The sequence below is a fragment of the Kribbella sp. NPDC043289 genome, from assembly GCF_056436705.1.
The window spans coordinates 1173263-1286845 of record NZ_JBWKCB010000002.1 but is presented as its reverse complement, the minus strand read 5'-3'; the positions used below and the strand labels follow the sequence as shown (position 1 = coordinate 1286845).

The window sequence follows — 113583 nt, the reverse complement described above, 5'->3', positions numbered from 1 at the left end:
GCGCCAGCGGCAGGATCACCCGGGCGAACGTGTTCAACGACGAACTGCCGTCGATCGCGGCCGCCTCCTCCAGGTCCTTGGGCAGATTCGCGAAGAAGCCACGCATGATCAACGAGGAGATCGGGATGCCGGCGGCAATCAGGATCAGCACGTAGCCGATCCGGCTGTTCGTCAGCCCGAGCGTGACCATCAGCTTGTACTGCGCGATGAACGACGCCGGCGCCGGGATGATCATCACCGCGAGCAGGCCGAACGTGACGGCCGACTTGCCCCGGAACTCGATCCGGGCCAGCACGTAGCCGGCCATGCTCGACACGAGCAGGATCCCGGCCACGGCCGACACCGTGTAGATCACGCTGTTCGGCAGATACGTGCCGAGATCACCGTCGGCCCAGGCCGTCACATAGTTGGACCACTGCGGTTTCGCCGGGAGCAGATGCTTGCCGCGGTACAGCTCACTGCTCGTCTGCAACGACCCGATCAGCAGCCAGAGCATCGGGAACAGCGCCCCGATCGCGGCGATCGTCAGCAACCCGTACAGGCCGCCCCTGCCGACCAGACTCTTCATTTCCGCCTCCGAGACAGCCAGAGATGCAGCATCGCCAGCAGGACCAGGGCACCACCGAAGATCACCGACATCGCCGCCGCCGATCCGAAGCGCTGGTTCGTGAACGCCTCCTGGTAGATCCGCAGCGTCGGCACCATCGTGTGGTTGCCGGGGCCACCGTTCGTCAGTACCTGCACGGTGCCGAACACCTGTAACGCCCCGAGCAGTGTCAGGAGCGACACGATCGCCGTCACGGGCAAGAGGTCAGGCCAGGTGACGTACCGGAACTTCGCCCAAGCGCGGGCACCGTCCAGGCTGGCCGCTTCGTACAGCTGCACCGGCACGTCCTGAAGGCCGGCCAGGTAGAGGATGAAGCCGAATCCCCAGTGGTACCAGAGGAACACGGCCGCCACCGCGGGCAACGCCGTACCGGGATCCTCGAGCCAGTTGTGCTGCAGGCCGGACGCTCCGACGGAGCCGAGGAGACGATTCAGGATCCCCGCCTTCGGGGCGAGCAGCCAGGAGAACATCATGCCGATGGCCACGACCGAGAACACGCCGGGCAGGTAGAACGCCGTACGGAAGAACGCCTTCCCGCGACGGACCTTGTTCACCGCGATCGCCATCCCCAGCGACAACGCGTTGCCGAGGACGAAGCCGACGACACCGAAGATCAGTACGTTGCGCATCGACGACCAGAAGACCGTGTCGTGCAGCACGAACGTGTAGTTGGCCAGACCCACGAACGGTGCCGACGTACTGACGCCGTCCCACTGCTGGAAGCTCAGCACGATGGCCTGCACGAACGGTACGAGGGTGAAGATCCCCAGCAGCAGTACGGCCGGCAGGAGGAAGGCGTACGCCATCAACTCCCGGCGCCGCGCGAGCGGACCACGACGCCGGGTTCTCGGGTGCGCTCGGGCCAGTTCGACTGCCTCGAGCGGACGGACGGTCATTTGGCCCTCTTCTGCGCCGTCTCCATGTCGCCGAGCACCTGGTCGACGGTCTTCTCCTTCAGTACCAGGCTCTGTACGCCGCTGATCAACGCCGTCCGGGCATCGGTGTTGAACGGCGACGGAGTGATCTCGATCGCGTTCACCAGGGACGCGAAGCCGGCCACCTGCGGCGGCAGGTCGGCGGCGGTCACCTTCGGGTTCGCCGGGATCAGGCCGACCATGTCGACGAACACCTTCGCCTGCTCGGGCTCGGTCAGCCACTGCACGAACTTCACCGCAGCGTCGACGTTCTTCCCCTTCGGGTTGATGCAGGCGCCCTTGCCGACCCCGCCGTACACCCGCGGCTTCTGCGTGGCGCCGGCCGCCTTCGGAATCCCCATCGACACGTACTCCGTGAAGTCCGGCGCGGTCGCCCGCGCGACACCGATCGCGACCGACGCGTCGAAGATCGCCGGGGTGTCCTGGACGTTGAAGAAACCCTTCTCCACCGTCGGATTGTCGTCATTGCCGCCGGGCAGGGTCTTGTTGACGATGACTCCCGCGTCCCGCAGTTCCGCCAGCAACTGCAGGCCCTTGCGCCAGCCGTCAGCCTTCCAACTCGCCTTGCCCGCCAGCGTCGCGTCGATCTCCGCGTCGGTCAGCCAGTTGGACGCATGGCTCAGCAGGAACCGGTCGGCCAAGGACGCCGCCATCAGGAACGCGCCGTTGCCGCTCTTGGCGGAGACCTTCTTCAATTGCTCGATCCACGCCTCGGTCGTGGCCGGCGGAGTCTTCGGATCGACACCGGCGTCCTCGAACGTCTTCGTGTTCAGCAGCAAGCCCATGGTCTGGATCTCCCAGTGGGCGGAGTAGATACCGGCCTCCAGTCCGGCGACCGTGCCGGCCTTCACGGTGGTCAGGTCCAGCGCGATCGGCGCGAAGTTGTCCTTCCACTCGCCGGTCAGCTTCGGCTGCAGGTTCATCGCCCAGCCGGCCTTGTAGTACGGGAGCATCTCCGGCAGCGTCAGCGTCGAGTAGATGTCGGGCATGTCGCCGGACTGCGACTTCGCCTGCAGCTTCGCCGGGAAGTTCGTCGGCCCGGGGCTGTCGATCGTCACCCGGACGCCGGTCTGCTGCTGATAGGTCTCGACCAGCTTGTCGAGCGCCTTGGCCTGGCCGCGGGACTGGTTCATGAACGTCAGCAACGCCGAACTGCCGCCGGCTCCCGCTGAATCCTTGCTGCAACCGGTCAGCACCGGACCCGAGAACGCGGCGCCGGCGGACACGGCGGCCAGACCGAGCAATCGGCGACGCGACAGACCGCTTCCTACGCCTGGTGTGGGCATTGGCTTTCCTTCCTCGCCGAACGGCAGAGACACAGGTTCCCGCCGCGGTCCCCCGAACCGCGCGGAAACAACTGCGCGACGCTGCCTCCACGGACGCTGATTCGCCGCGCGCAGCCTCGCTGTTACCGGTAACATCTTGTTACCGGTAACAATCACTGTCAACACCTCACCCTGACCGGAACCGGTCGGTACGCGTGCGTCGACGGCGCGGCGGTGTCTCCGCCGCGCCGGCCCGGGTGTTACGCCAACTGGATGTCGATCGTGTGGGCTCCGGTCAGGGATGCCGGTACGCCGTGCTCCTGGGGAGTCCCGTCGAGCTCGAAGGACTTGATGGTGCGGCCCGCGCCGTGGAGTTTCACGGTCACGGTGGCGGCGCGGTAGCGGAGACCGGTCAGGGTGACGTCACCCCAGCCCTCGGGCAGGGTCGGGGCGAAGGTGAGACCGTGGTCGTCGAAGGTCATGCCGAAGAGGCCGGTGTGCATCATGTCGATGAACGCCGTCGCTGTCCACGTCTGGTCCGGCTGCGAGTCCCAGTGGTGTTTCACGACGCCGAATCCCGCCTGGTAGCCGCCGTCGACGGCGCCGGTGTCCCCGTTGTAGATCTCCCAGAAACCGCCGCTGTCCCTGACCAGCTTGGCGAGCAGCGTGGTCTCGGTCGCGAACCCTTCCTGCTCCCCGTGCCTGGCCAGGCCCTTCGCCCAGAGGCCTTGCACGAGCGGCCAGACGATCGCGTTGTGCCGGCCCGGTTCGGCGCTGGAGTACCTGTCCCATTGCGGATAGGTGTCGGGCATGCCCCACGTCATCCGGTGCGCGTTCGAGATCACGGACTCGGCCTGTGCGTCGTCGGCGATCCCGAAGAGCAGCGTGAACGCCAGACCGGTGCCTTCCTGGTACGCACCCGCCGTACCGTCGGCCCGGAGCTCGTAGTTGTACGTTCCGGTCTGCGCGTTCCAGAAGTGCTCGTTGACGGCTTGCTTGATCTCCCACGCCTTGTCGCGGTACCCGTCGGCCGGCTGCCCCAGTCTCGCCGCCATCTCCGCCGCGCCGGCGTACGCGGCGTAGTACAGCGAGTTCGTGCTCAAGTACATGGACGAGACGACGTCCGGGTACGACGTACTCTCGCTCCCCATCGCCTCGCCCTGGTCAGCCGTCGGCGCCGGGAAGCCGGAGACGCCGTCGTTGAAGAACGACGGGCCGGTGAACAGACCGTACTGCGCGTTGTACCCGAAGACCGCCGCCTGCTCGCGAACGGCCAGCGTGTTCGTCACGACCTCGTACGCGCTCTGCAGGAAGTCGCGATCGCCGGTCACCAGATAGTGGTGCCACGCGCCGACCGTCCACACCACCTGGTCCCACTGCTGGCTGTCCTGCTGCGTCACGAGCTTGCCTGCGGCGTCTTTCTCGACGACCGCCCACAAGGTGTTCGCGGCCAGCGCCGGCGCCAGCAGACTCGTCGCGTTCCAGCTGTTGATTGTCGCGTCCCGGGTCCACGGCTGCTCGTATCCGCCGCCGGCCCGAACCATCCCGATCGCCGGGTCCATCAGTCCACTCCGCGCGTGGAGCTCGCCGTACGGGACGGTGTTGGTCGTCAGCAGGTTCTCGAGCGCCGCCTCGTACGTCGTACCGAACAGCGCCTGGCTCTCCGGGTCCTCGAACCGCAGCGTCGGACGCTTGTCTCTCGTTGTCATCCCCCTATTCCATCAGACCGTCAGCTGCTCGTCCCACGACTGCGAGCCGGTGACCCCGAGATCGGGCCGCAACCGGAGCAGCCCCAGTTCGGTCGCGATTTCTCTCAGGGGTCGGGGCATGACAAATGTCGGAGGTGGTCGGTGAGTTCCCGAGCTAGATTCCTCGGCGTGACTACCGAGACCGCCCCTCGCTCTCCCCTCGCGGCGCTCGCCGTCGGCCCACGCCGGCCGGTGCTGACCAGCGTGGTCTTCCTGGTGACGCTGGCGTGTGGGATCGCGCAGTTGGCGCATCGGCCGCTGTACGAGTTCGTCGTACGGGACCCGGATCGGATCGACGCGGGCCAGTGGTACCGCCTGGTCACGGCAATGTTCTTCCAGGACGGCTGGGGCCCTGGGCTGGTCTCGAACCTGGTGTTGCTGGCGGTGTTCGGCAAGCTCGCCGAGCGCACCTTCGGTCGGTGGCGGTGGCTGCTGCTGTACTTCGGCTGCGGCTGGTTCGGCCAATTCATGAGCTACGTGTGGTTCCACTCGACAGGCGCCGGCAACTCGATGTGCGTCGCCGGTCTGATCGGCGGGCTCGCCGTACTGATCCTGCTGGCTCCCCGCCGGTACGGCGTTGCGCTGCCGGTGAAGATGCGGCTCGCGGCCTTCGCCGTACCGGTTCTCGCCGTGGTCGATACTGTCCTGAAGGACAACCACGGTCTCCCTTGTCTGCTCGGTATGGCCTTGGGGTCCTTTCTCCTCCCGCGGGCCGACGCTCGGCTACAGTTCGGCTGATGCGGACAGAACTGGGGAATGTCTTCTGGGTAGGCGGTCCGGCGGGGGCAGGGAAGACGACGGTGAGTCGGCTGCTCGCGCGGAAACACGGTTTTCTTTGGTACAGCTTGGATGCGCGGTCCCTCGACCACGAGAAGCGCGCCATCGCGGCCGGACACTACGTCCCAGGCACCGATCCGGGAGCTATCGATCGTCGGCCGATGATCATCGAAGACATCCAGTCGCTGCCCGTGCAGACGTCCGTGATCGTCGAGGGTGCGTTCGTCACGCCGACGCTGGCCGGGGTCGCCGGAAACGCGGTGTGGCTGATGCCGTCCCAGGAGGAACAGGTCGCCCGGGTGGAACACAGGAATCCAGGCGTTGATCATTCAGGGCTGATCTGGGGATGGAATCTGATCTGCGGCCAACTCGAGGGAACCGAGGCGAACGTCGTCGTGGTCGACGGCCAGACCGTCGAGCAGACGATCGCGGCGGTCGAGCAGGCGTTCGGCGCGAGCCTGGATTCCGGTCCCGCGGCACGCACGACCGACGAGCGGCGCTCCCTGCTCCGGATCAGCAATCGCTACCTCGCGGAGAACACCAGGCGCCGTACGACGCACGCCTTCGACTGCGAGTGCGCACAGCCAGGTTGTACCGCCGTCATCGAGCTCGACCCCGACGACGTCCCGCCGCTGCTCGCCCAAGCACCCCCATCGATCATCACGCCCGAACACGCCTGAAGCTGGACCACCGTCGGACAGTGGGGTCGAATCGTACGATGTGAGCTCCGCAGTTGGTTCCGAGGAGGTTGGCAGTGCCCGTGAGCATCCGGGACGTCGCGCGCGAAGCCGGCGTCTCGCTCGGTACGGCGTCGACGTACCTGAACAATCCCGACCGCGTCGCTCCGCACACGGCCAAGCGGATCCGCAAGGCGATCGACGACCTCGGCTACGTACGGAACGAGACGGCCAGGCAGTTGCGCGCCGGGCAGAGCCGGATGCTGGCGATGCTGAGCATGGAACTGCAGAACCCGTTCTTCGGGGCGGTCGCCGAGGTGATCGAGAAGCGAGCCGCCGAGTACGGGCTGTTCATGATGCTGCTGTACGGCCACGGGGACGTCGAGCGGGACCGGCAGTACGTCGATCTCGCGGTCCAGAAGCAGGTGTACGGGATGATCCTGGCGTCGGGCAGCGCGACTCCCGACGTACTCGACCTGCTCGCCCGGCAGCAGGTGCCGACCGTCCTGATGGACGGGCACGCCGATCGCGACGGGTTCGCGTCGGTCGCGATCGACGATGTCACCGGCGGACGGCGAGCCGTCGAGCACCTGATCGAGCAGGGCTGCAAGCGCATCGCAGTGGTAGGCGGCGAGGCCGTGCTGCCCCAGATAGAGGAACGAGTCCGCGGCGCGCAGCAGGCCGCCGCCGGCCACCGCGGGGTGAGCCTGGAGATCGTGCCCACGAAGGAGCGCACGGTTGAAGCCGGACGGGCCGCCGGTCAGGAACTGGCACAGCGGCCGGCGCGCCGGCGACCCGACGGGATCTTCGCGATCAACGACCTGGTCGCGATCGGGTTGGTGGACTCGCTCGTGATCTCGGCCGGCTGGCGGGTGCCGGAGCAGGTCGCACTGGTCGGGTACGACGACATCGACTTCGCCTCGTCGACGATCGTGCCGTTGTCGACGGTCCGCCGTCCGCGGGACGTTTTCGGCCGGGCGGCCGTCGACTTCGTCCGCGAGCTCGCCGGCGCGAAGGAGCCGGGGCCGGCCCGGCACGTCGAGATCCAGCCGGAGCTGATCGTCCGAACCAGTTCGCGCCGGCACTGAAACGATTGCAAAGATCTCCCCTCAGTCCGATCCCGGACACCGCGCACACTCGCTCTTGACACGCTCAAAGGCCTCCGCAACAGTTCGCTGAAACGTTTCGGTCCAGCGAAGGGAGCGAGCCATGACGGTGACCTCGACGACGGCGGCCGCGACGCCGGTGACCTTGACGCCCCGGCGACCGCGACGGTGGCGGTTCGCGGTCTATGCGACGCTCGCGCCGGTGCTGGCGACGCTCGCGGCGTTCCAGTACTACCCGGCCGTGAGCGGCATCTGGCACTCGTTCTTCGACTGGAAGCCGGTCGGTCACTCGAAATTCGTTGGGCTCGCCAACTACCGGACGATGCTCGACGACGACCTGTGGTGGACCTCGTTCCGCAACCTGGCGGCGATCTTCGTGTTCGGCGTCGTGATGTGGACCGTCCCGCTGCTGGCCGCGGAGTTGCTGATCTCGCTGCGCAACCGCCGTCTGCAGTTCTTCTTCCGCACCCTGCTGATCGTGCCGATGGCGTTCCCAGGCGTGGTGACTGCCCTGGTCTGGTCGTTCATGTACCACCCGAACCAGGGCATCATCAACCAGGGACTGAGCGCGATCGGTCTCTCGGAGCTGCGGCAGAACTGGGTCGGTAACCCGGACCTGGCGCTGATCAGCCTGCTGTTCATCGGGTTCCCGTTCGTCGCCGGGCTGCCGTTCCTGATCATCTACTCGAGCCTGAGCAACATCCCGGCGGAGCTCTTCGAGGCCGCCGAGATCGACGGCGTCGGACGCCTCCGGCGGGTCTGGACGATCGACCTGCCGCTGCTGGCCGCGCAGATCAAGCTGCTGTTCTTCCTGGCCGTCGTCGCCACCCTGCAGTACGGCTTCATGGCCTACATCGTGACGGCCGGCGGTCCGGACGGCGCGACCTCGGTCCCGGTACTGCGGATGCTCGACGTCGCGTACCAGGGCGGCGACTGGGGGTACGCCGCAGCGCTGTCGACCACGTTGTTCGTGATCACGCTGGCGTTGTCCTGCGTGGTCGTGTTCGTCCGCCGCCGCAACAGCCTGGCCGACGCGAAGGGGATGTGACCATGTTCGACACCCGCAACAGTCGTATCCGAACACGTCGCCGTACATCCAGGCGCCGCAGGCGTGGTCAGGTCGGTGTGGTGGCCGGGCTGACGGTCCTGGTGCTGCTCAGCCTCGGGCCGTACGTGTTCATGCTCGGTACGTCGGTCAAGGACAACCTGCAGTTCGCGACGAGCTACTGGTTGCCCAGCTGGCCGTTGCACCTCGGCAACTACGCGACCGCGTGGAAGCAGATCAGCCCCTACCTGCTGACGTCGTTGATCGTCGCGGCCGCCGCGATCGTCGGCATCCTGGCGCTGTCGGCGGTGGCCGGATTCGTGCTGGCCCGCTACAGCTTCCCCGGACGCCGGTTCCTGTTCGCGATGATCGCGGCGCTGATGATGGTGCCGAGCATCTCCAGCCTGATCCCGCTGTTCGTGATGATGCGCAACCTCGGCCTGCTGAACACGTACGCCGTCCTGATCATCCCGCACGTCGCGGGTGGAGTGGTGCTCGGCACGATCCTGATGAAGACGTTCGTCGAGGGCATCCCGCAGTCGATGTTCGACGCGGCCCGGACCGACGGGGCCGGCGGGGTCCGGATGTTCACGTCGATCATGCTGCCGCTGTCGATGCCGGTGATCGGCACGATCGCACTCGTCACCGTCAACGGCGTCTGGAACGACTTCTTCTGGCCGCTGCTGACGATCACCAAGGACCAGTACCGCACGGTGTCGGTCGGTCTGCTCTTCTTCCACGGCCAGTCCGGCACGGACTACGGCCCGATGTTCGCGGGGTACACGCTGGCGAGCTTGCCGTTGCTCGTCGGTTTCGTCCTGCTCTCCAAGCACTTCCTGGCCGGTGTCCAGGGCGGCTTGCCCGGCAGTCACTAGAGCACCTCTCAATCTCCAGAAGGGAAGACCGATGGCGAGACTGCACGTCGCCCGCGCGCTGTCCGGCGCCGTGGTGGCCGGTTTGCTGACACTCACCGCCGCCTGCAACGGCGCGGGAGCCGGTGGTGGCGGTGACCAGGTCACCATCACGATCGCCGGCCCGAACCAGTGGAACTCCGACCCGAAGAGCTTCGGGCCGGCCTGGGACGACCTGGTCACGCGGTTCGAGGCCGCCGAACCGAACATCAAGGTCGAGACGACCGTGCTGCCGATCCCCGGCTTCATCCAGACGTTGTCCACCCAACTCACCGCCGGTACGGCGCCTGAGCTCGTCTTCAACCAGGCGCCGCACCAACCGGATCAGGTGCTCCCGCTGGACGAGTACCTGGACAAGCCGAACCCGTACGTCCCCGGCAACCAGCACTGGATCGACATCTTCAACCCCGACCAGTTCGGGCCGAAGTCCGGCAAGGTGCGCAACGCCGCCGGGCACTACGAGTGGGTGCCGTTCAACCTGGTGACGATCGGCCTCTACTACAACCAGGACGCGTTCGCGAAGGCCGGCGTACAGGCACCGCTGACGACGTACGGCGACTTCGTGGCTGCGTGCCCGAAACTCAAGGCGGCCGGGTACGCGCCGCTCGCGATGGACAACGGATGGCTCGGACAGGGCTGGACCTACACCGTCGTGATGGGGATGCTCGCGGACAAGTACTTCGACCGCTGGAACCAGTTCGACGCCAACGGCAAGCCGGGCAAGGCCGCACAGCTCACCGCGAAGTCGGTCGCGAAGGCAGTGCTGACCGGCGAGCTGGATCCGACCAAGACGCCCGAGGTGGCCGAGGGGCTGCGGTTGATCAAGGCGATGTTCGACGCCTGCGCGACGCCGAACTGGTCCGGGATCTCCGGTGGGGCGTCGTTCGTCGGCGGTGACGACTTCGTCGGCGGCAAGGCGGCGATGGCCTGGGGGACGAACTTCGCCGACGCCGGCCTGGACAAGGTGTCGTGGAAACACAGCACGATGCCGTTCCCGACGATCGCGCCGGCGGACAGCAAGCTATCGGACGGTACGCCGGCACGGTTCGGCGCGGACACCGGCGGGACGTCGTACATGATCCCGTCGACGACCAGCGGGAAGCAGCTGGACGCCGCGGTGAAGTTCCTGCAGTTCGCCAGCAGCACGAAGGGCGGTCAGGCGTGGCTGGACAAGTCCGGCGGTATCCCGGCGACCAAGGACGGTAAGGCCGCGCCGGGGCTGCAGGGGTTGATGAGTGGCGAATGGTTCAAGCACCCGCCGCGGGCCACGGGCCTCGACATCCAGCCGAAGGCGCTGGCCGGCAAACCGTCGTACGACGGGTATCTGCTCGGGACCAAGAACGAGGCCGACACGCTGCAGAAGCTCAAGGAGAACTGGATCACGGCGGCCAAGGAATCGGCCAAGGACGCGGGCTGGACCGAAGCCTGGGCGCAGACGAAGTGACCGCATTCACCCGAGTTCGAGGAGAAGCGATGAGCAGATCGATCGGCTCCCTCAGGAGCCTGCTGGCCGGGGTGGTCCTGACAGCCCTGGCCGCCGGGGGCCTGGTGACGACGGCCGCCACGACGGCGGCCGCGGCGCCGCCGTCCGGGATCACGAAAGTACGGGCCACCGACCAGGCGATCCAGGTCGAGGGCACGGCCGACCCGAGCACGGACGTGTCGGTGTACGCGCTCGGGATGGAGCAGGAGGCCTCCGCCTGGTCCGGCATCACCCCGGTGGCGACCGTCAAGTCCGACGCGGCCGGCGCCTTCAGCGCCTCCGCCCCACGCCAGGGGTACTACGACACGTACGTCGCCGTCGCGAACGGCGCGATCGTCGGCACCGACCGTCAGGTCGACGACCTGCAGATGACGCCGACGAACACCTACCCGTATCCGACCAGCCCGACGAAGAAGGGGCTGCAGGTCCAGATGACCGCGGACGCCGAGGAGCTCGGTGTCGGCCACGCGGCGATCAACGTCCCGTTCAACACCCTGATGCAGGTCTCCGACGCCGGCGCGGGCAAGTCCGTCCCGTTCGTCTCGAACGGCCGGACGTTCTACTTCGACGCGGCAACGGTCAGCGGGCTCGACCGGCAGATCAAGCCGCTGTCGGACAACGAGACCGTGGTCAACCTGATCCTGTTGCTCTACCGGGACGACCGCGCGAACTCGAGCTGGTCCGTGCTGATGCACCCTGACGCCGACCTGAGTGGTGGCCCGGTGTTCGCGTTCAACACCAAGACCGCCGAGGGCATCGCCTATTACACGGCCGCGGTCGAGTTCCTCGCGCAGCGCTACACCCGGACCGACGAGCGCTACGGCCGGGCGACAGGCTTCATCGTCGGCAACGAGGTCGACGCGCCGTGGATCTGGCAGAACATGGGCAACAAGACGATCGACGAGTTCCTGAAGTACTACGAACGCGCGCTCCGCATCACGTTCCTGGCCACGCGCGCGGCGTACAGCGAAGCCCGTACGTACGTCTCGCTGACGCACTCGTGGAAGCAGGCGGTCGCGAACAATCCGAGCCAGTACTACCCGGCCAAGGACGTCGTCGATCACCTGAACGCACTCACCAAATCGCACGGCGACTACCCGTGGAACGTTGCCTACCACCCCTATCCGCACGACCTGACCGACCCGAGGTTCTGGAACGACCCGAACACCACCAATGATCCGGACACCAGTCCCGAGATCACCTTGCGCAACATCGAGCTGCTACCGCAGTACCTGCAGCGGACCGAGCAGACGTACGACGGTCAGCAGCGCCGGATCATCCTGTCCGAACAGGGCTGCAACACCCCGAACGCGACCGCCGAGGCCGAACGTAACCAGGCCGCCTGCTACGCGCTGGCGTACTACAAGGTCGCGTTCAACCCGGGCATCGACTCCTTCATCCTGCACCGGCACGTCGACCACCAGGGCGAGGGCGGACTGCGGCTCGGCCTGTGGTGGTGGGACGACACCGTCAACGCGCCGGCCGCACCGAAGAGCAAGAAGCTGGTGTACGACGTCTTCCGCACCATCGACACGAGCAAGTCGTTGGAGGTCTCGAAGTTCGCCCTCGACACGATCGGCATCAAGGACTGGTCCGAACTCGTACCGAACTGGGACCCGTCGAAGCTGGCGGTGCGCGCGAACCCGACCACGGTCGGTGCGAGCCGGACGGCGATGCCGCGCCAAACCAAGACGTTGATGGACTTCACCAACGACACGCAAGGCTGGCGTGTGTCCGATGCCGCGGATGCTGTGACCGCGACGGACGGCGTACTGCGGACCAACTTCACCTGGGAGTCCGGGTACGCCGCGCAGCTCGGACAACTGTGGCGAGGCACGGACGTCGTACTGCCCACTCCGATCGACACCGGTGGTGCGCAGGGCCTGAGCGTGAAGATCAGGATTCCCGCGGATGCCGCCGTCGGCACGCGCTACGTCAAGATCAAAGCGTACGGCGAGAACGGCAAGGTGATCGAGGGCGCGACCCGGCTCGACGACGGTGGCGACTGGCAGCGCGCGACCATCGATCTGTCCGGTTGGACCGGCAAGATCAGTCGGATCAAGGTGTGGGTCCGTGGCAGTACGCAGGCCACGTGGAGCGGGCACTTCGACCTGGACGACGTACAACTGGCCGGTGCGCTCGCCGGAGCGGACCGGACCGGGAACTTGACTCTCTCGGCCGAAGCACCGGAGGGAATTGGCACCGGGAAGCCGGTCCATGTCACTGTTCGCAACGACGACCTGCGCCCGGTCAGTGATCCGGCCGAGGTGAAGCCCTGCGACGGAGTGACGCTCAACCCGGCGGTCCTTCCCACCAGCGGCGTCGCGCCGGGTACGACGGTGACGCTGGACGCCACGGTTGCGAAGTCGGCGCCGGCGGATCCGTACCACCCGAGCCTGTGCTTCCGGGTCGCCGGATTCGACTACCGCGTCGCAGTGACCGTCCCGCCGAAGCCGGTCCCGGTCGCGAAGCCGGTGTTCGACTTCGACGACGGCACGGTGCAGGGTTGGCAAGCCGGATCAGGTATGGCGTCGGTGTCCGCGGTATCGAACATCGCGAACGGTCCCGGCGTACCCCAGGCCGGTTCATACGCGCTGGACGGCGCCTCGACCGTGTCCTCGTCCCTCCAGCCCAAGACGATGTACGTCGACCCGTCCGCGCCAGTCGACCTGTCCGCGGCGAGAAGGGTCGTGGTGTGGGTGAACTCGTACGGCGGAGCGCCCAACTCGACCGGTTACGAGGTCACGTTCACGCTGCGGTCGGGGACGTCCGTCCAGACGATCACCCAGCCGTACTCGGCCGACCGGTGGAATCAGGTCAGCCTCGACGTGTCGAACTGGGCGGGTCGCTCGTCCATCGATCACGTAGAGGTGACCATGCACGCGGTGGGCGGCGACTACCCGAACTGGGGCGCCCACTTCCAGGTCGACTCCCTCGGGTGGTTCGACACCGTGTAAGACCGCCGGCTGCAGGCTCACGGCGGTGAGCCTGCAGCCGGCTTCAGCAGCCCGCTCGGATCAGCCGGTCCGCGCGGGTGGGGCGCGGAAATCGCCCGCGGAGGGTGATGCCGGGGCGGGGTGCGGTGCTGATCATGAGGCCGTGGAGACGACTGAGCAGGCTGGGCAGGAGCACGAGGGGCCGCGGTTCGGCCCGGTGCTGGTGTTCGATGTCGCGGTCGGGCTGTCGAGTCTGGCCCTGGCGACGACGGTGGCCGCCGCGCGCGGCGCCAAGCGGGCCGCGGTCGTGGTCCTCGGGCTTCCGCAGCAGGCCCGGAGCGGCGGCCTGCTGCAGAACCTGGCCCACCGGGGCGAGCAGCAGGAGGACGAGCTGAAGACCCGCCTGTCGACGGCCGGTGACGATCTGGTGCGCGCCGTCGTCGACGCGGTACTGAGCCGGATCGACCTGAACGAGGTGGTCCGGAAGTACGTCGACGTGAACGGTCTGGTCCAGGAGGTCGACCTGCAGGAGATCATCCACAGCATCGACCTGGCCGGTCTCGCCGAAGGCGTGATCGCCGAGGTGGACCTGTCCGAGATCATCCGGCAGTCGACCGGTTCGCTGAGCTCCGAGACGGCCCGTGGCGTGCGGATGCAGGGCATCTCCGGCGACGACGTCATCGACGAGGCCGTCGGCCGGATCCGCCTGCGCTTCAGCCGGAAACCCCCGGCCCCGTCGAACGGTTTGAACCCGCCGGGCACGTCGAACACCTCGGGCACGCCCGGTACGTCGGCCGACTCGTGAGCCTGGACCCGATTCCAACCGAAGTGTGGCCGCATCAGGGTCGGCCCGCCGGACTCGTCACGCGGACCGCGGCGGGCGTCGTCGACCTGATCGTGGTGCTCGTGCTGCTGACGGCGGGCTATCTGGCCGTCAACGCCCTGCTGTTCGTGATCAACCCGAGGCACTTCCACCTGCTCACGGTGTCGGCCGTGTTCAGCCGTACGGCGAGTCTCGTCGTACTGGCGGTGTATCTGGCCGCGGCCTGGACGATCACCGGCAAGACCTTCGGCTGCCAGGTGATGGGGCTGCGCGTGGTCAACTCATCGGGTGGGCGCATCCGCGTGTGGGTGGCGCTGGTGCGGGCGATTCTCTACACGCTGTTCCCGATCGGCCTGGTGCTGTGTGTGATGCGCCGCCATCGTTCGTTGCAGGACATGCTGCTGCGGACGCGTGTCGTCTACGACTGGCGCGCCCAGCGCGACAGTCCGGTCATGCCCCCGCCAGACTGACAGGCGGGTCACCCGGATCGGGTGAACTCAACGGCTGGTGCGTCGCGCCGGCGGCACCTGGACCACCTCGACGATCGTGACGCCGAGCGTGTCCAGATGATTGAGTACGCCGGCCAGCGCCGCCTGATCGTCGAGTTCGCCGTGCAACACGGTCTGCGCGGGTTCCGGATCGGCGGACAGCGACGGGAAAACATCGGTCAGTTCGGGCGACAGATCGCCCTTCACCCGGATGACGTAATGAGTCATGCGACTGCCCTCTTCCGCGCTCGACCTTCCGCGCTCGACAGCTCCGACTCTGCTGCCCGGACACCCGCCGGGCATCACCCTTCCCGGGGGAGCGAGCCACTCGGCGACGACTGGAGAATGGCGAGTGCGGGAGCAGCCTGGCCGACTCAGCCGGAGGAGTGTCGATGGCCGGAACGGCGGATCAGCAGGCGTCCGGGCCGCCGGTTCGCGCCTCGGACACGGCCGGTGCGATCTACGGCACGATCGCCGCGATGGCCGTCATCGCCGGTGGCGCGGAACAGCTCTCCGCCGACCGCCTGCTCGCGGTCACGGTCGGGACCCTCGGCGTGTTCTGGCTGGCCCACGTGTACGCCGATGCGCTGGCGCACCACCTGCGCGGGGCGCGGCGACTGGAGTGGAAGGCTATCCGGGCCGCGATGGCCGAGGAGTGGCCGTTGCTGACCGGACCGGTGCCGTGCCTGGTGGTGATCAGCATCGCCGCGATCGGCAACCTCGACCTCGAGCGCTCGGTCCGGGTGGCGTTGTGGGTCGGCGTCGCGCAGCTGTTCACCTGGGGACTCGCGTTCGCCCGGCGGCAACGGTGGGGCTGGCCGGTCGCGGTGACCGCCGGCACCCTGAACGCCACGTGTGGCGTCGTGATCGTCGTACTCGAAGTTCTGATCCACTGATCACCGGCGGCGCTGTTCCGCGCGCTTCTTGGCCTGTCCGGACAGCATCCGGACCAGCGAGCCGACGAACACCACGTTGAAGGCGATCTGGACGAGGACCACGACCCTGGCGATCTGCCCGGCCGCATGGATGTCGCCGTAGCCGACGGTGGTCATCGTGGTCACGGTGAAGTACAGCGAGTCCGTTTTGGTGTGCAGCCCCGAGATCTCACCGGGCCGGGCCCGCTCGAGCCAGTAGAAGCCGAGCGCGAACACGACGGCGGACATCTCGATCAGGATCAGCAAGGTCTGCAGCCTGACCTCGGTATTGCCGCTGACCTGACGGCGCAACTGAACGGCGATCGTCCAGCCCAGCACGATCACCGCCAGGACGGTCACGACCAGACCGGCCACGAACGGGGCATCTCCGCTGAAGTCGGTCGGCATCGCGTAGTAGGCGACCAGCAATCCGCCGAAGCTGATCACCGGCCGGCGCCAGTCGCTCGAGGTGCCGGTCACCCCCTGACCGACCTGACCCTTGGTCACCGTTCAAGCATCGGTGCCGACCCACCGGCGATCCCTCACCCCGCCCGGATGAGTCCGTCCGCCGCCCGCCCGCCTACCGTCGAAACGCGGGATCCGGCCCGGCAGCAGCGGCGAAGGGTGGCGGATGAAGCGCCAATGGGCCGAGCACCACCTGGTACGGCGAACCGTGCAGTGGGCCGAGCAGACTGTGATCGGGCGGACCGTTGCGGCCGCTCTGGAAATCCGGGTGTACGACCGCGCGCTGACGCTGGCCGGCAAGGCGTTCGTCGCGCTGGTGCCGTTGCTCATCGTGCTGGCGACGCTGCTCAGCGGCTCCGGCGCCCTCGCGCTGGCCGACTTCATCGTCACCAAGTTCGGGCTCACCGGCGCATCCGCCGACGCCGTCAAGTCGCTGTTCGCCCGGCCCCCGTCGACAGGCGGCGGCCTGACGATTCTCAGCGTCATCACGGTCCTGGTGTCGGCCAGCAGCTTCGCACGGTCGATGCAGCGGACGTACGAGATCGCGTGGCACCTCCCCGCGCGTGGCGTGCGCGGAACCCTGCACGGCATCCAGGGCGCCATTCTCGTCCTGGGCCTGCTGACCGCGGTCGCCTATCTGGCCAGCCTTGCCGACAAACTGCCGGGAGGCGTGATTGTCACTCTCGTCGCGGAGACCTGTGTCGCGTTCCCCGGTTGGTGGCTGGCCAGTTGGCTGATGTTGACCCGACGGATCACGTGGCGGCTCTTGTTGCCGGGCGCCATCGCGAGCGCGCTGGGCCAGGTGCTGGTCGGCCAAGCGGGCGCGTACTACGTGCCGCGGCTGATCAACCAGAACGCCGAGCGGTACGGCGTCATCGGTGTCGCGATCGCGCTCATCACCTGGCTGGTGGTTCTCGCGCTGCTGATCGTCGCCTCGGCGGTGATCGGGGCGGAGTTCGGCGCCACCCTCGCCCAGCGCGACGAGGCCCGGAAGGCAGCGGCACCGACCGATACGGACGACGACGACGACAACAACACCACCTAGCGGGCGTCTTCGGGGTCGGCGGCGGCGAGGGTCGCGGCCCACTCCGCGGACCATCGGCCGAGCGGGCGCAGCGCGCGGTAGACGCCGTGGCCCAGCTCGGTGAGGGCGTAGGTGGTGTCCGGATCCTGCTCGACGATGGCGGCGTCGAGCAGTTCGGTCAGCCGTTGCCGCAGCACGCTGGAGGACATGTTGTCGCAGCGCTCCTGCAACGCACGGAACCCGACCGGCCCGTTTTGCAGTTCCCAGACGATCCGCAGGTTCCACTTCCGGCCGAACAGGTCGAGGGCGGCCATCAGTGGCCGGCCGGTGCTCGAACCGCGGACCGCCCGTCCCGGTCTGGGTGCCGCCATCTGTCGCTCCGTCCCTCTTGCCGCTTCGATATCCGAAACACTAGCGTAGGTCTCACCGCTTCGATTTCCGAAGCACTTTGAGAGGGGACACTCGTGCACAAGTTGATGGTTCTATATCCCGAACCCACCGATCCTGATCACTTCCGCGACTACTACGTCAGCAAGCACCTCCCGCTGGTCGCGCGCATGCCGGGCCTGCTTGCGTGGCGCTACAGCTTCGACGTGGCAGCGACGCAGGGAGAGACGCCGTACTTCGCGGTCTTCGAGGCCGAGTTCGCTGACGCTGCGGCAATGGCTGAGTCGCGGGAGTCTCCGCAGGGCCGACAGGTGGCTGCCGATGTCGCCAACTACGCCACCGGTGGTGTGGTCGTCATGCACTATCCGGTCCAGAACGGCACCTGCTGAGCGCCCGATGTCAGATGGGCGGCTCGGCGCGGGCGCAGCGGAAACCGATGTGGCTCATCGCGGTGTCGACCATCTGTGGGCGGCGGGCCGCCGGCCGGTAGCGCCGGCAGTAGCTGTCCGCGCACAGGAACGAGCCGCCCTTGATCACCCGGCGCGGGATCCGGAACTGCGGCTGCGCGGCGTCCATACCGGCCATGCTGGCCATCGCGCCGTCCGGTGAACAACAGACCGGCCCGTTCTCCGGTTCGGATTCGTACCAGTCCCGGGTCCACTCCCAGACGTTGCCGGCCATGTCGTACAGGCCGTACCCGTTCGCCGGGAACGAGCCGACCGGCGCGGTGTACCCGTAGCCCGGGTTCGACCGCCAGGGCAGCTCGCCGTGCCAGAAGTTCGCGAGCCGCTGCCCCGGTCGCTCCGGCACATCACCCCACACGTACGTCGCTCCGTCGAGCCCGCCCCGCGCGGCAGCCTCCCATTGCGCTTCGGTCGGGAGCTCGGCGCCGGCCCAGTCGCAGTACGCGAGAGCGTCGTCGTACGCGATGTGGACGACGGGATGGTCGGCGCGGTCGGCGATGCCCGAGTCGGGGCCTTCCGGACGCCGCCAGCAGGCACCGGGTGTCCACGTCCACCACTGGCTCAGCCGGCGGAGGTCGACCTGTCCGGGGGTGCGCGTGAAGACCAGGGAGCCCGGCTTCAGGTTCTCCTGTGGAGCTCCCGGGAAGTCGGCCGGGTTCAGCGGCCGCTCGGCGACCGTGACGTAGCGGGTGTCCGCGACGAAGGCGGCGTACTGGCGGTTCGTCACCGCGTAGGCGGCGATCCAGAACGGTGCGACGTCGACGCGACGGACCGGACGCTCCTCGGGGTGGTGCTGGTCGGAACCCAGGGCGAACGTGCCACCCGGGATGGCGACCCACGCCTGGATGGTGGGCTTGGTCGCTGCCGCCATGTCCGGCTCCTCCCCGAGCGTCTGTGACAACTTTCGCGACGGCCGGGCGGCTCGGGGATCACCCGCCAAGGGTGAGAAAGGTGCACGTTCAACCGGTGGCGGATTCGCCGGTGGGGAGTTCGGCCGGCGGCGGCTCCTCCGGGCGGTTCGACAGCAGCGGGCCGAGCCAGTCCGCGCGCGGATCGACGTCGACGAGCAAGGACCTGACCAGCAGGCTGAGCGGGATCGCGAGCAGCGCGCCGAGCGCACCGAGCACCCAGGCCCAGAAGACCAGCGACAGGAACGTCAGGGTGGTCGAGAGACCGACCGCATCGCCGACGAACTTCGGTTGCATGATGGTCTGGATGACCAGGTTAGCGAGGCAGTAGACCACGATCACCGCGAGTGCCAGCGACCAGCCGCCGGCGAGCAACCCGAGTACCGCCGGTGGGATCAGGCCGATGACGAAGCCGATGTTCGGGATGTAGTTCGTGATGAACGCGAGCAGTCCCCACAGCACCGGCACCGGAATGCCCAGCAACCACAAGGCAATGGTGTCCACGACCGCGACGATCAGTCCGAAGACGGTCGACACGACGAGGTACCGGCGAGTCCCGTGGGCGAACGAGAGCAGCCCGTCGACCAGCGTCGGCTTCGAGGCGCGGACCCGGGACAACAACGCCGGGAACGTCCCGGCATCCATCGTCAGGAACAAGACCAGGGTGAGGATGAACGCCAGACTCGACACGGTGTCGAGGACCGTGCCGAGCAACGCCTGCACCAGATTGGCGACCTTCCCGAAGTCGAGGGCGCCAAGGAGGTCGTGCACCTGCCCGGAGCCGATGCCGGCGTCGGCGAGCTTCGACGCGAGGGCGGCGACGCGGTCGTCGAACTCGTCGGCGTACGTCGGCAACAGGGTCGCGAACCGCGCTGTCGCGATCACGAGCGAGAGACTCAGCGCGAGCAACAGGCCGTAGACCGCGACGACGCAGATCGTCGAGGCGGCCCACCCCGGCAGGTGCAACCGTTCGAGCCACCGGCGTACCGGATGGACGACGATGGTCAGCACCAGCGCGAGGAAGATCGGGCCGACGAACCCCGCCGCGGTCCGGAGCCCGCCGATCACCACCACGGCGGCGGCGAAGGTCCCGAGCACGATGAGGCCGCGCGGAAACCCTGGGCGAGCGTCGACCGAGCGCGCCATCGAGATCCTCCGAGTCCGGCGACCTTTGCCACAGTGTTGGCCGCGGGCGGACTCCTCGATTCACCCACCACGGATGAACCGGTGACGCATCGTCTAGAGCAGGCCGACCGTGCGCGCGACCCGCAGCGCCACGGAGCGTTTCTCCACGCCGAGCTTCCGGTAGAGCGACATGAGGTGCGTCTTCACCGTGTTCTCGGTGATGAAGAGCGCCTGGGCGATCTCGGTGTACGAGCTCCCCAGCGCCAGCTGATCGAGTACGTCGGCCTCGCGCGCGGTCAGGCGGATGGTCGCACCGTTGATCACCGCCTCGAGGCGCCGGGGCGGTGCGGCCGGGGCCTGGTCCGTGGGCCGGGTCATCAGAGCGATGGCGCCGGTGTTCCAGGTCGCTCGGTGCCGCGACAACTTGTCCAGGGCAACCGACGCGAACGGATGCGCGCGGGGGCTCTCGGCGCACCGGCGCAGCAGATCCATGAACGTCGGTTCGAGACCGGCCATCGCCAGCGGTTGCAGCAGGTGCTGCGGCGCGATGTCCGTCAGCAGAACGCTCAAGGCCTGTTCAGCCGCGGCCGTGTCGCCGACGCGGATCAGCAGGATGACCCGGAACGCCTTGGCCGCCGCGGCCAGTGTGGGATGCAGACACGGATCGGCCAACGCGGCGTCGATGGCCTCCAGGGTGCCTTGCGGGTCGTCCGTCACCAGGGAGCCGACCGCGCGCAGCAGTGCCGCCTCCGCGAGGTTTCCGGACTCTTCGAGGATGCCGACCTGCGACTCGGCCGCGGGACGGTCGTCGACCAGCAGCGCGACCCACAACCGCAGCAGCGCCAGATCACGCACCACGAAGGACGGCAACTGCCCGGCCGCCGGCGGATCGGAAGCCAGCGCGAGGCGTGCCTCGTCGAGACGGCCGTCCTCGATGACGTTGACCGTGCGCATCATGTCCCGCAGCGCCGTGACGACCGGGTCGGAACCGGGCACGTCGGCCTCCGTCACGGTCCGGCTCCAGTCCCGAGCGTCGTCGAGGTCGAGCCTGCTGAGCGCAGCGAGTCCGAGAACCACCTGCGCCCGTACGACGTGCTCCTCCGCGAGACCGTACTTCGCCGCGCTGTCGAGCGCCGCCTCGGCCGAGCGGGCGGCACTCTGGACTTGACCGCGCACGAGTTGCACGACCGCGCGATGCGCCTGACCGGCCGCCAGGAGCTGCCGGTGCCCGGCCATGCGCGCGGTCACGGCGACCTCGTCGAGATGGCCGAGTGCGTCATTGAGTCGATCCGCCGTCGTCTCCGCCGCCGCGAGCTCCAGGAGCACCCAGGCCAACCGCTCCAGCCCGAGAATCGCCCGGTGCTCGCCAGGACTCGCGGCCCGCTCGACGAGCAGTGTCGCGCGCCGGATCGCGTCGTCGACGTCGTACCAGCCGTAGCGCGACTCCCACAGGCGCAGTACGGCGACATCGGCTTCGAGCGCATCACTGCTCGGGCCCGATCCGTCCGTCACTTCGGCAGCGGCTGCCGCGTCCATGACGGCGCCCGTGAGGTCACCGGTGAAGCGCCGCAACAGACCGCGGACACCGGCCAGCTGCAGGTGTGTCTCGACGTAGTTGTCCGGCAGTACGTCGAAACCGCTCGCGACCAACGCAATGTCGCCGGCGGCAAGCAACGCCGGACCGTGCGCCAGGAGCAGCTCGGCAACCACGCCTGGATCGCTCGCACCGAGCGCATTGGCCAGCGCGGCGGTCGCATCACCGTGATGCGCGTAGTACGCCGCCGCCCGGCGATGCGCCGCGACGACTCGCTGACCGTCGTGATCGTTGCCGACCGCCCGCCGCCTGAGCAGCTCGACGAGCAACGGGTGATAGTCGTACGTCGGCTCACTCCCGAACCCGTCCGAGTACGCGGTGACCAGCAGACCCTGGACGCAGAGATCGGCGAGAATCGCGCCCGCGTTCGGATCCCCGCTGAGCGCCGCCGCGAGCTGCGCGGTCACCTCATGCTGCTCGAACGTGCTGAGCAGGACTCCTTGCACGCGTTCGTCAAGAGTGTCGAACGTTTCACCGAGAAGGAGATCCAGCACCGGCCGCTCGGTCAGCGCCGGCGGCGGGCTGTCCCCGGAGACGGCGAACGCCCGGGCGGCCAGCACCAGCGCCGCCGCCCAGCCCGAGGTGGTCTCCTGGAGCACTCGGATGTCGTCCTCGCTGACCCCGTCGGCGTGCGCGTGCACCAGCGCCGCCGCCTCGTCGTCGGTGAACCTGAGGTCGCGGGACCGCAGGATCGACCCGAGTCCGCGCAGCTCGAGCTCGGAGATCGGGAGCGGCAGGTCGTAACGGGTCGCAATCAGCAGCCGGACGTCGTACGGCGTGGTCGACAGCAGCTCCGCCAACCGCAAGATCACGGCCGGCGGCAACAGGTGCGCGTCGTCGATGATGACCAGATCGGGGCTCGGCGCGGGGTCCGTCCCGAGCAGGGCGGCCAGGTGGCCGGTGTCATGACCGGTGACCCAGGCAACGGACCGTTCCTGGCGGGCGGCCCAATCGGCCAGCAGGACGGTCTTGCCGGTGCCGGCCGGCGCGACCAGCATCGTCAGCGGCAGCCGCGATCCGTGGTCGAGGGCGGTGTGCAGCCGCCGGCGCGTCACGAGACTGAGCGGTGGCTGCGGACTCTGTCCGAGGCCGGCAGCTACCGCTCCGTCAAGTTTCTCCCCAGGCTGCGGGGTCATCGCCCGTCCGCCTTCCCCAGGGGAGGCGCCGCCACCCGAACGGCCTGCTCCGCCTCCCCGCGTTGCCTTCGAGACTAGACCGTCGGAGATTTTCCCGGGAGGGGTCGGCGCAGGGAGGGGGCGTCGCCGCCCGCTCAGGTACGGATCGCGCCCGGCCGGGTCAGCGCCCAGATCACCCAGATGTCGAGTGCGATCAGGACGAGCGACCAGAACGGGTAGTACGGGATGAAGAAGAAGTTCTCCACCGCGCTCAGCACCACCAGGAACAGGGCCGCGATCCCGGCCCAGGTGGTCCGCCGGTACACCCCGACCGCGACCAGGATCAGCAGCACCCCCAGGATCAGATGGATCCAGCCCCACGCCGCGGTGTCGAGGTTGAACGTGTAGCCGCGGACGACCACGAAGAACTCGTCGTTGATGACCGCCACCAGCCCGGTGATGACGTGGAAGATACCGATGATCAGTAGCATCGTCGCGGCGAACGTCATACCACCGATCGCCCAGCCGGAGACGGACTCTCGCGTCCCCTCGGTGTCCTGGCTCATTGCGTCCCCCTCAAATGTGTCGCATCTGAGCAGACGTTAGAACGCTCCGCATCCGGCCGACTCACCCTCGACGGATGATGCGCGGGATCACGCGGAGTGGTCGGATCAAGGGTGTGGACGGGACGGCCCCCGTAGTGCCCGGGACGGCCTGAAGTCCAGGGGGAAGACCGATGCCAGGAGGGTCGGTGACCGCCGAAATCTGCCGCCGGCAACGGCCGCGGGCTCGGCATCTTGCGGTGGGGGATCGCGTACAGGGGCGCACGTCTTCCACCGCAGGTGCCGTGCGGTGTCCGCCGCACGGCACCATGCGGTCAGCCGGCGCTGTCCGACAGTGCCTCGGTCATGCGCCGGCGGGCCGTGTAATAGTGCTCCGGCTCGAGCACCGGCCGGTCGAAACGCAACGTCCGGTCGGGATCGACGATGTCCAGTGCCGCGGCATCCCCGTGGGCGGCGCGGACGGCCTGCAACGCCCGGTGGTCCCACATCGCCTGCGCGAACACGCGGTACCGGATCGACGGCCACGGAGTCCCGTCCGGACCGGGGTAGACGGCGAAGGGGTCGCCGGCCGGGAACGCGCCACCGGCCGAGGTGTCGGTGAACGGGTCCACCCGCCGGATCGCGTGCCAGGTGTACCAGAAGTTGAAGCCCCAGTGCAGGAACCCGTCCACACCGGACGCGAAGAGCTGGTGCCCGATCGCACGGTTACGCGCCGAAGGCATCCCGATGAAGCGGTTCGCCACGTCGCGGTCCTGACTGACGCAGTAGTACACCCACAGGCGCTCCGGACGCTCCGCGAGAAACGGCTCCACGTGATTGGTCGCGACGACAGGCAGGGGTACGGCGCCTGAGGTGTAGAACGAGTGCTCGCTGAGAGCATCGACGATCGTCCAGCCCTTCAGCAGATCGGTGACGACCGCTTTGGCGGCGAGATAACTCGCCAGTCCGTCCTCCCCGGACGGCTCGTCGGAGATGTGGAAGACCACGTGCTCGCGGTCCCACTCCTCATCGAGCACCGCCTGCAGCGCGGGCAGCAGCGCCTCCATCAGAGCGCGGTACCGGGTATCGGTCGCCGACACGTCCCACCCGAAGGCCCGCTCGCCGTTCACGACGATGCCAGGCGTGGCCCGCGCTCCCCACTGGGTGAACAGATGCGCGACCTCCACGCCGGTGATCCCGGTACGGCGGCACAGCTCGAGCCAGCGCCGCAGCCTGTCGAACCCGAACCGGTACCCCGCATCGGTCGCCGTGATGTCGACCAGCTGTACGACGGTCCGGTACGAATCGATCGCCGTGTCGAGCGGCGGCGTCCAGACCGGCGCGAGCAGCGACGTCGCACCCATGCCGGCCGCCGAAGCCATGAAGCGCTCGACGATCGTCCAGTGCTCCTCGCTGAACACCTCGACGCCGTAGTGATCCGCGAGCGCGTCCAGGTGCATCCAGTGACTCGACACGATGTCGAGCGGCGGCAGCTCGATCCCAGAGATCTCGACGGTGACCGGCGCGCGGTGCAGCTCGTCGCCGTCGGGCGAGGTGATCACGACTGTGAGCTCGTGGACGCCGGCCCGGGCGGGGTCGGTCGTGGCGACGTCGAACCACAGCGCTCCCCAACTGCCGAACCGCACCGGCGCCTCGCCGTCCGGCACCGGGCGCAACAGGTCCGGGTACAGCCCGGGCTCGTCGAACTCGTAGCCGTCGTCATGTCCCGGCAGCGCGACGAAAGCGCACGGCACGAGGTCCACGCTCGACACGGTGACGAGGTCGGCCGCCGTACCCTCGACGGTCGCGCGGAGCGGGCGCGGGTCCCGGAAGGCCGGGTCGAGCGGCGGGCGGTACGCGAGCTGAAAGGACGCCGGCTCCCCGAGGAAAGCCTGGAACCGGGGCTGCGCGGACGCCGGCCGCGGGTCCCGGACCGGGTGCACCTTCACCAGTGCGTCGCAGAGAACGAACTCCCATGTCGCGGTCACCGAGGACCACTCCTTCCACCGCCGGGCTGCGTGATGTTGGCGTCAATCATGCAGATTCGTGCAGCAATACACAACGAGCCGTCTCACCCGCGGTGGGTGAGCAGGCGGCTCGCGCGCGACCCTAGGCTCGCGACGGGAGGTCGCGATGTCCCAGACCGACGGCGGACCGCACGAGACCCCGGTCAGGTCCGGCCCGAGCCGGCTCCTGATCGTTGCCATCGCGGAAGGGGCGATCGTCGCCGGGCTCGTCATCGCGCTGATCGTGGTCGCCGTCCGCAACAACCGGAACCCAGCCTCCGCGGCCTCGGGAACCAGCAGCACCGACGCCAGTACGGCGATGTGCGCCGCGATCCCGGTCGCGCAGCAAGTGCTGCCCTCGATCGTCACCATCTCGGCGAGCAGCGGCGCGCAGGCCGGTACCGGCTCGGGCCAGATCTTCCGCGACGGCGGCTACATCCTCACCAACGACCACGTGATCTCACCGGCGGCGTCCGGCGGCAAGGTGTTCGTCCGGTACAGCGACGGGCACAGCGTCGACGCGACCATCGTCGGGCGCGACCCGGGCACCGATCTCGCCGTACTCAAGGCTTCCGACGAGTCGAAGGACTACCCGGTGATTGGCGTCGGCTCGTCGGCCGCTCTGCAGGTCGGCCAGCCGGTGGTCGCACTGGGCGCGCCACTCGGGCTGGCGAGCACCGTCACCTCGGGCATCGTCAGCGCGCTCGACCGGTACGTGCCGGTCCCGGGCGAGGGCGTCACGCACCACCTGATCGGCGCCATCCAGACCGATGCGGCGATCAACCCCGGCAACAGCGGCGGCGCGCTGGTCGACTGCGCCGGGAAACTGGTCGGGGTCAACGCCGCGATCGCGACCGTGCCGAACTCCGCCGGCGTCGGTGGCGGTGGCAGCGTGGGGCTCGGGTTCGCCATCCCGGTCGATCTCGCCGGCCCGATCGCCGACGAACTGATCCGGACCGGCAAACCGGGCCACCCGACCACCGGACTGCAGGTTCAGGAGATCCCGCCCGCGGTGGCGCAGGCATCGGGCGCCCCGACCGGGCTGTTCGTGCTCGCCGCGACCGGGCCCGGAGCGCAGGCCGGGCTCCGGACCGGCGACGTGATCACCGAGATCGACGGGAAACCGGCCACCAGCAGCGAACAGATCGTGGTCGCGACGCTGACGCGCAAGGCCGGTGACACCCTCGATCTCACCTATGTCCGGAACGGGGCCTCGAAGACCACCACGCTCACCCTGGCCGCCCAATAGTCGGCCAGTAGCCCAATCAGCTTCGCAAGGCCTCGACGAGTTCTTCCTCGCGTTCCTTCGTGAGGTTGGTCTGGATGATGGTCGGGTTGAACGGCTTGAGCGCGTCGATGACCCGGTCCACCGTCGCCGACCGTGCGAGCAGGAACACCGCCGCGTGACCGACCTGCAGCTCGCGACCCACCTGCTTGATCATGTCGTCGCTGATGCCGACATCGGTGAGCTTGCCTGCCACCGCACCGGTGGCCGCGCCGACCGCCAGACCGGCGAGCGGGTTGAGGAAGATCAGACCGATCAGGGTCCCCCAGAGCGCACCGCCGGCCGCCCCGGTGGCGGTCATGTTCATCGTCTGGTGAATCCGCACCTTGCCCTTGTCGTCCTTGTACGCGTACGCCGCGTCGTCGCGCTGCAAGAGCTGCTGCTTCGCCAGATCCTCGGTCACCTGGAGAACGCGTTCGGCGTCCTCGCGGCTGTCCACTCCGAGCACCACCAGATGGGTCATGTCGAACTCCTCGAGGCCAGGGCGCGGCCCAGTTGCCGCGCTGGACGCCTCATCCCATCAACCCGGACCGGGCACCGGCTTCCTCCGATTAGGGTGACTCCTCCGGAGGATCGGTACCGGATTCCTTCGAGTGGTGCACACGGGGTACCTTCGCGCCGATCCAGACGGCGACCACGACCAGCAGCCCGATGCCGATGAACCAGCCCCACAGGCCCTCGGAGACCGGGCCGAGCCGGCCGAGCCCGAGTCCGCCCGAGTCCTTCTGCTGCTGCAGGGAGACGACGTAGGCGATGATGTCCCGCTTGTCGCCGGGGGTCAGGACCGGGTCGGAGAAGACCGGCATCTGCTGTGGACCGGTCAGCATCGCCTCGTACATGTGCTTCGGAGAGGTCTGCATCAGCGAGGGGGCGTACTTCCCGTTCGGGAGGGCGCCGCCGCGTCCGGCGAAGTTGTGACAGGCCGTGCAGTTGGTGCGGAACAGCTCACCGCCCCGGGCGATCCCCTCGTCGGTGACCTTGCTGACGTCGTACTCCTCCGGGGCTGGAATCGCGGGGCCCGGTCCGAGCGAGGCGACGTACGCCGCCAGCGCTGCGATCTCCTCGTTGGTGTACACCGGGGGCTTCTGCGGGATCTGGGCCCCGGGCTGCGTGGCGGGCATCCGCCCGGTACCGACCTGGAAGTCGACCGCGGCCGCGCCGACACCGATCAGCGAGGGACCGGTCAGGTCTCCGGCACCGTTGGTGCCACCCTGCGCGAAAGCACCGTGACAGCTCGCGCATCCGACCGCGAACAGCAGCCTGCCCTTCTCGATCTGCTCCGAGTTCGGGCCGGCCGCACCCGCCGTGCCGCGCGGCACCAGAGCGGTGTACCCCAGGCCGACCGCGACCAGGGCCGCGCCGATCGCGATGACCCGGCCGAGCGACGCCCGGCGCCACGGCCGAGCGGCCCTGTTGCCCGTGTCCCCCATCTCCGCACCTCCCCGGCTGCCGCCGGACCAGCGAACCCCGTCTCAGAGCGTTTGTGATCCCCCGAATCGGGTGAGATCACTTGGCGCCGGCTCGACGCGTGTCGCGTTTCGTCTGCCGGCGGGCGCCCATCGCCCGCGTGGACGCGTCTTTCTTCAGCCCACCGGTCGTCTTGACCGTCCGCGGCCTGGTCATCCGCGCACTCGTCTCCGCCTGGGCCGGCGTCTCCGGCTCGGCCACCCGCATCTCGGGCCCGCCGGCCTTGGCCTGCCGCGCCGCCTCGAGCCGCTCGCTGCGCAGCTCCATCGACGACCGTCTGGCGGCCGCCGCGACCTCGCGGCTCACTTTCGCCAGCGCCGACTCGAACAGCTCAGCCTTGTCCCGGGACCGCTGGTTCACGGGGTACGACATCCCGCGCCCACCCGCCGGCCCGACCGCGGCGCTCGCGGCCCGCCGATAGTTCTTCAGGTACTTCGTCCGCGCCCGCCGCACCCGGTCGTGCAGCGCCAGCAGCTGGTCCTCGTCCAGCCCCTTCAGCGCGTCTCGCTCGGTCTCGGCCACCAGGAGCCGCTCGGTGTCCGTCAACGAGTTCAGCAAACCTTGGTTCATCGCAGTCTCCTACTCGCCCTCTCGCAGACTACGTGCGCGACGCACCGGCGTCGAGGGCCGGAACGTCCCGCACGCAACAGGTGGCGCAACGGTTGGCTAAGGCAACTACTGCTACCAGGGTTGCACGAACGGTGTCCGGAGGAACACCCTGAGAAGATGACGACCGATGGGTTGACCGACGGCCTGGCGGCCATCCGCGACGAACTCGCCGAGTTGTACAAGGAACTGCACCGCACCCCCGAACTGTCCCTGCAGGAGACGCGGACCGCCCGATTGCTCGCGCAGCAACTCCGGGACGCCGGGGTCGACGAGGTCGTCGAGCAGGTCGGCGGCACGGGCGTGGTCGGCGTGATTCCCAACGGCGACGGCCCGGTGGTGATGCTGCGGGCGGACTTCGACGCGTTGCCGGTACTGGAGAAGACCGGGCTGCCGTACGCGAGTTCGGCCCGAGCGGTGGATCGCGACGGGAACGACGTACCGGTCATGCATGCCTGTGGGCACGACATGCATGCCGCCTGCCTGGTCGGCGCCGCGAATCTGCTGGTCCGGTCCCGGGAGTCGTGGCGCGGGACGGTGCTGGTGGTCTTCCAGCCCGCCGAGGAGCTCGCCGTGGGCGCCCGAAACATGGTGGACGACGGCCTGTTCGAGCGGTTCCCGAAGCCGCAGATCGTGTTGGGGCAGCACGTCGGGCCGCTGCCGGCCGGGATGATCGGCTACGGCACCGGCCCGGTGATGGCGGCGGCGGACTCGGCCAACGTCACGCTGTACGGGCGTGGTTCGCACGGTTCCCGGCCCGAGGCCGCGATCGACCCGGTGCTGATGGCCGCGCATGTCGTGACCCGGCTCCAGAGCATCGTCGCCCGCGAAGTACCGCCGGCGCAGTCCGCCGTGGTGACCGTCGGCCGCCTGCAGGCGGGTACGAAGGACAACATCATCCCCGAGACCGCCGAGCTCGGGATCAACATCCGCACCTACTCGGCGGAGAGCCGCGACCTGGTCCGGGCGGCCGTCGAACGCATCGTCCGTGCCGAGTGCCAGGCCAGCGGCGCGCCGCGCGAGCCCGACATCGAGTGGTTCGCCAGTGCGCCGGTGCTGATCAGCGATCCCGAAGCCACCAGGACCACGATGGCCGCCGTCACCGAACACTTCGGCCCGCAACGCATCCAGCCGATCCCGGTCGTGAACGCCAGCGAGGACGTCGGAGTGTTCGGCGAGGTGCTGAGCGCCCCCACCGTCTTCTGGTTCTGGGGCGGCCTCGACCCCGCGATCGCCGTACCCGCCTTCACCGAGGGGCGCGAGGACGACCTCCCCAGCAACCACTCCCCCTACTTCGCCCCCGTCATCGAACCGACCCTCAGCACCGGCGTCGAAGCCCTGACCGTCGCCGCCCTGGCCTGGCTCGACTCCTGAACCTCAGCCCTGGAGCCGGGTCGTGGACAGTCCGCACGGATCACACCAGAACCCGAAGACGAGGACCCGCTCCCGGCCGACCGTGGTCGCGGCCAGGAACGGCATGAAGCGACCGCAGTCCGGACAGATCGGATGGGTCTCCGGCGTCTGCCAACGCGGCAGTCCGCCGACCTGGTGATGGTCCGCTGTCGGTACCGCGGGCATCGTCACACCGGTCTGGTTCGGATGCACCGCCAGCACCATCGAGCGTTCGGCGCTGGGGACGGACGGGCCTTGCGGATTGAAGAAGACCTTCGTTCCTTCGTCGCTGAGGCGTACGACGATGACGTCGACCTCATCGCATTCACAGGTGAACCAGAAGAACGACGGGTCCCGGCTCAGCTCGTAGGGCAGGTCGGCCGCGGACAGGGTGAGGACCCGAGCGGCCGGCGTACCGCAGTCGGCGCACAAAGGGACGTCACCTGGAAAGGCACCACCGACCACGTGGCTGCCGACGCCCTTGTCCGCGAGGAAACCCAGGTAGGCCGGCCGGATGCCCGACGGGCGGTCGCTGTCCGGCATCCGCCCGGCCAGCGGCATCAGCCACTCCCAGTCCTCGGGATTGTCGACGTCGTCCCGGACCGAAGCGATCAGGTCCGCGGCGTGCTCGGTGCGGATCAGCGCCAGCTTCCACAGGTGGCCGAGATCCCGCTCGTTCTTCCACCGGTCCAGCAACGCGTCAGCCACGTCGTCATCAGCGCCGGACAGCGTCGCCTGCGCGATGAACGGATCGTCGATCCCGTCGGCGAAGGACCGGAGCCGTTCCGGGAAGTACGTCGCGATCGCGACAGGACCGAGGAGTGCGGCGTCCGCGCGCCGAGCTCGGCGTGGTGGTTCCGGATGATCCCGTCCAGCACGTCCGCGGGCAGCCACGGAACCAGTCGCGCGGCGGCGGGTGCGAGCTCGGGAACGCCTAGCAACCGTTGCGCCGCGCGGGTCTTATCCTGCTCGGCGTCAGGGATCCGCTCGAGGTACGCCGCGACGTACTCGGCGATCGCTCGGTCCTCGGTGCCCTCCAGACAGTCGGCGGCCACGCCGGGACCGTGCGGAGCCAACAACGCGGTGATGCGCTCGTCGCGGTCGCGGACCGTCAGGTCGGGATCGGCCGCGATCCGTTCGATGCTGTCGAGCACTCGGGACTCCTCGGGGTTGCCAGCAGGGTTGCCGATTGTCGCAGCGTGCGGGGTCTTGTCGGCGCGGTCGTTTACGGTGGATCTCCCGTGGCGGAGGAGATGACTCGACGTGAACGATTCCTATTCCGTGCGACCGCTGGACGAGGACACCTGGCCGGCGTTCGCCGCGTTGGTCGAGGCGAACAACGGCGTGTGGGGCGGCTGCTGGTGTGTGGGTTTCCACCTCAAGCTGAAGGATCGGACGCCGGCGCAGAACCGGGCCGAGAAGGAGCAGCGGGTGCGCGACGGCACGACTCACGCGGCGCTGGTGCTCGACGGTGAGCGGTGTCTGGGGTGGTGCCAGTTCGGGTCGCCGGACGAGCTGCCGGAGGTCAAGAGCCGACGTCGGTACGAGAAGGAGCTCACCACGCTGCCGGACTGGCGGATCACCTGCTTCTTCACCGGGAAGGGCCTGCGTGGGAAGGGAGTCGCCGACGCGGCGCTGGGCGGTGCGCTCCTCGAGATCGGTCGCCTCGGTGGGGGTGTCGTCGAGGGCTATCCCGAGGAGACCGACGATCGCAAGGTGTCCGGGTCGTTCCTGCACACCGGTCCGATGGCCGCGTTCGAGAGGCACGGTTTCAGCCGCACCCGCCCGATCTCTCCGCACCGCTGGGTAGTCACGCGCACCGTCAACCCATCCTGAAGCGATTGGGGAGGATTACCGTCCCGCCCAGCGTCAGCGTGGGTGGCGGATTGCGAGCGCTGACAGTTGCGTGAGGTCGATGGTTTCGGCCAGCTGGTGGTAGGCGGCGGCGTTCGGGTGCAGGTGGTCGCCGCTGTCGTAGGCGGGGAGCAGGTGGTCCGGCGCGGCCGGGTCGCGGACCACGGCGTCGAAGTCGACGACCGCGTCGAACGTGCCGGAGGTTCGGATCCACTCGTTGACGATCGCTCGCTGCGCCAGCGGGCCCGCGCCGCAGACGCCGTACCCGCCGCACGGTGTGATGGTGAGGCCAACGATCTTCAGGCCGGCCGCGTGCACCCGATCGGCGATGTTCGTCAGCCCGGTGATCACGTCGGCGGCCGCGACGTTGGCGGCCGTCAAATCGTTGATGCCTTCGGCAACCAATACGAGGGACACGCCTGGCTGGTCGAGTACATCGGCGTCGAGACGATGCTGCGCACTGACACCGAAGTACGGCGGTTGGCGGTCGATCGTCACCTCGTTGCCGCCGATCCCCGAGTTCGCCACGGCCTCGAGGTGCCCGGGCGGACCGGCGGCGATCCGGGCGAACAATGCGTCACTCCACCGGGCGTTCGAGTTGTCCGCCGTACCCGTGCCGTCGGTGATCGAGTCGCCGAGCGCCACGATCGTCCCGACATGCGGCGCGGCGATCACGTCGACCCCGTCCACGAAGAGCCAGGACGTCGTGTTGCCGGTGAACGCAGTACCGCCGGCGTCGGCGGCGTGATTCCCGGCGGCCAGGTACGACGTGGTGTGCGCGGCGTTGTGATACGTCGCCGGCCCGGTCGCGGTCGCGCTGTACAGACTCACCGCCAGGGCTTCGCGCTGCCCGACGGACAACTGCACCGGATCGCTGGCCACGTCGCCACCGACCGGGATCGTCACCGACGACGCCCCCGCGAAGGTGAGCGGGGTGACCTCGGCGGCGCTCGATCCGTCCGCCGTGCCGAGCGTTGCCGCGTCGAAGGTGACCGGTCGCGTGCCGTACCGGTTCGTGAGTCGCACCCGCAGCGTCGAGCCACCGACGCTGGGGTACACGACGTTGCGAATCGTCTGATCGGTCAGCCCGTTGTGCGACAGCCCCGAGCCCATCGCCGCAGTCGGACTGGCCGTCCAGGTCGCCGTCCAGTGCTGTCCCAACCCCGGCCGGCTCTCGGCTGCCGCCGCGGCTGGCAGCGCGAGCAGCACACACAACCCGCCGGCAACCGCCCGCCGAACCACTCCACGAAAGCAACGCACACAAACCTCCGAGGCTCGAGACCGAGCCCGACCTTCTCCCCAGAGCACGCACAGCAGCAAGCGCCGTCACGCGCACCAGAGCCCAACGGCCGGTTCCGTGCTGCGAACGGTCACAGAGCTGCTAGGCGATCGTGGTGATGCGGACGTTGTGCGGCATGCCCGCGAGCATCATCACCGCCAGCCAGAACACGGCCCACGGCATCGGCGGCGCCGTACGACGAACCGCGGGAGCGACCGCAGGCCTCGCAGCTACCGGTGATGCCCTGAGACGCTTGCGTTTTCTTCCCACCGCAGGAAGCTACCGGGCGATCAGGCCTCCGTGCCAGGCAGAGCCGTACCGCGTTCGTCGGGCGCGGCCGCGAACACCGACGGCTTCGATCTGACCAGCGCCCGCCACTGGTTGAAGAACAGATTCAGCAGTACGGCGGTCACCGCCGCGGCGCTGATCCCCGAGTCGAGGACGACCCCGACGCCGGACGGGAACTCGTCCCAGAAGTGCGGCCTGACGATCGGGACCAGGCCCATCGCCAGCGATACCGCGACGACGACCAGGTTGAGGTTGTCGCCGTACTCGACCCGCGACAACGTCCGGATCCCACTCGCGGCAACCGAACCGAACAACACGACGCCCGCGCCACCGAGCACCGGCGCCGGGATGGCGGCGACGACCCGGCCGAACAGCGGCACCAGCCCGAGCATCACCAGGACGCCGCCACCGACCGCGACCGTGAAGCGGGACGTGATCCCGGTGATCGCGACCAGCCCGACGTTCTGCGCGAACGCACTGGCCGGGAACGCACCGAAGACCGGGGCGACGGTGCTCGACACCATGTCGGCGCGCAGCCCGTTGGCGACCCGCTTGTGGTCGACCGGGTTCCCACGATCTGCCCGATCGCGATGATGTCGGCCATCGTCTCGGTCATGATCACCAGCACCACGACGGTCATCGCCACGATCGCGCCGGCGTCGAAGACCGGCGTACCGAGACCGAAGACCGGTGGGAACGACACGACCTCTCCGTGGCCGACCGCGGAGAAGTCGGCCTTGCCCCACGGGATCGCGATCAGGGTGCCGGCGACCATGCCGATCAGGATCGACAGCCGGGACACGAAGCCCTGGAAGACCCGGCTGATCACCAGGACGATCAGCAGCGTGATGACGGCGAGCGCGATGTTGCTGGGGTCACCGTAGGTCTTGGACCCGACGCCACCGAGCGCCCAGTCGAAACTGACCGGCAGCAGCGACACCCCGATGACGGTGATGATCGTCCCGGTCACCTCCTCGGGGCGGGCCGCAGCAGGCGTGGTGGAGGCCAGGTCTTCTGCCATGCTTTTCCGCCTTCCGGAAAGAAGATTCCGAACAGCGACAGAGTGGCACAGCGTTTCAGCAACGTCAACGGTTTGTTGAAGACGAAGTTTGTAGTTGCCCAGCGCAACAGAAAGCGACTGGTCAGGTCGAGCGGGTCGGCTCCGTCAGCGGCTCGGTGGGGCTGACCGTCGTCCGGTCGTCGATCAGTTGCAGCCCGCTGACCAGGCCGGACAGGCCGGGGTGCGTCTTCGGTCGCCAGGCGAAGACGATCGAGGCGACCTGCAAGAGACCACCGAGCCCGTCGAACGCCTCGACGTACGTCGCCAGTCCGGAGAACAGGTAGTAGCCGAAGGTCCCGGTGAGCAGCGCGAGCAGCATCCGCCGACCGGCCGGCCAGCCGTTTGGAGCGACCCGCCGAAGCCGGACCGACAGCTGACCGATCGTCGCCTGTCGCCGACTGAGCGCCGGGAGCGCGAGCAGTACGACGGCCGGCAACCACGTCGTCAGCACCATCAGCAGGAAGCGTCCGCCCGCCGAATCGTTCAGCCAGACGTCGTACGCCGTGTTCGCGATCAGGTTCGCGAGCACGCCCAGCGCGCCACCGAACGCGGTCACCGACACGAAGTCGATCAGCATTCCGAGCCACCGGCGGCGCGTCGTCACCGGACGCGGAGTATCCACGCCGACCCCGGTCCGCGGCCGGTCGAACAGCCGGAGTGCGGGCGCGAGCAGTACGCCGATCGCCGTACCCACGGTGTTGGTGAGCAGATCGTCGACGTCGAACAGGCGGTACGGGCAGTCGAAGAGGAACCAGTTGCCGGTCAGCTGGGCGGTCTCGATCAGGAGCGAGACGCCGAAGCCGGCCAGCACGATGAGCACCGGGTTGCGTCGGGTGTAGTGCCGCAGGTACGCGCCGAGGGGGACGAACAGGAAGACGTTGAAAACCGCCTGCTGTACGGCGGGATTCAGCAGCAGCCCGCCGGCGCCGCGCGCTCGTTCCCTCGCGACATCGTGGACGAACTGGAACGGGTTCAGCTGCGGGTGCGTGAGCGCTTTGTGCGCCGCGCACCAGGCGTCGTCGATCGTCGGCACCGGGAACAGCACATAGGCCACCAAGGCCAGCCCGTAGACCAGCGACCCGAAGGCCAGCAGCATCGCGCCGAACCCGAGCTCACCACGTCGCCGATAACTGCGATACGCGAACGGCGTCAGCAACAAGAACGCCAGGAACACACCACCAACCACAGCCAGCACCGCCGGCAACACCCGCTCCACGCAGGAACCCTAGCGCGTCAATCACTCCCAGTGACGACAGGAACACACTGCGGAGCTCAGGATTCGCCGTCAGCCGGTGGCGCGACCTCGAAGTGGGTGACCGTCTCCTCGCGGTCGAGCAGATACGCGTCGTCCTCCGGGTAGTACTTCGCCCGCTCGATGTCAGCGCCCGCGAAGGCGCGAATGTGCTCGAGATCGGTCCACCAGCTCAGCGTGACGATCTCGGTCCGCCCGTCCCCGAGATCCCGGGTGAGCAGTTGCGCGCCGTGGTTCCCCGGCGTTCGGCGGTAGCCCGCCATCCCGGTGCGCTCGACGATGTCGGCGTACTCCACGGCTTTCTCGGTCGGCACCCAGCCCCTCCACATGCGTGCGATCATCTGCCCAACGTACTCCGGGCGGCGTTGATCTTTGGGCGCATGACGAGCTGCGAGGCGCGATGAAACGGCTGTGGGCGACGAATGCTGGCGCGGGTTCGTGGGTCGCTGCGGCGCGCGGGCAGGATGCGGCCGAGTTTCACCGGAGCATGCCTGGTTACGCGCCGACGCCGTTGGTCGAGCTGCCTGCGCTGGCTGACGGGTTGGGGCTTGGACGGGTGTGGGTGAAGGACGAGTCGCACCGGTTCGGGCTGCCGGCGTTCAAGGTGCTCGGCGCTTCCTGGGCGGTGAGCCGGGCGATCGGTGCGCGGACTTTCCCCGAGCTGGCCGACCGGGTTGCGGGCAGCAGGCTGACGCTGGTCACTGCGACGGATGGCAATCACGGCCGGGCGCTCGCGCACATGGCTCGGCTCCTTGGACTGCGGTCCCGCATCTACGTGCCCGCTGGTCTGCCGGAGAGCACGGTGCAAGCGATCCGCGATGAAGGAGCATCGGTACTCGACACCGATCGCGACTACGACGCGGCCGTGCGGATCGCGGCGGCGAGCATTCGGGACGGCGAGTTGCTGATCCAGGACACGGCCTGGGACGGCTACGAGGACGTGCCGCGCTCGATCGTCGCGGGCTACTCCACGCTCTTCACCGAGATCGACGAACAGCACCCGGGCGAGCCCGATCTCGTCGTCGTCCCGACCGGCGTCGGCTCGCTACTGCAGTCCGCCATCGAGCACTACCGATCACCAGGACGAAGCCGCCGTACGACGATCCTCGCGGTCGAACCGATGACGGCGGCCTGCGTCACCGCGTCACTCCACGCGGGCCAGCCGACCGCCGTCGACGCGTCGGCGCGTCGGCGCCGACGATCATGGCCGGCCTCAACTGCGGCACGATCTCGTCAACCGCCTGGCCCGCCATCCAGCACGGCCTCGACGCCGCCATCGCAGTCACCGACGCCGAAGCCACCGCCGCCCAACACACGTTGCACAGTCACGGCATCCACGCAGGCCCGTGCGGAGCCGCCGCCCTAGCCGGCCTCCAGGCCGCCACCCAACTCCAGCTCCCCGCATCCACAAGCGCCGTACTCATCAGCACCGAAGGCACCGCCGCAAACCAAGCAGGTCTCCACTGACGTCCCGTCATGCGAACACCCACGACTGGCCGCCCTACCGTCGATAGGGTGGAAATCGATGGCTCACACAGTGCGTGATCTGCTGCCCGAATCCCTTCTCACCGAAGCGCTCGCGACTGTCGATTTCGCGGGTGTTTCGCCGGATATCGACGACCGGCCGGCGTGGGACGCCGTACCCGCCCAGGACCGTACGGCGCTGCTCGCCGACGCCGAGGAGCAGCTCGCCAGGTCGTGGCCGGTGGTACTGGCGAGTGACTACGCCCGGTTCCATCGCGAGGGTGATCGCGAGCGGTACGAGACGGCGTACTTCGAGCGGCGGCGACGGATCGTGACCAGCACGCTCGCGGCGCTGCTGACCGGCGAGTCGCGGTGGGTGGCCGACGTGGTGGACGGCATCTGGCTGGTCTGCGACGAGGCGACCTGGACGGTGCCGGCACATGCGAGTTCGGCGAGAGGCCGCAACGAGGCGCTGCCGCGACCCACGGATCGCGACCTCGATCTGTTCTGTGCCGAGACCGGCGGGCTGCTCGCGTGGGTCGACCATCTGCTGGGTCCGGCGCTGGACGCGTCCACCCGGATCCGCATCGGCACCGAGGTCGACCGCCGCGTGCTCACCCCGTTCCTCGAGGTCCGCGACTGGCACTGGCTCACCGAGTTCACCAACAACTGGAACCCGTGGATCCACTCCAACCTGACGATCTGCGCACTGCTGCTCGAGCGTGATCCGGTACGCCGGGCCGCGGTCGTGTCACTCGTCGTCGAAGGCCTGGACCGCTTCCTCGACTCGTACCCCGACGACGGTGGCTGCGACGAGGGAGCGTCGTACTGGACGCGGGCCGGCGGCGCCGTCGCGGACAACCTGGTGATGCTGTACGACGCGACCGCGGGGAAGCTGGACGGTTTCGGTCATCCCAAGCTGCGGCCGATCACGTCGTACCTGCCGGCGATGCACATCCAGGACCGGTGGTACGTCAACTTCGCGGACTGTCCCGCCCAGCTGGCCGATCCGTCGGTCGCCTACCCGCTGTACCGGCTCGGCGTGCACACCGACGAGCCCGCCGCCCGTCGGCACGCCCGGGCGGTCAAGCGTCGTGACGACCCGCTCGTGGCGCGGATCCCCTCGATGCTGCGGGTGATCGGCACGCTGCTCGAGGAGGGTCTGCGTACCGACGAAGAGAGCGCGGAGCCGACGCGGGACGCCTGGCTGCCGGACACCGAAGTACTGGTCGCGCGCTCGAAGGGCCTGCTGGTCGCGCTGAAGGGCGGGCACAACGCCGAGTCGCACAACCACAACGACGTCGGTTCGCTGATCATCGCCGTCGACGGCGTACCCCGGGTCATCGATCTCGGTGTCGGCACCTACACCCGGCAGACGTTCTCGGAGGATCGCTACCAGATCTTCACGATGCAGAGCGACTACCACAACCTGCCGCAGATCAACGGGTTCGCGCAGCCGCCCGGTCGGGAGTTCCGCGCGGCCGGGATGTCGGCCGAGCTCGACGACGCCTCGGCACGGTGTCAGGTCGAACTGGCGAGCGCCTACCCGGCCGACGCAGGCATTCGCTCCTGGCGTCGAGAGCTCGTGATGGACCGCCCAGGCGAGCGGATCGAGCTGACCGACACCTGGGAGCTGGAGGACACCCCGCGATCGTTGCTCTGGCACCTCATCATCAACGGCCCGGTCACCCTGGAAGACGGACTCGTCCGGGTCGCCGGCGACCGCGCGTTGACGATCTCCTACGACACCGAGCAGCTGGCGCTCACCGCGGAGCCACTCCCCCTCCCCGATCCCAAGCTGAGCACCATCTGGGGCGAGGAAGTCACCCGCCTGGTCATCACCGCTCAGCCATCCCTCCTGACACCCACCGGCCGCACCGCCGTCACGTTTGGCATCTGAGGCAGGACCACGCCCTCGCTGGCACCGTAGTGCCCGCGGTCCCGCCTGGTGAACGGGGCCGATGGCAACCGTGCCGGGAGGACGTGGTCCTGCCATTGGTGTGACCCCGCCGGGTACGGACGGGGTCACACTCAAAGTCTACTGATCAAATAGACATTGCAGTTGTCGTCTCATCGCGCGAGACGGTCACCCAACGGACGGCCCGAGGCCGAGCGACTGCGGCGTACTGGAGTCGGGCGACGGCTGGTGCAGGCCTTCGTCCAAGGCGCCGTACTCCGTCATCAAGGACGGGCTGCCGCCCCATGGCGTCTGTTCCTCGGCGATCAGGGTGTTGGTGGTGAGCAGCAGGCCGGCGACCGACGCGCCGTTCTGCAGTGCCGATCGGGCGACCCGGAGCGGGTCGATGATGCCCATGGCAAGCATATTGCCGTACTGCCCCGCGAGCGCGTCGAAGCCGTCGTCGACGTCCATCTTCGAGGTCCGCTCCAGCACCTCCGCACCGGAGTACCCCGCGTTCGCGGCGATCAGGTACGCCGGTTCGCGCAGCGACCGCCGGACGATCTCGACACCGGCCTGGTAGTCACCCTGGACATCCAGACCGTCGAGCGCCGTCGCGGCGTGCAGGAGGGCCATGCCGCCACCGGCGACGATCCCCTCCGCCATCGCGGCCCTGGTCGCCGACAACGCGTCCTCGACCCGGTGCTGCAGCTCCTTCAGCTCCGCCGGGGTCGGTGCGCCGACGTGGATCACCGCGACCTTGCCCGACAACGCGCCGATCCGCTCGGTCAGGACGTCCTCGTCCACCCCGAACGTCGCGCGCTCGAGTTCGGCTCGCAGCTGCGCGATCCGGAACGCGACGTCCTTGTCGTGACCCGTACCGGCCACGATCGCGGTCCGGTCGGCGTTCACCCGGACCTGGTCCGCCCGGCCCAACTGCTCGAGCGTCATCGTCTCGAGGCTGAAGCCCGAGTGCCGGCTGTACACGGCTCCCCCGGTGATCGCCGCGATGTCCTCCAGCTTGTGCAGCCGCCGGTCGCCGAAGCCTGGTGCCTTCACCGCGACACACTGGAACAGGCCGTTGACGTGGTTGTGCACCAGCATGCTGAGCGCCGTACCCTCGAGGCTCTCGGCGATGATCACCAGCGGCCGCGGCGCGCGCATGATCTTGTCCAGCAACGGCATCACCTCCTGGACCTTGGTGATCTTCTCGCTGCACAACAGGATGTACGGGTCGTCCAGCACCGCCTGCAGGCTGCCCGGATCGGTCACCATGTACGGCGACAGGTAGCCGTTGTCGAACTCGAACCCCTCGACGAAGTCCACCCCCATGCCGTTGCTCGACGACTCCTCCACCGTCACGATCCCGCCATCACCGACGGTGTGCAGCGCCTTCGCGATCACCGCGCCGACCATGTCGTCGTCGTTCGCGGAGATCGCCGCGACCCGCGCGTAATCCTGCTCGGTGATCACCGGGTGCGCGACCTCCCGCAGCCGGTCGACCAGTTTCGCGACGGCCAGGTCGATCCCGCGTTTCACCAGCACCGGGTTTCCGCCCGCACCGATCGCGGTCATCCCCTCGCGGATGATCGCCTGGGCCAGCACGGTCGCGGTCGTCGTACCGTCGCCGACGATGTCGTTGGTCTTGATCGCGGCTTCCTTGACCAGCTGGGCGCCCATGTTCTCGAACTGGTTCTTCAGATGGATCTCCCGGGCAATCGTCACGCCGTCGTTGGTGACGACGGGCGACCCGGTGATCTTCTCCAGGATCACGTTGCGGCCCTTCGGGCCGAGGGTCGACTTCACGGCGTCTGCCAGCTGGTCGACACCGGCCAGCAGCAGGTCGCGAGCAGTCTCACCGAATCGCAGTTCCTTGGCCATCAAAACCCTCCGGAAATGGTCTTACGGAACGAGGATCGCGCGGCCACGGACCCGGCCGGCGTCGAGATCGGCGACCGCTTCGACGGCCGCGTCGAGCGGGTAGGTCCGGGTGTGCAGCGTGACCTTGCCGGCCTGCGCGAGCGCCATCAGCTCGGCCAGCTCGTTGAACGTGCCGACGATGTTGCCGACGATGTTCCGCTCGGTCGAGATGATGTCCAGGGTCGGGATCTGCACCACGCCGCCGTACCCGATGACGAAGTAGGACCCGGCCCGGCCGGTCATCGCGAAGCCGTCGTTCTCCGCGCCCTGCTCGGCGACGAAGTCCAGCACGACGTGCGCGCCGGCATCGTCGGTCAGCTCCAGCACCTTCTCCACCTGTTTGCCGTCAGCAACAACCGTCTGGTCCGCACCGAGCTGCTCGGCCAGCTTCAGCGCGTCCGGGTTGCGGTCGACGACGATGATCCGGGCCGCGGTCAGCGCCGCCAGGCACTGGACGCCGATGTGCCCGAGCCCGCCCGCGCCGATCACCACGCAGGTCGTCCCCGGTGGCAGCAACGGGATCGCCTTGCGCACCGCGTGGTACGCCGTGATTCCCGCGTCGGCCAGCGCGGCCACGTCCTGCGGTCTCGTACTCGGGTCCAGCTTCACGCAGGCCCGCGCGGAGGTGCGGAGGTACTCCGCCATGCCCCCGTCGCTGTCGAGTCCCGGGAACGTGCTGTTCTCGCAGTGCATGTCGTCGCCGGCACGACAGGCGTGGCACAGCCCGCAGGTCGGCGTCGGGTGCAGGATCACCGTGTCGCCGACCTGCACGTTGGTGACCGCGGAGCCGACCTCGTGCACCCAGCCGGCGTTCTCGTGGCCGATCGTGTAGGGCAGCGTCGGGTGCATCGCCGCGTCCCACTGCCCCTCGATGATGTGCAGATCGGTGCGGCACACACCGGCACCGCCGATCTTGACGACGACGTCCAACGGGCCGCTGACGACCGGTTCCGGTACGTCGTCGACCACTGGTTGCTGGTGGTACCCGTGCAGTCGAACGGCCTTCATCCCTGCTCCTCCTCGCCCGCACCGGACTCGGTGTACCGGTGCTTCAGCATTCCTCTGCAGATACCGGTGTTGGCCTCGATCCCGGTCCGGGTCAGCCGGGCCAGCCCGAGGTGCCGCGCCGCCGCGGCCGCGGCGATCGGCGCGCCGGTGCCGACGTCGACGAGCAGCGCCGCGTCCGGGCCGATCGGCAGCCCGATCTCGGCCCGCCGCCGGAGCAGCCGGTCCAGCTCGGCCGACGACGGCACATCGGCGATCGTCAGCCGCGCGACCTGTTCCGGATCCATGCCAGAAGCAACAAAAGGCCGGCAGACCTGATCGGTCCCGGCCAGTACCGCCTTCGCGACGAACGTCCGGCGCAGCTCGTCGAGCTCCGCCGCCGCCTCGCCGTCGAACGAGGCGACGAAACCCGCCCGCGCCGCGACTCCGGCATTGATCTGCGCGGCTGCGAAGTGATCCTCCAGCGCGACGTCGACGCCGCGGACGGCGGGGAGCGCGGCCACCACGTCGTACGCGTCGGCGACCATCAGGAACGCGAAGTTCGGCGCACAGAAGTACGTCGGCAGCCGGAGCCGGACGACCACGTCACCGGCGGCCGACACCACGCAGGTGGACACGAAACCCAGCGTCGTGATCGGCTCGTCGAGCTCCGGGTCCCGGACCGCACCCAGTGCGTCCAGGACCCGGTCCCGCTCGGTCGCTACCGCCGTCATCAGGACGCGACCAGCTTCGAGTCGTCCTGCGCGGCCGGCGTCGCCTCCTTCAGTTGGAGCTCTTCGGGCACCTTGAGGTCGTAGAGCTTCGCGGCGTTCAGCCCGAGGATCTTCTTCTTGCCCTCGACGCCGAGCCGCGGGTAGTCCGCGAACTCCGGCTGGTCGGGCATCTCCCAGTCGACGAAGCCCTCGACCTGCCACTTCGGCTCCCAGATGCCGTAGTCGCTGCCGAAGGTCATCTTGTCCTCGCCGACCCAGAACAGCAGCTCGCCCATCACCTTGGCGAAGAACTGCGGCCGCGCGTGCATCAGACCGCCGATCACGACCGACAGACCGGCGTACACGTTGGGTTCCTGGGTGGCCATGAAGCAGAAGTCCTCGATCCGCGGCAGGCCGACGTGCTCGACGATGAAGTTGAGCTCCGGGAAGTCGGTCGCGGCGTGGTCGACGTCGGAGACGTCGAACGCGTCCTTGTCCAGCGGCCAGATCGTCGGGCCCTTGTGGACGTGGATGTTCTTGATCCCGAGCTCCTGCGCCTTCTCCAGATAGCGGTACGCCGCGGTGTCGGTGAGCTTGTAGCCCCTCGACCCCGCGTTCCACTCGGCGGTGTAGAGCTTGACGCCCTTGCAGCCGTACCGCTCGACGTTGTGCGCGAGCTCCTCCAGCCCGACGTCACCGTCACGCGGGTCGAAGCGGGTGTTGAGGACGAACATCCCGGGGTGTTTCTCGCCCAGGTTCGCGTTCTGCTCGGTCGTGTTGAAGCCTTCCTTGTACCACTCCTTCAGGTACGTCGGCTGGAAGATCGCGACGTCCACGTGACCGTCCTCGAAGACGTCCTTCATCAGGTCGTCCTCGCTGTAGCGCATGAACTTCTCGATCGGCCAGTGCGTGTTCTGCGGAGCCAGGCTCATGTACGCGTGGAAGCACTCGATCCACCCCTTCGCGTACTGTTCCTGCCCCGGCACCCAGTTGTCGGGTGCCGCGTTCCAGAAATGCATGTGGCTGTCGACCACGAAGTACTTCTCACCGTTCTTCTCGTACACGAGAACCCCCTTGTTTCAGCCGGATGGTGTCAGCCGGATGTACGTCAGCTGGATGCGGTCAGATCGAACCCGATGTACTCGGCGGCGTCCTCGGGGTTGGCGAACAGGATGGTCCGGTCGTCGAGGTGCACCATCCGCCCGTAGTGGGTGGACATGTTCTCCTCGAACTCGGCCTGGTCGAAGTAGCCGGGCTCCTCACCGAGGGCCTCGGAGATCTCGTCGTAGACGACCTCCATCTTGCCGACCGCGTCGACCCGGATCATCGAGGGAAGGTGCGTCACGGTGACGTTGTCCTTGCTGTCCATCACCTCGGCGACCACTGCGCCGACCTGGTTGTTCATCAGCGTGAAGCCGGCCTTGTTGGACGCGGTGCTGTCGGACTTGAACGGGCTCTCGTGGACTGCCTTGAGCGTAGTCACAGTGCCAACTCCTTCGGGTCCTCGAGGCCCAGCGAGGCGAGGATTCCGCTGAACCGGCTCTTCGCGCGATCGAGGCCGTCCTCGAACCGCGGCGGTTTGGCGTCCGGCTGCGACCACAACGGCTGCATCGTCCGGGCCGCGGCGAGCGCCTTCGCGGTCCAGGACCCCAGCCAGTCCGCCAGGATCGCCTTGTTGTGCTCCTCGAACTCCCGGTCGTTCGTGAGCAGCTCGAACATCGCGGTGGTGTAGCGCAGATCGCGCTCGGCAAAGTCGTACTCCGCCGCGCCGACCACCGTCGGGGTGACGAAGTCGCCGTTACGCGGCGACGCCTGCTGTACCAGCTGGCTGCGGAACAGCTCGCCGACGAGCGGCTCGAAGACGACGTTCGCGGCGAAGATCGCCTCGCACCAGTCGTCGATCGCGGTCAGCTCCTCGGCGACCTCGCGGACGCCCTGCCAGACCGGATCAGAGTTCCACGTCGCCAGGTGCGCGCTGCCGTCGAACCCCTCGATCTCCTCGGAGAGCGTGAGGTTGTACAGCGCGAGGTCCTGGGCGGCCCGGATCCGGTGCATGCTGTTCACCGAGATCGCGTTGTTGTGCATGTTGGTCGGTGCGCGCCGGTTGGCGTTCGCGAACAGGTACAGGCCGAGACCGTGGTCGACGTGCATCCAGGCGCCGATGTGGTGCTCGACGAAGCGAACCCAGTTCGTGTTCCACTGCTCGAAGGCCTTGGACTGCCGGGCCGCCTCGACGTTCTGGGTGACCTGGCGGACAACGTTGGAGTTGTAGCGGTAGAGCGTGAGCTCCCACTCCTCGTTCGGGTCCCGGAACTCGTGCCAGCCGGTCGCCGGCCACTCCTTCACAACCAGCCCGCCGGTTCCCGGGCCCCGCTGCGGTTCGGGCTTGTCCGAACCCCAGGCCTTCAGCGCGGTCCAGTCCAGCGGGTACCCGCCGCGGCCGTCCGCGAAGCCGTACAGCCACCCCTGGGTGAGGTAGTGCCGCGGATCCGGCTGGACGTCGACCGTGACGTCCTCGTAGTGGCTCTGCTTGCGCTTCTGCGGCTTGTAGTAGTTGTAACGCCGCAAGTTCGAGTCGGGGAACTCACGGGCGCCCGCCTCGGCGTCGGTGAAGACCGGCTTCGGAACGCTGCGTTCGACCTTGATCGGTTGGTCTTCTGTGGTCGTCATCGGCTCTCTGCCTCCAGCACCTTCGAGTCACCGGCGTCGCCGGTCGTGGTGAACTTGTCGTAGTAGATGTGCTTCGTCGCGACACCGAGGCGTTCGAGCAGCGGGATCGCCGCCTCGACCATCGGCGGCGGTCCGCACACGTACGCGTCGGCTCCGGACAGGTCCGGCTCGAGCCGCCGGACCACGTCGGTGATCAGCCCGCTCTCGCCGCCCCACTCCGCCCCCGGCGAATCGGACAGCGCGGGCACGTACCGGAACCGCGGCAGCCGCTGCTCCAGCTCGTGCAGCTCGTCGGAGAAACACAGGTCGAGCTCCGTCCGGGATCCGTAGTAGAACGTCGTCGGCCGGTCGATCCCGCGCTCGGCCATCGACCGCAGCAGCGCCAGGATCGGCGCCATCCCGGCGCCGCCACCGACGAAGACCAGCCGGGCGTCCGGGTTGTCCCGGAGGGTGAACACCCCGAACGGCCCGGTCAGGTCCAGGCGGTCGCCGACCTGGAGCCGTCGGTCCAGGAATTCCGAGAACAGACCGCCCGGGTACACCTTGATCACGAACTCCAGCTGCCCACTCTCCCGGCTGGACGTGTTCGCCATCGAGAACGACCGGCTGGCGGCCTCGCCGGTGCCGGCGCCCGGGACGGTGATGTCGACGTACTGGCCGGGAAAGAACTTCAGCTCGCCGGGCCCGGCGAGCTTCAGCACCAGGTGCCGGAGGTCGTGCGTCACCGGGGTGATCGCGACGACCTCGGCGGTGCGTTCCTGGATCGGCAGCCCGGAGCGGATCATCTCCTCGTCGTAGTTGAGCAGCTCGATCGTGAGGTCCTCGAAGGCGTGCGCCCGGCAGAGCAGGGTGTAGCCCTCGTCCAGTTCGTACTCCGGCAGCGCGAAGGTCGAGTACCGGTCGAGGTCGATGTCCTCACCGTCGAGGACGAACGACTTGCAGGACGCGCACTGTCCCTCCTTGCAGCCGTGCATCAGCATCACGCCCTGCTCGGCCGCGGCGCGGAGAATCGTCTGGTCCTCGTCGACCTCGATCTCGATGCCGACGGGCTCGAACCTCACGACGTGCTTGTCTCCCATGGGATCAGGTGTCGGCAGGAGCGAAGCGTCCGGCCGGGCCGCCCTTGACGTAGCGCGCCGCGAAGGCGGTCCGCTCGTCGTCGGACATCTCGTTCAGCAGTACGTTCGGGCTCGCCAGCGGCGGGCACTTGCGCAGGTGGTCGAGGGTCCACATCTTGCTCGGGTCCAGGTCGAGGTGCGGCTGCGCGACCATGGTCTTGCCGTCGTCGCGGACGAAGCCCATGTCCGACACCACGTCGGCCCAGTTCCAGCCGTGGTACAAGGTCTCCCACTCGCGGTGGCCGATCAACTTGCCCATGTTCGGCGTGTTCCGGCCCATGTAAGTCGGGCGGAACGCGGTCTCGTCGGTCCACTTGCACATCTCGTGGCAGTACGTCCGCCACTGGCCGTCGACCTTCGCCATCACCATGTCCTCACGGACCAGACACGGCACCATGCACGTCCAGCAGCGGTGCGGGTACTCGTAGTCCACGTCCTCGAAGACGATCGGCTTGTGCCCGTTCGGCCTCGACAGCCGGTTGTAGTTCTCCCACCAGGCGCCGTACTTGTCGTACCAGCCCGGGTACTTGTACTCGAACCACTCGAAGTCCTTGTCGGTCATCGGGTCGATCCGCCAGTAGTTGGCGAGCCAGCCGGTGGCGAAGAACTGCGCGACCTCGTGCACGTAGCCCTTGTTCCAGATCTGGTTCCACGCCTCCTCGATCAGGTCGTGCGGGATCTCCAGGCCGTACTTCTCCAGCGGCACCAGGTAGCTGCGGTAGTAGTCGTCGTAGATCCACCGGCGCCACATCTCGGCGTACGACTCGCGGTCCTTGCGGCGGTCCTTCGTGCCGTACTCGATGAAGGTGCCGATCGCGGCGTCGACGACGCGGTGGTTGTTCCACCACGCGTAGCGCAGGTCGCGGGCGAGCAGCTGGTGGTTGTCCTCGTCGGACAGCGCCATCAGCAGCGTGGCGTACCCGTTGCTGATGTGCCGGGACTCGTCGGACTGCACGGAGTGGAAGACCGTCGGCAGCAGGTAGTCGCCGTTCGCGGCGGCCTCGGCGGGCATCGCGACGAACAGCGTGTTGGTGAACGCGGTCTCGGCCACGATCGTCAGGTAGATGCTGGCCGCGGTGATCGCGTCACCGGTGATGAACCCCTCGGCGAACTGCCGGCCGATCGTGCCGCAGTAGTCGCTCTGGAAGTCCCGCAGGCTGGAGTTGAAGCCGGCCGGGTCGATGTAGTTGTTCATGTACAGGCGTTTGAGGTTCTGCTGGATCGTCGAGTGCCTGACCTCGTCGATCATCTGGATGGCCTGCCCGTTGTGCAGTTCGGGGTTCGGCACGGTGCGGAACAGCAGCGGCATCGCCCGCGCGGCGGAGATCTCCGGCAGCGGGATGATGCTCAGGAACAGCTTCTGCCACTCCAGCCAGCGTTCCTGCACCTGGCGGAACATGTTGCCGCGGATCGCGCCGTCGGAGGCGCCGTAGACCCGGTGGTCCTTCTCCTCCTGCATCGGGAAGTACGACCGCAGCACCTGCTTCAGCGGGTCCTTCTTCTGTGCCTTACGGAACGTGTAGTCCGTTCCGTACTGGGATACCGGCTCGTGATACGCCGGTTCCCATGACAATTCCTGGATCTTCTGGTGGGCCTTAGCCACGCTCTGGCGACTCATGGCACTCCTCCCGCTCATGTGGCCGGCTTTGTTCTTGCAGTACATCGCCGTCACGAGTGGGCTGAGGTCTCAAATTGAGATGCCGGTCACGGCTCCTCGAAGAAGGCCTCCCGGAGTTCTGCGAGGCGTGCTTCGGTCTGTTCGGCCAGTCGTTGGTCACCCTGCGGATCGGGCCGGATACCCAAGCAGCGCAGGAGTTCCGCGGCCGGCTCGCCCGGGTGCCCGGTCGCGCCGAGGACGGGATGCAGGCCGGCGTCGGTCAGGTGCTCGAAGACGAAATGAACGACTGTCCAAGGGTTGTACGACTCTTCGGGCTGCGAATCAGTCATCGAAACCTCCTCCCCGCATCACAAACCCAGCGCGCCCGAATGGTTGTCTCATTCTGAGACGGTGCTTGCGCGGGCGGCTGCACTACTCTCGAAGAGAACCGGGTGGGGTCCCGTGGTTCGCGGCACCCGCCTGGCAGGGGGAGGGCCCGTGGACGAACTCGCACCGTCACTGGAGGACAACCGGCGGACCGCCTCGGCCCGGTTGAACTTCCTGACCCTCGATCCGGTCAAGCCGCAGGACGTGCGGCCGCCGATCCTCGCCTCGTGGGCGCGATCGCGGCGCTGGAACCTGCCGGCCGACCGGATCACGCTGCCGTACGTCGCGGACCCGGATCTGGACGTCCCGCTGACCCGCAGTGCGAGCGGGGTGTTGCGGCAGCTGCACGAGAACCTCGACGGTCAGCCGATCAGCGTGATCCTCACAGACCGCACGGGTCTGGTCCTGCAGCGCCTCACAGCGGACGCTCAGCTGGCCCGGCACCTCGACAAGGTCTTCCTGGCGCCGGGATTCAGCTATGCCGAGCAGTTCGCCGGCACCAACGGCATCGGGACCGCGCTCGAGGGTGGCGGGCCGATGCACGTGTTCGGTCACGAGCACTACGCCGAGGATCTCGAGGACCTGGCGTGTGCCGGCGTACCGATCAAGCATCCGGTGAACGGCAAGACGGTCGGCGCGATCGACCTGACGTGCTGGCGCAAGGACGCGGGCTCGCTGCTGATGGCGCTGGCGAAGACGACGGCCGCGAATATCCGCGCCGCGTTGCTGAAGGACAGCTCCGCGCGCGAGCTCTCGCTGCTGGAGGCGTACCTGCAGAGCTCGCGCCGCCTCGGTGACATGGTGCTCGCGATCGACGACGACCTGCTGTTGATGAACGCGCAGGCGCGGCAGTTGCTCGATGCCGCGGACCAGCGCGCTGTGCTCGATCAGGCGGCCGTGATTCTCGCCCGCGGGACGACCGAGTCGGTGACGACCGAGCTGCCCACCGGCGCGCGGGTGCGCATCATGTGCCGGCCGGTCACCGGTGGCCCGGGCGCCGGGATCATCCAGGTCAGCCCGCATTCATCCGCCACCGGCCTCAGTACGCCGGCCTCGGGGCATCGTCCGCCACCGCGTCCGGTCCTGCCGGGTCTGGTCGGCCGAAGCGCGCCGTGGCTGGTCAGCGGCCGTGAGGTCGACAACGCCTGCCGTGCCGGCCAATGGGTGGTGCTGACCGGCGAGCGGGGCGTCGGCAAGGTCGCGCTCGCACGCGCCGCACACCAGCAGAACAACCCAGCAGGGCTGTTCCACATCGTCGACGCCGCACGGCTGGGCGCCGGTTTCGCCGCCGAACTCGTGGCAGAGCTGGCCGACGACTCTGTGCAGGCGCTGGTGATCCGGCACGTCGAGTGCCTCGACAAGGGCGGCGTCGTGGCCACACTCGAGGCCTTGTACGACGTCCTCGAGCACCGCCCCGCCGACCCGCCGTGGATCGCTGTCACCCTCACCGCCGACGACACCGAGCCGCCGGATCTCGGTGAGCTGCTCTCGCTCTTCCCGCTGACGATCGAGGTACCGCCGCTGCGCCACCACATCGAGGACGTCCGTGAGCTGGTGCCGCAGTTCCTGAACCAGTTGAGCCACGGCGACCTGGCCTGCGCGCCGGACACCATGCAGCAGTTGCTCCGGTCCGCGTGGCCGGGAAACACCGCGGAGTTGCGCCAGGTCCTGAAGCAGGTCGTCGCACGCCGCCGGCGTACCGGGGTGATCACCCCCGCGGACCTGCCGGCCCGGGCGCAGGCGATCAGCCGGCGCAGCCTGAGCCAGCTGGAGGCGCTCGAACGGGACGCGATCATCCGCAGCCTGGTCGCCAACGACGGCCACAAGGGCCGCGCCGCCAAGTCACTCGGGATGTCCCGCGCAACCATCTACCGCAAGATCCACGACTATGGAATCCAGCCTCCGTAAAGCTGATCGGAGCTGCACCTCGGTTCGCTACTTTCGACATATTTGATCAATTTGCCCTTGCCGCGGGCGCGTCGCTCGGGGTGAGATGGGCGAATGACGCAGACGCGCGCCGCTGGGGCGGTGGAGGGCGGGAGTTTCTCCTATCGCCCGTTGATCTGGCTGGCCGTCGCGACGTTCTCGATGGGGATCGACGGCTACGTACTGGCCGGGCTGCTTCCCCAGATCGCCGGCGACCTCGACGTCACCGCGGCCGCCGCCGGGCAACTGATGTCGGTGTTCGCGTTCACCGCGGCGCTGGCCGGCCCCGTGCTCGGCACCCTGACCTCCCGGTGGGAGCGCCGGACGACGATCGCGCTCGCACTGAGCGTGTTCGTGCTCGGCAACCTGGTGGTGGGGATCGCCACCAACTACCCGATCGCGCTCAGCGGCCGGGTCATCGCCGCGCTCGGCGGCAGCCTGTTGAACGCGGCCGTCACCGGGTACGTGATCGCACTGACGCCGGTCGAGCACCACGGGAAGGCGCTGTCGTTCGTGCTCGGTGGCTGGATGACGGCGACCGCGCTCGGCGTACCGGTCGGTCTGCTGCTCGGACAGTCGAGCTGGCGGTTCCCGATGATCCTGGTCGCGGTGGTCGGCACGATCGCGCTGATCGGCATCCTGCTCGGACTACCCCGGCTGCACCTGGCCGGCGGGACGCTCGTCGAACGGCTCCGGCCACTCGGCCAGCCGCGGCTCGTCGCCGGGCTGTTCGTCACCACCGGCATCCTGTGCAGCAGCTACGCCTGCTTCACCTACGCGACGCTGATCCTCGGGCCGCACTTCCACGCCGACTGGGCGATCATCGTGATCATGTTCGGGTACGGCGTCGCGAGTATGGCCGGCAATGCGGTGACCGGACGGCTGGTCGACAAGTTCAGCGCGATCCGGGTGCTGACGATCGTCCTGATCGGGCTGCTGCTGAACGCGGTGCTCGGCATGATCGCGTTGATGCTCGCCCCGGCCGTGGTGGCTGCCGTGTGGGGCCTGGTCTGGTTCTTCAGCGCCGGGGTCGGGAACGGCGGTGCCGCCGTACCGCAGCAGGCGCGGCTGGCGTCGCTCGCACCGGATTCGGCGGCGATCGTGATGGCGCTGAACGGCAGCGCGATCTCGCTCGGATCGGCGCTCGGCAGCGGGCTCGGCGGTGTCGCCCTGACCGCGGGCTCATCGGCCAACGGACTGCTCGGCGTCTCGGCCACCGTCCTGGCGATCACCGTCGGGCTGCACCTACTCGTCGTCCGCGCGTCCCGGCCCGCCGATCGGCTCGTTCGTTAGGATTCGGTCATGACCGAAAAGCTGCGCATTGTGCTCGCCGCGACGCCCGTCTTCCGGGAGATGGTGTTCGCGCCGTCGAGTGTGGCGCGCCTGGAGGCGCTCGGGGAGGTCGTCGTTCTGGACGATCCGCGGGACGCCGAGGCGTTGACGGCGGCACTGCCCGGGACCGACGTACTGATCACGTCGTGGGGTGCGGCCCCGCTGACGGCCGCGGTGCTGGATCACGCGGACCGGCTGCGGCTGATCGCCCACAGCGCGTCGTCGGTGAAGCACTTCGTGACCGACGAGATGTTCCGGCGCGATATCCGGATCACGCAGGCGGGGCAGGCGATGGCGCGCCCGGTGGCCGAGGTGTCGCTGGCGTTCACGCTGAGCATGCTGCATCGCATCCACCGGTTCGACCACGCGATGCACCGTGGCGCCTGGCGCGAGGAGGAACCGCCGCAGCACGGTCTCCCGGCGTCCCGGATCGGGGTGGTCGGGGCGTCCCGGACCGGGCTCGAGTACATCAAGATGCTGGTCGCGCTGGGGGCGGAGGTCGTCGTCCACGACCCGTATCTCACCGATGAACGCGCCGCCGAGCTCGGCGTCTACCGGCTCCCGCTGGACGACCTGCTCCGCACCAGCCGGGTCGTCGCGCTGCACGCACCCACTCTCCCGGAGACCCATCACCTGATCGGTGCCCGGGAGCTCGCGCTGATGGCCGACGGTACGTCGCTCGTCAACACCGCGCGGTCCTGGCTCGTCGACACCAATGCCCTGCTGGCCGAGCTGAAGTCCGGCCGGCTGGACGCCGCGCTGGACGTCTTCGACGAGGAGCCGCTGCCGGCCGACAGCCCGTTCCGTTCGCTGCCGAACGTCCTGCTGATGCCCCACCAGGCCGCCGCGACCGTTGAGTGCTACCTCGAGATGGGCACCATCACCGCCGCCGAGATCGAGCACTACGCGGCCGGACGTCCTCTCGAGCACGAGCTGACCGAGGCCGCACTCGCCCGCATGGGCTGATCAGCAGACGGTCGCCGACGCCGTACGGACGGCCTGGCGGTGCAACTGGTCGAGGTGGTGCCGGATGTCCGCCGACGTGGTCGAGACGAACAGGCTGATCGTGCACCGCGGACCCGTCTGGCGGAGGTGGTCGACGCGGACCAGCTCGGCGAGGAGCTGCGTGGTGAGAGCGTCGAGCTTCTCGCGGATCACAGTGAGGTCGGGACCGGTGGTCGGCGCCTTGTCCGGGTGAGCGGCCCAGTAGGCGAGCAGACCGCGCTGGACGACCTTGCTGGCGTCGATCTGGGCCTGGAAGAACTGCGCGGTCGACTCCGGATCGATCCCGAGCTGTACGGCGGACTGGCGCACCGACTCCAGGATCTGCTGCTCGCGCACCGGATCGTCGACCGGCTTCCCACTGAAGTACTTCGAGGCCGCCACGTCGTCACCGATCACGATCCGCTGGATCATCAACTCGGTCAGCCCGTCGAACGTGGACACTCGCGCCGCCGGCGCCGCCACCTCCACGGGAACCGGCGCGGCCTCGGCCGGTAGGACGAACAGCGCGGACGCGCCGACAGTCCCGGCCGCGATGGTTGCGGTGATCAACTTCCGAAGCACGTGGTCCACCCTCTCCCCTGACAACTCCTGGACGGCACGCGACTGTACGCCGCAACGGGTGCACGAACGCTCACTCCCAGAAATCAATCCCGTTCCGGACCCATCCGGTCGCCGGCCCGCGCCGAAGTAGCCGTGTCCGCACCTCCTCCGGGAAAGAGATCACGTCATGTCCAAGCACCTCACCCGCGCCGGTCTCGCCGCCACCGCACTGGCTCTCGCACTGACCGCATCCGCCTGTGGTGGCAGCGACAACAACAGCTCGAGCGGATCCTCCAGTACGTCGGCCAGCAGCTCCCCGTCGATGAGTTCACCGTCCGCGAGCGAGTCCTCGATGGACCCGGCCGCCTCGGGGATGGTCGGACCGGGCTGCGCCGACTACGCGAAGGCGAACCCGTCCGGCGCCGGCTCCATCGACGGCATGGCCGCGGCCCCGGTCGCCACCGCCGCCTCCGGCAACCCGCTACTGAAGACGCTCGTCGCGGCCGTGTCCGGCAAGCTCAACCCGAAGGTCAACCTGGTCCCCACCCTGAACGGCGGCGAATTCACCGTCTTCGCGCCCGTCGACGCCGCGTTCGCGAAGGTCCCCGCGGCCACCGTCGCCACGCTGAAGACCAACGACGCCCTGCTGACCAAGGTCCTCACCTACCACGTGGTCGCCGGCCAGCTCGACCCGACCGCCGTGGTCGGCAAGCACGCAACGGTCGAGAAGCAGCAGGTCACCGTCACCGGTTCCGGCGACGCTCTCAAGGTGAACGGCGCCAACGTGATCTGCGGCGGCGTGAAGACGGCGAACGCTACGGTGTACCTCATCGACTCCGTTCTGATGCCTCCGGCAAGCTGACCGTGAACGAACCCACCGCGCTTCCCTGGCCCGCCGGATCGCCTTCGCGATCCGGCGCGGTCTCGGACGGTGATCTGCTGGTGCTGACGGCGACGGGTGACACCGCCGCTTTCAGTGCCCTCTACGACCGCGTCTCGCCCTGGGTGTTCGGCCTGGTACGGCGGATCCTCCGCAACCCCGCGCAGTCCGAAGAGGTCACCCAGGAGGTGATGCTCGACGTCTGGCGCACCGCCACCAGGTACGACGCCGACCGCGGCTCCGCGCATTCGTGGATCCTCACCATCGCGCACCGTCGCGCCGTCGACCGGGTGCGCTCCGAACAGTCCGCGGCCGACCGCACCGAACTCGTCGGCGCCCGGTCCGCCGACGTCGCGTTCGACCAGGTCGCCGACACCGTCAGCACCCGTCTCGAAGCCGAGCAGGTACGCCGCTGCCTCGGCACCCTCACCGACCTGCAACGGGAATCCATCGAGCTCGCGTACTACAACGGCTACACGTACCCAGAGGTGGCACAACAACTCGGCGCCAAGCTCCCGACCATCAAGGCGAGAATGCGTGACGGCCTGATCCGCCTCCGCGACTGCCTCGGAACGACAAAGGGGCATCAGTCATGACGGAACCCGACGTCCACACTCTCGCCGGTCCTTACGTCCTCGACGCGTTGCCGGACGTCGAGCGGACGCGCTTCGAGGCGCACCTCACCGAGTGCACGTTCTGCACCGCCGAGGTCGCCGAACTCCGTGCCGCCGCGGTCAAGCTGGCCACCCAGGTCTCGACCCCGCCTCCGCCTGCATTGAAGGCGAACGTGATGGCAGCCATCGAGAACGTTCGGCAACTGCCGCCGCAGGTCCCCGGCTCCGCGCCGAAGGTCCGTCGCTTCAGCCGGCGTTCGCTACTCACGCTGGCAGCGGCGGCCGTGGTGGTCGCGGCCGCGGGCGGTGTCGCGGTCGACCAGTACCGGGACCGGGCCGCTGTCGAGCAGGCCAACCAGCAGATCGCGGCCGTCCTCACCCAGCCCGATGCCCGGACCGTGCACGGCGGCGTCGAGGGTGGCGGTCAGGCCACGGTCGTACTGTCCTCGGCGGCGAACAAGTCGGTCGTCGTCCTGAAGGATCTCCCGAAGCTCCCGCACGACCGGACCTGGCAGCTGTGGATGATCGACCCGGACAAGACCGCCCATTCGGTCGGCCTGGCCGCCGGCGACCTGACCAAGGTCATCGACGGTTCGACAACCGGGATGACCGCGTTCGGACTCACCGTCGAACCTGACGGCGGCTCCGGTACGCCGACACTCCCGGCCGCGGCGATGATCCCGCTGGCCTGACGCCCGGTACGCTCCCCGCATGGAGGAGGCCACCGCCGACGTACGGGGCCGGGTGCAGGCGAGTTTCGACCGTCAGGGGCTGATGGAACACCTCGGGGCGCGGATCTCGCACATCGCCCCGGGTGAGGTGCACATCGTGCTGCCGAGCCGGCCCGAGGTGACGCAGCAGCACGGCTACTTCCACGCCGGCGCGACCAGTTCGATCGCCGACAGCGCCGGCGGGTACGCCGCCTTCACGTTGTTCCCGGCCGGTACGACGGTGCTCACGGTCGAGTTCAAGATCAACCTGCTCGCCCCGGCCGAGGGCGAGCGGCTGGAGGCGGTCGGGACCGTGATCAAGCCCGGCCGAACGCTGACGATCTGCCGGCTCGACGTGTTCGGGGTGGTCGCCGAGCGCCGCACGCTGGTCGCTGTCGGGCAGCAGACGCTGATGCAGGTCGAGGCACGTCCCGAGCGCTGAAATTCGTACTCATCGCACCGATGAGTTCGGCACCTCCCGCTGGTCTGTAGAGGTGTGAAGCAATCCTCTGGACGAACGACGAGTCAACAACGATGGGTTCTGGGGCTGACCTCCCTCGGATCGGTGATGGTGGCGCTGGACACCCTGGTGGTGGCCGCGGCGCTGACCACGATCCGCACTGACCTCGGCGCATCCGCCGAGCAGCTGGAGTGGACGGTCAACGCCTACGGCCTGAGTTTCGCGATGCTTCTGATGACGGCCGCCGCGATCGGCGACCGCCTGGGCCGACGGCGTACCTATGCGGCCGGACTGGCACTGTTCACCGCGTCGTCGATCGCCTGCGCGCTGGCCACGTCGCTGCCGTTCCTGATCGCGGCGCGCGCCGTGCAGGGTATCGGCGCGGCGATGGTGATGCCGCTGGCGATGGGCCTGCTCGGGGCGGCGTTCCCGCCGGAGCGGCGCGGTCAGGCGATCGGCGTGTTCAGCGGCGTGACCGGGATCGCCGTCCTCGGTGGGCCACTGATCGGTGGTGCGGTGACCGAAGGGCTGTCCTGGCAGTGGATCTTCTGGATCAACGTGCCGATCGGCGTGGTCGCGATCGCGCTGGTGCTGACGAAGGTCCCGGAGAGCACCGGGCCGGCGCGGCGGCTCGATCTGGTCGGTGCGGTGCTGATCAGTCTCGCCGTACTCGGGCTGGTGTGGGGCACGGTGCGGGGTGAGTCGGCCGGTTGGACGAGTGCCGAAGTACTCGGTGCGTTCGCGGCCGGGGTGGTGCTGCTGGCTGCCTTCGGGTTCTGGGAGCGACGGACCGACCACGCGATGGTGCCGCTCGGGTTCTTTCGGAACCGGACGTTCACCGCTGCGAACTCGGCCGGTTTCTTCCTGAGCGCGGCACTGATCAGTGCGGTCTTCTTCCTCTCGCAGTACATGCAGGCGGTGCTCGGATCGGGACCGTTCAAGGCCGGTCTGCAACTGTTGCCGTGGACGGCGACGCTGTTCGTGGTCGGGCCGATCGCCGGCCGGCTGGTCGACCGCATAGGCGAACGTCCGCTGGTCGTGATCGGGATGGCGCTGCAGACCGGCGGGATGTTCTGGGTGAGCCGCGGCGCCGACCACTACTGGGAACTGATCGCGCCGCTGGTCATCACCGGCTGCGGGATCTCGCTCGCGATGCCGGCAGCCCAGAGCGCCGCGATGGTGGCACTTCCGCGCGAAGCCGTCGGCATCGCGTCCGGTCTCTACAGCATGAACCGACAGCTCGGCGGTGCGGCCGGCGTCGCGGTCCTCGGGTCGGTGTTCACAGCGGCCGGCGGTTACACCGGTGACGGATTCAGCCGGGCGCTGGCGGGTGGCGGCGTACTGTCGTTGCTCGGGGCGGTGTCGGGTCTGGGAATCGCGGCGCACCGGCGGACGCACGAGCCGGTCGAGCCGGTTGCAGCTCAGGCGGTGGAGGGAGCCGGATGAACCTCGAGGAGGAGTTCGCGCAGCACCGGGGCGAGCTGGTCGCGCACTGCTACCGGATGCTCGGCTCGCTGCACGACGCCGAGGACGCGGTCCAGGAGACGTACCTGCGCGCCTGGCGGGGCCACGCGGACTTCGAGCACCGTTCGACGGTCCGGACCTGGCTGTACCGGATCGCCACCAACGTGTGCCTGAACCTCCTGCAGCACAGCAGCCGACGGGTGGTCCCGTCAGCGCTGGGTGCCCCGGGCAACGATCCGGACGAGCTGCACGCCCAGGCCCTGGAGGTGCCCTGGCTGGAGCCGTTCCCGGACCAGCTGCTCGGGGCCGACCCGGCCACGGTGGTCGGCGACCGGGAGAGCTTGCGACTGGCGATGGTCGCTGCGATGCAACACCTCCCGCCGCGGCAACGCGCCGTACTGATCCTGCGCGAGGTGCTCACCTGGCCCGCCGCGGACGTCGCCTCATTGCTCGACACAACGACCGCCGCGGTGAACAGCTCGCTGCAGCGGGCCCGCGCCGAACTGGCTCGGCGGCAACCGCGGGAGGACGAGCTGAGCGAGCCGCACGAGCCGCTCCGGCGGGCCCTGCTCGACCAGTTCCAGGCGGCGATGGAGAGTAAGGACCTCGTCGTCCTGGAAGGGCTGTTCACCAAGGACGCGCGGTGGGAGATGCCGCCGATCCCGACCTGGTTCAGCGGGCGCACCGACGTACTGCGGCTGCTGGACTCGAAACTGCGATCCGGGCCGGACCGGCGGGTGCTCGTCGAGACCTCGGCGAACGGTCAGCCCGCATTCGCGCTGTACATCCGCGGCACCGACGACTTGTTCCACGCGCACTCGATCAAGGTGTTGAGCCTTGCCGATGCCGGGATCTCGGCGGTGCTCGCGTTCCACCAACCGTCTTTGTTCCCAGCCTTCGGGCTGCCGTTGATCCATCGGAGATCTTGATGTCTTTGGCAACTACCCTGCGGGGACTGCATGTCCCCGGAACACCACTCGTGGTCCCGAACGCCTGGGACGCGGCATCGGCCCGGCTGATCGAGGCCGCCGGATTCTCCGCCGTGGCGACGAGCAGCAACGCCACCGCGGCCGTCCTCGGGTACGACGACGGCGAGCACGCCCCCGTTGACGAGGTGCTGACCGCCGCGACCCAGATCGCGCGCTCGGTGGCGGTACCGGTCACCGTCGATTTCGAACGCGGTTACCGGCTGGCACCGGCCGAACTCGTCGAGCGGTTCCTCGCCACCGGCGCCGTCGGCCTCAACCTCGAGGACTCCGAGCCGTCGACCGGTGCGATGGTCGATCCGTCCGAACAGGCCGACTTCCTGGCCGCGGTCCGTGCCGCGGCGGGCGACGCGCTGGTGATCAACGCCCGGATCGACGCCTTCGTCCGCCAGGCCGGTACGCCGGAGGAACAGCTACGGACCGCACTCGATCGTGCCACCCGCTACCTCGCCGCGGGTGCCGACTGTGTGTATCCGATCGGTGTCGGTGATCTCGACCTGATCGGCACGCTGGTGAAGGAGATCACCGGTCCCGTGAACGTCGGCTACGGGCAGGGCGCCAACTCGCTCGCCGACTACACGGCGCGCGGCGTCGCCCGGATCAGCTTCGGGCCGATGTTCCAGCGGCACCTGTACGGAACCTTCGCCGGCAGCGTCCTTCCCGCCCTGCAAGCGGACCGGAATCCGTTTGCCGGATGAATCTCCGCGCGGACCGGTGTGGAATCCGGGCGATCGGGTAATGGCGCCTAGGTAGTGGAAGGCAACCATCGACGGAACGGGGAAAAAACGATGGGCATGTTCGACAACATGAAGGACAAGGCCGGCGACCTGGCGCGCGAGCACGGCGAACAGGTGGACGAAGGTCTGGACAAGGCCGGCGAGTTCGTCAACGAGAAGACCGGTGGCGAGCACGGCGACCAGATCGACCAGGGCAAGGACTTCGCCAAGGACCAGCTGGACAACCTCGGCGGTCAGAACGACGACAACGAGTCCTGAACCGGAACGCCCGAGCGGCCGCGGACCTCACCGCGGCCGCTCCGCGTGGGCCACGCTCTCTCAGCCGGCTCTCAGCACGACACTCGCCGGCACGGCGGACCTGGCTGCGAACCGTCACCGGCCGACGCTGTTCCGTACAGTAGGAGCCCTGAGCAACAAACTCGCTGTGAATCGGCTGAGTATTCACTGATAGGCCGAGCGTCAACACCTGATCAAAAACCCCGACAGGCCTTCGTCTACGGCGTTTCCCGTCGTACGCTCTGCTTGCGAGGGGGACGGGTGGGTCGGCAGGGGGGAACTGCATGACGCTTGGATTTTTGCCTGCACTCGGGGGAGGGCAAGCAATGAATCCGTTGCGCCGTGCCCTGGTCTGGATCTCGGGGGCCTCGGCCGGACTGGGGGCGGCACTCGCCGCGACAGTCCCGTTCGAGAACGCGGAACTGATCGACATCTCGCGCCGGGGCGGAACCCCCGGCGCCAACCATGTCGCGGTGGATCTGGCCTCACCCGACGCGTGGCCGATGGTCGAGAAGGACTTCCGGCAACGGATCGAAGCCGGCGCCCCGGACCTGGTGGTGTTCATCCACAACGCCGGGACACTCACACCGCTCGGCCCGGCGGACCGTGTCGACACCGAGCAATACACCCGTAACGTGCTGCTGAACTCGGCCGCCGCTCAGGTGCTAGGACACTCGTTCCTGAACGCGGTCGCCGGCGGGGACTTCGAGAAGCACCTGATCATGGTGTCGTCGGGCGCGGCGAAACGACCACACGAAGGCGAATCGAGCTACTGCGCGGCCAAGGCCGCCATCGACCAATGGGTACGCACGGTCGGGCTGGAGCAACAGCGCCGCAGCCTGAGCTGCCGGGTGGTCTCGGTGGCCCCCGGTTCGGTCGACACCGACATGCAGGCCGAACTGCGAGCGTCGAGTCCCGAACAGGTGCCGGAGTCGACCCGCTTTCGCGAGATGGCTGCCCAGGGCAAGCTTGCGACACCCGAATCGGTGGCCCGCGCCATCTGGTCCCTGATGAACCGCGACGTCGAGAGCGGCGCCGTGCTCCACGTTCGCGACCTGGAGTGAACCTCTCTTACTCCACGGACTCGGCGAGCCGGTGGATCTGGTCTCGCGTGGCCGGGTAGAGCTCGGTGTAGGTCTGGAACAGTCCGTCGTACGTCGCCGCGATCGAAGGATCGGGCGTGACGACGTGATGTGGTCTGGTCCAGTCAGTACTCGGTGGGACGGCTCCGATCCCGATGGCGGCCAGTAGCGCATCGCCGTACGCGGCGCCGATCGTCTGCTCGGGCACAGTTTGGGAGATGCCGGCGACGTCGCTGACGATCTGGGTCCAGAGGCCGCCCTGCGTTCCGCCGCCGACGGCAACGATCCGGTCGGCCGGTCCGAAGATGTCGAGGATCTGCCGGACACCACAAGCGATCCCCTCGTACGCCGCGCGCAGCAGGTGACCGCGACCGTGGCGCAGCGTCAGGCCGGCGATCACACCGCGCGCGAGCGGGTCGTAGATCGGGGTTCGTTCGCCACTGAAGTACGGCAGCATGACCAGCCCCTCGCTACCGGCCGGGACAGCGGCCGCTTCGCGCAGCAACGTGTCGAACGGCGCACCGCCGGTGAGCTCCTGCAGCCAGGTGGTGACCGTCCCGGACGTCGCCATACCGGCAGCCAGCGTGTGCGATCCGGGCTCGACACCGGAGGCCGTCCACAGACCGCGCACGCTGGTCGGTGCCTCGAGCACCTGGACGAAGAACATCGTCGAGCCGTACATCACCATCAGATCGCCAGGACGTCGTACGCCGACGCTGAACGCCTCGGCCCAGGCATCGACGGTCCCCGCGACGACCGGCGTACCGACAGTGAGGCCCGTTGCCGCGGCGGCCGTTTCTCCAACTACGCCGACCTGTTCGGACGGCCACACCAACCGCGGCAGCGCGAGGCCGGGCAGGACCGCCTCGACCCAGTCCGTCGCCCAGTCCTGGCGGTGGATGTCGTAGAACGGGTCGCATTGGCTGGCGGTGTGGTGATCGAGGATCCACTCGCCGGTCAGCCGCGCCACGACGTACGAATGCGCGCTGAACCAGCGGTCCTGCGGGCGCCACGCCGCGCCGGCCTCGCGGCGCAACCACGCGAGCTTCGGGCCGATCGCCTGGCTGGACAGGTCCTTGCCGCAGCGTTCGAGGATCGCCTCCGCGCCGAGCTGCTCGGTGATCTCGGCGATCTCCCGGGTCGATCGGGTGTCGACGCCGTACAGGATCGCCGGTCGGCGGGGGCGCAGGTCGTCGTCGGTCTGGACGACGCACGGCCCGAGTCCCGAGACGCACACCGCGGCAACGTCTCTCGGTGTGCTCGTCAGCTCGGTGAGTACTTCAGTGACGTCGCCCCACCAGTCGCGTTCGGGATCCATCTCGGCCCAGCCCGGCTGCGGCAGGCTCGGGGCGTGGTCGCGACGGGCGACCGCCACGACCTCCCCGTCCAGCGTGCTCAGCACAGCCTTCGTACTGCCGGTTCCGATGTCGACCCCGATGACGAAGCTCATCCAGCAATTGTCCAGGTGTGCGGGACCCCGGCGGTCAGAGACACCTCCTCGCGGCGATCCCCGTGCCGCAGCACGACCGTGGTGTCGCGATCAGCCGTGAGGACGGCGTTCGCGGCCGCGCTGGACCACGCGAGGTCGACCGCGACACCGCCACGCGCCCGTAGGCCCGTGATCGCGCCCTCCGGCCAGGCGGCCGGCAGCGCGGGGAAGATCTCGAGTTCGCCCGCGTGGCTCTGCAGGAGCATCTCGGCGATCCCCGCGGTGGCGCCGAAGTTGCCGTCGATCTGGAACGGCGGGTGCGCGCAGAACAGGTTCGGATACAGGCCGGAACCGTCACCGACGTAATCCGTGCCCGAATCCCCGGCCGGGGTGAGCAGCTCGCGGACCAGGCGGTGCGCGGCGGCACCGTCGCGGAGCCGCGCCCAGAGCGAGATCCGCCAGGCGAGCGACCAGCCGGTGCTCTTCTCACCGCGCAGCTCGAGAGTGCGGGCCGCGGCCGCCGCGAGTTCCGGCGTACCGTCCGGGGTGATCTGGTCGCCCGGGTGCAGGCCGAACAGGTGCGACGTGTGACGGTGCAGCGGCTCAGCTTCGGGCAGGTCCTCGAGCCATTCCTGCAGCTGGCCCTGGCTGCCGACCTTCGGGTCCGGGATCCGCTTGCGCCCGGCGGCGAGGTCGTCGATCAGCGGGTCGGCGAGGCCGAGCTCGGCCGCGGTCTGGCCGCAACGGTCGAAGAGGTCGGCGATCAGGGCGAGGTCCATCGTCGACGAGGTGGTGACCGAGGCCGGTTGGCCGTCGGCGGCGATGTACTCGTTCTCGGGCGAGGTCGACGGCGCGGTGCCGAGGGAGCCGTCCGGGAGTTCGACCAACCAGTCGAGACAGAACTCGGCGGCGCCCCGCAGTACCGGCCAGGCGTCGCGGAGGTAGTCGCGGTCGCCGGTGAACGCGTAGTGGTCCCAGAGGTGACGGCACAACCACACGCCCGCCATCGGCCAGTTCGACCACTTCGGGTTGCCGTCGACCGGAGCGGTCCAGCACCAGGCATCGGCGTTGTGATGGGCGGTCCACCCGTTCGCGCCGTACAGGACCTCCGCGGTACGGCGGCCCGCGCGGGCGAGCTCGCCGACGTACCGCAGGAGCGGCTCGTGGCACTCCGATAGTGACGTGGTCTCGGCGGGCCAGTAGTTCATCTCGGTGTTGATGTTGACCGTGTAGTTGGAGCTCCACGGCGGCTGGAGGTGCTCGTTCCAGATCCCCTGCAGATTGGTGGGCAGGCCGCCGGGACGGGAACTGGCGATCATCAGGTAGCGGCCGAAGTTGTAGATCAGCGCGGCGAGGCCGGGGTCGTCGCCTGCCTGCGTGAGGCGGCGGTCGGTGCTCAGCTCCACGGTCGACGGCAGCATGAGGATCGAGCGGCGGAACAACGCCTGGTAGTCGTCGACGTGTTCTTGCCGAAGGGCTTCCGGCGTTTTCGTGAGGGCGTTCTGCAAGATGGCGTCGGCCGCATCGCGGCACTCGGCCGGCGTCTTGGTCGGGGTCGTGTGCGGGTCCACGTAGCCGGTGGCAGTGGACAGCGCCACGAGTACGTCGGTGGCGTTCGTGATCGTCAGCGCTTCGTCGGTCGGCTCGAGTACGCCGTCCGTCTGCGCGCGCAGGACGACCGCCGCACTCATGCCGCGGTCGTCACCGTCGGAGTACTGGATCGGTTCGTCGACGTTGCCGTGCGGTGGCGCGACGGACGACGGGCAGACCGCGAGCAGCGCAAGCCCGTTGTCGCCGACGGCTTCGGTATCGCCGCGGAGTTGCGAGCTGAGGCGGAGCGTCACGGTGAGCGGCTGCGAGGCGCCCAGACGTAGGACCAATGCCTGCGCCGGCGCGCTCACGAACACCTCCTGCCAGACCGCGACCCCAGCCACCTCGTACTCCACGCGAGCCACCGCCTCATCGAGGTCGAGTCGCCGCCGGTACTGCGTGACCTCGCCGTCGAGCTGGAAGTCGAGGACCAGGTCACCGAGCGGGAGGTACGCCTGCGAGTACCCACTCTGGAACCCGTGCGCGAGCTCCTCAGCCGTCCGTACGTCGCCCGCCGCAACGGCTGCCCGCACACGATCGACCGCATCGGCTCCGACCGCGCCGAGCGGGGTGGCGAGCCGGCGCATGGTCTCCGGACTGCCGGACCAGCAGGTCTCGTCGTTCAGGGCGATCCGGTCCTGCCGGGGTCCGCCGAAGCACATCGCCCCGATCCGCCCGTTCCCCACCGGCAACGCCTCGAGCCAGTTCGCCGCGGGAGCGTCGTACGTCAGCTCGGTGGCGGCCGCAGTCATCCGATCTCTCATGAGGAAGATCCTCCCCCGCCGACCACTGTGGCGCGAGCGGGGGTCCAGCGATCGGTCAGGCGGCCTTGGTGAACTGGGTCGCGTACAGATCGGCGTACAGGCCGCCGTGCGCGAGGAGCTGTTCGTGCGTGCCGCGCTCGTGGATGCGGCCCTCGTTGAGGACCAGGATGACGTCGGCGTTGCGGATCGTGGACAGGCGGTGCGCGATGACCAGCGACGTACGGCCGACGAGTGCGTTCGCGAGGGCGGTCTGTACGGCGGCCTCGGACTCGGAGTCCAGGTGCGCGGTGGCCTCGTCGAGGATCACGATCGACGGCGACTTGAGCAGCAGCCGGGCGATGGCGAGGCGCTGCCGTTCGCCGCCGGACAACCGGTACCCGCGATCGCCCACCACGGTGTCGAGACCGTCGGGCAGGCTGTCGACGAGAGCCGCGATCTGAGCCGCTTCCAGAGCCTCGCGTAGGTCCGCGTCGGTGGCGTCGGGTCGGGCGAGCAGCAGGTTCGCACGGATCGTGTCGTGGTACATGTGCGAGTCCTGCGTGACCACACCGATCGCCGCGCGCAGCGAGCTCTGGGTGACTTCCCGGACGTCGTGACCGCCGATCAGGACGGCTCCACCCGTGGCGTCGTACATCCGGGAGACCAGCGACGACAGCGTCGACTTGCCGGCACCGGACGGGCCGACGACGGCGACCATCTGGCCGGGTTCGACGGTGAACGTGACGTCCTCGAGAACCTCTTCCCCGGTCTCGGCCGACAGCGTCGCGACCGACTCCAGAGAGGCGAGCGACACCTCCGCGGCGGACGGGTAGTGGAACGACACGTGATCGAACTCGATCGACGGCTCCGCGGTCGGCGGGAGCTTCTTCGCATCCTCACGATCGGCAACCATCGGCGGCAGGTCGAGCACCTCGAGCACCCGCTCGAAGCTGACCAGCGTCGTCATCACGTCGACCTGGATGTTGGACAGCGCGGTCAACGGCCCGTACAGCCGGTTCAGGTACGCCGTGAGCGCGACGACCGTACCGATCCCGAGCGCTCCCTCGACGGCGAACACACCGCCGACGCCGTACACCAGGGCGACCGCGAGAGCGGCGACCAACGTGAGCGAGACGCGGAAGACACTCGCGTACATGGCGGTGGTGACGCCGATGTCGCGGACCCGGGCGGCCTTGCCGGCGAAGTCCTTCGAGGAGTCCTGGGTACGGCCGAACACCTTGGCGAGCACGGCGCCGGCGACGTTGAAGCGCTCGGTCATCGTCTGCGCCATCGTGGCGTTCAGCTTGTAGGTCTCAGCCGTTGCCTCGCGCAACTTCCCGGCGAGCAGCCGGGCCGGGATCACGAAGAGCGGGAGGACGACGAGGGCGAGGAGCGTGATCTGCCAGGACATCACGAACATCGCGCCGAGCACGAGGGCGACGCTGAGCAGGTTGCTGACGACGTTGGACAGCGTCGAGGTGAACGCCTGCTGGGCGCCGAGGACATCGCCGTTCAGCCGCTGGATCAGAGCACCGGTCTGGGTACGGCTGAAGAACGCGACCGGGAGTTGCTGGACATGGTCGAAGACCGCGGTCCGCAGGTCATAGACGAGACCTTCACCGATCCGGGCCGAGAACCAGCGCTCGGCCAGGGTGATCGCGCTGTTCGCGAGGGCGAGCACGGCGACGACGAGGGCGAGCCAGACGACGACCTGGGCATGGCCCGGGACGATGCCTTTGTCGATGATCGCGCGGAACAGCAGCGGCGTGACGGCTCCGGTGCCGGCGTCGAGCGCGACGAGAACGAGGAAGGCGGCCAGATAGCCGCGGTACGGGCGGGCGAAGCCGAGGATTCGGCGCAGGGTGCCCGCGGACAGTTTGTGATGCCGGACGGAGGAGTCCTTCAGCAGCGAGCGCATCGCCCGACCACCGCCGCCTCCCCCACCCGGAAGCCCGGACATCTGTGACATGCAGATCCTTCCGATGGGCAGTTCGGACATTACTGAGCTTAACTCACTATGAGCTAACCTCACAACATGTCCGTTTGTTCCCCCGCGCCCGCGAGCGGCCCACTAGGCTCTGCACATGAATGCGCCTGACGACGCCGCGGAGCAGATCGCCGGCTTGCTGGATCGGATCGTCCGGCGGCAGCGGCGGGCGTCCCGGGAAGGATTCGGGGACAGCGTCACGCACGGGCAGTTCCGGGTACTGCGAACCTTGGACAACGCCGAACAGACGCTGCGCCTGAGCGAACTCGCGGCCCGCCTCGGCATCGTGCCGCGCTCGGCCACCTCGGTCGTCGACGACCTGGAGGCGGCCGGACTGGTAGCCCGACAACCAGATCCCCATGACCGGCGGGCGACACTGGTGGACCTCACGCCGGACGGCCGCAAGATCCTCGCGAACCTCCGGGAGAAGCGCCGCGACGTGATGGTCAGTCAACTGACCCGCCTGAACGACCGCGAGCAACAGACCCTGATCACTCTTCTCCAATGCCTCGCAGAGGACTGAATGCGCACCTCCCGCCCGGTGCTGACGTACGTCGGCGCCGCATTCGTCGCGGCCGGCCTACTCGTCGCCATGTACTTCATCCAGCAACTCACCGGCGCGATCCCGGGCTCCCCCACCCCCGTCGACGGCCGGCCGATCGCGATCGACGGTGTCGGACTGACGATCTTCTCCACCACCAAGAACGCCGCCCAGAGCTGTTCGGCGCACGACGCGCAGGGCACCGCGATCGACCTGAAGCCGCCGGCCCGCCACGAGCAGTGGGACGACGCCGGGGACCTGTACTACGTGGTCGCGCACTCGGTCGACAAGGTGCCGGCGCAGACCGTCGAGGTGGCGTGCACGGGCGAAGCGACGTACTTCGTCGGTCGGCGGCACACGGCCGATGTGTTCCTGAAGCCCGCGGCGTCGGCGCTCGCGGCGTTCTTCATACCTGGCGCGATCGGTGCGGCCCTCATCGTCGTGGATCAGGTACGCCGACGCCGACGCCGTACCTGATGCCGGCTCGGGGAGGATCCTGTGCCCGATGTGGGTACACGATCCTCCCCAAGGTTGGGTCAGGCCTTCTTGAGGTGGGCGATGATGCCGTCGAGGTCCTCGATCATGCGGTTCGGGCGGACCATGTGGCCGCCCGGGTCCTCGTGGGCGGTGTAGGCGATGTTGGCCTTGTCCAGAGCGGCCTTGAACTCGCGGTGGCCGGCCAGGACCTGGGTCTCGTTGGCGTAGTCGAACGGGTCGGGGCTCGGGCTGGTACCGGCGACCAGGAAGATGCGCTTGCCGCGGTAGCGCTCGAGGTTCTCCATCGGGTTGTCGGCGGTGACGCGCTTCTCGTCCCACGCCGGGGCGCCGTAGATGGTGCCGCCGGCCAGGTCGACGGCCGCCGAGGACACGTTCGCCCAGTGCACGACCAGGCCCGCGTCACGACGGACGCTGGCCGGGCCCGAGTGCGAGCTGACGGAGGCGAAGTGCCCGAAGTACTTCGCGGTGTACTTGAGCGCGCCGAAGCCGCCCATCGAGAAGCCCGAGACGGCGCGGCCGGCGGCCTCGGCGTGCGTGCGGAAGTTGGCGTCCACCCACGGCACGAGCTGGTTCAGGTGGAAGTTCTCCCAGTTCCGCGGGCCGCTGTTGCTGCTGACCGGGTTGGAGTACCAGCCGGCCTTGCCGCCGTCCGGCATCACCACGATGATCGGCTTGCCGGCGGTCCACTCCCGGATACCGAGCCGGTCGAACTCGATGAAGTCCTGGTTGCCGCCGTGCAGCAGGTACAGCACCGGATACGTGCGGCCGCTGGTGGCGTAGTCACTGGGTACCAGCACGTTGACGGCCGGGGCCCAGCCGATCTCGCCGGTCTCGAAGCGGAAGTACTTCATCCGCGGATCGTCTTCGTTCCGGTCTTTGATGTGCAGGCCGAAGCCGTCGTCCGCCGCGGATGCGGCGACCGAGGTGGCCAGAATGGTGCCGGCGCCGAGGCCGGCCGCAACGGTCAGCCCGCCGGCGGCCTTCAAGATGTTGCGCCGGGTGGGGCGAGGTGCGCTCACCATGATCTCCTGGATCTCTGAGGAGTTAAGGGACAGAACATTCACCGTCAGTGACGGTGTCGATCTAAGTTAGTAGCATAACTTTGGGGTCAGCCCCGCCAGAGGAGACTTGTGACAGCGCATCCGCCCCGCCGGAAGACCGGCGGCCGCCAGGCACAGATCACCGTCGCGGACATCGAGCGGGAGGGTCTGCGGCTCGGCCTGCCGAACCTGACGGTGAACGGCGTCGCGACCGCGCTCGGCGTCTCACCGACCGCGCTGTACCGGCACGTCGACGGCAAACTCGGACTCGAGGCGCTGGTCGGTGAGGCGGTCCTGCGGGAGCTGCACATCGTCGACGACCCGGACCACGACGTCGAGGCGCACCTGTTGTCGTTCGCCGGGCAGATCCACACGTTCGTCGTCGGTCACCCGGGACTGGCGGCGTACATGCAGGGGCTGTTCCCGCGGGGCGAGTCGGGCGTCCGGCTGCAGCGGGAGGCGATCGAGGCGCTCGGCCGGCGCGGGTACAGCCCGGCGAGCGCGGTCCTGATGTCCGGCACGGTCGCGTCGCTGGCGATCAACCTGTCGGCCGCCGAGGAACGGCATCGCCCGTACTTCGAAGGTCCGCACCGTCGCGAACTCGAGAAGGTCTACGCACTGCTCGCCACTGACGAACTCTTGAGCGCCGCCCACCAGGCACTTCCGCCGATCAGCTCGGACGCGTACTTCCGGATGGTGATGACCGGGTGCATCCGCGGCCTGGTCGCGGCGGCTCCCCCGCATCGCCCGGCACTCGAGGTTCTCACCGAGCTCGGGCTGGAGTAGCCGCGGTGGATTGAGGACTTCGCGCAATCCGCCCGGGCCGAGCGTGCGGGGCTGATTGATTGTCGGCATGCGAACACCGACAACCACACCGGCGCAGGCCGCCGAGATGATCCGGACGGACCAGCAGCTGTTGCTGAGCCGGGTCGAAGGACAGCGTGAGGACGAGCTGCGAGCGCCGTACGACGTCAGCGCCGGACCGCTCGGCGACTTCTGCGACTCGCTGCACGACCTCGTCGCGCACGTCCTGATGTGGGACGAGATCACCCTCGCCGTACTGCGGGACGCCAAGGCGGGCCGCCTGCACTGGAGCCTCGATCCGCGGTGGGAGACGGCCGAGATCGGTCGTGCGCTCAACCGCGGGGGCGTCGACGCCGGACGGCTCATCCCGTCCGAGCTGCTGCTGCACCGGTTCCGCAGCGTCGGCGCCGCGCTGGTGGCCGAGCTCGAGCAGTACGACGACCAGACGTGGACGGACCCGTCGACGGGGGCCGGGTTCGACGGCGGGATCGGGGCCTTGGCCGAGTACGTGTCGACGACGCCGGACGGGTTCCTGTTCGCGCACGCCGCCCGTCATCTGCAGCCGGTCTCCGCGTGAGGGCCGAGCTCATCGACAGCCCGACGTACGGGCCGGAAATCGACGCGCTGCTGAAGCACCTCGCCAACCAGCCGGTGGACCCGACGCTGGACGCCTATCAGGCGCTCCTGCTGGACCGCGAGGATCTGCCCGATCCGGAGCTGGCGAGTGCGTGTGATCGGCGAGCGACCGTCGAGGACTTCACCGTCGACCTGCCGGGTCGGTCATTGGAAGCACGCAGTTACCGGATGTCGAAGGAACCCCGGCCGATCGTGCTCTGGCTGCACGGTGGTGGCTTCGTCGGCGGGCACCTGCGTGACATCGAGTACGCGACCTCCGGGATCGCCGTCGCCGCCGACGTCACGGTGGTGTCGCTGAACTACCGGCTGGCGCCCGAGGACCCCTTTCCCGCGGGGCTTCACGACGTCCGCGACACGCTCGCGTGGATCCGTGAGCACGTTCACGAGCTGAACGGTGACGGACGGATCGTGGTGGGCGGGCAGAGCGCCGGTGCCGCGCTGGCCGCGGGCGCCTGTCTGCTCGCGCGTGACGACGGCACTCCGCTCCCGGACCGGCAGATCCTCTGCTATCCGACGCTGGATCTGCATCCGGACGAGGACTGGCACGAGTGGTACTTCCCGACGGACGATGCGCCGCCCACCGCCGTACCGCTGCGCGCGAGCACGCTTGCCGGTCTGCCGCCGACTCTCGTACTCGCGGCCGGCCGGGACTCGTTGCGCGACGATGCCCTGACCTATGCGGATCGCCTCACGCAGGACGGCGTACCGACACGATTGGTCGAGTACGCCGACACCATGCACGCGTTCCTGAACTTCCCCGGCGTCCTGTCGGCAGGGCGGCACGCGGTGGAGCTGATCGGGGCCGAACTCCGCGACCTCAGTGGTCGGCGCGGTGAGTGAAGAAGCGCGCCGGGTCCCCGGCGGCCCGCGGGTTGGAGGCGAGCCAGGTCACGAACGAGTCGGGATGCCGGCGCTCCAGTTCGTCCAGGTAGGCACGCCGTACGTCGACCATGGCCTGCCGCCGGTCGGGCGCCAAGGCCCGTTGGAGCTGGGTGAAACTGCGGCGCCACGCCAGGCAGAGCTCGGCGTCGCTCAACTCACTGACGTTCCGCACCACGGCAGCCAGGTACTTCGGCATCGGCCAGTCCGCCACGGGACGGCAGTCGGACCGGACTTTGGCCAGCTGCCGATTCGATGCCTTGGGCAACTTGATGGGCCGGCGCCGGCGGGGCGGCCGCCGCGGGGGCCGGCCGGCGCGCCCGGAACGCAGCCAGCCGATGACGGGCGGGGAGACACCGAGCACGAGGAACACCAAGGCCACCGTGCGCGCGCCGACCGCGGCGGCGTACCCGCAGATCGCGAGCACCCCCAGTCCGCCGAGCACGGCCCAGCGCGGGATCAGATAGACCAGATCCCCGGACGGCAGGTCACGCCCGAGCCCGACACTCAGGCAGACGGCCCCGACCGTCAGTCCGGCGACCAGGAAGGCCGCCAGATTCGTCGCCGGTGACACGAACACCAAGGAGGTGATCACCCCGATCGCGACCAGCAGGCCGACGGCAGCGCGCCAGATCCGCACATACCGCAGTTCGACGTCCACCATGGTCACCCAGTGCCCCATCGCAGGGACCTCCAACCGGAGTCGTAGTGGCCCCGCTACCCCAGTGTTACTCGTTTCAGGGCTGCAATGAAGGCGGCCGTGGCCGGTGGATCCGGAGGTTCGCCGTACGTCGCGAGGTGGATCCGGCGGACGATCGGCACCACACTGGTCCGGACCCCTTCGGCGAGATGCGACCGGAGCGCCAGCGCGGGCATGGTCGTGACGCCGAGACCGGCCGCGACGAAGGCCTGTTTGACGATGATGTCGTCGCTGGTGAACGCGATCCGCGGGGTGAATCCGGCGTCCGCGCAGTGGTCTAGCAGCTCACGCCGGCAGTTCACGCAGCCCGCGATCCAGTCCGAGTCCCGGTGGTCGGTGAGCGTCTCCCCGGTACGGCGGCTGAGCAGGTGCACCGGGTCGTCGCGAAGGTGGGTGTAGCGCAGACCGTCGTCGGGCTGCGCGTCGTCGTACCGGAACACGATCGCGAGGTCGAGGTCGCCGGCGCGGAGCTGCTGGGTGGCGATCCGGGGGTGGACGTCGGTGAGCTCGAGCTCGAGGTTCGGGTGCGCGCGGCGGAGTTCGGCGGCGGCGGGTGGGACGAGCACGCTGAGAGCCGAGCTGAAGGCGCCGACCCGGACCCGGCCGGATCGCAGGCCGACCAGCGCAGCAAGCTCGGCATCGGCCGCGTCGACGCGGCCGATGATCTCGGCGGCGCGGCGAGCCAGTACCTCTCCTTCAGGGGTGAGGCGGATGCCGCGGCCGGCCTTCTGCAGCAGCTTCGCGCCGGTCGCGGCCTCCAGGCGAGCGAGGTGATGGCTGACGGTGGGCTGGGTGTAGTGCAGCGCTGCGGCCGCCGCGGTGACCGAACCGTGCGCGGCGACCGCGGCCAGCACTCGCAGCCGGACGAGATCGAGCATGTATCGATGCTATCGATGTGTTCGCGGCCGGATTGGCATTGGACGCATGGATCCGTGCCGGGCACGGTGGACACATGACCGGCAAGGTGATCTGGCACATGACGATGTCCCTCGACGGCTTCATCGCGGACCGCGACGACGCCGTCGACTGGATGTTCCTCGCGGACGGCGGCCCGTCCGGACTCGGCGCGGAGGTGATCGCCACCACCGGCGCTTTCCTGTGCGGCGGCAAACGCGTCGAGCAGGTCGGCGAGAACCGCCCGTACGGCGGCGCCTGGACCGGACCGATCCTGATCTACACGCACAAGGACCCGGCGACCAACCCGATCCCCGAGTTCAAGTACGTCTCCGGCGACATCCGCGACGTGGTGGCCGACGGGCTGGCGGACGCCGGCGGCAAGAACCTCGTGGTCACCGGCGGCGCCGTACCGCGGTTGTCATTGGATGCGGGACTGGTCGACGAGATCGTCCTGCACATCGCTCCGGTGCTGCTGGGCGAAGGCATCCGCTTCTACGACAGTCCCGGGGTGGAGCCGACGAGGCTGAAGGTCCTCACCGCCGAAGCGTTGAACTTCCGCTTCGAAGTACTGAAGTGATCAATGCTCCGACCTGGTCGAGTTCGATCAGGAAGCCGTCGTGGCCGTACGGCGACGTGATGGTGTGCAGCGGGATGCCCGCAGCGATCGCCAGGGCTTCGGACTGGGCGGGTGGGTAGAGGCGGTCCGAGTCGACGGCGGCCACGATCAGGCGCGGCTTCAGCCGGCCGAGCGTGGTCGCCAGGTCGCCGCGGTCGCGGGTGATGTCGTGGGAGTTCATGGCTCGGGTGAGGACGACGTACGAGCCGGGGTCGAAGCGGCGGGTGAGTTTGGCGGCGTGGTGGTCCAGATAGGACTCGACCGCGTACCGGCCGCCGGACGCGGGGTCCTCGCCGAGCTGGGGATCGCGGCCGAAGCGGGCGGCCAGTTCGTACTCCGAGCGGTAGGTGATGTGCGCGATCCGGCGGGCGATGCCGAGGCCCGCGGTGGGTGTGCGGCCGGTGCCGTAGTAGTCGCCGCCCTGCCAGTCGGGGTCGGAGGTGATCGCCGCGAGCTGCGGTGCGCACCAGGCGATCTGCTCGGCCGAGGCGGCGCCGGTGGAGGCGAGCACAATCGCCGTACTGACGCGGTCCGGGTACATCAGCGGCCATTCCAGGGCGCGCATCCCGCCCATCGATCCGCCGATCACCGCTGCCCACCGGTCGATCCCCAAGGCATCGGTCAGCGCACCCTCGGCGGCCACCTGGTCCCGGACGGTGAGCGCGGGGAAGCGACTCCCCCAGGCTCGACCGTCCGAAGCCTTCGTGGCCGGCCCGGTGGTCCCCTGACAGCCACCGAGCACGTTCGCGGCGACGACGTACCAGTCCGCCGGGTCGAGGTATCCGGTCAGCCCGTCCCACCACCCCGGTGTCGGCTGCCCGGGACCGGCCGGACCCACCACGTGCGCATCACCGGTGAGCGCGTGGCAGATCAGGACGGCGTTGTCCCGGGCAGCGTTCAGCCGGCCCCAGGTCTCGTAGGCGATCCGGACGCCGGGGAGCCACGTACCGCTTTCCAGCGGCAGGTCCCCGACCGCGGCGAACTGTTTCACGCCTCAGGCCTTGGCTGCCGCGAACCCGACCTCGAGATCGGCCAGGATGTCGTCGATGTGCTCGATGCCGACCGCCAGCCGGACGAGCCCGGGCGTCACGCCGGACGCGAGCTGATCCTCCGCCGACAGCTGACTGTGCGTCGTCGAGGCCGGGTGAATGACCAGCGACCGTACGTCGCCGATGTTCGCGACGTGACTGTGCAGCCGGAGCGCGTCCACGAACCGCTTGCCCGCGTCGACGCCACCCTTGATCTCGAACGCGACCACCGCACCCGCACCGCGCGGCGCGTACTTCTGCGCGAGATCGTGCCACGGCGACGACGGCAGGCTCGCGTACGCGACGGAGTCCACCCCGTCACGCTGCTCCAGCCACCGCGCGACCTTCTGCGCGTTGTCGACGTGCCGCTCGATCCGCAGCGACAGCGTCTCCAGGCCCTGCGCGATCAGGAAGGCGTTGAACGGCGACGCCGCCGGACCGAGGTCCCGCAGCCACTGCACCCGGGCCTTCAGGATGTACGCCAGATTGCCCAGGTCCGAGCCGACGCCGAGATCCCGCGCGTAGGTGAGCCCGTGGTAGCTCGGGTCCGGGTTGTTGAAGCCCGGGAAGCGCTCCGGGTCGGCCGCGTAGTCGAACCTGCCCGAGTCCACGATCACGCCCGCGATCGCCGTACCGTGGCCGCCGAGGTACTTCGTCGCCGAGTGCACCACCACGTCCGCGCCGTGCTCGATCGGCCGGATCAGGTACGGCGTGGCGACGGTGTTGTCGACGACCAGCGGGACCCCGGCGGCGTGCGCGACCTCCGCGACGGCCGCGATGTCGAGGATCTCGCTCTTCGGGTTCGCGATCGTCTCGGCGAAGAACGCCTTGGTGTTCGGCCGGACGGCGGCCTGCCAGGAGTCGACGTCGTTCGGGTCCTCGACGAACGAGACCTCGATACCGAGCTTCGGGAACGTGTAGTGGAACAGGTTGTACGTTCCGCCGTACAGGCTCGGGCTGCTGACGATGTGGTCGCCGGCCTCGGCCAGGTTCAGCAGAGCGAGCGTCTCGGCGGACTGGCCGGAGGCGAGCAGCAGCGCCGCGGTCCCGCCCTCCAGGCTCGCAATCCGTTGCTCGACGGCGTCCTGGGTCGGGTTCTGGATCCGGGTGTAGATGTTGCCGAACTCCTGCAGGCCGAACAGGCTCGCGGCGTGCTCGGTGCTGTCGAAGGTGTACGACGTGGTCTGGTAGATCGGCAGCGCCCTGGCCTTGGTGGTCAGGTCGGAGGTCTGGCCGGCGTGGATCTGCCTGGTCTCGAACGACCAGCTGGGTTCGGTCATCTCGTCCTTCTCTCAGGGGGGTGACGGTCCGTGGTCAAAAGGTACTAATTAGGTCGACTTACTTTTCTAAATCTCAGAGCTTGGACAACCCAAGATCTGCAACCGGTTGCACGCAGGCCGTATCGTGGTCGCATGTCGTCACGTACGAGCCGGCCGCCGGGGGTCACCATCGGCGACATCGCGGCCGCCGCCCAGGTCTCCCGGTCGACGGTGTCGCGCGCCTTCACCCGCCCGCAGCTGCTCAGCCCGGAGACCGTCGACCACGTCCGCGAGGTCGCGGCCCGGCTCGGGTACGTCGGCAACCAGGCCGCCCGCGCGCTGTCGACCGGACGGTTCGGGAACATCGCGGTCGTCGTCCCGGACATCGCGAACCCGTTCTTCCCGCCACTGGTCCGGAGCCTGCAACTGGCCGCGGAGACCGCCGACCTGGCCGTCTTCCTCGGGGACTCCGACGAGTCCGCGGAGCGCGAGGCCAAGCTGATCGCCCGGCTGGCGCCCCAGGTCGAGGGCTTCGTGCTGGCGTCGCCGCGGCTGTCCGAGGAATTCGTCCGCGAGCTCGCCGGGACGCGTCCGGTCGTCCTCGTGAACCGTGATCTGGACGGCATCTCCCGGGTGCTGATCGACTCGTCGGGCGGCATGACGGAGGCCGTGATGCTGCTGAAGAAGCTCGGTCACCAGCGACTGGCCTACCTCGCGGGGCCCCGCGATTCGTGGTCGGACCAGCAGCGCCGGCAGGTGTTGACGCAGACCTCCTCGGCGGCCGGGCTGACGGTCGACGTCATCGAGGTCGGCCGGCCGAGTTACGCCGCCGGGCGGGATTCGGTGTCGGCGGTCGTCCGGTCCGGCGCGACCGCGGCGATCGCGTTCGACGACGTGGTATCGCAGGGCGTGCTGGCCGGGCTCGAGCTGCGCGGGATCTCGGTGCCATCGGACTTCAGCCTGGTCGGCTGCGACGACACCCTCGCCGCGCTCACCACACCGGCCTTGACCAGCGTCTCGGCCGGCGCCGCGACCGCTGGTACGGCGGCCGCGAAGCTCCTCGTCCAGCTCCTGGAGACCAGCGACCCGGACGCCGAGTGCGTCACGATCGCCACCCACCTGGTGATCCGCGCGACGACCGCTCCGGCGCGCGTAGAGCGTTGACGTGCAACCGGTTGCATGCTGGAATCGAACCCATGACTCGCATCGCCATCGCCGGCGCCGCCCATCCGCACGTGGCCTACGCGACCGCCGAGGTCGACCACGTCGCGGAGTACCAGCTGGTCGCGGTGGCGGACCCGGACCGGGCGACGCACCGCTGGGCGACGCCGTACGACGCGAAGGTGTTCACCGACCACCAGGAGATGCTGCGTGAGGTCGCGCCCGATGTGGTGATGGTGGCCGGGATCTACGGGGACCGCGGCCGGGTCGTCGTCGATGCCCTCGAGGCGGGTTGCCACGTGATCGCCGACAAGCCGCTGTGTACGACGCTCGAAGACCTCGACGCGATCGCGGAGGCCTCTCGACGTACCGGTCGGCACGTCACGCTGCTGCTCGAGAAGCGGTACTACCCTGTCACCCTCGCCGCGCTGGAGATCGTGCGCTCGGGCCTGCTCGGCACGATCCACGGCGTGACGTCCTCCGGCCCCCACAAACTCAACCGCCCGACCCGACCGGACTGGTTCTTCGAACGTTCGCGGTACGGCGGTCTGCTGAACGATCTCGCCGTCCACGACATCGATGCCGCGCTGCTCTTCACCGGGCTGACCAGCGGATCTGTGAGCGGCGCGATCGCGGACAGCTCGTACGGCGTCGCGAGTCTGACCGGTGCCGGCACCGTCATCTCCGCCGCCGTGGACTGGATGAATCCCGCTGGGTCCCCTGTGCACGGGGACTACCGGATGAAACTCGTCGGCACCAAGGGAACAGCCGAGCTGCTCTGGGCGCGTCAACGACTCGTGCTCACCACGACCGAGCTGGCGCCGCACGACGTACCACTGCCGGAGGGATTCCGGCCCGCCGAGCTGCCCCTGCAGGCGCTTGCTGCAGGCAACGAACCGGACATCACCACCGAACGCGGCCTGCTGGCCACCCGGCTCGCGCTGCTCGCGCAGCAGTCCGCCGAGACCGGCGGCGTACCGCTCGCCTGGACGACAACCTGAGAGAGGTCCTATGCGTTTCGCCCTGATCGGTGCCGGCGCGATCGGCACCGTGCACGCTCGCCTCATCGATACCCTCGGTACTGACGCCACGCTGGTCGCCGTCGTAGACCAGAGCCTGGACCGGGCCGGCAAGATCGTCGAGCAGTACGGCGGCCACGCGTACGCCAGCGCGGCCGAGGCGTACGCCGCCGAGGAGATCGACGCCGTCGCGATCTGTCTGCCGAGCGCGCTGCACGCGGACAACGCGATCGAAGCCCTGCACGCCGGGAAGCACGTGATCGTCGAGAAGCCCGTCGACATCACGCTCGCCGCCGCGGACCGCCTGATCGCTGCGCAGCGCGAGACCGGCCGGACCGTCGCCGTGATCAGTCAGCGCCGCTTCCAGCCACCGGTCACCCAGATCCGGACCGCGATCGACACCGGCGCCCTCGGCCGCGTCACCTCGGGGATCGCCGAGTCGGCGTTCTTCCGTCCGCAGTCGTACTACGACGGCGACGACTGGCGCGGCACGCTCGCTATCGACGGCGGCGGCGCCCTCATGAACCAGGGCATCCACGCGCTCGACCTGCTGGTGTGGATGCTCGGCCGCCCGGTCCAGGTCAGTGCGCAGACCGGCCGGCTCGCGCACGAAGGTATCGAGGTCGAGGACCTCGCCGGCGCCTCGATCCTCTTCGAGAGCGGGGCGATCGGGCTGATGCTCGCGAGCACGGCGGCGTACCCGGGCCGTCCGGTGCGGCTGACGATCCACGGCGACCAGGGGACGGCGGTCCTCGACGACGATCAGCTCGCGTACTTCGCGGCGGCCGAGGCCTCTCAACCTGAGGCGCCGGTGCTGGACGGGCCGGCCGACTGGGGTCCCACCGAGCTGGCCCACCTCGCGCAGTACCGCGACTTCATCGCCGCCGTTCGGGACGGCCGCGAACCCGCCGTATCGCTGGAAGCCGGTCGCCGATCGCTGGCCACCGTGCTCGCCGTCTACGAATCCGCCCGGGAAGGGCGTCCTGTCGAACTGGAAGAGGACTGACCCATGCCGCTGCGCGTCGCCCTGGTCGGCACCGAGAACAGCCACGCCGACCACATCATCGACCACCTGAACGTCGACCCGATCGCCGACACCGCACGCATCGTGGCGCTGGTCGGCGCTGACGACGAACGCAACCGCAAACTCGCCGCCACCGGTGGCATCACCAAGCTCGCGCCGACGTCGGCGGAACTGATCGGCAGCGTCGATGCGCTGATCGTCACCAACCGCGACGGCGCCCAACACCGCGAGCACGCCGTACCGTTCCTCGACGCCGGGATCCCGGTGTGGGTCGACAAGCCACTGGCTGCCGGTACGGCGGATGCGCGCGCGATTCTCGAGGCGGCGCAGCGCAGCGGCACCCCTGTGACGTCGTACTCGGCGGTGCGGTGGGTTGCGGATGCGGACGTGCTGGCTTCAGCGGAGGTCGGCGAGATCCAGACCGTCACCGTGACCGGGCCGGCGGATCCGGACAGTGAGTACAGCGGGATCTTCTTCTACGGCATCCATGCGGCCGACCTCGCGCAACGGCTGGCGCCTGGTGAACCCGGTCCGGTTGAGGTCTCGCGGGTCGGGTCGACGGTGGTCGTGCGGTACCGGAGTAACGACGTACTGGTCACACTGCAGTTGGTGAAGCCTACGGACGATGGGCGGGTGCCCTTCCACGCTGAGGTCGTCGGGCGGACCGGGCTCGCGAGTCGCGATCTGGAGCTCGGCGCGGACTACGTCGTACCTGGGCTGAAGGTCTTTCTGGAGATGCTGTCGAGTGGGCGGGCACCGCTTGACGACGCGACCATGCTGGCGCCGATCACGGTGCTGGAGCAGGTGTGAAGCGCCTCGTTGTCGCGCTCGCGCTGCTGCTCGCTGTTGGTCCGATGACGCCTGCGGTTGCTGATAGCGCTGCGCCGACGGTGACCATCGACTCGCCGGTCGACAGCGCTCGGGTTTTAACTGTCCGTGGGCACTACAACCAGGTGTCGGACATCCAGTTGGTGGTGGACGCGGAGCGGACCGTGCCGGTGACGATGGACGCCGCGACGGGAACTTGGAGTGCGACCGTCGACCTGAGTGACGTGGACGGGGCTGTCGGGCTCGCTGCCTACGGGAGGAATCTGCAGACGCTGTACAACCAGTGGTCGGCGTTCACCTCGGTGACGTTGCACAATCCGGGCGCGGCGAAACCGGTGGTCGCGGTCATCTCGCCGGTGATGGGTGCGGCGCTCGCTGGGGCGTTTGAGGCCGTGGTCCAGGTCAGTGGGTCAGCTCGTCCGCTGCGGCGTGTCGAGGTGCGCGTCAACGGTGGGGCGTGGCGGAGCGCCGTACACGTGCCTGGGCCGGGTGGGCGCTATCGGGTGCAGCTCGATGCCTCGCAGGGGTTCGCCGGGCTGGAGGCACGAGCCGTCGACGTTGCTGGGCGGATCGGGGTGTCGGGTAGTACGTACGTGTCGGTGGGCGAGGCGGTGAAGCCTGCGCAGCAGCTGTACAGCCAGGATCGCGCGATGTGGTTGTGGGAGCAGAACTCGTATCCGGCGGTCTTTGACCAGGCTGCGCGCGACAAGCTCGGTCGGGTCATGGACGATACGTCGACCTTCGGGTCGGATCCCTTGCGGACGTTGTACGTGGGCGTCGCGGCGTACGGCGGTCAGGACATGTTGCGTGACTCGCGGAGTCAGGTGGCGGCGTTCGTCCGGTGGGCGCGTGGACGTGGGTATCACGTGCAGGCGGTGATCGCGGGTGGCACTGTGCCGCCGTACCTGGGTGCGTTGCCGCAGTACCGGGATCGGGCGGTGGCGGAATTCACGAAGGTGCTGGACTACAACCTTGCGGTTGGTGCGGATGCGCGCTTCGACGGGGTGAATGTTGACATCGAGCCGTACCTGCTGCCGCAGTGGAAGGAGCCCGGGACGACGCTGCCGGCGCAGTGGCTTGATCTGCTCGCCTCGTTCATGCAGCTGCGGGACGCGTCCGGTCAGCAGCTGCTGGTTGGGCCGGCGATCCCGTTCTGGTTCGACAGCTCGGACTGTTGTACGGCGATCACGTGGCGCGGGAAGACTGCTCCGCTGAGCGATCACGTGCAGGATCTGACGGATTACGTCGCTTTGATGGACTACACGGACACCGCTGCCGGGATCATCGCCCGGGCCTCGCATGAGATCGGCTATGGCAAACCGCAGTCGGTGGTGATCGGGGTGGAGTCCAAGGATCTGTCCGGTACTGGTGATCCTGAGTCCGTGACCTTCTATGAGGAGGGGCGCACGTACATGGAGGCGGAGCTGGACAAGGTGTACGCGGCTGAGACCGGCCAGTCTTCGTTCGCTGGGATCGCCATGCATCACTACGGCAGTCTGCTGGTGCTGCCGTCCGTTTGGGGTGCGGGCGGGGTCTACTACCCGGGGTAGCCCTCACAGACCTGTGGTGCTGGCCGTTCCACAGGTATGGACAAGTACGAGCAACGAGTAGCCGACGCCGATTGGGACAGCGTTGCGGCGTCGGTGAACGATCTCGGGTGCGCCCTTCTGCCGCAGTTGCTGACGCCTGATGAGGCCGCATTTGTGGCTGGGCTGTACGACGATGTACAGCGGTTCCGGGCGACGATCGACATGGCTCGGCATCGGTTCGGGGACGGGCAGTACCGGTATTTTGACCGGCCGTTCCCTGAGGCGGTGTCTCGGTTGCGGGAGTTGCTTTATCCGCGGCTGCTGCCGATCGCTCGGGAATGGTACGCCAAGCTTGGGCGCGACGCCGAGTGGCCGGAGACGCTCGACCAGTGGCTGGAGATTTGCCATCGGGCGGGGCAGAAGCGGCCGACGCCGATCCTGCTGCGGTACGGCGAGGGTGACTGGAACGCGTTGCATCGGGATCTGTATGGGGACAAGGTGTTTCCGCTGCAGGTCGTGATCAACCTGAACTCGCCTGGTGTCGACCATACGGGCGGGGAGTTTCTGCTCGTCGAGCAGCGGCCGCGGGCACAGTCTCGCGGAACGTCGACGTTGATTCCGCAGGGGCACGGGCTGGTCTTCACGACTCGCGATCGGCCGGTGCGGTCGGCGCGGGGGTGGTCGGCTTCGCCTGTGCGGCATGGGGTTTCGGTGGTTCGGTCGGGGCGACGGCACACGCTGGGGCTGGTTTTTCACGATGCTCTGTGAGATTTGGATTTGCGGTTATTCGAACGTATGATCGATGGCATGAGTGAGTGTCCGGTTGAGTCGGCGGCCTCGCGGCCGTTGGCCGGGCGAGCGCCGCTGACAGTGGTGCCTGGTGGCGCTGAGTTCTCGGCGGTGCGGGATCGGTTGCGGGACGATGCGCGGGTGGCGGCGCGGTTCGGGTTGTTGGCGCGTGGCGACGTACCGGATGATCCTGATCGTGGGGTCGGGTTGTACGAGGCAGTTGCGTTTCAGGACACGTCTGAGCTGAACGACTCCGGGTGGCTGGATCGGGTGGAGATGATCGGCCGGATGGAGGCGCGGCTGGCCGCTCTGAAGGCGTCCGCTGTCGCGGGGTATGAGGGCTCACTGCGTGGTGTTTCCGCCGACCTCGGGCATCGGCACCCTGAGCCTGGGGATCGGGAAGCGGAACCTGGTGAGCGTCGGTGGGTGGCTGGGGATCTGCGGTCGACTGCTGATGAGCTTGCGCTGGCCTGGCAGATGCATAAAGGGGCCGCTACCGCCCGGATTCATACCTCGTGCGAGTTGGTGCACAACTTTCCTGCGACGTTGCGTGCGTTGGAGGAAGGGGATCTGACCGAGCGGGCGGCGTTCACGATCGTGCGGGAGCTGTCGGTTCTCGACGACCCGGCGGAGATGGCGGCGGCCGAGGCTGCGGTGTTGGAGTGGGCCGGGGAGAATCCGCTGCAGCGGATCAAGCAGGAGGCACAGCGAGAGGCCGCGCGGCGGTCGTCGACGGCGCGGAGCAAGGCTCATGCGCGGGCGATGGACGAACGGTCGGTGCGGATCTTCCCGACCAGTGACGGTACTGCGGAGCTGATCCATACGCAGGATGCGCTGGATGCGGCCGCGGTGATGAACAGCCTGACGCGTGCTGCGAACCGGTGTCGCCGGAAGGGTGATACGCGCACTATGGATCGGCTGCGGGCTGATATCGCTTTGAGCCGGCTACTACCTCGGAGCAAGGTTGGTGGTGCTCCGGTAGCGGAGGACGTCGTTGAGGCGTCTGTGGGTGCTGAGGCAGCGGTTGTGATCCATGCGAGTGGTGCTGAGATCCGGGCGTTGATCAGTGGCGAGAGCGACACCGGCGGGGTGGCCGAGCACCATGGTCCGATCCCTCAGGAGTCGTTACGCAAGCACGTCACGCGGGTCCTGGCTCGGAGTCTCCTTGGTGACGGCGGGAGTCCGAGTCGATCGCGGCTTGATCTTCGGCTCAGCGACGAGCCGCCGGCTGGGACTCCGGACAGGTACACGCCGAATGCGGCGACCGATCGGTTCGTTCGGTTGCGCGATCGGACGTGTCAGTTTCCTGGGTGCAATCAGCCTGCTGAGTTCGCGGACATCGACCATCGTGTTGCCTTCGCGGCTGGCGGGCGGAGCAGCACTGAGAATCTGCATTGTCTCTGCCGACATCACCATCGTCTCAAGCACGAGGGCGGATGGGCCGTCAGCTGTGATGCGGACGGAAGGACCACCTGGACCAGTCCGAATGGTCGGCGCTACCGCACGCCTGCGCCTGACTCCGATCCACCCAGCGGTTCTGATCCGCCGGATGTGAGCGCCTCGGTCTGAACCTCCAGACCGGGGAGGGTTACCCGGCTGCGGTCAGGTCTGAGCAGATGTCCCACGCTGCCTGCTGGAGGCGGGCTGCTGTGTCCTGCTCGAGGCCCTTCGCCGGTACGGCGATTCCGACCGGATCCTCATTGAGCAGCGCGATGAGGAAGACGCACGCCGCTAGATAGCTGCCTGCGAGCGCCGGGTGGCTGTTGTCCGCGTCGTGCAGGGGCGGCGTGTCGTGTTGGGTCAGGAAGCGTTCCCAGACCATTCCGACCGGTATGAGCGTCGCGCCGAGCTCCGCTGCGGCTGCGCCGTACGCGTCGGTGAGTGCCTGCTGGGTCTCCGGGGCGTTGCGTCGCGCCCAGGTCAGGTAGAGCGCCGTACGGGCGCCCGCCGCGGTGATCGCCTCGTTGAAGTCACGCGCGCTGTCCCGGAAGCGGGCCGGGCTCTTGATCGGCAGCGTGCTCTGCTCCTGCAGGACGACGGTGTCGAAGCCGCCGCTCGCGATCGCGTCCAGCGCCTGGCCGGCGTTGAGATGCTGCCGCAGCGACGCCCCACCCGCCGAGATCAGCTTGTGCTCGATCGAGATCCCACGCGCACCTGCCAGGCCCTTGATCAGCCCCGGCAGGTTGTTCCGCGAAGTGAAGCTGTTGCCCACGAAGAGAATCCGCACGACACGGACGCTACTACTCCCCGGACCGCCGCGCAGGGAATCCGTTTGACCATGACGCTTGCGGCGCTGTTGGCTGACGCCATGAGTGGCCTTCGGATCGTCCCGATCACGGACGACGTCACGCTGCTGGACTGGCAGCGCGTGCACAATGAGATCATCCCGACGGCGCCGCTGTCCCGCGACGACATCCGCGAGCGACTGACGCGCAACGTCCTCGAGGTGGCCTACGACGGCGACGCCCTGGTCGGATGCTCGACAGTCCGACCGCCATCCGAAGACACCACGGCAGCGGTGGTCATCGCTCGCGTACTCCCCGAGTACCGGCGCCGCGGCTACGGTGATGCGCTCTACCAGCACTGCCTACACCGTGCACGCGAGCTGGCCACCACCATCGAGACCCACATCCTCAGCAGCAACGCCGACGGCCTGCGCTTCGCGAAGTCGCACGGCTTCGTCGAGGTGGAGACCTACCTGCTCCCAGGCGACACCATTCCCTTTGTAGAACTACGGTTGGGCAAGTGACTATGCGCTTCAGTGTCAACATTCCGAACTTCGGGGACTTCGCCGACGCCCACACGGTCGCGCGGGTGGCGATGGCCGCGGAAGAGGCCGGCTGGGACGGGCTGTTCGTCTGGGACCACGTGGTGCACAGCAAGGAGCGGCGCCGCGGGCAAGCGTTCGGCGATCCGTGGATGCTGATGACAGCGGCCGCGCTGGCCACCTCACGAATCAAGCTAGGCCCGCTGGTGACCCCGGTCGCGCGACGCCGGCCAGAGCAGCTCGCCCGGCAGGTCGCAACCCTGGACGCGCTGAGCGGCGGCCGGGTGATCTTCGGCGCCGGTCTCGGCGGACCCATCGACGACGAGTTCGGCAGCTTCGGCGACGAGACGGATCCGAAGGTGCTAGCCGAGAAGCTGGACGAGGGTCTCGACCTCATGGCGGCCTACTGGTCCGGCGCCCGGGTGAACCACGACGGCAAGCACTACCAGGCCACCGACGTGGAATTGCTGCCGGCAACGGTCCAGCAGCCCCGCCCGCCGGTCTGGATCGCGGGCTACTGGCCCCGCAAGGCCCCGATGCGCCGAGCCGCCCGCTGGGACGGCGCCGTACCGCTGTTCACCAGTGCCAACCACGGCCAGGCCCCCGCGGTCGAGGAACTGCGGGAGCTGGTCGACTTCCTCCACCAGCAGCGCGCGGACCAGAGCACGCCGTACGACGTGATCGTCGGCGGCATCAGCCCGGCAGATCCGGCCGGCGCGCGGGCGCTGATCGAGCCGCTCGCCGAGGCGGGTGCCACCTGGTGGGACGAGCGACAGTTGCTCGGCGGCACCGATTTCTACCGCCTGGAGCCGGTCCTGCGCCGGATCGAGCAGGGTCCGCCAACCCTCGACTAAGCACCCCTGGACGGTCGACTTTTAAGCTTGCATGCATGAGCGACGACCATCCGTCCTGTTGCGCGCCGTCCCGTGGCGAGGCGTCCGCCCCTCCGCCTGCCCCGGCCGAGCGCGGCGAGCACCGGATCGAGCAGGTCGAGCTCAGTGGCGGCGTCTTCGCGATGGGCAACCCCAACGGCGACGAGAACGCCGGCGACGGCGAGACACCCGTCCACCAGGTCGAGCTCGCGCCGTTCTCCATCGACGCGACCAGCGTGACGAACGCCGACTTCGCGCGCTTCACCGACGCGACCGGCTACCGCACCGAGGCCGAGATCTTCGGGTACTCCGCAGTGTTCCATCTCGCTCTCGCCGCCGAGCCCGACGAGGTGATGGGCCCAGCCTCCGGTACGCCGTGGTGGGCCGGCGTCCGCGGCGCCGACTGGCGGCACCCGGGTGGTTCCCGATCCGATCTCGACGGCCTCGCCGAGCATCCCGTCGTCCACGTGAGCTGGAACGACGCGACGGCTTACTCCAAATGGGCCGGCCGGCGACTGCCGACCGAGGCCGAGTGGGAGTATGCGTCCCGCGGCGGCCTCAAAGGCAAGCGGTACCCGTGGGGCGACGAGCTGATCGGCGACGACGGCGAGTGGCGCTGCAACATCTGGCAGGGCGAGTTCCCGCGGGCAAACACCGAGGAGGACGGCTTCCTCACCACCGCCCCGGTCCACACCTTCCGCCCGAACGCGTTCGGCCTGTGGCAGACGGTCGGGAACGTCTGGGAGTGGTGCGACGACTGGTTCGGCCCGCGGTATTACAAGTTCTCCCCCGCCGAGAACCCGACCGGCCCGTCGCTCGGCGCAGCCCGGGTGATGCGCGGCGGCTCGTACCTGTGCCACGACTCGTACTGCAACCGCTACCGCAACGCGGCCCGCTCGTCGAACACCCCCGAGTCCTCGATGGGCAACACCGGCTTCCGTACGGTCGGTCTCACGCGTCCTGAGTGACGGCGGGCTGCCGCAGTCCCGGCGTGCTGACAGCGACCGCTGCCACCGCCGCGACGCACAGCAACGCACCGGAGGCGAGCGACGCGACCGGCGAGCTCAGTTGGGCGACCACACCGCCACGGAGATTGCCGAGGTCGGGCCCCGCCTGACCCACGATCTGCTCGGCGGCACTGACGCGGCCGAGCAGCTCAGCCGGCGTGTGCAGCTGAATGATCGTGCTCCGCGAGACGACAGCCACCGTGTCGGCCGCACCTGCGAACGCGAGACAGACCAACGCCAGCCACGGCACCGGTGAGAACGCGAACAACACCAGCGCGATCCCCCACCCAGCCGAGCCGCAGAGCATCACCACGCCGTGCCGCGGCAGCCGAGTGAACGAGCCGGAGAACAACGACGCAGCGACGCCCCCCACAGCGATCGCGGTCAGGAACAACCCGAGCGTCCGCGGATTGTTGCCGAACCGCTCAGCGTTGATCACCGGAAACAGGCTGATCGGCATCGACAGCACAGTCGCCGCTAGGTCGGTGATCAGCGCACCCCGGATCACCGGCGTGGACGCCACGAACGTCAACCCGTCCCACACGCCACGCAGCCCAGGCTTGGCGGTCGTCCCGATGCGCATCCGAGGCAGCCCGAGTACGCCGTACAGCGCGGCAAGGAAACTGAGCGCGTCGATGAGGTAGCAGACTCCGACTCCCCAGGCACCGATGATCAGACCACCCAGCGCCGGCCCGAGCAGCATCGCGCCCTGGAACCCGATCCGGTTCAACGCGATCCCAGCGGCCAGTTGGTCGCGCGACAACAACTGCGGCAGCACGGTCCGAGCCACCGGCCCAGCCGTCGCACCGAACGCGGCCTGTACTGCGATCAGCGCCAGCAGCACCCCAACGGGAACCCGCCCGAACACCAATTGACTCGCCATCACCGTCGCGACGAGCCACTGTCCGACCGTGGTGACCAGGTAGATCCGGCGCCGCTCGAGCCGGTCGACGAGCGTGCCCGCGAACAGTCCGAGGACGATCAGCGGCAACGCCTGCGCCAGCCCGACCGCACCGGTCCAGGCCGGGCTCGACGTCTGGTCCCAGACCTGGAACATCACCGCGACAAACGTCAGCTGACCGCCGAACCCCGACAGCACCTGACCGATCCACAACCGGCGGTACGTCAGAACGCGGAGCGGCCCGAGATCGATGAGGGCGCGTTTCACTCCGCCACGTCCGGGAGCTTCTCGACGATGCGCTCGTGGAAGCTCTTCCGGCTCAACGCTGCCTCGATGTCGCGGACCACCTGGGTCATCGGGTACGGCAGCTCGGCCTCCAGCTCGGCGATCGCCTCCTCGGTCGCCCGCCACTCGGCGGTCAGCAGTTCGACGAGCTTCTTCGACTTGGCGGTAAGCGTGACTTTCTTGCTGCGCGCGTCCGCACCCGGCACGGTCCGGACCAGGCCGGCGGTACGCATTGCGGAGACCTTCTGGCTCAGCGCCGAGTGCGTCCGGCCGACCGTGTCGGCCAGCTCGGTGATCGTCAGCGGGCCCTTCAGGTGCAGCTGGATCAGCTCGCGCACGTAGCTCGGTTTCAGGCCCTTGATCTCCCGATCGGTGTAGATCCGGCCGATCTCGTTGTCCATCCGGCCCAGCAGCTCGTGCAGCGGCCGCCACTGACTCTGTGCGGTGGGGTCGTCCATCCGAGAATCATAACAGCACTTATATAAGCACTGTTGAGTCAGGCGGCGGCGCCTCATGGTGTGCCGCGCGACCCGAAACGACCGCTCGGATCCAGAGCCCCACGAGACCTGCCGACACCACGCTGATCAACGCGACGACCGCGAACCCGTAGCGGGTGTCGGAGCGCCCGGTCACAACCGACGCGAGCAACATGACGACCACCGTCGCGGCAAGGCCGTAGCCGTTCGCGATCCCGAACGCATGCCCGACGCGAGACTCCGTCACCGATGTCATCAACAACGAACGGGTTGCAATCCGAGCCTGCCCAAAGAGAAACGCGCCAACCAGAACGAGAGACATCAGCACCGGTACGCCGAAGAGCGGCTGCAGCGCGAACAATGCGCTGCACAACAAGAACCCCCCGACAGCCAGCTTCAGGTCGCCGAGCCGCGCCGCCGACCGCCGATACGTGGCCGCGGCCACCAGGAAGCCCACGCCGCCCAGCGCATCGACCGCACCAAGTGCCGCCGCGCCGCGATGCCACTCGCCGATCAAAAGCACCGGCAGCAAAGCATTGAACACCGTCACGACAACGAGCCCCTGCCCGAACAGCACCACGAGCGCACCAAGCGGGACAACACCCACTCGCCGCGGCGCCGCCGGCTGATCAACAACCTGCTCGACAGACCGCCGCCCGGTCCCGACCGAGTAAACGAGCACAGCGGACAGCAAGAACGTCAGCGCATTGAAGGTGAACAGAGGCCGCGGACCGAAGTGCTGAAGAGCCAGCCCGCCGACCGACGCCGAGAGAAGCATGCCGGACTGGAGCGCGATCTCGTAGTGAGCATTGAAACGCCGAAGCCGCCCAGCAGGAACGCGCTCACGGATCAGGGCAGCACTGGCAGGCGTGAACTGAGCCGCGACGACCGCCAGCGCGAAGTTCGTCGCGTAGACGAGCGGCTGCTGAGCGACGCCGAACGCGAGACCGACCGGCAGGGCGAGGGCGGCGGTAGCGCTCACCAGATCGCAGACAACCCACAGCCGGCGCCGGTCAAAGCGGTCCGCGAGTCGACCGAAGTACGGCGAGAGCACAGCCTGCGGTACGGCGACGGCGATGAAGAGCCACCCGACATCCAGCATCGACCCCTGCGCGCGGACGAGCAGCAGGGCAGCGCCGAGGAGCTGGATGTTGTTGCCGAGGGACGTAATGAACGCTGCGGGCAGCAGCAGATGGGTTCTCGAAGTCACGTCGCCAACGCTTCCAGCAAACACTGACAAACGATGGCAGTGATTTCAACCAATCGCTAGCTGAACGACGGACTCGCCGCCTGACCGATGAACAGCTTGGGCGGTGTGGTGAGGCCGACCGACCAGATGTCCTTGTCGATCGGATAGAGCAGTGTCGAGTTCCCCTGCCAGACCGGTTGGTCGTCGACCGAGCGGGTCTCGGCCGGATGCACGACCTGGCGGGAGGCGAGGTCAAGGACCGCCAGACGCCAGGTCCCGTTGGAGACCTTCTGCTTGTAAGCGATCCGCCGCCCGTCCGGAGACAGCGACGGACACTCGACGTTCTCGGCGATCGCGGTACCCCGGTACGCGCGGAAGTCGGCCTCGATCAGGTACGTCTTCCCCCTGCTCGCCATGGTCACATAGAACCGGTTGCCATCAGCACCGAAAGTGATCCCCCAGTAGTTCACGTCCGACGCGAAGTACCGCTTCCCGCCGACGAAAACCGCTAGCTCCTCGACCGTCTTCACTATCCGGCCGGTGTCCACCTGATACAGCCCGGTGCGCGTGGAGAACCCCGTCGCGGCGTACGAGTCGCCACTGACGAACAGCGTCCAATTCACGATCCGCCCATCCGGAGAGACCCGGGCCCGACTCGGTGTCCCTGGCAACGTTTCGCGATGCTTCTCGTGGAGCGAACCGGTCAGGACGATCATCTCGGTCAGCGGTGGCAACGAGCCTGGCTTCAAGCGCAGGCAGATCGCCGTACCACCAGCCGCGGCGAACCGATCACAGTGCAGATCCCCCACCCGTCGAGCAGCCCCCGGATCCCCAACGGGTACGGCGGCCAGTTTGCCCGCGTCCGGACCAGCCGCCAGGTTGCGGAAGAACAGCGTCTTCCCATCGAGCGCCATCGTCTGACCAGACACGACCGGTACGGCGTTCTCGGTCGCCCCGCCGTCGCGCGCCTGGACGACGTATGTGATCGCGCCGCCGACCAGAGCGAGAAGCCCGATCGCGACAACGAGGAGCCGGCGAGTCATCGGCGTACCTCCAGTGGCTTGAGGACGGCAGCGGCGATGGTGACCGCGAGCAGCGCAACCGTGATCGCGAGGATCGCGGGACGGAGATCCCACAGCGTCCACAGCAGTCCGACGGTGACGGCCGCGGCCATCCGCGCGAGCGCTTGACCGGTCTGGAGTACGGCGAGACCGCTCGCGCGCAGGTGTTCGGGCAGCAACGGGCCGACCGCAGCGGGAAGCACACCGTCGGTCGCCGCATAAAACATCCCGTGCAAAACGAGGACCAACCACCACGCACCGATCGGGCCGCAAACAAGCAGCAACGCAAGGATCAAAGCGAGATGTCCACCAAGAAAGACCTTCCACCGGCCGATCCGGTCACCGAGACGCCCGAGCGGGATCGCGAGCAGCAGGAAGGTCCCAGCGGTACCGAGCGGGAGCAACGGAAAGAGATTGGTCCCGATGTCCCAACGCCGTTGCACAGCGAGATAAACGAACGAGTCCGTGATCGTGAAGAGCCCAAGTGCAGCCGCCCACACACAAGCCCGCCGAAAGTTGGCCTCCTTCAGCAACCCCAGCACCGGCAGACCACCTCGAACCGGCACAGGCCGAGGCGCCGGAGCCTGGTCGCGAACGAAAGCCCCGAGCAGAATCACCCCACAAGCCGCAAGGCAGAAGCTGGTGACGAAGACCGAGTCGTAGTCACCAAGGCTGGCCCACAACACAGCCGTCGCCACCAGCGGCCCGAGGAACGCGCCGACCGTGTCGAGCGCCCGATGCACGCCGAACGAACGCCCCATCGTCTCCGGCGCGCTGCTCAACGAGATCAGCGCGTCCCGCGGCGCCGTCCGGATCCCCTTGCCGGCCCGGTCGACAGCCAGGACCGCGCCGATCGCCGGCACCGCGGACCCGGCGGCCAGGAAGCCGAGCTTCGAGACCGCCGAGAGCGCGTAGCCGACGCCGGCGACGGTCTTCAGCCGTCGCCAGCGGTCGGCAACGTGTCCGCCGACGAGCCGCAGTACCGCCGTCGCTCCGGCGTACAGGCCGTCGAGAAGGCCGAACTGCAGGGGGTTCAGCCCGAGCCCGAAGACCAGGTACAGCGGCAGGATCGCGGTCACCATCTCGGCCGACACGTCGGTCACCAGACTGACGATGCCGAGGGCAACCACATTCCCCGGGACCCGCCGCAGCGGGGTCCGCAGCGGGCCGACGGATGCGAGGTACATCAGTGGCAGGTGTACGTCGGGCTGCTGTCCAGGACCTTGCCGTCCAGACCGATCAGCTGACTGGCGAACGTCGTGTCGGTCATCGACAGCTTCAGGACACCGAAGTCCTCGATGATCTTGGCCGTCGCCGGATGTCCGGCGTGCACCGGGTAGAGCGGCGCGCCGCCCATCCCGCCGATGATCTGCAGCGGCCCGTTCGGGTCCTTCTGACCGTCGGCGTTCTGCGGCAGGAACCGTTCGTAGTGGTGGTCGTGACCGTTCAGGATCAGGTCGGTCTTGGCCGACACCAGCGTCTGCCACAGCGGATCGGCGTCCGGGTTGTCACCGTGGTCACCTGAGGAGAACCGCGGGTGGTGGTAGTACGCCGCGATGCAGCCCTTGGTGTTCTTCGCGAGGTCCTGCTTCAGCCAGGTGAGCTGCGCCGGCTCGCGCAGGTCCTCCTTCACGAAGTCGTTGGAGTCCAGCGCGATGAAGTGCCAGTTCCCCATCTCCCAGCTGTAGTAGTTCTTCCCGGCCGGCGTCGCGATCGAGCCGAAGTACTTGTGGTACCCCTCGTACGGCGTGTTGTCGTACGTCTCGTGGTTGCCGGGGATCGGGTGCGTGATGCTCTTGAACTTCCCCCACGTCTTCGCGTAGTAGCTCTGGAAGTCCGAGTAGTGCGCGTCGTCGTACTGGTTGTCGCCCATCGTGATCACCGCGGCCGGGTTCATTGCCTCGACCAGCTTCGCGGTCTTGGGATGCACGCAGCTCGAGTCGGACGCGGTGCAGCGGTCCGCGATGTCACCGGCCGCCGCGAGCACGAACCCACCAGCCCCGCCGGTTCCGGTCGTGACCGTGACCGCTGCGGTCTCTCCCGACACGTTGCCGGCCAGATCCCGTGCGAGCACGGTGTAGCGGTACGCCGTGTTCGCGGTCAGTCCGGTGTCGTTGTACGACGTACTCGCCGCATCAGCGACGACCTTCCCATCACGCAGTACGTCGTACCCGCTCACGCCCACGTTGTCCGTCGAAGCGGTCCAACTGAGCGCGACCGAGGTACCCGTGGCGCCGGTGCTCTTCAGACCGGTGGGCACCGTCGGGGCCTGGGTGTCACCGGTCGAGTCGGTCGTGCCGTAGACCTGGATCTCGAAGAGCGAGTAGCCGTACGACGTCGCGCGCTGGGTGCCGACCAGTCGCAAGTACCGGCCGTGGCCCTGCAGCCCGATCAGGTCGTCGGTCGCACCGTTGCCGTCCGCAACGTCCTTGACGGTGCGGAAATTGGCTCCGTCGTCGGAGACCTCGATCCGGTACGCCTTCGCGTACGCGGCTTCCCAGGTCAGCTTGACCCGGCCGACGGTGGCCGCCTGACCGAGATCGACCCGGATCCACTGTGGATCGGTTCCTTCGGTGCTGGCCCAGCGGGTCGACGGGTCGCCGTCCACCGCCTTGGCCGCCGCCAGCGAGTCACCCTCGATGCTCGAGGCAATGACCGGTTTGCCCTGCGACAGCAGGGCGTCGGCGTTCGTCCGGGCGTCGGCGGCCGAACCGCCGAGCGCGGCCACCAGGCCGACGGGGAGCACCAGCGCGAGCAGGCGCAGTTTCATGAGATACCTCCGGGGGCGCGGAGAGCTGAATTGTTAGGAAGGTTACCTAACAGTGGATGCGACGTAAAGCCCCCACTTTCGTCATATACGTCCAGCGCATCAACTGTGCGCAAAAGATTCATTGGACGGATGACGTAGCCGCTGATTGGCTCGACGACATGGATATGCGCAGGTTAGGTCGTGCAGGGATCGAGGTCAGCCCGGTCGGATTCGGGTGCTGGGCGATCGGTGGACCGTTCAGCAACCCCGCCGGTGAACCGCTCGGTTGGGGTGTGGTCGACGACGAGGAATCGGTGCGGGCGATCCGCCGAGCGGTGGAGCTCGGCGTGACGTTCTTCGACACTGCGGACGTGTACGGCGCCGGGCACAGCGAACGCGTACTCGGCCAGGCGATCAGCGGGATCCGCGACCAGGTGGTGATCGCCACCAAGTGGGGCAACACGTTCGACGAGTCCACGCGGATCATGCACCACCAGGACACGACACCGGAGTACGTACACAAGGCGGTACGGGCGTCACTCGACCGGCTCGGCACCGATTACCTGGATCTCTACCAACTGCACTTCGACACGACCGACGAGATCGCACTGCCGCTGCGCGAGGCGTGCGAGGAACTGGTCCGCGAAGGACTGATCCGCGCCTACGCGTGGAGCACCGACACCGTGCACAGCGCGGAACTCTTCGCGCAGGGCGAGCACTGCGCGGCGGTCCAGCACGAGGCGAGCGTCCTGCACGACGCCCCGGACTTCTTCGCGCTCTGCGAGCGGGAGGACCTGGCAAGCATCAACCGGACGCCACTCGGGATGGGCATCCTCGGCCGCCGCGACGCGAGCCGGCCGGCCACGGGCGCCGACATCCGCACGCTCCCGCCGTCCTGGCTGCGGTACTTCGCCGAGGGCGGCGTCCCCGCACCGGAGTGGTGGGACAAGGTAGCCGCGATCCGCGACGTCCTGGAGGGCGACGGACGCACTCTCGCGCAGGGCGCGCTGGCCTGGCTCTGGGCGCGGAGCCCGCGGACCGTGCCGATCCCCGGGTTCCGGACCGTGGCGCAGGCCGAGCAGAACGCCGGCGCAATGGCCCACGGCCCGCTGCGGGACGACCAGATGACCGAGATCGCGAAGCTCCTGAGCGAGTGATCCGGGCCGCCGAGCTCTTGCTCGGTGCGCTGCTTTATCGATATACCTGTGTCTATGCCGGGGCAGCCGACGGACTCACGCCAGTGGTTTCGTCGTACCCCGGGTGACCAGCTGGGCCGGGACGACGAGTTCCTGCGGCTCCTCGCGCGGGCTGCCGTTGATCTGCGCGATCAGCAGCGACGTGATCGCGTCGGCCATCGCGTCGTGCCCCGGATTGACCGTGGACAGCGCCGGCACCAGGTACGCCGCCTCGTCGATGTCGTCGAAACCGGCCACCTGGATGTCGTCCGGCACCCGCAGCCCGCCGTCGGCCAGTGCGCGCAGGGCACCCATCGCCACCACGTCGGTGAGTCCGAAGACCGCGTCGAAGCCGATCCCGCGCTCGCGCAGCGCCCGAATCGCGTCGTACCCGTCCTGCGGGCGGAACGGGCAGCGGATGTTCAGGTCGGGGTCGACCGGTACGCCGGCCTCGCGGTGCGCCAGCAGATATCCCTCGGCGCGGAGCGCGGGCATCGTCGCGGAGCCGACCGGGTCGCCACCGATCATCGCGATCCGGCGGGCGCCGGCGGCGAGCAGGTGCGCGGTCGCCTGCCGGGCACCGTCGACGTTGTCCATCATCACGTGGTCGAACCGCGACGGCAGCGCGCGCTCGCCGATCATTACCACCGGGGCGTCGGTGCGGAGCTGGCCGAGCTCGGCCGGGTCGATGTCGACCACGCTCAGGATCAGGCCGTCGTACATCCGCAGGCGGGAGAACGCGACGGCGTCCAGTTCGCCCTCGCGGCTGGCGCCGGTGCGCTCCATCACGATCCGCAGATCGTGCGCCTCGAACCGATCGGCGAGCCGCCCGGCGAGTTGGGCGAAGTACGGCCGCTCCAGCTCCGGTACGGCGAGGCCGACCACGCCCGTCCGGCCTGCGCGCAGGTGACGGGCGGCCAGATTGACCTGGTAGCCGAGCTCCGCGATCGCCGCGAGCACCCGCTCACGCGTGTCGGGACCGACCCGCGGGCGGCCATTGATCACGTTCGACACCGTCATCGTCGACACCCCGGCGAACCGGGCGACGTCGGCCATCGTCACCACGCTCGAGGTTTTCTTCATGCCGACCACTGTAAGGACACAGGAGGGCCCCATGCCTGAACCGACGACATCCCGGGTCGTGATCGACCTCGACGTACCCGGTCCGACGATCAGCCGGCACCTGTACGGGCACTTCGCCGAGCATCTCGGGCGGTGCATCTACGGCGGCTTCTACGTCGGTGAGGACTCCCCCGTCCCGAACGAGGGCGGGATCCGGCGCGACGTGGTCGAGGCGCTGCGGGCGCTCGACATCCCGAACCTGCGCTGGCCGGGTGGATGCTTCGCGGACGAGTACCACTGGAAGGACGGCATCGGGCCGAAGGCGGACCGGCCGTCGATGGTGAACACGCACTGGGGCAACGTCGAAGAGAACAACCACTTCGGCACCCACGAATTCATGGCGCTGTGCGAGCTGCTCGGCGCCGAGCCGTACGTGAACGGCAACGTCGGCAGCGGGACCGTCCGCGAGATGAGCGAATGGGTCGAGTACCTGACCCGCGACGGCGACAGCCCGATGGTGCGGCAGCGGAAGGCGAACGGGCGCGACGAGCCGTGGCGGGTCCCGTTCTGGGGCATCGGCAACGAGACCTGGGGCTGCGGCGGGAACATGCGCGCCGACGCGTACGCCGACCAGGCGCGGCAGTACGCGACGTACCTGCGGGATCACGGCGACAACAAGTTGTACCGGATCGCTGCCGGCGCGGCCGACGACGACCTCAACTGGACCGAGGCGCTGCTGAAGGCGGTCAGCTGCCTGGGCTGCGAACGCGGTCCGAAGAACATCTTCCAGGCGATCTCGTTCCACTACTACACGGTCGCCGGGACGTGGGAGACCAAGGGCAGCGCGACCGAGTTCGACCTCGAGTCCTACTACCGGACGATCGGCAAGGCGCAGGGCGTCGACCGGGTGATCCGCGCGCACTCGTCGCTGATGGACGCCTACGACCCGGACCGGAAGATCGGTCTGGTGCTGGACGAGTGGGGCACCTGGTGGGACGTCGAGCCGGGGACGAACCCGGGGTTCCTGTTCCAGCAGAACGCGATGCGGGACGCGCTGGTCGCTAGCCTGCACTTCGACATCTTCCACCGGCACGCGGACCGGCTGGTGATGGCGAACATCGCGCAGACGGTGAACGTTCTGCAGGCGATGCTGCTCACCGACGATGACGGCGGGCTGGTGAAAACCCCGACGTACCACGTGTTCGAGATGAACAAGGGGCATCACGACGCGGTCGCCGTACCGACGCACGTGGTCGAGGGACCGGCGCCGTACGAGCTGGACGGGAAGCCGACCGAGCTGGTGTCGGCGTCCGCGTCGGTGAAGGACGGGCGGGTACTGGTGTCGGTCAGCAACCTCGATCCGGTGGCGGCGCTGGACGTCGTCCTGGACCTGCGCGGCGGCGAGGTCCGGGACCCGGCCGGACGGTTGCTGACGGCATCGAAACCGCAGGCGTTCAACACGGTCGCCGATCCGGCCGCGGTGGCTCCGGTCCCCCTCGGAGTGGAACCGGAGCCCCGCGGTTTCCGGGTGACTTTGCCGCCGCACTCGTTCGCGACGGTCAGTTCCGCTTACTGACCGGGATCTGGAACTCGTGCACCCAGTTCGCCGGGTTGTCCATGTCGAACTGGAGTGTCACCTCCCGCGCGTAGCCCTGGCTGCGATAGCCGTTGTCCTCGATCCAGCGGGCCAGCGTCTGCATACTGCGGTCGGCTTCCATCATGTCGCCCTTGTGGACGATGGTCGCGGCCTGGGTGAGCGCGGGAAGTTCCAGGAACTCCAGATCGGTCGCCTCCCCGGCATCGACGGGTACGGCGGCGTGGACGCGGATCGTGTCGTTCGCGGCGTCCTCGTAGTACGCAACCGGTGAGCCGCTGGGGGTGACCCCGGCGGCGCCGAGGCGCTCGAAGAGTTGACCGAACAAGGGCTGCAGTACGGGACCGATGTCCTCGCCGTCGTAACTCGGCGAGATCGCGGACAGCTCCGCGACTCTTGTGGCGGCGATGTTTTTCAGGACGACGTCGTCGGTGGGCATGTGACCTTCCCTCTCGATGAGCCGGAGCCTCGCCTCGACGCTCGTCAGCCGGGCCGTACTACGGGCCAGGTCGTCCTCGAGCTGGGCCTGCCGGAGCCGCAGCATGCCGCGCAGTTCCTCCGCGGACAGCTTGGCGTCGACGATCTCACCGACCTGTTGCAGGCTGAAGCCGAGGTCCTTGAGCGCGACGATGCGGTTCAGGCGGCTGAACTGGTCGGCCGAGTAGAACCTGTACCCGGTCAGCTCGTCGACGACGGCCGGCCGGAGCAGCCCGAGCGCGTCGTAGTGCCGCAGCATCCGCGCCGACACCTGACCGAACGCGGCGAAGTCTCCGATGGTGAACATGCAGCCACCTTCCGGCTTGACACCGTGTCAAGGTCAATCCGGTCCGAGCCTACGGCGGGTCAGGAGGCGACGTGGGTACGGCGGTCGCGGATCGCGGCGATCGCGACGGCGGTGACGATCAGCGCGACACCGCCCGCGCCGAAGCCGGTGACCAGGTTGCCGCGGCTGCTCAGCCGGGCGTCGCACTGCATCGGCGTGATGCCCTTCTCGGGCTGGAAGACCGAGCCGCAGGAGTCGCCACCCGCGTGCACCGGGCGCACGGCGAGCACCACCCCGACGATCAGCAGGACCAAGCCCACGGCGCCGAGGACCTTGTTCAGCACCGGCCGTCCTCTCGCGCCGTCGCACGCACGTCAGCCAGGACCGACCGTAGTCGACTGACCCGATCCTGCATACGCACGGTCACACTCCCTGGTAGCTCGGTAAGATTTGATCAAATCTAACGCAGCTAGCAGGCCGCTCTGAAGTTCCGCACGGCCCGACAGTGGAATCTTCACCCAGTTCTAACGCACTCCGGGCCTGGCCGGTTCAGTTATTGCCAGGGATCGAACGTGCTCGAACGTGGCAACCAGTGAACCGCTCGCCCTGCCGTGCGCGACGTCGGCGAGCGCGCGGTCCACGGCCTCGAACGGGACCACCGTGGTGTGCGCGGCGACCGGCAGCCGAGCGACCAGGCGGAACAGTTCCTCGCCGTCGCGACGGGTGTTGGAGGTGACGCTGCGCAGGTCCCGCTCATGGAACAGGTGCCGCTCGTAGTTCAGCACCGGTACGTCGGACAGGTAGATTCCCGCGACCGCCACAGTTCCACCGGGCTTGAGGGATGCGAGCGCATACGGGACCACGTCACCGGCCGGCGCGAAGACGATCGCCGAGTCCAGCGGCACCGGCGGCGAATCGGCCGTCTTCCCCACGAACGCAGCACCCAACTCGCGGGCCAACTCCCGGTTCCCCGCGCCGCGGGTCATCACGAACAGCTCGGCGCCCTGGGCGGTCGCGATCTGCGCCGTGAGATGCGCACTGGAACCGAACCCGTAGATACCGAGCCGACCACCCGGCGGCAGGTTCGCGCGGAGCAGCGAGCGGTAGCCGATGATCCCGGCACACAGGAACGGCGCGAGCTCGACCGCGGCACGGTCCGTCGGCAACGCGTAGGCGTAGTCCTGCGGCACCACGGCGTACTCCGCGAAGCCGCCGTCGGCGTCCCAGCCGGTGTACGTCGACCGCGGGCAGAGGTTCTCGGATCCTTTGCGGCAGAACTCGCACACGCCACACGTCCCCCGCAGCCACGCGATGCCGACGCGATCTCCGACAGCGAACCGGTCGGCCGACGGACCGCGGTCGACCACCGACCCGACGGCTTGATGACCGGGGACGACGCCGGGCTGCTTCGGTGGCAGGTCACCCTCGGCCAGGTGCAGATCGGTGCGGCAGATCCCGCAGGCCTCGACCTGCACGAGCACCTCGCCCGGAGCGGGTTCCGGAACGGGACGACGTACCTGCCGGAGTGGACCGCTGTCGATGGGTCCTGGACGCTCCACTGCCCACGCCTGCATCTGGTCAGCCATGTCTCCATCATGCGACGCGGCGCAGCGCGCGCGAGCGACGCTCGGCGACCTTCGACCCCGACTCCCGACGCGCCATCCGCCGCAGTACGACGGGAGCGAGCAACAGTCCCGCAACGGCCCAGAGTCCGAGGACCGCGGCCGTCTCAAGATGCCGCCAGGACTCGCCGACCTCCACGACGACCGCTTCGGGCGGCAGCAGCGCGGACCGCATGCCGAGGCCCATCCAGTAGACCGGGGTGAGCTGACCGATCCAGGCGACCCATCCGGGCAGGGCGGTCAGCGGATAGAAGATGCCGGAGATCGCGATCAGGCCGAGCATCGGCAACTGGATGAGGCCCTGTGAGCGGGCCGTAGTGAAGACCGAGCCGAGGATCGCGCCGATCGGCAGCGTCGCGATCAGTCCGAGCACCAGTACCCAGATCAGGGTGAACCAGTGCGCGGAGCCGAGCGCGATCCCGTCGACCAGGAACAGGCCGGGGATCAGCAGGATCGTGAGATCGACGAGCAGCCCGCCGGCGACCGAGACGACCTTGCCGACGACGTACCCGGTCATGCCGTTCGGGATGGCCTTGGCGCGCAGCAACGTGCCGTCCTCGCGGTCGGCGGTGAGTTGCTGGCTCATGCTGACCATGCCCATCGCGGCGTTCATCCCCAGGATGCTCGGCAGCGCGAGGGCACCGAGGAGCAGACCGGTGGAGCCGAAGTCGTGGTGCCGGAGGAAGAACAATGCGACCAGCATCAGCACCGGCCAGAGGAAGTGGCTGAACAGTTCAGGACCGTTGGTGAACGACTGGCGCAGTTCGATCAGTCCACGCTGCCAGCCCACTCGGATCGTCATCGTTGCTCCCGGACCAGGCTGAGATAGGTGTCTTCGAGCGAGGCTCGGCGTACCTCGAGATCGCCGAGCGCGTCGCCGTACGTCGCGAAGAGGTCGCGGACGAACGTGGTCGACTCGGTGGTCGACTTGCGGTACGGCTGACCGTCGACGGACCAGCGGACCTCGTCCTCGCCCGCGATCAGCGCGGTGAGCTCGGCCGTCGTTCCCGCGGCGATGATCCGGCCCGCGGTGAGGACGAGGATGCGGTGCGCGAGTTTGCTCGCCTCGTCCAGGTCGTGGGTGGTGAGCAGGATCGTCGTACCGTGCTCGGCCGCGAGCCGGCGGACCAGCTCGTGGAACTCGGACCGCGCCTCGGGGTCGAATCCGGCGGTCGGCTCGTCCAGGAACAGAACGTCGGGGCGACCAACGATCCCGATCGCGACGTCGAGCCGGCGGCGCTGCCCACCGGAGAGGGTCTTCACCTTCTGCCCGCCGGCCGCGGTCAGACCGACGGCCTCGAGCAGCTCGCCGGTCGGCCAGGGACGCGGCGCGGCCGATGTCGAGTACGGCGCGTAGTAGCTGCCGAGATGATGCAAGAGTTCCCGCACCCGCCAATTGCCGTGGTCGCGCCAGGACTGCAGCACGATCCCGATCCGGGACCGCCAACGCTCGTCGCCCGCGGCCGGATCGACCCCGAGCACCTCCACCCGGCCCGCCGACCGCAACCGGAAGCCTTCGAGGATCTCGATCGTGGTGCTCTTCCCGGCACCGTTCGGACCGAGCAGCGCAAGCACCTCACCCGGTCGCGCGGCGAACGAGACATCGTGCAGGACCTCGGTCTCGCCGTACCGCATCCGCAGACCGTCCACTGTCAGAACCATGCGTCGAAGCTATGTTGCGTTCACTCAACCAGCAATCACGCCGTCGCGCTGACGCATCGCGAAACCCTGTAAAACATGACAATCTGTGCAATGAGACTGCGACAGAATGCAATTCGTTGCAATGACTATGACGGTAAACGCGCGGAGGCGACCGATGCCCGGAGGCAGACTGAGTCACCAGGACCGGCTCGACATCGCGGCCGGCCTGGCCGACGGACTCGGGTACGCCGAGATCGCACGGCAGCTGCAACGCCCGACCTCCACGGTCAGCCGGGAGATCGCCCGCAACGGCGGCGCGGGCGGCTATCGGGCCGACCACGCCCACTACGCGACCGCCTCCCGCGCCCGGCGCCGCAGACCGGTCTCGCCACGAACGGGCCGGCGTACGACCGATCCACGGCAGGAGTACGTCGAGCGGTTCGCGACGATGATGGTCGACGGTGGGCTCCCCAGGATGGCGTCCCGCGTACTCGCACTGCTCTATACGTCCGACTCACGCACCCTCACCGCGGCCGACCTCGTCCGGGACCTCCGGGTCAGCCCCGCGTCGATCTCGAAGGCGATCGGTTATCTCGAACGGGTCGGGATGGTGTACCGCGAGCCCGATCCGGTGCGCCGCCTGCAGCATTATGTGATCGCCGAGGACGTCTGGCTGAAGGCGTGGGAGGTGAGCGCGCGGACGAACCACAACTGGGCCGAGACCGCCGCCGAGGGCGTCGAACTGGTCGGGCGGGACACTCCGGCGGGCGAGCGGCTGACCCAGATGGCGGAGTTCTTCCAGCGACTCAGCGAGGACATGTCAGGTGGCGCCGGCTTCCAGGACTGCCTTTCGGTCCTCGCTGTTGTCTGGCAGGCCGAGCGGCAGCTCGCCGCGGACGAGGTCGCCGCCGCGTTGAGCTGGCCGCTCGAGCGGGTCGAGGATGCGCTTGCCTACGCGATCAAGAGCTCGGGCGCGATCAAGAGCTCAGGGCAGGAGCTTGCGGAGCAGGCGGCGAGTCAGGGCGCCGTCGGCGAGGCCTAGCTCGACGAGGTCGTCGAAGATGCGTTGATCGGCGGCGGCCGCGCGGATCCCCGCGTCGAGGATCCGGTCGGAGCGACTCAGCTGCGCGACCAGCGCGGTGTGACGCAGGTGCCTGGCGAGCAGCCGCGAGGTCCGGCGACGGTACGGCGTACCCGCGTCGGAACTGCCTGCTCGGAGGGCGTCCGCGATCGACCGGCCCGCGAGCAGACCCGTGGCGACCGCGTAATAGATGCCCTCGCCGGTCATCGGGTTGATCAGTCCGGCCGCGTCACCGGCGAGCAACACGGAGCCGCGCGCGGGGCGCCAACCCCAGCCGGCGAGCGGGAGGTGGTGGCCCCACCAGGACTCGCCGCCTTCGGTCGAGCCCGGGAGCAGCGCTTCGAGGTTGGCGAGCAGGTCGGCGCGAGTCGGGCGTGGCCGGGTGCTGGTCAGCAGTTCGCCGTACCCGACGTTGGACCAGCCGTCGCCGCGGTCGAAGGACCACGCGTACGACGGTTGCCGGCCGGGACCGTACGCGATCACCTGGCTCGCCGCGCGCGCCGCCGGGGTCTGGGCGTACCCACGGATCGCGAGCGCGACCGGACCGGGTTTGATCCCGAGCTCCCGCCGTACGACGGAGTGGGCGCCGTCCGCGCCGACCAGGAAGCGGCCGTGCAGGTCACCGTCGACCGTGACCGAGCCACTCTGCAACTCGATCCCGCGGACGCGGCGACGGACGAACTGCGCACCGGCCGCCTGAGCGGCATCGACGAGTCGCTGGTCGAACACGGTGCGCGGCACTACCCAGGTCGGTCGCGCCATCTCCCGGTCGACGCCGGCCTGACCGCGGTTGAGCACGAAGCGGCGTACCGGGGTCCAGTCGTCGAGGATTCCGCTTACGCCGACACCGGCGAGCAGGTCCAGCACGTGCGGCGCGATCCCGTCACCGCAGGCCTTGTCCCGCGGGAACTCGTGCCGGTCGAGCAGCAGAACCGAAAGACTCGGATCCGCCGCCAACACCCCCAGCGCCGTCGCAGCCCCCGCTGGTCCGGCCCCGGCAATCACCACATCCCACACATCCGCCTCCCGTGGTCCAGCTCAGTCTCGCAGCCGCCCGCGGAGGCGAGGAACCCGGATCGTCAGGTACCGGGACGACGTCCAGGCTTGTTGGTACGGCGGGCACTCGTCCGGCGCCCGCGCGGCGTATGAGAACCGACAGAGCCCGACGCGGTCACCGGCCGCGCCTCGTCGGGATCAACCACCTTCGGGGGCGGCGGGACGAAGACCGGGATGGTCTCCTCGTCGTCCGGGACGACGACCGGAGGAGGAGGTGGCGGCGGGGCGGCCGCGCGGGCAGCCGACTCCTTGCTGACCCGCGGCCGCGGCGCGGCGACCGCCGGAGCGGCGATCGGCGGGCGAGCGTGCTGCCGACGGTGCGGCAGCTTGGTGCGCATCTCGATGCCGAGCGCATCGATCAGTTTGCTGCACGCAACGATCGCGAGGGCGACCGCGAACACCGTGCACCCGGCGAACAGCACCGACTGGCCACCCGACGACCAGTTCGACGGGGTGGTGCGGACCATCGCGGCGATCATCGCCACCACGATCGAGTTGGTGATGCCGAGAGCAATGGCCAGGCCGACCGTGCGGATCAGCACGCCGCGCTGCAGCCCGACATCGTCGGCAGCCGCGACCAGTCCGGCGATCAGACCCGCCAGCACCGGCACTGTATAAACAAGCGCCAGTGTCAGCCCGGGGCTGGCCACGAGGTAGAAGACGTCGAAGACCAACGCGGTCCCGGTCAGCGCCGCGGCGAAGCACACCACCATCGGTGGGTACGCGCGCAGGATCGCGACCGTGTCCGCGGGCACGGTCCGGAACATCCGCAGCGCCACAAGCAACGACTCATCCCCTCTTCTTCCCCATTGTGCATGGACACCAGCACCCTGAGTGAGATTCACCGGTCAGCGAGTCGCGGAGTCCGTGCCGGCAGTAATGGAGTCGAAGCGGGGTTCGAGTCGAAGCGGTGGTACGCCGGTCCGTCGCCAGACCGATCTGGCGACGGACCGGCGTACGGCCTAGGCGGCCGCCTGCATCGGAGTCAGTTTCTCCCGCAGGTCGTCGAGGATCCGGCGAAGGACCCGGGAGACCTGCATCTGGCTGACGCCGATGTCCTTGCCGATCTCCGACTGGGTCCAGCCCTCGACGAAACGCAGCTGCAGGATCCGGCGATCGCGTGCACCGAGACCGGCGAGGACCGGTTCCAGCATCTCGACGGTCTCCAGCTGGTCGATCGTGGCGTCGTCGTCATCGGCAACGACATCTGCCAGGGTGAGCTCGGCATCCGCCTCGGCCGGGCGGTCCAGCGACAGCACGTTGAAACAGCCCTTGGCTGCCAGCGCCTGCTCGATCTCGGTCACCTCGACCTCGAGGTGCGCGGCCAGTTCGGCCGGCGTCGGCTCGCGGTTCAGCTCCTGCTCCAGCACCGGCAGCTTGCTCGCGATCGTGCCTTGCATCTCCTGCAGCCGGCGCGGGATCCGCACCGTCCAGGCGCAGTCCCGGAAGTACCGCTTGACCTCGCCCCGGATGGTCGGAATGGCGAACCCGATGAACGGGGTCTCCGCCTCCAGTTTGTAGTGGTGGGCTGCCTTCACCAGCCCCAGGTACGCGACCTGTTCCAGATCATCGGCCTCGGCTCCACGTCCGCGGAAGCGGCGCGCGATGCCCTGGGCCATCTCCAGGTTGAGTTCGACGACCTGCTCTAGAAGTTCCTGCCGCTCGCCTTCGGCGGTGCTGGCAGCCCGGCGTTCCATCAGCTCCCGGGTGGCTGCTTCGCGGGCGGCCCGGTCTGTCGGGGCGCCGCTGTGGGCCGAAGCCCGTTCCATCGTGCTCGTAACCATTGGTATGACCTCGCGACTGTTGTCACGGCGTGGCACTTAGCTGAACCACGGTCATGCCTCCAAGAGAAGTCGTACCCACGAGTCCGGATCTCATGCGTGAGTTCGGAAGATCGGTCCAAACCGTCACCGCTCGCGACCGGACGCGCCCGTCAAGCGGCCGTTTGAGCGGTCGTTCGTGCGCGACACCATCACAGGAAGTAAGGGTGCGGACACGCGCCCCCAAACCGTGTACGATGCAAATGCAAGGCCAAATGCACGTGCATATGCCAAGGACGTATGGAAGGTGCAGCTGATGACTGCGATCTACAACGGCATGCCCGGCGACTCGAACAGTGCGCTGATCTGGAAGAAGAGCCAGCGAAGCGGCCCCAACGGAAACTGTGTCGAGGTCGCGAAGCTGTCGGACGGTGGTGTGGCGGTGCGCAACTCGCGCTTCACCGACGGCCCGGCCCTGGTGTTCACGAAGGCCGAGATCGAGGCGTTCCTCGGCGGCGTTCACGACGGCGAGTTCGACTCCCTCGCCTGAGCACCACAACCGCGGTACAAGAGCAGTACTGAGTAATAGAGACGCAACACAGAGCAAGGGCCCCTTCGCCAGGCGAGTGACGAAGGGGCCCTTCTGTATGCCCTGGGACGGGCCTGACGGCGGGTACGCCGGGACGCCGGCCGGAAGGTCAGCGGCGGCCGGGCGGAGACATGGAAACGCCGGGACCAACTCTCCGGCGAGAGTCGGTCCCGGCGTGCCTGAGGGGCAGGTCAGGAGATGCTGACAGGGCTACTGGACGGTGAGTGGCCAGAGCTGTTCGCTCGGCAGCTCGGACGCCTTCCCGGTGGCCGCATTGTCAACGGTGATTCGCAATCCGGTGAACTTCGGGGTCATCACCCGCTGGTACCGCGACGCGCGGTCCGGCTCGGCGACGTACTCGGCGATCAGGTGGTCACCCAGCCAGATCCGCACCATCTTCCGTCCTCCTACTGCTTTGTCGGTGGTCATGGGGCCAGACTCACGATCGGGTCACCGTCGAGATGACGGACACCGCGCAACCAGCCCTCGAAGGCCCAGCGCTGTTGCTCGGGGCAACGCGCGACCAGATCCTGGATCTCCCGCTCCGTCAGCTCCTCGGGAGCGCGGCCGCCGGACATCGTGGCGGTCTGCTCCACAACTCCACTGTCGTTGTCGTTCATCGACTCGGGTTCCCCAACCAGTCATGCCGACGGGGGGCCGCCGGCGGTCTGTAGGACCGGCCTGCCGGTTCACGCGATGTCACTTTTCGCGAGATCCAGCTCACCTTCTGTGCATGAATCAATCATGGCGTCGGCACGCGGCGAATGCAAGCGCCCGATGCACGTGCATCCGCACGTTTTCCAATTCGAGACCACTTCGGCGCCGTTTGAGCCTGGATCGGGGGTGTCCGAACCTGGACGAACGGTGTTCGACGGCATGTTGACCGGCTACTTTGTACTGACAAAGCAGCCTGACACGGCATCGGCTACTCTTACGCTCCGTGATCGCTGGTACGGAATCGACGCTCCTTTGTAAGAACTTCGGCAGTTCAGCTCCCTGCCGTGCGATGATGTGCACTTGCGGTTGAAATTGCCGCTGATGAACATTGCTGGGGCCGCTGGGAGGTGGGTGTGACCGAGTCGGGCGCGCAAAGCGGACCGACCGCGCTGCGCATCATCCTCGGCGGGCACCTTCGCCGGATGCGGGTGGCAGCAGGGATCAGCCGATCCGACGCGGGGTGGGAGATCCGGTCGTCGGAGTCCAAGGTCAGCCGGATGGAGCTGGGCCGGGTCGGCCTCAAGGAACGCGACGTCCGCGACCTGCTCACGCTGTACGGCGTCGACGACGCGGAAGAGCGGGAGCGCCTGCTCGCGCTCACCCGCGAGGCGAACAACCCGGGCTGGTGGCACCGCTACGGCGACGTGCTGCCGAGCTGGTTCCATTCTTATCTGGACCTCGAGGCCGCCGCGCAGCTGATCCGTGTCTACGAGCTGCAGTTCGTCCCCGGGCTGCTGCAGACCTCGGACTACATCCGCGCGGTGATCCAGCTGGGCCGCGGGATGATCGCGGCCGAGGAGGTCGAGCGCCGCGTCGCGCTGCGCACCAACCGGCAGGTTGTGCTGACCCGTCCGGACCCGGTACGCATCTGGGCCGTCGTCGACGAGGCGGTGCTGCGGCGCCCGATCGGTGGCGTGAAGACGATGATCGAGCAGCTGGACTACCTGATCGATGCGTCACAGCTGCCGAACGTCACGCTCCAGGTGATGCCGTTCCACGTCGGCGGCCACGCGGCCACCGGTGGCGCCTACAGCATCCTGCGGTTCCCGGAGCAGGACCTGCCGGACATGGTCTACATCGAGCACCTGAGCAGCGCGCTCTACCTCGACAAGCTCGAGGACCTCGACCAGTACACAGCCACCATGGAAGCCCTCTGCGTCGCGGCCCCACCCCCGAACAAGACCCGCGACATCCTCACCAACATCCGCAAGGACTTCGAGGCCTGACCCGAGCTGGTCAGCTGTTGTCGGTGAGCCAGGTGATGAGGGGTTTGGTGGCTCGCCAGTCGGTGCGGATCTGGGTGACCAGGTCGGCGGTGTGGATGACGGGCTCGAAGCCGTAGCTCTTGCCGACGCTCAGGGACTTGTGGCGGAGCAGATCGATGCGCGGGTGGTCCGCGTCGTACCCGCGTGGGCTGGTCTTGAGCTTCTCGCCGCCGATCTCCCAGCCGGCCTTGCCGAGGGTGGCCAGGATCTTCTCCAGCTGCCGGCCGCGTCGGTCCTCGTCGATCGCCGCACGGACCCGGCCGAGGCGCTCGGAGCTCGCCTCGTAGAAGCCGGCCCCGACCCGGACACCGGGCGCGGATACTTGCACGTACCAACCGGTCGCCGGCGCGACCGCGATGTACGCACCCTGGTGGGTCTTGTACGGCGTCTTGTCCTTCGCGAACCGGACATCACGGTACGGGCGGAAGAGCTTCGCGGGACCGAACTCCTCCTCGAGCTCCGTCAGCAGCTCCGCCATGGGCGCCCGCACCGACTCCTCGTAGACCTGCTTGTGCGCGGTCCAGAAGCTCTTGGTGTTGTCCATTTCGAGATCGTCGTAGAAGTCCAGCGCCGCAGCCGGAAACCCGGTAAAACTCATGGGGCAACGATAGTTCGCCCGACGAGGAGGACCGACACCGAGATGCGCGCCATCCAGGTCACCGAGTTCGGTGGCCCCGAAGTCCTCGTCCCGACCGAACTCGACCCGCCGGTCGCCGGCCCCGGCCAGCTGCTCGTCGCGGTGAGCGCGGCCGGGGTGAACTTCGCCGACACCCATCGCACCGACGGCTCCTACCGCGGCGGCGTGACGCTGCCGTTCGTCCCCGGCGTCGAGATCGTCGGTCGCACGGACACCGGCCGCCGGATCCTCTCCCCCATCTTCGAGACCGGAGGTGGGTACGCCGAGTTCGCGCTTGCGCCCGCGCACCGCGTGGTCGACGTACCGGACGGGGTGAGCGACGGGCAGGCACTCGCGGTGCTGATCCAAGGACTGACGGCCTGGCACGTACTGCGGAACAGCGCGCGCCTCGGGGCCGGAGAGTCCGTACTGGTGAACGCGGCCGCCGGCGGCGTCGGCTCGCTGGCGGTCCAGCTCGCCAAGCACTTCGGCGCCGGTCAGGTGATCGCGACCGCCTCCACGCCGGCCAAGCGCGAGCTGGCGCTGCAGCTCGGCGCCGACGTTGCCGTGGACAACAACCCGAACGGCTACGCGGACCGGATCCGGGCAGTGGCCGCGGGCGGGGTGGACGTCGTACTGGACTCGACCGGCGGCCCGACGATGCTGGCCGGGCTCGACTGTCTCGCCGGCTTCGGCCGCCTGGTCAACTACGGCAACGCCGGTCGTGAGGGCCGGCCCGCGGTCGACCCGAGCGCGCTTGCCCAGCGCAACCTTTCGGTCGCCGGCTTCTGGCTGGTCCCGGCGATGGAACTCCCAGGCGGGTACGTCGAACCGCTCACCGAACTCCTCGCTCTGACGGCCGCCGGCAAACTCCACCCACTGGTCGGCGCGGAGTACCCGCTCGAGCAGGCACGCCGCTCACACGAGGACCTCCTCGCCCGCCGGACCACGGGGAAGGTCGTACTCAAGCCCTGAAGAACGCCCGGATGTCCGCGGCCAAGGCCTCAGGCTGTTCGAGCGCGGCGAAGTGGCCGCCGTGGGGATGGCTGGTCCAGCGGACGATGTTGTCGCTGTCGGCAACCTTGTGCCGCAGCGGGATGAAGTTCTCGTGCGCCAGGTCGAGCAGCGCGGTCGGCGTCCGCGACGGTTCGGCCGGTTGCCCCCAGTACGGCGCGTGCGCGCGTTCGTAGTAGATCGCGCCGGCCGATCCCGCGGTCCGGGTGAGCCAGTAGAGCATGACGTTGGTGAGCAGTGCGTCGCGATCGACCGGGCGCGCCGGATCGGTCCAGGTCGCGAACTTCTCCGCGATCCACGCCAGCTGCCCGACCGGCGAGTCGGTCAGCGCGTAGGCGAGAGTCTGCGGGCGCGTCGACTGCAGATCGGCGTACCCCTGCTGCTCGGTCGCGAACTCCTGCTGCCGGCGCCACGACGCCCAGGTCCGCTCCCGCTCGGCCAGGTCGAGCGGCGCGAGTTCCTCCGGCGTCGGCTCGGAGCTCGCGCCCGCACCCGGGATCAGGTTGAGGTGTACGCCGATCACGCGGCCGGGATCGATCCGCCCGACCTCCCGGGAGATCGCCGCACCCCAGTCGCCGCCCTGTACGCCGTACCGCTGGTAGCCGAGCCGGGTGGTCAGCTCGGTCCACGCGCGCGCCACCCGCTTGAACTCCCAGCCGGGTTCGGGGGTCGGGCCGGACAGCGTGAAGCCGGGAATCGTCGGGAGGACGAGGTGGAAGTCGCTGAGCATCCCGGCGACCTCGGTGAACTCGACGATCGAGCCCGGCCAGCCATGGGTGAGGACAAGAGGGATCGCCTCTGGGTCCGGCGACGGGATGTGCGCGAAATGGATCCGCGCACCGTCGATCGTGGTCGTGTACTGCGGCCACTCGTTCAACCGCGCCTCGGCGGCGCGCCAGTCGTAGGAGTCCCGCCAGTACTCGACCAGCTCCTGGAGATAGCCCAGCGGTACGCCGCGGGACCACCCGGCGCCCGGCATCTCGTCAGGCCAGCGCACTAGCTCCAAGCGCCGGCGCAGGTCGTCCAGCTCGCTGTCGGGCACGTCCAGCCGGAACGGTTCGATCGTCACTCCGGCACCTTGTCGCACCGGGTCAGGCTCCGCAAAGGAATTCAGCCCACCGAAGTCAGTGCACCCGGATTCAGGCGCCCCGGGGTCAGGCGGTGACCTTCGCGCTGCTGCGGTCGCGGACCACCTTGACCGCGACGGCCGCGATCAGGCACAGGACGCCGGCACTGATCACGACCGTGACCAGGGTGCTGGCGCCGTTCAGCGCGTTGTCGCAGGACATCGGCGTGATGCCGCCGGCCGGCTGGAACGCCGAACCGCAGTCCGTCCCGCTCGCCGAGACCGACCGGAAACCGAGCAGCGCCCCACCGAACAGGAGCACCAGCCCGACGACACCGAGAATCTTGTTCAGCGTGATCACAGTGCGACCGGATCCGCTGGTGGTGGGCATGCCGACGGCACGCCCCGTGAGCCCCGTAGCACTTCGTTCACTCCTGACTTCGACGGACCACCCAAGAATCGAAGGTACGGTCCGGCCCGCGAGGATCCCCACCCCGGCAGCCGGTCAGGATCGATTCTTCACAGAGTCCTTACTCAGAACATGACCGACTGTGACGGTGATCTCAGATCAAATGGAAGTCACTGTCAGCCGAGACGTTCCTCCAGATGCACGGTGACGTCCTCCCCCGGCTGTTTGCCGAGCAGGCCGCGCAGCTCGCCCTTCACGGGCAGTTTGTGGGTGCCGTCACCGAGCGCCATGAACGAGCTCTCGAACGGGTGCCCGTCCATCGTGCCGCGGACCTTCACCAGCCCGCGCGTCCCGAAGTACTCCGCCGAACCCGGCATCTGCAGGTAGGTCCAGCCGCCCTTGGCGTCGCTCTTCAGCAGCGGCGCGGTGAACGTCTTGTCCAGCTTTCCGGTCTTCTTGCTCATCGTGAGCTCCTCTCTACACGCCTAGGTAGAGGCTGCCGACGGCCTTTCGACATCTTCGGTCAATTTATTCTGGGATCGTGCAGATGATGATCCGCCGGGCCGGGCGGGACGACGTACCGGCGGTGCTGGCCCTTCTCGACGGGGCAACGAAATGGCTGGTTGCCCGCGGCCGGACGGAGCAATGGGGTACGGCGCCCCATTCGACGAGCCCGCGGCGGGTCCAGCAGATCACCGGGTTCGCTGACGACGGCGGATTGTGGGTCGCTCAAACGAATGATCACGTCGTCGGCGCGCTCGCGGTCGGGGCCGCGATGGAGTACGTGCCGCCGGCAACCGAGCCCGAGCTGTACGTCCGGTTGCTCGTCACGGACCGCGCCTCGGCCGGGCAGAACATCGGCGGCGTACTGCTCGACCACGCCCGCGAGCTGGCCCGCGCGGACGGCGTACACCTGCTCCGCGTCGACTGTTTCGCGGGCGGCGACGGTGCGCTCGTCCGGTACTACGAGCGGCAGGGGTTCACGCGGGACGTCGCGTTCGCCGTACCGCGGGTCAATGAGCCGGACTGGCCGGGTCAGGTGCTTGCCCAGCGGTTGTGACCGACCGGTGAACCGTCCCGTGCGCGTCGCTGCAATGGGCCGACGGCTCGTCGCCGGTCGCGTGGTCGACCTGGAGCGTTGAGTGCGTCAGGTGGTGGCGGTCGGCAAGCAACTGCTCGATCCGGACCCGGATCTGGTGACAGTCGAGGGCCTCGGCAACCAGGATGTGCGCGGAGGCCGCCGGCTCGCCGGAGGTGATCTCCCAGACGTGCAGGTCGTGCACCTCGACCACCCCGTCGATCGCGCACAGCTCGGCGCCGAGCGCCTGCGGGTCGATCGCGCTCGGGGCGGCCTCGAGGAAGATCCGGCCGGAGTCGCGGACCAGCGAGATCCCGGCCTTGAGCATCAGCGCGGCGACCACCAGCGCGGCGATCGCGTCGGCGCGGGCGAAGCCGGTGAGCAGGACGACGAGACCGGCGATCGCGGTCGCGATGAACGCGAACAGGTCGTTCAGGATGTGCTGGAACGCGCCCTCGACGTTCAGGCTGGAGCGGTTCGCCTTGCTGATCAGCCAGGTGGCGAGCAGGTTCACCACGATGCCGACCAGGCCGGTGACGAGGACGAGCCCACCCTTCACCTCCGGCGGGTGGATCATCCGGCTGACGGCCTCGTAGACGAAGTACACCGCGAGCAGGAGCAGCGTGATGCCGTTGGCCTGCGCGGAGAGGATCTCCACCCGCTTGAAGCCGTAGGTGAACCCGCCGGCCGGTGGTTTCGCGGCGAGCCGGATCGCCAGCAACGCGAGCGCGATGGCGATCGCGTCCGTCAGCATGTGCGCGGCGTCCGTGACCAGGGCCAGCGATCCGGCCGCGAGACCCACCACGACCTCGGCGGCCATGAAGCCGACGATCAGCGCGAGCGCACCGCTCAACAGCTTCTTGTCCGCGGCCGCGGAGACCCCGTGGCCGTGCCCATGTCCCGCGCTCACGAGTCGGCCCTCTCCGGGTGGATCGCGTCGGTGTGCTCGGTGTGCGCGACCGCGAGATCCAGCAGCATCCGCACGTGCGCGTCGTCCAGCCGGTAGAACGCGTTCCGCCCATCCCGCCGTACGCCGACCACGCGGTGTGCCCGCAGCAGTCGCAGGGCATGCGACGTGGCGGACTCGCTCAGCCCGGTGATCGCGGCCAGATCGCAGACGCACAGCTCCCCGTCGAGCAGGGCGACCAGCAGCTTCAGCCGCCGCGGATCGCCGAGCAGGCTGAACACGTCGGCGGTGTCGACGATGTCGTCCTCGCCGGGCATCCTGGCATGGACGCTCGCCACCCGCTCCGGGTCGACCAGACGGACGTTGCAGGAGTCGTGCTGCACATCTGCAGAACTCTTCATATGTTCACGGTAAGCCATCACACCGCGCCGGGCAACCGTGACCTTCAGTGCACGGGGTGGTTCACGGTCCACTTCTCTTCGATCCGGCCGTACTTCCAGATCGCCTGCGCGACCAGCCAGGTGACGACGAACAGCCCGACGATCGCGTAGCCGACGTAGTTCAGGTCGACGGCGGCGATCGCGGCCAGCGGACCGTGCTCGATGTGCAGCCTGTCGGTGAGGATCGAGATCAGTTCGATGCTGCCGATCACCAGCGCCACGGCGACCGACAGGCCGGTGATGGTGATGTTGTAGTAGACCTTGCGGACCGGTTTCGCGAACGCCCAGCCGTAGGCGAAGTTCATCAGGCAGCCGTCGATCGTGTCGAGCAGACTCATCCCGGCCGCGAACAGGATCGGCAGCGTCAGAACGGCGTACCAGGGCAGGCTGAACGCGGCGGCGCCACCGGCCAGGACGAGCAGGCTGACCTCGGTCGCGGTGTCGAAACCGAGGCCGAAGAGGATGCCGATCGGGTACATCTGCCACGGGCGGCTGACCGCCTTCGTGACGCCGGCCAGGATGCGGTTCAGGAAGCCACGCTGATCGAGGTGGTGCTCGAGCGACGCCTCGTCGTACTCGCCGGTGCGCATCCGGCGGAAGACCTTGAGCACCGCGACCAGGACCACCAGGTTGAGGGCCGCGATCAGGTACAGGAAGACGCCGGAGACCGCCGTACCGACGAGGCCGGTGATGTGTTGCAGGCGGGACGAGTCGTCGGCGACCTGGCCGGCCAGCGTACGGACGCCGAGCCCGAGCAGGAAGCACAGCACGAACACCACGGTCGAGTGCCCGAGCGAGAACCAGAACCCCACCGACAACGGCCGCCGCCCGTCG

The 113583-nt window shown here is 68.5% G+C and carries 115 protein-coding genes and 2 pseudogenes (2 of these 117 only partly in view); 52 read left to right on the top strand and 65 right to left on the bottom strand.

Features of this window, described 5'->3' with window-relative positions; translation table 11 throughout:
• The 4 genes from AC0662_RS17975 to AC0662_RS17960 form a co-directional block, all read right to left on the bottom strand.
• A protein-coding gene (locus tag AC0662_RS17975) for a carbohydrate ABC transporter permease (protein WP_478301817.1) crosses the window boundary here: on the bottom strand, positions 1-568 show its 5' portion. 254 nt of this gene lie to the left of the window's left edge; only the first 568 of its 822 coding nucleotides appear in the window; the start codon lies at positions 566-568; its stop codon lies beyond the left edge, outside the window.
• Complete coding sequence (locus AC0662_RS17970; protein WP_478301815.1) at positions 565-1503, bottom strand: carbohydrate ABC transporter permease; 939 nt, start codon at positions 1501-1503, stop codon at positions 565-567. The genes AC0662_RS17975 and AC0662_RS17970 overlap by 4 nt, the downstream gene beginning before the upstream one ends.
• Positions 1500-2828 carry an ABC transporter substrate-binding protein gene (locus tag AC0662_RS17965; protein ID WP_478301813.1) on the bottom strand — a complete coding sequence of 443 codons (1329 nt, stop codon included), beginning with the start codon at positions 2826-2828 and terminating at the stop codon, positions 1500-1502. Before AC0662_RS17965 ends, AC0662_RS17970 begins: the two co-directional genes overlap by 4 nt.
• Positions 2829-3067: 239 nt before the next feature.
• Entirely contained in the window at positions 3068-4516 is a 1449-nt protein-coding gene (locus tag AC0662_RS17960; RefSeq protein ID WP_478301811.1) for an MGH1-like glycoside hydrolase domain-containing protein, read from the bottom strand.
• Positions 4517-4684: 168 nt separating this feature from the next.
• On the opposite strand from AC0662_RS17960, the gene AC0662_RS17955 reads away from it, so the two are divergent.
• The 9 genes from AC0662_RS17955 (at position 4685) to AC0662_RS17915 (ending at position 14783) form a co-directional block, all read left to right on the top strand.
• Positions 4685-5293 carry a rhomboid family intramembrane serine protease gene (locus tag AC0662_RS17955; protein WP_478301809.1) on the top strand — a complete coding sequence of 203 codons (609 nt, stop codon included), beginning with the start codon at positions 4685-4687 and terminating at the stop codon, positions 5291-5293.
• Between the two features lie 200 nt (positions 5294-5493).
• On the top strand, positions 5494-6012 hold the full coding sequence (locus tag AC0662_RS17950; RefSeq protein WP_478301807.1) for a hypothetical protein: 519 nt from the start codon (positions 5494-5496) through the stop codon (positions 6010-6012).
• 74 nt (positions 6013-6086) lie between these two features.
• The gene (locus tag AC0662_RS17945) at positions 6087-7097 is read left to right on the top strand and encodes a LacI family DNA-binding transcriptional regulator (RefSeq protein WP_452195371.1); all 1011 of its coding nucleotides are present in this window, start codon (positions 6087-6089) and stop codon (positions 7095-7097) included.
• A gap of 121 nt (positions 7098-7218) precedes the next feature.
• A complete protein-coding gene (locus AC0662_RS17940; protein ID WP_478301805.1) occupies positions 7219-8163 on the top strand; it encodes a carbohydrate ABC transporter permease in 945 nt (314 codons plus the stop codon).
• Positions 8164-8243: 80 nt separating this feature from the next.
• Positions 8244-9035, top strand: coding sequence for a carbohydrate ABC transporter permease (locus AC0662_RS17935; protein ID WP_452195369.1), 792 nt, complete (start codon positions 8244-8246; stop codon positions 9033-9035).
• 31 nt (positions 9036-9066) lie between these two features.
• Positions 9067-10515, top strand: a complete 1449-nt coding sequence (locus AC0662_RS17930) for an ABC transporter substrate-binding protein (RefSeq protein ID WP_478301803.1) — start codon at positions 9067-9069, stop codon at positions 10513-10515.
• A 29-nt stretch (positions 10516-10544) separates the two neighbouring features.
• Positions 10545-13511, top strand: coding sequence for a DUF5722 domain-containing protein (locus AC0662_RS17925; RefSeq protein WP_478301801.1), 2967 nt, complete (start codon positions 10545-10547; stop codon positions 13509-13511).
• 142 nt (positions 13512-13653) lie between these two features.
• Positions 13654-14295: a hypothetical protein gene (locus AC0662_RS17920; protein ID WP_452195363.1), complete on the top strand. Its 642-nt coding sequence runs from the start codon at positions 13654-13656 to the stop codon at positions 14293-14295.
• Between the two features lie 23 nt (positions 14296-14318).
• Positions 14319-14783, top strand: a complete 465-nt coding sequence (locus AC0662_RS17915; protein WP_452195361.1) for an RDD family protein — start codon at positions 14319-14321, stop codon at positions 14781-14783.
• A 27-nt stretch (positions 14784-14810) separates the two neighbouring features.
• Here AC0662_RS17915 and AC0662_RS17910 read toward each other — a convergent pair whose 3' ends face one another.
• Positions 14811-15029, bottom strand: coding sequence for a hypothetical protein (locus tag AC0662_RS17910; protein ID WP_452195359.1), 219 nt, complete (start codon positions 15027-15029; stop codon positions 14811-14813).
• A 164-nt stretch (positions 15030-15193) separates the two neighbouring features.
• On the opposite strand from AC0662_RS17910, the gene AC0662_RS17905 reads away from it, so the two are divergent.
• Positions 15194-15697, top strand: a complete 504-nt coding sequence (locus AC0662_RS17905) for a hypothetical protein (protein ID WP_452195358.1) — start codon at positions 15194-15196, stop codon at positions 15695-15697.
• On the opposite strand, the gene AC0662_RS17900 is transcribed toward AC0662_RS17905, so the two are convergent.
• On the bottom strand, positions 15698-16222 hold the full coding sequence (locus AC0662_RS17900; RefSeq protein WP_452195356.1) for a potassium channel family protein: 525 nt from the start codon (positions 16220-16222) through the stop codon (positions 15698-15700).
• 124 nt (positions 16223-16346) lie between these two features.
• Here AC0662_RS17900 and AC0662_RS17895 point away from each other — a divergent pair, with 124 nt between their 5' ends.
• On the top strand, positions 16347-17225 hold the full coding sequence (locus tag AC0662_RS17895) for a YihY/virulence factor BrkB family protein (RefSeq protein WP_478301798.1): 879 nt from the start codon (positions 16347-16349) through the stop codon (positions 17223-17225).
• On the opposite strand, the gene AC0662_RS17890 is transcribed toward AC0662_RS17895, so the two are convergent.
• Complete coding sequence (locus tag AC0662_RS17890) at positions 17222-17575, bottom strand: winged helix-turn-helix transcriptional regulator (protein WP_478301796.1); 354 nt, start codon at positions 17573-17575, stop codon at positions 17222-17224. The genes AC0662_RS17895 and AC0662_RS17890 overlap by 4 nt on opposite strands.
• Before the next feature lie 105 nt (positions 17576-17680).
• Between AC0662_RS17890 and AC0662_RS17885 the strand changes: the two genes are divergently transcribed.
• Positions 17681-17980 carry an EthD family reductase gene (locus AC0662_RS17885; protein WP_478301794.1) on the top strand — a complete coding sequence of 100 codons (300 nt, stop codon included), beginning with the start codon at positions 17681-17683 and terminating at the stop codon, positions 17978-17980.
• 10 nt (positions 17981-17990) lie between these two features.
• Here the strand turns inward: AC0662_RS17885 and AC0662_RS17880 are convergent, their stop codons facing one another.
• From AC0662_RS17880 to AC0662_RS17860, 5 genes are all read right to left on the bottom strand, one after another.
• The gene (locus AC0662_RS17880) at positions 17991-18926 is read right to left on the bottom strand and encodes a formylglycine-generating enzyme family protein (RefSeq protein ID WP_478301792.1); all 936 of its coding nucleotides are present in this window, start codon (positions 18924-18926) and stop codon (positions 17991-17993) included.
• A gap of 88 nt (positions 18927-19014) precedes the next feature.
• Positions 19015-20109: an AI-2E family transporter gene (locus AC0662_RS17875; protein WP_452195346.1), complete on the bottom strand. Its 1095-nt coding sequence runs from the start codon at positions 20107-20109 to the stop codon at positions 19015-19017.
• 93 nt (positions 20110-20202) lie between these two features.
• A complete protein-coding gene (locus AC0662_RS17870; RefSeq protein WP_478301789.1) occupies positions 20203-22737 on the bottom strand; it encodes a LuxR C-terminal-related transcriptional regulator in 2535 nt (844 codons plus the stop codon).
• 215 nt (positions 22738-22952) lie between these two features.
• Positions 22953-23363 (bottom strand): DUF7144 family membrane protein, encoded by a 411-nt coding sequence (locus AC0662_RS17865; protein ID WP_478301787.1) that lies wholly within the window; start codon positions 23361-23363, stop codon positions 22953-22955.
• Between the two features lie 311 nt (positions 23364-23674).
• A complete protein-coding gene (locus tag AC0662_RS17860) occupies positions 23675-25327 on the bottom strand; it encodes a DUF4091 domain-containing protein (RefSeq protein WP_478301785.1) in 1653 nt (550 codons plus the stop codon).
• 145 nt (positions 25328-25472) lie between these two features.
• Here AC0662_RS17860 and AC0662_RS17855 point away from each other — a divergent pair, with 145 nt between their 5' ends.
• Positions 25473-26594 (top strand): S1C family serine protease, encoded by a 1122-nt coding sequence (locus AC0662_RS17855; protein WP_452195339.1) that lies wholly within the window; start codon positions 25473-25475, stop codon positions 26592-26594.
• 16 nt (positions 26595-26610) lie between these two features.
• On the opposite strand, the gene AC0662_RS17850 is transcribed toward AC0662_RS17855, so the two are convergent.
• From AC0662_RS17850 to AC0662_RS17840, 3 genes are all read right to left on the bottom strand, one after another.
• Positions 26611-27093 (bottom strand): DUF1269 domain-containing protein, encoded by a 483-nt coding sequence (locus AC0662_RS17850; protein WP_452195338.1) that lies wholly within the window; start codon positions 27091-27093, stop codon positions 26611-26613.
• 88 nt (positions 27094-27181) lie between these two features.
• Positions 27182-28060, bottom strand: a complete 879-nt coding sequence (qcrC, locus tag AC0662_RS17845; RefSeq protein WP_452195336.1) for a cytochrome bc1 complex diheme cytochrome c subunit — start codon at positions 28058-28060, stop codon at positions 27182-27184.
• A gap of 76 nt (positions 28061-28136) precedes the next feature.
• Positions 28137-28667, bottom strand: a complete 531-nt coding sequence (locus AC0662_RS17840) for a hypothetical protein (RefSeq protein ID WP_452195334.1) — start codon at positions 28665-28667, stop codon at positions 28137-28139.
• Between the two features lie 156 nt (positions 28668-28823).
• On the opposite strand from AC0662_RS17840, the gene AC0662_RS17835 reads away from it, so the two are divergent.
• Positions 28824-30077, top strand: coding sequence for an amidohydrolase (locus AC0662_RS17835; protein WP_478301782.1), 1254 nt, complete (start codon positions 28824-28826; stop codon positions 30075-30077).
• A 3-nt stretch (positions 30078-30080) separates the two neighbouring features.
• Here the strand turns inward: AC0662_RS17835 and AC0662_RS17830 are convergent, their stop codons facing one another.
• Together AC0662_RS17830 and AC0662_RS17825 are read right to left on the bottom strand one after the other, a co-directional pair.
• Entirely contained in the window at positions 30081-30803 is a 723-nt protein-coding gene (locus AC0662_RS17830; RefSeq protein ID WP_478301780.1) for a hypothetical protein, read from the bottom strand.
• Complete coding sequence (locus AC0662_RS17825) at positions 30734-31249, bottom strand: hypothetical protein (protein WP_478301778.1); 516 nt, start codon at positions 31247-31249, stop codon at positions 30734-30736. The genes AC0662_RS17830 and AC0662_RS17825 overlap by 70 nt, the downstream gene beginning before the upstream one ends.
• 109 nt (positions 31250-31358) lie before the next feature.
• Here AC0662_RS17825 and AC0662_RS17820 point away from each other — a divergent pair, with 109 nt between their 5' ends.
• Positions 31359-31931 carry a GNAT family N-acetyltransferase gene (locus AC0662_RS17820; RefSeq protein WP_478301776.1) on the top strand — a complete coding sequence of 191 codons (573 nt, stop codon included), beginning with the start codon at positions 31359-31361 and terminating at the stop codon, positions 31929-31931.
• 33 nt (positions 31932-31964) lie between these two features.
• Here AC0662_RS17820 and AC0662_RS17815 read toward each other — a convergent pair whose 3' ends face one another.
• The 5 genes and pseudogenes from AC0662_RS17815 to AC0662_RS17795 form a co-directional block, all read right to left on the bottom strand.
• Positions 31965-33191, bottom strand: coding sequence for an SGNH/GDSL hydrolase family protein (locus AC0662_RS17815; protein ID WP_478301774.1), 1227 nt, complete (start codon positions 33189-33191; stop codon positions 31965-31967).
• Positions 33192-33330: 139 nt separating this feature from the next.
• A complete protein-coding gene (locus AC0662_RS17810) occupies positions 33331-33498 on the bottom strand; it encodes a hypothetical protein (RefSeq protein WP_478301772.1) in 168 nt (55 codons plus the stop codon).
• 20 nt (positions 33499-33518) lie between these two features.
• Positions 33519-34537: pseudogene (locus tag AC0662_RS17805) on the bottom strand (solute carrier family 23 protein).
• Between the two features lie 121 nt (positions 34538-34658).
• Positions 34659-35792, bottom strand: a complete 1134-nt coding sequence (locus AC0662_RS17800) for a VanZ family protein (protein ID WP_478301770.1) — start codon at positions 35790-35792, stop codon at positions 34659-34661.
• A 56-nt stretch (positions 35793-35848) separates the two neighbouring features.
• A complete protein-coding gene (locus AC0662_RS17795) occupies positions 35849-36169 on the bottom strand; it encodes an antibiotic biosynthesis monooxygenase family protein (RefSeq protein WP_478301768.1) in 321 nt (106 codons plus the stop codon).
• A gap of 59 nt (positions 36170-36228) precedes the next feature.
• On the opposite strand from AC0662_RS17795, the pseudogene AC0662_RS17790 reads away from it, so the two are divergent.
• A pseudogene (locus AC0662_RS17790) lies at positions 36229-37295 on the top strand (pyridoxal-phosphate dependent enzyme).
• Positions 37296-37353: 58 nt separating this feature from the next.
• A complete protein-coding gene (locus AC0662_RS17785) occupies positions 37354-39192 on the top strand; it encodes a heparinase II/III domain-containing protein (RefSeq protein WP_478301766.1) in 1839 nt (612 codons plus the stop codon).
• Positions 39193-39378: 186 nt separating this feature from the next.
• On the opposite strand, the gene groL is transcribed toward AC0662_RS17785, so the two are convergent.
• From groL to AC0662_RS17740, 9 genes are all read right to left on the bottom strand, one after another.
• Positions 39379-41073 carry a chaperonin GroEL gene (gene groL / locus AC0662_RS17780; RefSeq protein ID WP_452195315.1) on the bottom strand — a complete coding sequence of 565 codons (1695 nt, stop codon included), beginning with the start codon at positions 41071-41073 and terminating at the stop codon, positions 39379-39381.
• A gap of 18 nt (positions 41074-41091) precedes the next feature.
• Positions 41092-42117: an NAD(P)-dependent alcohol dehydrogenase gene (locus AC0662_RS17775; protein WP_478301763.1), complete on the bottom strand. Its 1026-nt coding sequence runs from the start codon at positions 42115-42117 to the stop codon at positions 41092-41094.
• Positions 42114-42827 carry an iron-sulfur cluster assembly protein gene (locus AC0662_RS17770; RefSeq protein WP_452195313.1) on the bottom strand — a complete coding sequence of 238 codons (714 nt, stop codon included), beginning with the start codon at positions 42825-42827 and terminating at the stop codon, positions 42114-42116. Before AC0662_RS17770 ends, AC0662_RS17775 begins: the two co-directional genes overlap by 4 nt.
• Positions 42827-43870 (bottom strand): amidohydrolase family protein, encoded by a 1044-nt coding sequence (locus tag AC0662_RS17765; RefSeq protein WP_452195311.1) that lies wholly within the window; start codon positions 43868-43870, stop codon positions 42827-42829. The genes AC0662_RS17770 and AC0662_RS17765 overlap by 1 nt, the downstream gene beginning before the upstream one ends.
• A 44-nt stretch (positions 43871-43914) precedes the next feature.
• Positions 43915-44289 (bottom strand): propane 2-monooxygenase effector subunit MimD, encoded by a 375-nt coding sequence (gene mimD, locus AC0662_RS17760; RefSeq protein WP_452195310.1) that lies wholly within the window; start codon positions 44287-44289, stop codon positions 43915-43917.
• Positions 44286-45476, bottom strand: a complete 1191-nt coding sequence (locus AC0662_RS17755) for a ferritin family protein (protein ID WP_452195308.1) — start codon at positions 45474-45476, stop codon at positions 44286-44288. The genes mimD and AC0662_RS17755 overlap by 4 nt, the downstream gene beginning before the upstream one ends.
• A complete protein-coding gene (locus tag AC0662_RS17750; RefSeq protein WP_478301760.1) occupies positions 45473-46537 on the bottom strand; it encodes an FAD-binding oxidoreductase in 1065 nt (354 codons plus the stop codon). Before AC0662_RS17750 ends, AC0662_RS17755 begins: the two co-directional genes overlap by 4 nt.
• A gap of 22 nt (positions 46538-46559) precedes the next feature.
• Positions 46560-48212, bottom strand: coding sequence for a ferritin family protein (locus tag AC0662_RS17745; RefSeq protein ID WP_452195304.1), 1653 nt, complete (start codon positions 48210-48212; stop codon positions 46560-46562).
• 86 nt (positions 48213-48298) lie between these two features.
• Positions 48299-48541: a hypothetical protein gene (locus tag AC0662_RS17740; RefSeq protein WP_452195302.1), complete on the bottom strand. Its 243-nt coding sequence runs from the start codon at positions 48539-48541 to the stop codon at positions 48299-48301.
• Positions 48542-48689: 148 nt separating this feature from the next.
• On the opposite strand from AC0662_RS17740, the gene AC0662_RS17735 reads away from it, so the two are divergent.
• The 3 genes from AC0662_RS17735 (at position 48690) to AC0662_RS17725 (ending at position 52802) form a co-directional block, all read left to right on the top strand.
• Entirely contained in the window at positions 48690-50486 is a 1797-nt protein-coding gene (locus AC0662_RS17735; protein WP_478301757.1) for a sigma-54-dependent Fis family transcriptional regulator, read from the top strand.
• A 93-nt stretch (positions 50487-50579) separates the two neighbouring features.
• Entirely contained in the window at positions 50580-51797 is a 1218-nt protein-coding gene (locus tag AC0662_RS17730; protein ID WP_478301755.1) for an MFS transporter, read from the top strand.
• Positions 51798-51806: 9 nt separating this feature from the next.
• Positions 51807-52802, top strand: coding sequence for a hydroxyacid dehydrogenase (locus tag AC0662_RS17725; protein WP_478301753.1), 996 nt, complete (start codon positions 51807-51809; stop codon positions 52800-52802).
• Here the strand turns inward: AC0662_RS17725 and aroQ are convergent, their stop codons facing one another.
• A complete protein-coding gene (gene aroQ, locus AC0662_RS17720) occupies positions 52803-53402 on the bottom strand; it encodes a gamma subclass chorismate mutase AroQ (protein ID WP_478301752.1) in 600 nt (199 codons plus the stop codon).
• A gap of 166 nt (positions 53403-53568) precedes the next feature.
• Here aroQ and AC0662_RS17715 point away from each other — a divergent pair, with 166 nt between their 5' ends.
• The 9 genes from AC0662_RS17715 (at position 53569) to AC0662_RS17675 (ending at position 60572) form a co-directional block, all read left to right on the top strand.
• Positions 53569-54243, top strand: coding sequence for a fasciclin domain-containing protein (locus AC0662_RS17715; protein ID WP_452195293.1), 675 nt, complete (start codon positions 53569-53571; stop codon positions 54241-54243).
• Between the two features lie 2 nt (positions 54244-54245).
• Complete coding sequence (locus AC0662_RS17710; protein ID WP_478301749.1) at positions 54246-54857, top strand: sigma-70 family RNA polymerase sigma factor; 612 nt, start codon at positions 54246-54248, stop codon at positions 54855-54857.
• Complete coding sequence (locus tag AC0662_RS17705; protein ID WP_478301747.1) at positions 54854-55567, top strand: anti-sigma factor; 714 nt, start codon at positions 54854-54856, stop codon at positions 55565-55567. The genes AC0662_RS17710 and AC0662_RS17705 overlap by 4 nt, the downstream gene beginning before the upstream one ends.
• A 19-nt stretch (positions 55568-55586) precedes the next feature.
• Positions 55587-56027 (top strand): PaaI family thioesterase, encoded by a 441-nt coding sequence (locus tag AC0662_RS17700; RefSeq protein ID WP_478301745.1) that lies wholly within the window; start codon positions 55587-55589, stop codon positions 56025-56027.
• 126 nt (positions 56028-56153) lie between these two features.
• Complete coding sequence (locus AC0662_RS17695; protein ID WP_478301743.1) at positions 56154-57491, top strand: DHA2 family efflux MFS transporter permease subunit; 1338 nt, start codon at positions 56154-56156, stop codon at positions 57489-57491.
• Positions 57488-58438, top strand: coding sequence for a sigma-70 family RNA polymerase sigma factor (locus AC0662_RS17690; RefSeq protein WP_478301741.1), 951 nt, complete (start codon positions 57488-57490; stop codon positions 58436-58438). Before AC0662_RS17695 ends, AC0662_RS17690 begins: the two co-directional genes overlap by 4 nt.
• Positions 58438-59193 carry an isocitrate lyase/PEP mutase family protein gene (locus AC0662_RS17685; protein ID WP_478301738.1) on the top strand — a complete coding sequence of 252 codons (756 nt, stop codon included), beginning with the start codon at positions 58438-58440 and terminating at the stop codon, positions 59191-59193. The genes AC0662_RS17690 and AC0662_RS17685 overlap by 1 nt, the downstream gene beginning before the upstream one ends.
• Positions 59194-59283: 90 nt before the next feature.
• Positions 59284-59490, top strand: a complete 207-nt coding sequence (locus tag AC0662_RS17680; protein WP_478301736.1) for an antitoxin — start codon at positions 59284-59286, stop codon at positions 59488-59490.
• Between the two features lie 344 nt (positions 59491-59834).
• Positions 59835-60572, top strand: a complete 738-nt coding sequence (locus AC0662_RS17675) for an SDR family NAD(P)-dependent oxidoreductase (protein WP_452195283.1) — start codon at positions 59835-59837, stop codon at positions 60570-60572.
• A gap of 7 nt (positions 60573-60579) precedes the next feature.
• Here the strand turns inward: AC0662_RS17675 and AC0662_RS17670 are convergent, their stop codons facing one another.
• From AC0662_RS17670 to AC0662_RS17660, 3 genes are read right to left on the bottom strand one after another with little or no spacing between them, the layout of a single operon-like run.
• Positions 60580-62040: an FGGY-family carbohydrate kinase gene (locus tag AC0662_RS17670; protein ID WP_478301734.1), complete on the bottom strand. Its 1461-nt coding sequence runs from the start codon at positions 62038-62040 to the stop codon at positions 60580-60582.
• Positions 62037-64373, bottom strand: a complete 2337-nt coding sequence (locus tag AC0662_RS17665; RefSeq protein ID WP_452195280.1) for a glycoside hydrolase family 95 protein — start codon at positions 64371-64373, stop codon at positions 62037-62039. Before AC0662_RS17665 ends, AC0662_RS17670 begins: the two co-directional genes overlap by 4 nt.
• A gap of 55 nt (positions 64374-64428) precedes the next feature.
• A complete protein-coding gene (locus AC0662_RS17660; protein ID WP_478301731.1) occupies positions 64429-66321 on the bottom strand; it encodes an ABC transporter ATP-binding protein in 1893 nt (630 codons plus the stop codon).
• A 115-nt stretch (positions 66322-66436) separates the two neighbouring features.
• On the opposite strand from AC0662_RS17660, the gene AC0662_RS17655 reads away from it, so the two are divergent.
• Both AC0662_RS17655 and AC0662_RS17650 read left to right on the top strand, forming a co-directional pair.
• Entirely contained in the window at positions 66437-66862 is a 426-nt protein-coding gene (locus AC0662_RS17655) for a MarR family winged helix-turn-helix transcriptional regulator (protein ID WP_478301730.1), read from the top strand.
• Positions 66863-67357, top strand: coding sequence for a hypothetical protein (locus AC0662_RS17650; RefSeq protein ID WP_478301728.1), 495 nt, complete (start codon positions 66863-66865; stop codon positions 67355-67357).
• 59 nt (positions 67358-67416) lie between these two features.
• Here the strand turns inward: AC0662_RS17650 and AC0662_RS17645 are convergent, their stop codons facing one another.
• Entirely contained in the window at positions 67417-68400 is a 984-nt protein-coding gene (locus tag AC0662_RS17645; protein ID WP_452195273.1) for an alpha/beta hydrolase, read from the bottom strand.
• Between the two features lie 108 nt (positions 68401-68508).
• On the opposite strand from AC0662_RS17645, the gene AC0662_RS17640 reads away from it, so the two are divergent.
• From AC0662_RS17640 to AC0662_RS17630, 3 genes are all read left to right on the top strand, one after another.
• Positions 68509-69204: a TetR/AcrR family transcriptional regulator gene (locus AC0662_RS17640; protein WP_478301726.1), complete on the top strand. Its 696-nt coding sequence runs from the start codon at positions 68509-68511 to the stop codon at positions 69202-69204.
• A gap of 67 nt (positions 69205-69271) precedes the next feature.
• The gene (locus tag AC0662_RS17635) at positions 69272-69799 is read left to right on the top strand and encodes a maleylpyruvate isomerase N-terminal domain-containing protein (RefSeq protein WP_452195269.1); all 528 of its coding nucleotides are present in this window, start codon (positions 69272-69274) and stop codon (positions 69797-69799) included.
• Positions 69796-70698, top strand: coding sequence for an alpha/beta hydrolase (locus tag AC0662_RS17630; RefSeq protein ID WP_478301724.1), 903 nt, complete (start codon positions 69796-69798; stop codon positions 70696-70698). The genes AC0662_RS17635 and AC0662_RS17630 overlap by 4 nt, the downstream gene beginning before the upstream one ends.
• On the opposite strand, the gene AC0662_RS17625 is transcribed toward AC0662_RS17630, so the two are convergent.
• Both AC0662_RS17625 and AC0662_RS17620 read right to left on the bottom strand, forming a co-directional pair.
• Positions 70676-71419: a hypothetical protein gene (locus AC0662_RS17625; RefSeq protein WP_452195265.1), complete on the bottom strand. Its 744-nt coding sequence runs from the start codon at positions 71417-71419 to the stop codon at positions 70676-70678. The two genes, AC0662_RS17630 and AC0662_RS17625, sit on opposite strands and share 23 nt — an antisense overlap.
• Positions 71420-71454: 35 nt before the next feature.
• Positions 71455-72315 carry a LysR family transcriptional regulator gene (locus AC0662_RS17620; protein WP_452195263.1) on the bottom strand — a complete coding sequence of 287 codons (861 nt, stop codon included), beginning with the start codon at positions 72313-72315 and terminating at the stop codon, positions 71455-71457.
• A 74-nt stretch (positions 72316-72389) separates the two neighbouring features.
• Here AC0662_RS17620 and AC0662_RS17615 point away from each other — a divergent pair, with 74 nt between their 5' ends.
• Positions 72390-72911 carry a dihydrofolate reductase family protein gene (locus tag AC0662_RS17615; RefSeq protein WP_452195261.1) on the top strand — a complete coding sequence of 174 codons (522 nt, stop codon included), beginning with the start codon at positions 72390-72392 and terminating at the stop codon, positions 72909-72911.
• Here the strand turns inward: AC0662_RS17615 and metX are convergent.
• Together metX and AC0662_RS17605 are read right to left on the bottom strand one after the other, a co-directional pair.
• Entirely contained in the window at positions 72868-73941 is a 1074-nt protein-coding gene (gene metX / locus AC0662_RS17610; RefSeq protein ID WP_478301721.1) for a homoserine O-acetyltransferase MetX, read from the bottom strand. The genes AC0662_RS17615 and metX overlap by 44 nt on opposite strands.
• Positions 73942-73944: 3 nt before the next feature.
• Complete coding sequence (locus tag AC0662_RS17605) at positions 73945-75258, bottom strand: bifunctional o-acetylhomoserine/o-acetylserine sulfhydrylase (protein ID WP_478301719.1); 1314 nt, start codon at positions 75256-75258, stop codon at positions 73945-73947.
• Between the two features lie 132 nt (positions 75259-75390).
• On the opposite strand from AC0662_RS17605, the gene AC0662_RS17600 reads away from it, so the two are divergent.
• The 7 genes from AC0662_RS17600 to AC0662_RS17570 are packed head-to-tail and all read left to right on the top strand — an operon-like array spanning position 75391 to position 83156.
• On the top strand, positions 75391-76401 hold the full coding sequence (locus AC0662_RS17600; protein WP_452195255.1) for a LacI family DNA-binding transcriptional regulator: 1011 nt from the start codon (positions 75391-75393) through the stop codon (positions 76399-76401).
• Between the two features lie 32 nt (positions 76402-76433).
• Positions 76434-77399 (top strand): Gfo/Idh/MocA family protein, encoded by a 966-nt coding sequence (locus AC0662_RS17595; protein ID WP_478301717.1) that lies wholly within the window; start codon positions 76434-76436, stop codon positions 77397-77399.
• Between the two features lie 10 nt (positions 77400-77409).
• A complete protein-coding gene (locus AC0662_RS17590) occupies positions 77410-78423 on the top strand; it encodes a Gfo/Idh/MocA family protein (protein WP_478301715.1) in 1014 nt (337 codons plus the stop codon).
• Between the two features lie 3 nt (positions 78424-78426).
• The gene (locus tag AC0662_RS17585) at positions 78427-79251 is read left to right on the top strand and encodes a Gfo/Idh/MocA family protein (RefSeq protein WP_478301713.1); all 825 of its coding nucleotides are present in this window, start codon (positions 78427-78429) and stop codon (positions 79249-79251) included.
• Positions 79248-80819: a hypothetical protein gene (locus tag AC0662_RS17580; protein ID WP_478301711.1), complete on the top strand. Its 1572-nt coding sequence runs from the start codon at positions 79248-79250 to the stop codon at positions 80817-80819. Before AC0662_RS17585 ends, AC0662_RS17580 begins: the two co-directional genes overlap by 4 nt.
• A 36-nt stretch (positions 80820-80855) precedes the next feature.
• Entirely contained in the window at positions 80856-81566 is a 711-nt protein-coding gene (locus AC0662_RS17575; protein ID WP_478301709.1) for a 2OG-Fe(II) oxygenase, read from the top strand.
• Between the two features lie 27 nt (positions 81567-81593).
• Positions 81594-83156 (top strand): HNH endonuclease signature motif containing protein, encoded by a 1563-nt coding sequence (locus tag AC0662_RS17570; protein WP_478301707.1) that lies wholly within the window; start codon positions 81594-81596, stop codon positions 83154-83156.
• A 19-nt stretch (positions 83157-83175) separates the two neighbouring features.
• Here AC0662_RS17570 and AC0662_RS17565 read toward each other — a convergent pair whose 3' ends face one another.
• Complete coding sequence (locus AC0662_RS17565; RefSeq protein ID WP_452195243.1) at positions 83176-83814, bottom strand: hypothetical protein; 639 nt, start codon at positions 83812-83814, stop codon at positions 83176-83178.
• A gap of 81 nt (positions 83815-83895) precedes the next feature.
• Here AC0662_RS17565 and AC0662_RS17560 point away from each other — a divergent pair, with 81 nt between their 5' ends.
• The 3 genes from AC0662_RS17560 to AC0662_RS17550 are packed head-to-tail and all read left to right on the top strand — an operon-like array spanning position 83896 to position 86194.
• Positions 83896-84336, top strand: a complete 441-nt coding sequence (locus AC0662_RS17560) for an N-acetyltransferase family protein (protein ID WP_478301705.1) — start codon at positions 83896-83898, stop codon at positions 84334-84336.
• Positions 84337-84338: 2 nt separating this feature from the next.
• On the top strand, positions 84339-85208 hold the full coding sequence (locus AC0662_RS17555; protein ID WP_478301931.1) for an LLM class flavin-dependent oxidoreductase: 870 nt from the start codon (positions 84339-84341) through the stop codon (positions 85206-85208).
• 35 nt (positions 85209-85243) lie between these two features.
• Positions 85244-86194 (top strand): formylglycine-generating enzyme family protein, encoded by a 951-nt coding sequence (locus AC0662_RS17550; protein WP_452195239.1) that lies wholly within the window; start codon positions 85244-85246, stop codon positions 86192-86194.
• Here AC0662_RS17550 and AC0662_RS17545 read toward each other — a convergent pair.
• Genes AC0662_RS17545 through AC0662_RS17520 form a run of 6 tightly spaced genes read right to left on the bottom strand, consistent with a single transcriptional unit; the run spans position 86178 to position 92915 of the window.
• Positions 86178-87401 (bottom strand): MFS transporter, encoded by a 1224-nt coding sequence (locus AC0662_RS17545; RefSeq protein WP_452195237.1) that lies wholly within the window; start codon positions 87399-87401, stop codon positions 86178-86180. The genes AC0662_RS17550 and AC0662_RS17545 overlap by 17 nt on opposite strands.
• On the bottom strand, positions 87398-87877 hold the full coding sequence (locus tag AC0662_RS17540; RefSeq protein ID WP_478301703.1) for a MarR family winged helix-turn-helix transcriptional regulator: 480 nt from the start codon (positions 87875-87877) through the stop codon (positions 87398-87400). Before AC0662_RS17540 ends, AC0662_RS17545 begins: the two co-directional genes overlap by 4 nt.
• A 19-nt stretch (positions 87878-87896) precedes the next feature.
• A complete protein-coding gene (locus AC0662_RS17535) occupies positions 87897-89105 on the bottom strand; it encodes an MFS transporter (RefSeq protein ID WP_478301701.1) in 1209 nt (402 codons plus the stop codon).
• Positions 89106-89161: 56 nt separating this feature from the next.
• The gene (locus tag AC0662_RS17530) at positions 89162-90127 is read right to left on the bottom strand and encodes a TolB-like translocation protein (protein ID WP_478301699.1); all 966 of its coding nucleotides are present in this window, start codon (positions 90125-90127) and stop codon (positions 89162-89164) included.
• A complete protein-coding gene (locus AC0662_RS17525; RefSeq protein WP_452195229.1) occupies positions 90124-91332 on the bottom strand; it encodes an MFS transporter in 1209 nt (402 codons plus the stop codon). The genes AC0662_RS17530 and AC0662_RS17525 overlap by 4 nt, the downstream gene beginning before the upstream one ends.
• Entirely contained in the window at positions 91332-92915 is a 1584-nt protein-coding gene (locus AC0662_RS17520; RefSeq protein WP_478301697.1) for a discoidin domain-containing protein, read from the bottom strand. Before AC0662_RS17520 ends, AC0662_RS17525 begins: the two co-directional genes overlap by 1 nt.
• 158 nt (positions 92916-93073) lie before the next feature.
• Here AC0662_RS17520 and AC0662_RS17515 point away from each other — a divergent pair, with 158 nt between their 5' ends.
• Complete coding sequence (locus AC0662_RS17515) at positions 93074-94051, top strand: aldo/keto reductase (protein WP_478301695.1); 978 nt, start codon at positions 93074-93076, stop codon at positions 94049-94051.
• Between the two features lie 75 nt (positions 94052-94126).
• Here AC0662_RS17515 and AC0662_RS17510 read toward each other — a convergent pair whose 3' ends face one another.
• Positions 94127-95152 (bottom strand): LacI family DNA-binding transcriptional regulator, encoded by a 1026-nt coding sequence (locus AC0662_RS17510; protein WP_478301693.1) that lies wholly within the window; start codon positions 95150-95152, stop codon positions 94127-94129.
• 31 nt (positions 95153-95183) lie between these two features.
• Here AC0662_RS17510 and AC0662_RS17505 point away from each other — a divergent pair, with 31 nt between their 5' ends.
• The gene (locus tag AC0662_RS17505; protein ID WP_452195221.1) at positions 95184-96707 is read left to right on the top strand and encodes an alpha-N-arabinofuranosidase; all 1524 of its coding nucleotides are present in this window, start codon (positions 95184-95186) and stop codon (positions 96705-96707) included.
• Here AC0662_RS17505 and AC0662_RS17500 read toward each other — a convergent pair.
• The 5 genes from AC0662_RS17500 to AC0662_RS17480 form a co-directional block, all read right to left on the bottom strand.
• Complete coding sequence (locus AC0662_RS17500) at positions 96691-97509, bottom strand: MerR family transcriptional regulator (protein WP_452195220.1); 819 nt, start codon at positions 97507-97509, stop codon at positions 96691-96693. The genes AC0662_RS17505 and AC0662_RS17500 overlap by 17 nt on opposite strands.
• A gap of 59 nt (positions 97510-97568) precedes the next feature.
• On the bottom strand, positions 97569-97832 hold the full coding sequence (locus AC0662_RS17495) for a hypothetical protein (protein WP_452195218.1): 264 nt from the start codon (positions 97830-97832) through the stop codon (positions 97569-97571).
• 180 nt (positions 97833-98012) lie between these two features.
• Positions 98013-99074, bottom strand: coding sequence for a zinc-dependent alcohol dehydrogenase family protein (locus tag AC0662_RS17490; protein ID WP_478301690.1), 1062 nt, complete (start codon positions 99072-99074; stop codon positions 98013-98015).
• A gap of 7 nt (positions 99075-99081) precedes the next feature.
• Positions 99082-99912: an ABC transporter permease gene (locus AC0662_RS17485; protein WP_478301688.1), complete on the bottom strand. Its 831-nt coding sequence runs from the start codon at positions 99910-99912 to the stop codon at positions 99082-99084.
• Complete coding sequence (locus AC0662_RS17480) at positions 99909-100772, bottom strand: ABC transporter ATP-binding protein (RefSeq protein ID WP_478301686.1); 864 nt, start codon at positions 100770-100772, stop codon at positions 99909-99911. Before AC0662_RS17480 ends, AC0662_RS17485 begins: the two co-directional genes overlap by 4 nt.
• Before the next feature lie 154 nt (positions 100773-100926).
• On the opposite strand from AC0662_RS17480, the gene AC0662_RS17475 reads away from it, so the two are divergent.
• A complete protein-coding gene (locus AC0662_RS17475) occupies positions 100927-101793 on the top strand; it encodes a GbsR/MarR family transcriptional regulator (RefSeq protein WP_478301683.1) in 867 nt (288 codons plus the stop codon).
• Here AC0662_RS17475 and AC0662_RS17470 read toward each other — a convergent pair.
• From AC0662_RS17470 to AC0662_RS17460, 3 genes are all read right to left on the bottom strand, one after another.
• The gene (locus AC0662_RS17470; RefSeq protein WP_452195209.1) at positions 101737-102840 is read right to left on the bottom strand and encodes an NAD(P)/FAD-dependent oxidoreductase; all 1104 of its coding nucleotides are present in this window, start codon (positions 102838-102840) and stop codon (positions 101737-101739) included. The genes AC0662_RS17475 and AC0662_RS17470 overlap by 57 nt on opposite strands.
• Before the next feature lie 71 nt (positions 102841-102911).
• Positions 102912-103667: a hypothetical protein gene (locus tag AC0662_RS17465; RefSeq protein WP_452195608.1), complete on the bottom strand. Its 756-nt coding sequence runs from the start codon at positions 103665-103667 to the stop codon at positions 102912-102914.
• 183 nt (positions 103668-103850) lie between these two features.
• Positions 103851-104657 carry a SigB/SigF/SigG family RNA polymerase sigma factor gene (locus AC0662_RS17460; protein WP_452195207.1) on the bottom strand — a complete coding sequence of 269 codons (807 nt, stop codon included), beginning with the start codon at positions 104655-104657 and terminating at the stop codon, positions 103851-103853.
• A 307-nt stretch (positions 104658-104964) separates the two neighbouring features.
• On the opposite strand from AC0662_RS17460, the gene AC0662_RS17455 reads away from it, so the two are divergent.
• Positions 104965-105198: a DUF397 domain-containing protein gene (locus AC0662_RS17455; protein WP_478301680.1), complete on the top strand. Its 234-nt coding sequence runs from the start codon at positions 104965-104967 to the stop codon at positions 105196-105198.
• Positions 105199-105447: 249 nt separating this feature from the next.
• Here the strand turns inward: AC0662_RS17455 and AC0662_RS17450 are convergent, their stop codons facing one another.
• Positions 105448-105666 (bottom strand): hypothetical protein, encoded by a 219-nt coding sequence (locus tag AC0662_RS17450; protein WP_452195203.1) that lies wholly within the window; start codon positions 105664-105666, stop codon positions 105448-105450.
• The gene (locus tag AC0662_RS17445) at positions 105663-105857 is read right to left on the bottom strand and encodes a hypothetical protein (RefSeq protein ID WP_478301678.1); all 195 of its coding nucleotides are present in this window, start codon (positions 105855-105857) and stop codon (positions 105663-105665) included. Before AC0662_RS17445 ends, AC0662_RS17450 begins: the two co-directional genes overlap by 4 nt.
• Positions 105858-106307: 450 nt before the next feature.
• Here AC0662_RS17445 and AC0662_RS17440 point away from each other — a divergent pair, with 450 nt between their 5' ends.
• The gene (locus AC0662_RS17440) at positions 106308-107180 is read left to right on the top strand and encodes a helix-turn-helix domain-containing protein (RefSeq protein WP_452195200.1); all 873 of its coding nucleotides are present in this window, start codon (positions 106308-106310) and stop codon (positions 107178-107180) included.
• A gap of 10 nt (positions 107181-107190) precedes the next feature.
• Here AC0662_RS17440 and AC0662_RS17435 read toward each other — a convergent pair whose 3' ends face one another.
• Positions 107191-107817, bottom strand: coding sequence for a DUF2461 domain-containing protein (locus AC0662_RS17435; RefSeq protein WP_452195198.1), 627 nt, complete (start codon positions 107815-107817; stop codon positions 107191-107193).
• A gap of 42 nt (positions 107818-107859) precedes the next feature.
• Between AC0662_RS17435 and AC0662_RS17430 the strand changes: the two genes are divergently transcribed.
• Complete coding sequence (locus AC0662_RS17430; protein ID WP_452195196.1) at positions 107860-108810, top strand: quinone oxidoreductase family protein; 951 nt, start codon at positions 107860-107862, stop codon at positions 108808-108810.
• Here AC0662_RS17430 and AC0662_RS17425 read toward each other — a convergent pair.
• The 3 genes from AC0662_RS17425 to AC0662_RS17415 all read right to left on the bottom strand — a co-directional run bounded on the left by AC0662_RS17425 (position 108800) and on the right by AC0662_RS17415 (position 110788).
• Positions 108800-109918 (bottom strand): epoxide hydrolase family protein, encoded by a 1119-nt coding sequence (locus tag AC0662_RS17425; RefSeq protein WP_452195194.1) that lies wholly within the window; start codon positions 109916-109918, stop codon positions 108800-108802. The genes AC0662_RS17430 and AC0662_RS17425 overlap by 11 nt on opposite strands.
• 85 nt (positions 109919-110003) lie before the next feature.
• The gene (locus AC0662_RS17420; protein ID WP_478301675.1) at positions 110004-110276 is read right to left on the bottom strand and encodes a hypothetical protein; all 273 of its coding nucleotides are present in this window, start codon (positions 110274-110276) and stop codon (positions 110004-110006) included.
• A gap of 224 nt (positions 110277-110500) precedes the next feature.
• Positions 110501-110788, bottom strand: a complete 288-nt coding sequence (locus tag AC0662_RS17415) for a DUF1905 domain-containing protein (RefSeq protein ID WP_478301673.1) — start codon at positions 110786-110788, stop codon at positions 110501-110503.
• Positions 110789-110871: 83 nt separating this feature from the next.
• On the opposite strand from AC0662_RS17415, the gene AC0662_RS17410 reads away from it, so the two are divergent.
• Positions 110872-111384 carry a GNAT family N-acetyltransferase gene (locus AC0662_RS17410; protein ID WP_452195606.1) on the top strand — a complete coding sequence of 171 codons (513 nt, stop codon included), beginning with the start codon at positions 110872-110874 and terminating at the stop codon, positions 111382-111384.
• Here AC0662_RS17410 and AC0662_RS17405 read toward each other — a convergent pair.
• The 3 genes in view from AC0662_RS17405 to nicT are tightly spaced (at most 44 nt apart) and all read right to left on the bottom strand, a layout consistent with a single transcriptional unit that may run on beyond the window.
• Positions 111338-112312, bottom strand: coding sequence for a cation diffusion facilitator family transporter (locus AC0662_RS17405; RefSeq protein ID WP_478301671.1), 975 nt, complete (start codon positions 112310-112312; stop codon positions 111338-111340). The genes AC0662_RS17410 and AC0662_RS17405 overlap by 47 nt on opposite strands.
• Positions 112309-112710 (bottom strand): ArsR/SmtB family transcription factor, encoded by a 402-nt coding sequence (locus tag AC0662_RS17400; RefSeq protein WP_452195187.1) that lies wholly within the window; start codon positions 112708-112710, stop codon positions 112309-112311. The genes AC0662_RS17405 and AC0662_RS17400 overlap by 4 nt, the downstream gene beginning before the upstream one ends.
• A 44-nt stretch (positions 112711-112754) precedes the next feature.
• Positions 112755-113583, bottom strand: partial view of a Nickel transporter NicT gene (nicT, locus tag AC0662_RS17395; protein ID WP_478301669.1) — the 3' portion only. It continues 239 nt past the right edge of the window; the window shows 829 of its 1068 coding nt (coding positions 240-1068); its start codon lies beyond the right edge, outside the window — the gene reads right to left on this strand; it ends in the stop codon at positions 112755-112757.

Coding starts and splice junctions, on each gene's coding strand:
- AC0662_RS17970 (WP_478301815.1), bottom strand. CDS start 1,503: ATGACCGTCCGTCCGCTCGAGGCAGTCGAACTGGCCCGAGCGCACCCG.
- AC0662_RS17965 (WP_478301813.1), bottom strand. CDS start 2,828: ATGCCCACACCAGGCGTAGGAAGCGGTCTGTCGCGTCGCCGATTGCTC.
- AC0662_RS17960 (WP_478301811.1), bottom strand. CDS start 4,516: ATGACAACGAGAGACAAGCGTCCGACGCTGCGGTTCGAGGACCCGGAG.
- AC0662_RS17950 (WP_478301807.1), top strand. CDS start 5,494: ATGATCATCGAAGACATCCAGTCGCTGCCCGTGCAGACGTCCGTGATC.
- AC0662_RS17940 (WP_478301805.1), top strand. CDS start 7,219: ATGACGGTGACCTCGACGACGGCGGCCGCGACGCCGGTGACCTTGACG.
- AC0662_RS17930 (WP_478301803.1), top strand. CDS start 9,067: ATGGCGAGACTGCACGTCGCCCGCGCGCTGTCCGGCGCCGTGGTGGCC.
- AC0662_RS17925 (WP_478301801.1), top strand. CDS start 10,545: ATGAGCAGATCGATCGGCTCCCTCAGGAGCCTGCTGGCCGGGGTGGTC.
- AC0662_RS17910 (WP_452195359.1), bottom strand. CDS start 15,029: ATGACTCATTACGTCATCCGGGTGAAGGGCGATCTGTCGCCCGAACTG.
- AC0662_RS17905 (WP_452195358.1), top strand. CDS start 15,194: ATGGCCGGAACGGCGGATCAGCAGGCGTCCGGGCCGCCGGTTCGCGCC.
- AC0662_RS17895 (WP_478301798.1), top strand. CDS start 16,347: ATGAAGCGCCAATGGGCCGAGCACCACCTGGTACGGCGAACCGTGCAG.
- AC0662_RS17890 (WP_478301796.1), bottom strand. CDS start 17,575: ATGGCGGCACCCAGACCGGGACGGGCGGTCCGCGGTTCGAGCACCGGC.
- AC0662_RS17885 (WP_478301794.1), top strand. CDS start 17,681: ATGGTTCTATATCCCGAACCCACCGATCCTGATCACTTCCGCGACTAC.
- AC0662_RS17880 (WP_478301792.1), bottom strand. CDS start 18,926: ATGGCGGCAGCGACCAAGCCCACCATCCAGGCGTGGGTCGCCATCCCG.
- AC0662_RS17875 (WP_452195346.1), bottom strand. CDS start 20,109: ATGGCGCGCTCGGTCGACGCTCGCCCAGGGTTTCCGCGCGGCCTCATC.
- AC0662_RS17865 (WP_478301787.1), bottom strand. CDS start 23,363: ATGAGCCAGGACACCGAGGGGACGCGAGAGTCCGTCTCCGGCTGGGCG.
- AC0662_RS17855 (WP_452195339.1), top strand. CDS start 25,473: ATGTCCCAGACCGACGGCGGACCGCACGAGACCCCGGTCAGGTCCGGC.
- AC0662_RS17850 (WP_452195338.1), bottom strand. CDS start 27,093: ATGACCCATCTGGTGGTGCTCGGAGTGGACAGCCGCGAGGACGCCGAA.
- qcrC (WP_452195336.1), bottom strand. CDS start 28,060: ATGGGGGACACGGGCAACAGGGCCGCTCGGCCGTGGCGCCGGGCGTCG.
- AC0662_RS17840 (WP_452195334.1), bottom strand. CDS start 28,667: ATGAACCAAGGTTTGCTGAACTCGTTGACGGACACCGAGCGGCTCCTG.
- AC0662_RS17835 (WP_478301782.1), top strand. CDS start 28,824: ATGACGACCGATGGGTTGACCGACGGCCTGGCGGCCATCCGCGACGAA.
- AC0662_RS17795 (WP_478301768.1), bottom strand. CDS start 36,169: ATGATCGCACGCATGTGGAGGGGCTGGGTGCCGACCGAGAAAGCCGTG.
- AC0662_RS17785 (WP_478301766.1), top strand. CDS start 37,354: ATGGCTCACACAGTGCGTGATCTGCTGCCCGAATCCCTTCTCACCGAA.
- AC0662_RS17775 (WP_478301763.1), bottom strand. CDS start 42,117: ATGAAGGCCGTTCGACTGCACGGGTACCACCAGCAACCAGTGGTCGAC.
- AC0662_RS17770 (WP_452195313.1), bottom strand. CDS start 42,827: ATGACGGCGGTAGCGACCGAGCGGGACCGGGTCCTGGACGCACTGGGT.
- AC0662_RS17755 (WP_452195308.1), bottom strand. CDS start 45,476: ATGACGACCACAGAAGACCAACCGATCAAGGTCGAACGCAGCGTTCCG.
- AC0662_RS17745 (WP_452195304.1), bottom strand. CDS start 48,212: ATGAGTCGCCAGAGCGTGGCTAAGGCCCACCAGAAGATCCAGGAATTG.
- AC0662_RS17740 (WP_452195302.1), bottom strand. CDS start 48,541: ATGACTGATTCGCAGCCCGAAGAGTCGTACAACCCTTGGACAGTCGTT.
- AC0662_RS17730 (WP_478301755.1), top strand. CDS start 50,580: ATGACGCAGACGCGCGCCGCTGGGGCGGTGGAGGGCGGGAGTTTCTCC.
- AC0662_RS17725 (WP_478301753.1), top strand. CDS start 51,807: ATGACCGAAAAGCTGCGCATTGTGCTCGCCGCGACGCCCGTCTTCCGG.
- AC0662_RS17715 (WP_452195293.1), top strand. CDS start 53,569: ATGTCCAAGCACCTCACCCGCGCCGGTCTCGCCGCCACCGCACTGGCT.
- AC0662_RS17705 (WP_478301747.1), top strand. CDS start 54,854: ATGACGGAACCCGACGTCCACACTCTCGCCGGTCCTTACGTCCTCGAC.
- AC0662_RS17700 (WP_478301745.1), top strand. CDS start 55,587: ATGGAGGAGGCCACCGCCGACGTACGGGGCCGGGTGCAGGCGAGTTTC.
- AC0662_RS17695 (WP_478301743.1), top strand. CDS start 56,154: ATGGTGGCGCTGGACACCCTGGTGGTGGCCGCGGCGCTGACCACGATC.
- AC0662_RS17690 (WP_478301741.1), top strand. CDS start 57,488: ATGAACCTCGAGGAGGAGTTCGCGCAGCACCGGGGCGAGCTGGTCGCG.
- AC0662_RS17685 (WP_478301738.1), top strand. CDS start 58,438: ATGTCTTTGGCAACTACCCTGCGGGGACTGCATGTCCCCGGAACACCA.
- AC0662_RS17680 (WP_478301736.1), top strand. CDS start 59,284: ATGGGCATGTTCGACAACATGAAGGACAAGGCCGGCGACCTGGCGCGC.
- AC0662_RS17675 (WP_452195283.1), top strand. CDS start 59,835: ATGAATCCGTTGCGCCGTGCCCTGGTCTGGATCTCGGGGGCCTCGGCC.
- AC0662_RS17670 (WP_478301734.1), bottom strand. CDS start 62,040: ATGAGCTTCGTCATCGGGGTCGACATCGGAACCGGCAGTACGAAGGCT.
- AC0662_RS17665 (WP_452195280.1), bottom strand. CDS start 64,373: ATGAGAGATCGGATGACTGCGGCCGCCACCGAGCTGACGTACGACGCT.
- AC0662_RS17660 (WP_478301731.1), bottom strand. CDS start 66,321: ATGTCACAGATGTCCGGGCTTCCGGGTGGGGGAGGCGGCGGTGGTCGG.
- AC0662_RS17655 (WP_478301730.1), top strand. CDS start 66,437: ATGAATGCGCCTGACGACGCCGCGGAGCAGATCGCCGGCTTGCTGGAT.
- AC0662_RS17650 (WP_478301728.1), top strand. CDS start 66,863: ATGCGCACCTCCCGCCCGGTGCTGACGTACGTCGGCGCCGCATTCGTC.
- AC0662_RS17645 (WP_452195273.1), bottom strand. CDS start 68,400: ATGGTGAGCGCACCTCGCCCCACCCGGCGCAACATCTTGAAGGCCGCC.
- AC0662_RS17635 (WP_452195269.1), top strand. CDS start 69,272: ATGCGAACACCGACAACCACACCGGCGCAGGCCGCCGAGATGATCCGG.
- AC0662_RS17625 (WP_452195265.1), bottom strand. CDS start 71,419: ATGGGGCACTGGGTGACCATGGTGGACGTCGAACTGCGGTATGTGCGG.
- AC0662_RS17620 (WP_452195263.1), bottom strand. CDS start 72,315: ATGCTCGATCTCGTCCGGCTGCGAGTGCTGGCCGCGGTCGCCGCGCAC.
- AC0662_RS17615 (WP_452195261.1), top strand. CDS start 72,390: ATGACCGGCAAGGTGATCTGGCACATGACGATGTCCCTCGACGGCTTC.
- AC0662_RS17605 (WP_478301719.1), bottom strand. CDS start 75,258: ATGACCGAACCCAGCTGGTCGTTCGAGACCAGGCAGATCCACGCCGGC.
- AC0662_RS17600 (WP_452195255.1), top strand. CDS start 75,391: ATGTCGTCACGTACGAGCCGGCCGCCGGGGGTCACCATCGGCGACATC.
- AC0662_RS17595 (WP_478301717.1), top strand. CDS start 76,434: ATGACTCGCATCGCCATCGCCGGCGCCGCCCATCCGCACGTGGCCTAC.
- AC0662_RS17590 (WP_478301715.1), top strand. CDS start 77,410: ATGCGTTTCGCCCTGATCGGTGCCGGCGCGATCGGCACCGTGCACGCT.
- AC0662_RS17585 (WP_478301713.1), top strand. CDS start 78,427: ATGCCGCTGCGCGTCGCCCTGGTCGGCACCGAGAACAGCCACGCCGAC.
- AC0662_RS17575 (WP_478301709.1), top strand. CDS start 80,856: ATGGACAAGTACGAGCAACGAGTAGCCGACGCCGATTGGGACAGCGTT.
- AC0662_RS17570 (WP_478301707.1), top strand. CDS start 81,594: ATGATCGATGGCATGAGTGAGTGTCCGGTTGAGTCGGCGGCCTCGCGG.
- AC0662_RS17560 (WP_478301705.1), top strand. CDS start 83,896: ATGAGTGGCCTTCGGATCGTCCCGATCACGGACGACGTCACGCTGCTG.
- AC0662_RS17555 (WP_478301931.1), top strand. CDS start 84,339: ATGCGCTTCAGTGTCAACATTCCGAACTTCGGGGACTTCGCCGACGCC.
- AC0662_RS17550 (WP_452195239.1), top strand. CDS start 85,244: ATGAGCGACGACCATCCGTCCTGTTGCGCGCCGTCCCGTGGCGAGGCG.
- AC0662_RS17540 (WP_478301703.1), bottom strand. CDS start 87,877: ATGGACGACCCCACCGCACAGAGTCAGTGGCGGCCGCTGCACGAGCTG.
- AC0662_RS17530 (WP_478301699.1), bottom strand. CDS start 90,127: ATGACTCGCCGGCTCCTCGTTGTCGCGATCGGGCTTCTCGCTCTGGTC.
- AC0662_RS17525 (WP_452195229.1), bottom strand. CDS start 91,332: ATGTACCTCGCATCCGTCGGCCCGCTGCGGACCCCGCTGCGGCGGGTC.
- AC0662_RS17520 (WP_478301697.1), bottom strand. CDS start 92,915: ATGAAACTGCGCCTGCTCGCGCTGGTGCTCCCCGTCGGCCTGGTGGCC.
- AC0662_RS17515 (WP_478301695.1), top strand. CDS start 93,074: ATGGATATGCGCAGGTTAGGTCGTGCAGGGATCGAGGTCAGCCCGGTC.
- AC0662_RS17510 (WP_478301693.1), bottom strand. CDS start 95,152: ATGAAGAAAACCTCGAGCGTGGTGACGATGGCCGACGTCGCCCGGTTC.
- AC0662_RS17505 (WP_452195221.1), top strand. CDS start 95,184: ATGCCTGAACCGACGACATCCCGGGTCGTGATCGACCTCGACGTACCC.
- AC0662_RS17500 (WP_452195220.1), bottom strand. CDS start 97,509: ATGTTCACCATCGGAGACTTCGCCGCGTTCGGTCAGGTGTCGGCGCGG.
- AC0662_RS17490 (WP_478301690.1), bottom strand. CDS start 99,074: ATGGCTGACCAGATGCAGGCGTGGGCAGTGGAGCGTCCAGGACCCATC.
- AC0662_RS17485 (WP_478301688.1), bottom strand. CDS start 99,912: ATGACGATCCGAGTGGGCTGGCAGCGTGGACTGATCGAACTGCGCCAG.
- AC0662_RS17480 (WP_478301686.1), bottom strand. CDS start 100,772: ATGGTTCTGACAGTGGACGGTCTGCGGATGCGGTACGGCGAGACCGAG.
- AC0662_RS17475 (WP_478301683.1), top strand. CDS start 100,927: ATGCCCGGAGGCAGACTGAGTCACCAGGACCGGCTCGACATCGCGGCC.
- AC0662_RS17460 (WP_452195207.1), bottom strand. CDS start 104,657: ATGGAACGGGCTTCGGCCCACAGCGGCGCCCCGACAGACCGGGCCGCC.
- AC0662_RS17455 (WP_478301680.1), top strand. CDS start 104,965: ATGACTGCGATCTACAACGGCATGCCCGGCGACTCGAACAGTGCGCTG.
- AC0662_RS17450 (WP_452195203.1), bottom strand. CDS start 105,666: ATGACCACCGACAAAGCAGTAGGAGGACGGAAGATGGTGCGGATCTGG.
- AC0662_RS17445 (WP_478301678.1), bottom strand. CDS start 105,857: ATGAACGACAACGACAGTGGAGTTGTGGAGCAGACCGCCACGATGTCC.
- AC0662_RS17435 (WP_452195198.1), bottom strand. CDS start 107,817: ATGAGTTTTACCGGGTTTCCGGCTGCGGCGCTGGACTTCTACGACGAT.
- AC0662_RS17430 (WP_452195196.1), top strand. CDS start 107,860: ATGCGCGCCATCCAGGTCACCGAGTTCGGTGGCCCCGAAGTCCTCGTC.
- AC0662_RS17415 (WP_478301673.1), bottom strand. CDS start 110,788: ATGAGCAAGAAGACCGGAAAGCTGGACAAGACGTTCACCGCGCCGCTG.
- AC0662_RS17410 (WP_452195606.1), top strand. CDS start 110,872: ATGATGATCCGCCGGGCCGGGCGGGACGACGTACCGGCGGTGCTGGCC.
- AC0662_RS17400 (WP_452195187.1), bottom strand. CDS start 112,710: ATGAAGAGTTCTGCAGATGTGCAGCACGACTCCTGCAACGTCCGTCTG.